Origin of the sequence: Isoptericola aurantiacus (assembly GCF_044769875.1) — a bacterium.
GTDB lineage: Bacteria > Actinomycetota > Actinomycetes > Actinomycetales > Cellulomonadaceae > Isoptericola > Isoptericola aurantiacus.
Genome location: NZ_JBJBAE010000002.1, coordinates 496,625 through 608,694, shown reverse-complemented (window position 1 = coordinate 608,694; position 112,070 = coordinate 496,625). Strand labels below are relative to the sequence as shown.

Below are 112,070 nucleotides of genomic sequence, written 5' to 3'. Positions count from 1 at the left end.
CTGGCCCGCCGGACGCGGGTCCACCACGAGGAACGGCTGTCAGCGCGCAAGGCGGGCGAGCCTCGGGGCGGTGCGGGCGAGCAGGGCGCCACCGGGGAGCAGTCGCGGCCGCGGTTCCCGTTGCTGAGCACGTCGGGGTTCTGGACGCACCGGATCCTGACGCGCACCGGAGAGCTCACCCACCTCGCGGCCGGGACCGCCCTGGTCGCCAGCGTCGTCGGGTGGTCGGGAGCGGTCTCGGCGTACGCCGGGCCCGACGTCGACACCTCCGGCTGCGTGCGGATGCGCGGCTTCGCCCACGGCAGCGGCTGCGACGTGGTGGCCGTGTGGTCCGCGGCCCCGGCGCTCGTGGTGATCGCTGCCGTCGCCGTCCTCGTCGGGCTCGCCGCGGCGTGGCGGACGGCGCGGGACTCCTTCACCAGCGCGGACGTGGCGGCGCCGCACGGCGTCGGGGCGCGGGTGGGACCGACGCGGTGGGCGCTCGGGCTGCTCGTGGCCGCGGTCGTGCTCTGGGCCGCCGGACTCGTCGCGCTGGCCGTCCACGAGGTCGAGCACTTCGCCGTGGCCGGCCTCGGTGCCGCCCCCACCGCGTTCGTCGCGGTGCTGCTCGGGTTGAGCCTGTGCGCGGTCGCCTGGCGGTCCGGACCGAGGAGCGGTTCCTGGTTCACCCGGCCGCTCGCGCACGTCGTCTACCTGGTGGTGGTCCTCGGGTGCGGTGCCTGGGCGATGCTGACCGGCAACCGTCCGTCGGCGGGCGCTGCCGCCACCGGTGCCGTGCTGCTGGCGGTCCTGCTGGTGCGGACGTGGTCGCGGGGTCGCTCCCACCACCGCGAGGAGGCCTGGTGGGGGACGGGCCCCGCGGTGTTCCTGCTGCTCGCCTCCGGCTTCGCGATCCTGCTCTCGGCGCTCGTCGTCGTCGGGGCGCACACGTACCTGCGGCGGCCCGACGGGACCGCCACCTTCGAGCTGCTGCGCGCGAACGGTGCGGAGCCGCCGGACGGGACGGCGCTCACCGTCGCGCTGACGGTGCCGCGCGTCTACGAGGCCTTCGGCGTCGCGACCGGGGTGGCCCTCGTCGTCGCGGTCCTGGCGGCGGCGGCCACGGTGGTCCGCCGCCTGCGGTGGATCGCCCGCGCCCCCGGGGCGTGGAGCGCGCTGGACCCGAACGACGTCGCCGACCGGCAGGAGGCCGACCGGGACTGGTACGGCCCTGCCGATCCGGGCGTCGCCGATACCCGTCGGCTCCCCCTGGGGGTCCTGCAGGTCCTGCGCATGCGGCAGCACGCCGCCGCCGGGCAGCGCGCGGAGATCGTCGTCGGGTGGCTGGCGATGACGTTCCTCGCCGCCCTGGCCCTGAGCCTGGCGACCGTCGTGGCCGGATGGCCCGAGCAGTGGGAGGCCTGGGAGGCGATCGTCCGGGTGGCGAACCCGGCGCTGGGTGCCGCGGCGCTGCTGCTGGCGTCCAGCGTGGTGGCGGCGGGGGCGGACGGGGCCGGCCGTCCCTGGGGCGTGCTGTGGGACCTCATGTGCTTCCTGCCCCGTGCCGCGCACCCGCTGGGGCCGCCGTGCTACGCCGAGCGCGTCGTGCCCGAGGTGCGGGGGCGGATCGACGCGTGGCTCGGGGCGCTCGACCTGCCCGAGGCCCGGCGCTCCGAGGTCGCGCCGCGCCGTCGTGTGGTGCTGGCCGGGCACAGCAACGGGGGGATGCTCGCGACGGCCGTGGTGCTCGCGCGCAGCGACGCCGACCAGGACCCGCAGGCCGGACTCGCCCTGCTGACGTTCGGGACGCAGCTGCGAGGCCTCTTCGGCAGGCTCTTCCCCGAGCTCTTCGGGCCGGCGGTGCTCGGCACGCCGCCCCTGCGGCGCCCGAGGTTCGGTGGTGGAGACCCGTGGCGCTCCGAGGTGCCCGACGGCCCGGCTCCGGACGCTCCGACCGCGCCCGACGCCGGGCCGTCCGGTCCGCGGCGCGGTTCGCTGCGCCAGCAGCTGACGGGTCCGTCAGGGACGGACGCGCGCTGGCGCAACCTGTGGCGCCGGACCGACTTCATCGGGTTCCCCGCGTGCTCGTACGCCCCGAACCCGATCGACCGCGGCGCCGAGGAGCTGGACCCGCGCGCGTACACCGTGCGGGTGTGGCACCACTCCGAGTACCCGGCGGCCCCGGCGTACCGCGAGGCGTTCGACGAGCTCGTGGCGGCGTTCCCGCCCGCCCCGGGACGCGGCACGGGAGCACAGCCCGTCACGACGACCGACGCGGAGCGCCTGGTGCCGTCGTGAGCGGAGTCGTTCCGGGGACGGACGCCGTGCCTGAGACAATCGGGCGGTGAGCCAGCCTGCCGTCGTCCGTGTCACCGATCCCGCCGATCCTCGCCTGCACGACTACACGGGACTGACGGACGTCAAGCTGCGCACCCGGCGCGAGCCCGCCGAGGGACTGTTCATGGCCGAGTCCTCCACCGTCATCCGGCGTGCTCTGCGCGCCGGGCACCGGCCCCGATCGTTCCTGATGGCCGACAAGTGGTTGGACTCGATGGCCGACGTCGTCGGCGAGCACCCGGACGTGCCCGTCTTCGTCGGCGACGAGGCGGTGCTGCGCGAGATCACCGGGTTCCACCTGCACCGCGGTGCGCTCGCAGCCATGCACCGGCCCGCCCTGGCCCCGGTCCACGAACTCCTCGCCGGTGCTCGCGGCGGATCCGGCGCGCGCCGCGTGGCGGTGCTGGAGGACGTCGTCGACCACACGAACGTCGGTGCGATCTTCCGGTCCGCGGCCGCGCTGGGCGTCGACGCGGTGCTGGTGTCGCCGCGGTGCGCCGACCCGCTCTACCGGCGCTCGGTACGCGTGTCGATGGGAACGGTGTTCCAGGTGCCGTGGACGCGTCTGGAGCCCTGGCCCGGCGGCCTCGACCTGCTGCGCGAGGACGGCTTCCACGTGGCGGCGCTGGCGCTGGCCGACGATGCGGTCTCCCTCGACGACCTCGTGGCCGAGCCCCCGGAACGGCTCGCCCTCGTGCTGGGTACCGAGGGTCACGGCCTGTCCCGGGGTGCCGTCGCCGGCGCCGACAGCGTCGTGTCCATCCCGATGGCGGGCGGGGTGGACTCGCTCAACGTGGCGGCGGCGTCGGCCGTGGCGTTCTGGGCGACGCGCTCCTGAGCCGCTCCCGGGCGGTCCGGCCGCGCCGGTGGGCCGGGACGACGCCGGTGGCGGCGGCGAGCCCGAGGGCGCCGGGGACGTCGACGTAGAGGCTCTCGTGGCCGCCGGCCGCGACACGGAAGGTCTCGTGCCAGACCCCGACCGCGCCCGGCACCCTCTTCGCACGCCGGTAGAAGTCGACCCAGGCGGGGCGGTGCCGTCGTGCGTCGTCCCCGGCGTAGGCGTAGATGTCCTCGACGCTGCGCCAGTACTGGACCACGGTCGGGCCGCGCAGCCCGAGCAGCGTCCGGGCACCGAGGAACCCCGAGTCGGGGTCGCGGTAGAGCTCGGCGAGCATCGGACCCATCGCTGCGAACGCGGGGCCCCAGGCGTCGGGACGCCAGAGCCTGTTGATCCGGGCGCCGATGAGGAAGACGGCGATCTCGCCGTCGTGGTCGTGCGTGGTCAGGGTGGCCATGACGTCTCCCGCTGGATAGTTGAACTATCCAATAATGGAGAGTGCTACTCTCCAATGTCAAGACCTCTGGAGGATCGATGCGCATCTCGGAGCTCTCGCGGACCACGGGAGTCCCCGTCGCGACGGTGAAGTACTACGTGCGTGAAGGGCTCGTGCCCCGCGGTGACGTCACGAGCCGCACGCAGGCGAGCTACGGCCCGCAGCACGCGGCCCGCGTCCGACTCGTGCGCGCCCTGTCCGAGTCGGCCGGCCTCAGCCTCGCCGCCGTGCGCGAGGTGCTCGCCGTGCTCGACGAACCGCGGTCGCGGCACGACCTGCTGGGCGCCGCCCAGCACGCGCTGCTGCTCGACGAGTCGGGTGCCGGAGCGCCGGACGCCGACGCCCAGGATCCCGCGAGCCCCGGCGTCGAGGACGAGGCGACCCGGCGGGCGCGCCGTCTTGCGGCGGACCGCGGCTGGTACGAGGACCCGTTGCTGGTGCACCGGCTGGCCGGGCAGCTGCGTGCGGCCGCTGCTGCGGACGTCCCCGTCGCCGACGAGCACCTCGCCGTGCTCGCGTCGGCCGCGGAGGAGGCCGCCGCCGGGGACGTCGCGTCGGTGCCGGGCGAACCGTCCGAGGCCCTGCGGCAGGTGGTCCTCGGCACGCTCCTGACGGATCCCGTCCTGCTCACGATGCGACGCTTCGCCCAGCAGCGCGCCAGCGCCGCCGGGGACGGAGCCGACGCCGCTCCGCGCGCCGTGTGACCCCGCTCACGGTGCTTGCCGAGGCCCCTGCGGGTGAGGTTAGGCTGTCCTGCGTGACACACCGCGCCACCGCCACCGCCCAGGCCGAGCCCACCGCCGTCGCACCGCAGCCGTGGCGCATGTTCGACGTCGAGGTCGCGCGGGTCACCCGCCTGTGCCCGTCCTTCGTGCGCATCACGTTCACCGGCGCCGACCTGGACGAGTTCGCCGACAACGGCGCGGACCAGCGCATCAAGCTCCTGCTCCCGGCCCCCTGCGGCGGCTGGGAGTACCTGGACCGTCAGAACCCGGACTGGTTCACCTCGTGGCGCGCCCTGCCCGAGGAGCGCCGCAACCCGCTGCGGACCTACACCGTCCGCGCGGTGCGGCCAGGCCGGCGCGAGGTCGACGTCGACATCGTGCTGCACGGGGACACCGGGCCCGCCTCGCGCTGGGCCAACGGTGCGCGGCCGGGGTCCCCCCTGGTGATCCTCGGACCCAACGCCGCCCACGACGGCCCGCACGGCGGCCTGGAGTTCGCCCCGCCGGCCACGAGCCACGCGCTGCTGCTCGCCGGAGACGAGACCGCCGTGCCCGCCATCGCCTCGATCTGCGAGTCCCTGCCGTCCGACGCCGTCGGCGAGGTGTTCCTCGAGGTCCCGCACCGCGAGGACCGGTGGACGCTGGCCGCCCCGGCCGGGGTGCGCATCCACTGGTTGGCCCGGGAGGACCACGCCCACGGTGACCTCCTGGTCCCGGCGGTCCAGGCGGCGGCCGACCGCATGCTGGCCCTCGGCGTCCGGGCCTCGGCCGTCGAGGCTCCGGCCGCGCGCGCGTCCGCCGTGACCGCCGCCGGGATCGACCTGGCGGGCGACCTGATCGACGTCGACGTCGACGCCGACATCCTGTGGGAGGTCCCCGTGGATGCCGCCGGGCGGCCGCTCGCGCAGGACACCGTGCTGTACGCGTGGTTGGCCGGGGAGGCGGGCGTCATCAAGACGCTGCGGCGCTACCTGGTCTCCACCCTGGGCGTGGACCGCACGTCGGTCGCCTTCATGGGGTACTGGCGTCGGGGCCGCGCCGAGGTCTGAGCCTCCACCGCGGCTCGGGGCTGCTCAGCCGCGCACGACGCCGAGCGCCTCGATGACCTCGACGCCCGGGAGCGCGCACAGCAGCGGCCCGGGCATCAGCAGCTTCGACCGGCGCAGGCCGGATCCCATCAGCGCGAGAGCGCCCGGCGCGGCGAACCGGTCGTCCACGAGCACCCGCCACGTGGTCGGCAGGCCGACGGGCGTGATGCCGCCGTAGGCCATCCCGGACTCGCTGGTCGCCCGATCCGTCGGCAGGAACGACGCCTTGCGGGCGTCGAGCAGCTTGCGCACCCGCGTGTTGACGTCGGCCGACGTCGTGGCGGGCACCACGCAGGCCGCGACCCGCTCGACGTCGCCGCGGCGCCCGGCCACCACCACGCAGTTCGCCGACGCCTCCGGCGGGAGGTCGTGCACGGCGTTGAGGGTCGCGGTGTCCGCGTGCTCGGGATCGATCTCGGCGACAGCCACCTGCGCTGCGACCCGGCCGTCGGTCGCCGCCCACGCGTGCAGGCTCGCCGCGACGGGGTCGGCGAGCAGGTCGGGCCGGTCCAGTGCCGGCACCCACTCGAGGTCCCCCAGCCGCGGGAGCGTCGTCGGGTCGCTCACCGGTGGTACGTCCCGGTGAGGGTGGCGCGGGCGACGGTGTGGAAGTAGACGTTGAACGCGGCGTGCACGTTGGTGTTCTCGGTGGTCAGGTCGAGCGTGGGCACGTCCAGGGCGTGCACGGCGAAGACGTACCGGTGGGCGTGGTCGCCCGGGGGCGGGCCGGCTCCCTCGAAGCCGACCCGGCCGCCGTCGGAGGTGAGCTGGAACGCGCCGTCGGGCAGCGCGGAGCCGTCCTCGGACCCGGCGCCCCGCGGCAGCGAGGTGACGGTGGCCGGCAGGTCGAGCACGTGCCAGTGCCAGTAGCCCGACGGTGTGGGGGCGTCCGGGTCGAAGCAGCTCACCACGAACGACCTCGTGTGCTCGGGGAACCCGCTCCACGCCAGCGCGGGGGAGGTGTTGCCGCCGTCGACGGCGTGGTCGGACGGCAGGGGGTCGCCCTCGGTGATGTCGGGGCTGGTCAGCGTGAACGTCGCGGGGACGGGCAGCAGCGAGTAGGGGTCCGGGGGCAGCGGCCGGGTGAAATCCATGCCTCCACTCTGTCTCTCGCGGCCGCGGGTGGCAACGGTGCGGCGTGTCGGCACCCGGGCACGGGTGAGACGACGTCGCCCGGCGGCAGGTGCCGCGACGCGCACGGGCGCGTGCTACCTTGCCGGTACAAACCGACCGGCCGGTACGGGTCGGGGGACGACGACGTTCGACGGGGTGAGGCAGTGCAGAGGTTCACGGACAAGGTCGCGATCATCACCGGCGCCAGCCGCGGGATCGGCCTGGCGACGGCCCACCGCATCGTGGCCGAGGGCGGCCGCGTCGTGCTGACGGGCCGCAAGCCCGAGACGCTCCAGGACGCCGTGGAGGCGCTGGGGGCGGACCGGGCGTCCGCGGTGGCCGGCAAGGTCGACGACCCGGCCCACCGGGAGGAGGTGTTTGCGCACGTGGCCGAGCGGTACGGCCGGCTGGACCACCTGGTGAACAACGCCGGCATCAACCCGGCCTGGGGTCCGGTGCTGGAGATCGAGCCGTCGGTGGTGCGCAAGATCCTCGACGTCAACGTCGTCGCCGCGCTCGAGTGGACGCGCGACGCCGTCGCCGCCGGTCTGAGCACCTCGATCGTCAACACCTCCTCCATCTCCGGGACGTCCACCAGCCCGAACATCGCCTTCTACGGCGTCTCCAAGGCTGCCCTGATCAACCTCACGGCCCAGCTCGCCCAGGAGCTGGCTCCCCGGCTGCGCGTCAACGCCGTCGCGCCGGCCGTGGTCAAGACCAAGCTCTCCCGCGCGCTCTACGAGTCGCGCGAGGAGGAGGTCGCGGCGGGCTACCCGCTCGGCCGGCTCGGCGTCCCGGACGACGTCGCCGGCCCCGTGGCCTTCCTGCTGTCGGACGACGCCGCGTGGATCACCGGCCAGACACTCCGGATCGACGGTGGCGCGTCCGTCGTGCCGGTCGGGTGAAGGATGGCCTCATGAAGAACACCAACGTCGCCGATGCCGTGCTCCAGGCCGCGCTCGACCTCTTCGCCACGCAGGGCTACGCCACCACGAGCGTCCAGCAGATCGTCGAGGCCGCGGGTGTCACCAAGGGCGCCATGTACCACTACTTCCAGTCGAAGGACGATCTGCTCTTCGCGATCTACGACCGGATGCTCACGCTGCAGAAGCGCCGGCTGGAGGAGATCACCTCGGCGGGCGGCGACACGATCGACGTGGTGCGCGCCGTGTGCGTCGACGTCGTCGAGTCGTCCATCGACCTGCTCCCCGAGGGCACCGTGTTCTTCCGCAGCATGCACATGCTCTCCGAGCCGCGCCGCAAGGAGGTGACGCGCCGCCGCCGGGAGTACCACGACGAGTTCGCGGCGCTCATCGCCCAGGGGCAGGCCGAGGGAACCGTCCGCACGGACGTCCCGCGCTCGGTGCTCATCGCCCACTTCTACTCCGACGTGCACTACCTGTCCTACTGGTACTCGCCGTCGGGCCCCGAGTCCAAGTCCGAGGTCGCGAACCAGCTCGCCGACCTCTTCCTGCGAAGCATCACCCTGGAGGACGGATGACCTCGACCATGACCGCCTGGCGCGTGCACCGGCACGGCGAGCCCACCGAGGTGATGAGCCTCGACGCCGTGGACCGGCCTGCGCCGGGACCCGGCGAGGCCCTGGTGCGGGTGCTCGCCGTCGCGGTGAACTTCCCTGACATCCTGCTGTCGCGCGGGCAGTACCAGGTGCGGCCGGACCTGCCGTTCGTCCCCGGGATCGAGCTGTGCGCCGAGGTCGTGGAGGTCGGCGACGGGGTCGAGCGCGTCGAGGTCGGAGACAGGGTGGTCGGGTCGCACATCGGTGTCCTGTCGCAGTACGCGACGCTGCCGGCCGCGCTGCTCCACCGCGCGCCGGCCTCCTTGGACGACGCGCAGGCCGCGACCCTGACGGTCGCCTACCAGACGGCCTGGTTCGGGCTGCACCGGCGTGCCGGGCTCGCGGGAGGGGACGCGCTGCTGGTGCACGCCGCCGCCGGGGGAGTCGGGACGGCCGCGTGCCAGCTCGGTGCCGCAGCGGGGGCGACGGTGATCGGCGTCGTGGGCAGCGAGGCCAAGGTGCCGGTCGCCCGGGCCGCGGGGGCCGAGCACGTCCTGCTGCGCTCCGACGACGTCGCGGCGCGGGTCAAGGAGATCACCGGCGGCGTCGGTGCGGACGTCGTCTTCGACCCGGTCGGAGGGGCGTCGTTCGAGGCGTCGACGAAGTGCGTGGCGTTCGAGGGCCGCATCGTGGTCGTCGGGTTCGCCAGCGGGGAGATCCCGCCCGTGCGTGCCAACCACGCGCTGGTGAAGAACTACAGCGTCGTCGGGCTCCACTGGGGGCTGTACGCGCAACGCGATCCCGGACTGGTGGACGCCGCGCACGCCGAGCTGGTCCGTTTCGCGGACGCCGGCGTCCTGCACCCGGTGGTCGCCGACGTCGTGCCCTTCGACAAGGCGCCCGAGGCGATCGAGCTCCTGGCCACCGGCTCCACCACGGGCCGACTCGTCGTGCGGGTCGGCTCATGAGCGCGCCGGACGACCTCACCGCCCGGGTCGCCGTGGTCACGGGAGGATCGCGCGGCATCGGCGCCGCGTACGTCCGTGCCCTGCACGACGCCGGAGCCCGCGTCGTCGTCGCCGACGTCCTGGAGGATGAGGGGGCCGCGCTGGCCGCCGACCTGGGGGACCGCGCCCGGTTCGCCGTCCTGGACGTCACCGACGAGGACGCGTGGACCGCGCTGGTGGACGACACCGTCGCCGCCTGGGGCGGCGTCGACGTGCTGGTGAACAACGCCGGGATCGCCAACGCCGGACCGATCGAGCACTACCCGCGGTCCAAGTGGGACGCCGTCATCGCGGTGAACCTGACCGGCGTCTACCTGGGCTGCCGCGCGGTGGTGCCGACCATGAAGGCCGCGGGCCGCGGCTCGATCGTGAACATCTCCTCGGTCGAGGGCATGCGGGGCAGCCGGGGCCTGCACGGCTACGTGGCCTCCAAGTTCGGTGTCCGGGGTCTGACCAAGTCGCTGGCCGTCGAGCTCGGCCCCCACGGCGTCCGGGTCAACTCCGTCCACCCGGGCTGGATCGACACCGACATGACCGCCAGGATCGACCCCACGGGCCTGCCCATCCCTCTCGGCAGGGGCGGCACCCCGCAGGACCTCACCGGCACGGTGCTCTACCTCGCCGGGGACGCCTCGGCCTACGTCACGGGGACCGAGATCGTCGTCGACGGCGGGATGATCAACAACACCGGTCACCTCTGACAATCCCCTGACCTGCACAGACGTTCCTGGTCACCCTCGCATGTCACAGCCGTGCAACATCTGCGGGAATGACATACCGGCCAGTCGGTTTATGCGCTAGGGTGTGATCCATCCGACACGAAGAGGTGCCGATGTCCAGCAACACACCACGACTCGAGGTGGACGGTCTGACCGTCACCTTCGGTGGCCTGACCGCTCTCGACGACGTCAGCTTCACCGTGGGCGACGCCGAGACGGTCGCCCTCATCGGCCCCAACGGGGCCGGCAAGACGACGGTGTTCAACGCCGTCTGCTCGCTCGTCCGGCCCCGGTCGGGCGCCATCCGCCTCGCCGGCCGGGCGGCGCCGTCGTCCCCGACCGGTCTGCTGGCGCGCGGGGTCTCCCGCACCCTGCAGGGCCTCGGGCTGTTCGCCGGCATGACCGTCCTGGAGAACGTCCTCGTCCCGCTCAGCAGCGCCGGCGGCTCGCAGGAGGAGCAGGTGGCGGCCGCCCGGGCAGTCCTCGACCGGCTGGACCTGTCGCGGCACGCGCGGACCCCGGTGGACAGCCTTCCGTACCCGGAGCGCAAGCGCGTCGCCCTGGCCCGCGCCCTGGTCGCCGAGCCCCGCCTGCTCCTGCTCGACGAGCCCGCCGGTGGACTCGGTACCGAGGACATCGCCGCTCTGGGCGACCAGATCCGCAGCCTGTCCGCGCAGGGGTGCTCGGTGCTGCTCGTGGAGCACCACGTCGACTTCGTCATGTCGGTGGCCGACCGGGTCGTCGTCCTGGACTTCGGACGGGTGGTCGCCTGCGGCACGCCCGACGAGGTCCGGTCCGACCCCGCCGTCGAGGCCGCCTACCTCGGGCTGGAGGCCGCGGCATGAGCGCGCCGACCGAGCCCGTGACCACCACCCGCACCCTGCTCGCCGTCGAGGGCCTGACCATCGGCTACTCGGGCGCACCCGTCATCGAGGACATGGACCTCACCATCCCCGGCGGCGCCGTCGTGGCGCTCCTGGGCGCCAACGGGGCCGGCAAGACCACGCTCCTGCGGACGGTCTCCGGCCTCGTCACGCCACGCGCCGGCCGGGTGGTCCTCGACGGCGTCGACCTCACCGCCCTGAGCGTCGAGGACCGTGTCCGCCGTGGCCTGGCCCAGGTCCCGGAAGGACGCAGCGTCGTGGCCGAGCTCAGCGTCGAGGAGAACCTGCACCTCGGTGCCCTCTGGAAGATCCCGGGGCGCAAGGAGCGGCGGGCCGCCGTGGCCGAGCTGTACGAGACCTTCGAGCCCCTGGCCCGCCGTCGACGCAGCCTGGGCCACCAGCTCTCCGGCGGGGAGCGCCAGATGCTGGCGCTGGCCCGCGCGCTGGTCGCCCGGCCGCGGGTGCTCCTCCTCGACGAGCCGTCGCTGGGGCTGGCCCCGCGCGTGGTCGCCCAGCTCATGGAGATCCTGCGCGAGACAGCGCAGCGCACCGGGCTGACGGTGCTGCTCGCCGAGCAGAACGTCACCAGTGCGCTCTCGATCGCCGACCGCGGCGTCGTCCTGGGACTCGGCGAGATCGTCGCCGACGCACCCGCCGCCGACATCGCCGCCGACCCTGCCCTCCGGCACGCCTACCTGGGGTTCTGATGGATCGTCTCGCCTTCCTCCTCGCCACCGGCCTCGCGCGCGGCCTCGTCATCGCGCTGTTCGCCCTGTCCCTCGTCATCATCTGGCGCGCCGCCCGCATCGTGAACTTCGCGCAGGCCGCCATGGCGATCGTCGCCGTCTACGTCGCCTTCGCCGTCACCGGCCTGACCGGGTCGTTCTGGCTCGGGCTCGTCACGGCGCTCGTCGTCGGCGCGGCCGTCGGGTTCGCCGTCGAACGCTGGCTGATCCGGCTGGTGCCCACCACGTCCCCCCTGCCCGGCATGATCGTCGCGATCGGGCTCGTGATGGTGCTGCAGTCCGCCATCGGCATCGCCTTCGGCCCGGAGCACCGGCCCATGGCCGCTCCCTTCAGCGAGCAACCCTTCGAGCTCGGCGGCGTCCCGGTGCTCTCGCCCTACGACCTGTTCGTCCTGCTGGTCGCCCTCGGCGTCGTCCTCGGCCTGGCGGTGCTCTTCAACGGCACCACGCTCGGCCTGCAGATGCGCGCCTCGGCCATGGCGCCCGAGGTCTCGCGGCTGCTGGGCGTCCGGGTGCCACGCATGGTGACGGCCGGCTGGATGCTGTCCTCGGCCGTCGCCGCACTGGCCGTCCTGCTGCTCGTCCCGACCGAGCTCGGGCTCAACGCCCACAGCGCGGACGTGCTGTTCGTGCACGCCTTCACCGTCGCGGTGCTGGGCGGGCTCGACTCGCCGGCCGGGGCTCTCGTCGGCGGCGGCGTCGTCGGCGTCCTCATCAGTCTCGTCACCGGTTTCCTGGGCGCCGGCCTGGCGCCCGTCGCAGTGCTGGTGCTGCTGACGCTCGTCCTGCTCGTGCGCCCGGGCGGCATCTTCGCGGTCAAGGAGGCCCGCTCGGCATGACCACCACGACTCACTCCCGCACCCGCGCCATCGTGCTGCGCGCCCTGGTGCTCACGGTGCTCGCCCTCGGCGCCACCTTCCTGCTCGACTCCTACACCAACTACCAGCTCGCCGTCGTCGCGGCGTACTTCTGCGCGACGGCGGGGCTCACCCTGCTCGTCGGGCTGACCGGACAGCTCTCGTTGGGGCACGGCGTGCTCATGGCGGCCGGCGCCTACGGCTATGCCCTCGCCGCAGGCCCTGCGGCCGATGCCGGACTCGGCGGTCCGCTCCGGTTCGGCCTCGGGATCCTCGGCGCCCTGGTCGTGTCCGGCGCCGTGGGGGCGCTCCTCGGTCTGGCCGGTGCGCGGCTGCGCGGTCCCTACCTCGCCGGTCTGACCCTGGCGCTGGTCGTGGCACTGCCCGCGCTCACCTCCGAGATCCCCGGCGTGGGAGGAGACCAGGGCCTCGGCGTGCCCTTCGAGGGCGTGCCCGACGCGCTGCGTGGGATCCTCGGCGTCGAGCAGTGGCACGCCTGGATCGCCGTGATCGTCACCGCCGTGGCCGTGACACCCCTCGCGGTGATGCGCTCCGGCCGGTCCGGGATGCGGATGCGCGCCGTGCACGGCGACGAGGTCGCCGCCAAGCTGGCCGGCGTCTCCCCGGCTCGGGTCAAGACCGGTGCCTTCGTCGCAGGGGCGCTCTCGGCCGGGCTGGGCGGGGCGGTCCTGGCGGTCGCCACCCAGAACGTCAGCCCCGGGGGCTACGACCTCGCCTTCTCGCTGCTCCTGCTCGTGGCCGTCGTCATCGGTGGCCTCGGCAGCATCGGCGGCGCAGCCGTCGGGGCGGCACTCGTCGTCCTGCTGCCCTGGGGCATCAACACCCTCACCGCTGCCGCCGGGCTCCCGGCGGACCTCGAGCAGCGCCTGTCGGGGAACCTCGCGGTCCTCGTCTTCGGCGGGCTGCTCATCCTCGTCACCGTCCTGTGGCCCGGCGGGCTCTCCCACGCCCTGGCCGGACCGACCCGGCGGTTGACGTCCCGATTCCGCACCACCGACCAACCCGTCCCGCAATCGCTCACAGAGAGGTGACTCCCATGCGGACCACTCCCACCCTGCGCCCTCGCGCTCGCTCGCTCGTCGCTGCCACCGGCGCCGTCGTCGTCGGGCTGACCCTGACCGCTTGCGGCGGCGCCGACGAGGCCGTCCCCGGCGTCTCCGAGGACTCCATCACGATCGGCACGCACCAGCCCCTGACCGGGCCCGCGGCCGCGGGCTACTCGTCGATCTCCGCAGCGACGAGCGCCTACTTCGACTACGTCAACGCCAACGGCGGCGTCAACGGACGGACGATCGACTACGTCGTCAAGGACGACGGGTACAACCCGGCCAACACCCAGACCGCGGTGCGCGAGCTGGTCCAGCAGGACGACGTCTTCGCGATCCTCAACGGGCTCGGCACCCCGACGCACTCCTCGGTGCTGGACTTCCTCAACCAGAACGAGGTGCCGGACCTGTTCGTGTCCTCCGGCTCGACGGCCTGGAACGACCCGGAGGAGTACCCCTACACCTTCGGGTACAACGCGGACTACCTGGTCGAGGGCTCGGCGCTCGGTCAGTACGCGGCCGACGAGCACCCGGGCAAGAAGGTGTGCGTGCTGGGGCAGGACGACGACTACGGCGAGACGCTCCTGGCGGGCGTCGAGATCGCGCTCGGCTCGGACGGCGTGGCCGCCTACGAGACCTACGAGACCTCGAACCAGGACGTCACCGCGCAGATCGGCGCACTCCAGGCCGCGGAGTGCGAGGTGGTCGTCCTGGGAACGGTCAACGGCTTCACCGCCCTGGCGATCGGTACCGCCGCCCAGATGGGGTTCATGCCGACCTGGATGGCCTCCTCCGCCGGCGGTGACTACCCGACCCTGGTGGGCTTCCTGGGGGAGGACGTGGCTCCCCAGCTCCTGCAGGGGTTCGTCTCGGTCAACTACCTGCCGTTCAGCCCGGACAGCGAGTGGGTCGAGCTCTTCACCGAGATCAACGACGAGTACAACTCCGGCGCGTCGTTCGACGGCAACACCGTGTTCGGCATGAGCGTGGGCTACGCGTTCGTCGAGGCGCTCACGAAGGCCGGCGAGGACCCCACCCGGGAGTCGCTGCTCGAGGTCCTCGAGTCCGGCGACCTCGTGGGCAACGGGATCGTGCCGCTGCAGTACTCGGCCGAGAACCACGCCGGCTACGACGCCGTGGGCATCACGACCGTGGACGGCGGTGTCCAGGACTTCGTCGGCAGCACCTACCAGCTCGACGGCGAGACGGTCGAGAAGCTGGAGCCCCAGCCGGTCTCGCTCGACGGGAACGGTATCCCGGCCCCGTGAGCTGACCCCAGGACCCGACGGGGCCCGGCACGCCCCCCGCGTGCCGGGCCCCGTCGTCGCGCCCGGGCCGCGCCGTCGCTCGGGGAGCCCTCGTCGGTACCGCCGCCGCGCCGAGGTCCGCGCGCGACCCGGTGCGGGCGCGGGCGGGAACCGGCGTCCGGGACGACAGCGGCCCGCCCCCGGTCGACGGGGACGGGCCGCTGCTCCGCGTGCTTGCGGCGGGTGCTCAGCCGCGCAGCTGCGCGCGTCCGAGGGAGGCGAGGTGGACCTCGTCCGGGCCGTCCGCGATCCGCAGCGCCCGGGCGCCGGCGAACATCTCCGCCAGCGGCTGGTCGTCGGACAGGCCGGCGGCACCGAAGAGCTGCATCACGCGGTCCACGATCTTCTGGACGGCGCGCGGGACGGCGATCTTGATCGACTGGATCTCGGTCATCGCCTGCCGGTTGCCGACGGTGTCCATCAGCCAGGCCGTCTTGAGCACGAGCAGGCGCAGCGCCTCGATCTCGACGCGGGCCTCGGCGACCCACTCGCGGACCACTCCCTGCTGGGAGAGCGGCACCCCGAACGTGGACCGCGCGCGGGCCCGCTCGGTGGCCAGCGACAACGCCCGCTCCGCGGTGCCGAGCGCGCGCATGCAGTGATGGATGCGTCCGGGACCGAGCCGCGCCTGCGCCATGGCGAACCCGCCACCCTCGGCGCCGAGCAGGTTCTCGACGGGGACGCGGACGTCGTCGAACTCGATCTCGGCGTGGCCGCCGTGGTCGCGGTCGTCGTACCCGAACACGGTCAGCGGGCGCACGACCGTCACGCCGGGCGTGTCACGGGGGACGAGGACCATCGACTGCTGGCGGTGCCGGTCGGCGTCGGGGTCCGTCTTGCCCATGACGATGAGCAGCCGGCAGTCGGGGCTCATCGCGCCCGTCGACCACCACTTGCGCCCGGTGACGACGTACTCGTCGCCGTCACGCCGGATGCGGGTGCCGATCTGGGAGGCGTCGGACGAGGCGACGTCGGGCTCGGTCATGGAGAACGCCGACCGGATGCGCGCGTCCAGCAGCGGATCGAGCCAACGTTCCTGTTGCGCGGCCGTGCCGAACTCGGCCAGGAGCTCCATGTTCCCGGTGTCGGGTGCGGCGCAGTTGAGGGCCACCGGGGCGAGCCGCTGGCTCCACCCCGTCAGCTCGGCCAGCGGCGCGTACTGCAGGTTCGTGAGCCCGGCGCCGCGCTCGGAGGGCAGGAACAGGTTCCACAACCCCGCCGCGCGGGCCTTCTCGCGCAGCTCGTCCACCACCGGACGGAACGTCCAGACGTCGGGCGTCGCGGCGAGCTGGGCGTCGAGCTCCGGCTCGGCGGGCAGCACGTGGTCGTGCAGGAACCCGCGGACCTGCTCGGTGAGCTCGCGGGTGCGGTCGTCGGGGGAGAAGTCCATCTCAGCTGCTCCTGGGTCGGGCGGCCGCCCGGGCGAGGCCGTCGGCCGCGAGCGGGGCGACGAGGTCGCCGATGGTGTCGAACCCCTCGCCGACGGTCTCGCCGGCGCGGTAGCGGTAGTGGATCCCCTCGAGGATCACGGCGAGCTTGTAGGCGGCGAACGCCCGGTACCACCACAGATCCGGTGGGGTCGTGCCGGTCCGGGACGCGTAGGCGTCCACGAGCTCGTCGAAGGTGGGGTAGCCGACGTCCGGGACGACGGCGCTCGCGGCGACCTCACCGGCGGTGAGCGAGCGGATGTCCCAGTACAGGCCGAGCAGTCCGAGATCGACCAGCGGGTCGCCGAGCGTGGCCATCTCCCAGTCCAGGACCGCCGCGATGGTGGGGTGCTCGGCGGTTCCGCCGACGATGGCGTTGTCGAGGCGGTAGTCCCCGTGCACGATGCCGGTGCGGCCGGAGTCGGGTACGTGGGCGCCGAGCCGGTCCTGCAGCTCGTCGAGCGCGGGCACCTCGCGCGACCTCGACGCGTCGTACTGGCGCCGCCAGGTGGCCAGCTGGCGTCCGAGGTAGCCGTCGGGGCGTCCGAAGTCGGCGAGCCCGACGGCGGCGGGGTCCACCAGGTGCAGGTCGGCGAGCGTGCGGGCGAGCGTGATGCCGAGCCGGTGCAGGCCCGCGGCGGTGAACCGATCGTTCTGCTCGGGCCGGGAGAGCACCGTGCCCTCGACGCGTTCCATGACGAAGAACGTCGTGCCCGTCACCTCGGCGGCCTCGGTGTCGTCGACGACGTCCACCGTCGCCGGGACCGGGACGTCGCTCGCCCCGAGGGCGGAGATCACGCGGTGCTCGCGGCGCATGTCGTGGGCGCTGGACAGCACGTGCCCCAGCGGCGGACGGCGCAGGACGAGCGGCAGGGCGGCGCCGTCGACGCGGTAGGTCAGGTTGCTTCGGCCCCCGGCGATGACCTCGGCGGTCAGCCGGGTGTCCGGGTGGGGGGCCAGCTCCGGGTGCTCGCGTGTCAACCAGGCTGACAGGCCCGCTCGGTCCAGGCCGGGCACGTCGGTCATCGATGACCTCTTCCTTCGCTCGGACCCGGCCTCGGCGCCGGGGCTCCCGGCAGCATACCGCGCGGTCGGTATGTGGGCGAACCCGTCCGGGCGGGACACCGTGTCGGCCGGGGCGGGACGGTCCGATGAGTCCGGCCGGCCGGGGCGGTCGGTACCAGGGACCGGGAATCTCGAGGAGGGACGGCGCATGACGTCCGACGGTGACGACGCGGGGCCCGGAGTCGGTGCGGCCGACGGCGAGGCCCTCGGGCCGGAGCAGTACGTGGAGCAGGACGGCGTGCGGCTGTGCTTCCAGGCCGTCGGCGCTCCGGAGCGTGAGACCGTGCTGCTGATCGGAGGGCTGGGCGCGGCGATGGACTGGTGTCCGGCGGACTTCTGCGTCGCGCTGGCCGACGGCGGGCGGCGCGTGGTGCGCTACGACCACCGCGACACCGGGCGCTCCTCGACGGGCTCGGTCGGCGAGCCCGCCTACACCGCCCGGGATCTCGTCGAGGACCCGGTGCGGATCCTGGACGCCCTGGAGGTCGAGCAGGCCCATCTGGTCGGGTTCTCGATGGGCGGTGGCATCGCCCAGGAGCTGGCGGTGGAGCGCCGCGACCGTGTCGCGTCGGTGACGCTGGTGTCCACCTCGCCGGCGCTCGACCGGGCCGACCCCGCGCCGCTGCAGGGGCCGGCGCCCGAGCTGGCAGGCCTGTGGGAAGGACCCGCTCCCGGTCCAGGAGAGGACGCGGCGGTCGAGGCCTCGGTCCGCGAGGACCGCCTGCTCACGGCGGGCGGCCGGTTCGACGAGGCCCGGACGCGGGCGATCGCACGTCGCGCCGTGCGCCGGAGCATCGACCCGGCAGCGTCCGTGAACCATGCGGATCTGGCGGCGGAGACCCCGGTCCGGGGCGCGCTGCGCGACCTCCGGGTCCCGGCGCTCGTCGTGCACGGGGACCGGGACCCGCTCTTCCCGGGGCACGGAGAACGGCTCGCCGCGGAGATCCCCGGCGCCGAGCTCCTCGAGCTGGACCGGACCGGCCACCAGTTCCCGCCACCGCAGACGTGGGAGCGTCTGCTTCCCGTGCTCCTGGAGCACACGGCACGACGCCGCCGTACGCTCGGCGCATGAGCGCGCCGCCCACGCCGTGGCTGCTGGACTCTGACCCGGCGCTGCGCTGGCAGGTCGAGCGCGACCTGCTCGGCCGGCCCGACGCCGTCTGGCGTGCCACGAGGGACCGGGTGGCGACCGAGGGGTTCGGCGCCCGGTTGCTCGCGCTCCAGGACGACGACGGGCGGTGGGGGTCCGGCGCGTTCTTCCCCGGCGGGACGGACTGGTTCGAGGTCCAGCGGGAGGGTGGGACCCCCCAGCCGTGGACGGCCACCACCTGGTCGCTCAACGCGCTGCGGGAGTGGGGCCTGGACGCCGCGGTGCTCCGGTCCGCCGACCTGCCGGAGCGGCTGGCGCGCAGCTGCCGGTGGGAGTACGACGACCTGCCCTACTGGGGCGGCGAGGTGGACTGCTGCATCAACGCCTTCACGCTGGCGAACGGGACGTGGCTCGGGGTCGACGTCGGCGCGATCCGGGACCGGCTGGTCGACGGGCGGATGCCCGACGGCGGATGGAACTGCGAGTGGGTCGAGGGCGCCACGGTCTCCTCGTTCACCTCCACGCTCAACGTGCTCGACGGTCTGCTGGACCACGAGCAGCGCGTCGGCGGTGACGCCCGGGTCCGCGAGGCCCGGCGGACCGGGCAGGAGTACCTGCTCGCGCGACGGCTCACGCGGCGGCTGTCCACGGGAGAGCTCGTCGCGCCCTGGATGCTCCGGTTCGAGTACCCGTATCGCGGGCACTACACCGTCCTGCGCGCGGCCGACTACTTCCGCCGCGCGGCGACCTACGACGGCGAGGCGCCGGACGAGCGACTGTCCGAGGCGGTCGAGCTGATCCGTGCGGCTCGGCGTGCCGACGGCACCTGGGTCCGGGACCACCGCGACCCCGGCCAGGTCTGGTTCGAGGTCGACGTGCCGGTGGCCGAGCCCTCGCCGTGGCTCACCCTGGCGGGATCCCTCCTGCTGCGGTGGTGGGACGCCCGGTGAGCGGGCGTCAGCCCACGCCCTGGAGCAGGTGCTGCTCGACGGCGGCACGGATCGTGGCCGGCACGGGGACGGGGCGCTGGGTGGTCGCGTCGACGAACACGTGCGTGAAGCGGCCCTCGGCGACCGGCTCGTCGGAGCCGGTGCGCAGGATGTGCAGGTCCCAGGTCACGCTGGTCGTGCCGAGCCGCCCGACGCCGATCGCCACCTCGAGGTCGTCGGGGTAGGCGACGGGGGAGCGGAAGTCGCAGGAGGAGGACACGCAGTACCCGCGCACGGGGCCCGCGGGGTCGAGCCCGGCCTCGCGGATCATCCAGGTGTTCACGGCGGTGTCCATGGCCTGGTAGTACACCGTGTTGTTCACGTGGCCGTACTGGTCGTTGTCGTTCCAGCGCAGGGGGAACGGGTGACGGACGCGGGGCATGGGCTCCTCCTCGGGGAGTGGGGGGACGTGTCGGGGGCGGACCGGTGCCGCGGTCTCACACGCGCAGCAGGTGGCGGAACGCCGCCCCGGCGGCCTGCGGGCTGGGCGGCTCCCCGGCGATGAGGTCGGCGTAGGTGAACGACTCCGAGACGCGGACCAGCAGGTAGGCCAGCGCGTGCGCCTCGATGGCGCCGTCGAACGGTGCAGGGCCGAGGTGCCGGCGGACCAGGTGCTCGACGGTGGCGACGTACCGGCGCTGGATCGGCGCTGCCGTGGTGGTCATCAGCCGCAGCGCCCGGGTGGGCTCCCGGTCCAGGAACGTGCGGAAGTAGTCCGCCTGGATGAGGTCCGTGGCGAACTGGGTGAGCAGGACGGCGACGTAGGTGGCGCCGCCTGCGGGAGCTGCGGCGTCATCGTGCGCCGTGCCCGCGGCGTCGGTGATGACGCTGTCGGCGGCCGCGTGCTCGGCCAGCACGAGCGTCGGGACGGCGAGGGACCAGAGCACCTCGCACAGCAGGGCGTCACGGTTGCCGACCCACCGGAACACGGAGGTGCGGTCCACGCCGAGCTCGGCCGCCAGGCCGCCCATGTCGATGCGTCGACCTGAGACGAAGGTCTCTCGTGCCTGCTCGAAGGCGCGCAGGGCGTCGGGGTGGACACCCGGGGCGAGCCGCGCGGAGAGCCGGGTCGGCGCCGCGCGCAGGCCCACGGTGGCGATGTCGCTCGACGGGGAGAGCATGTCCAGCAGCCTATCCGGACCTGGGCGGGTGTGTGCAACATCTTGGAGAATGATGCACACTGGCCTCACGGGATCGACGACGATCGGAGCGAACATGACTCTCACCACCCCGGCGGAACCCGCCGCCCCCGCGGTACCCGAGCAGCTGGACGCCGACTTCTACGGCTTCCAGAACCTGCTGACCCCTGTCGAGCAGGAGGCCGTGGGACGCGTCCGGGACTTCATGGAGCGTGAGGTGCGCCCCATCGCCGACGACTACTGGGACCGCGCCGAGTGCCCGGTCCACCTGTTCCAGCCCTTCGCTCAGCTCGGCTCGGTCGGCGCCGCGTGGTCCGAGACCGCGCAGTTCGAGAACTCCGCGGTGTTCCGCGGGTGGGTCGGCATGGAGCTGGCCCGGGTGGACTCGTCGTTCTGCACGTTCATCGGCGTCTCCAGCGGGCTGGCGATGAGCTCGATCGGACTCGGTGGCTCGGCGGAGCAGCGGGCGTTGTGGCTGCCCCCGATGGCCCGCGGCGACCTCATCGGCGCGTTCGGTCTGACCGAGCCGCTCTCCGGCTCGGACACGGCCCGGGGGCTGCGCACCACCGCGACCCGGCACGGCGACACCTGGGTCCTCAACGGCGCCAAGCGCTGGATCGGCAACGCCACGTTCGCCGACGTCGTCGTCATCTGGGCGAGGGACACCGCCGACGACCAGGTCAAGGGCTTCCTGGTCCGCAAGGGGACGCCGGGCTTCACGGCCACGAAGATCGAGCGCAAGCAGTCCCTGCGGATCGTGCAGAACGCCGACATCACCCTGGAGAACGTCGAGATCGCCGAGGCGGACCGTCTGCAGGGCATCGACAGCTTCAAGGACCTGGCCAACGTGCTGCGGGTCACCCGCGACGGGGTCTCGTGGCAGGCGCTGGGCACCATGATCGGCGCCTACGAGGCCGCGGTGCGGTACACCAAGGAGCGCGAGCAGTTCGGTAACCCGATCGCCTCCTACCAGCTGGTCCAGGACAAGCTCGCCACCGCCCTGGGCAACATCACCGCGAGCATCGGCATGTGCGTCCGCGTCGCCCAGATGCAGGACGAGGGCACCCAGCGCGACCAGCACGCCGCGCTGGCCAAGGCGTTCGTCACGACCCGGATGCGCGAGACCGTCGCGCTGTCGCGGGAGGTCTGCGGCGGCAACGGCATCACGCTCGACACCGGCGTGGCGCGCTACTTCGCCGACGCCGAGGCCGTCTACACCTTCGAGGGCACGCGCGACATGAACCACCTCATCGTCGGCCGCTCGATCACCGGCCACGCGGCCTTCGTCTAGATCCCACCAGTCAAGGAGGACTTGTCATGACCGAGGCCTACATCGTGGCCACCGCCCGTTCGCCGATCGGACGGGCCCACAAGGGGTCGCTGCGCGAGCTGCGCGCTGACGACCTCGCCGTGCAGATGGTCCGCGCGGCACTCGACAAGGTGCCCTCGCTCGACCCGGCGCGCATCGACGACCTCATCCTCGGATGCGGTCTGCCGGGCGGGGAGCAGGGCATGAACATGGGGCGGATCGTCGCCGTCCTGCTCGGGCTGGACGGCGTACCGGGCACCACCGTGACCCGGTACTGCTCGTCCAGCGTGCAGTCGACCCGGATGGCCTTCCACGCCATCAAGGCGGGCGAGGGCGACGTGTTCGTCTCCGCCGGCGCTGAGTCCGTCAGCCGCATGGTCAAGGGGTCAGCCGACTACATCGAGGGCCAGGACCTGGAGAACCCGCGATTCGCGGCAGCGGCCGAGCGGACCGCCAAGCGCACCGTGGGCGGCGCGCCCGTCTGGTCGGACCCGCGCGCGGACGGCGAGCTGCCGGACGCCTACATCGCCATGGGGCAGACGGCGGAGAACCTCGCCTCCGTGCACGGCATCAGCCGCGCCGAGCAGGACGAGTTCGCCGCCCGGTCCCAGCAGCGGGCCGAGAAGGCCATCGCCGACGGGTTCTGGTCGCGCGAGATCACCCCGGTGACCCTGCCCGACGGCACCGTCGTGTCCGCCGACGACGGCCCGCGTGCCGGCACGACCGTCGAGAAGCTCGCCGGTCTGGACCCCGTGTTCCGCCCGGACGGCACGGTCACCGCCGGGAACGCCTGCCCGCTGAACGACGGCGCCGCGGCACTGGTGATCGTGTCGGGCCGTGTGGTCGAGGAGCTCGGTCTGCAGCCGATCGCCCGGATCGTGTCCACCGGCGTCACGGGGCTCTCCCCGGAGATCATGGGCCTCGGTCCGGTCGGGGCCAGCCGGCGGGCGCTCGATCGCGCCGGTCTGACGATCGACGACATGGACCTGGTGGAGATCAACGAGGCGTTCGCCGCACAGGTGATCCCGTCGGCCCGCGAGCTCGGCATCGACGAGGAGAAGCTCAACGTGCACGGCGGTGCCATCGCCGTCGGGCACCCGTTCGGCATGACCGGGGCCCGGATCACGACGACGTTGCTCAACGGCCTGGAGACGACCGGCGGTCGCTACGGGCTCGAGACGATGTGCGTGGGCGGGGGTCAGGGGATGGCGATGGTGCTCGAGCGTCTCTGAGGCCGGGCGCGGCGACGCGACGGCGAGTGGGTCAGACGACCTACTCGCCGTCGTGCATGAGGGTCCGCCCGGGGATCTCGTCCACCTCGCGCCAGGCCTGGATGCGCCGCGGCCGCAGGACGAGGTACACGTAGCCGTCCGGGTCGTCGCGCGGATCCCAGTCCGCCTGCGCGGCGTACGCCTCGGCAAGGTCCGTCGGTGCGTCCGCCACGGGGACGGTGCGTTCCAGGACAGCGTCCACGAGCACGACGTCCCGCGTGTGGCCCAGCGCGAGCCGCGTCGTCGACGTCGTGGCGATGCTGCGTGCGGTGCGGGTCGACCCGGGCAATGCGAGCACGACCCGCTCGTGGTGCCAGACCAGCGACAAGGGGATCAGGTACGGCTGCGCCGCGCCGCTGTCGTCGGTCGACGCCGACGCCACCCAGGCGTCGCGGGCGGGAGAGCGCAGCATCGCCAGGGTGTCGACGCGGCGCTGTTCACGGGAACGGGGCGTCGTCGCATCGGGCACGCCGTCACGGTATCTGTGGGGCGCCTGAACCGTCGAGTCGGCACTGTGGCCCCGGATCGGCAGGACGACCTGCCGATCCGGGGCCACAGTGCCGACCCGAGGTTGTCCGGCTACGGTGCCGGGACGTACAGCGCCAGGGTCTGGGCGACCAGCGCCGGCTTCTGCGCACCCTCCAGCTCGACGGTGACGGTCGAGGCGAGCCGGACGCCCTGCCCCGTCGGCTCGGCGCCGGTGATCTCGACGACCGCGCGCACCCGGCCCCCGGCGGGCACGGGGGTGAGGAAGCGGACCTTGTCGAGGCCGTAGTTCACGGCCATGGCGGTCTGCCCGACCTCGAGCAGCTCACCGGTGAGCTTCGGCAGCAGCGACAGCGTGAGGTAGCCGTGCGCGATCGTGCCGCCGAACGGGCCGTGGGCGGCCCGCTCGGCGTCCAGGTGGATCCACTGGTGGTCCTCGGTCGCGTCGGCGAACGCGCTGATGCGCGGCTGCTCGACGGCGAACCAGTCGCCGGTGGCCTGCTGCCCGACGGCGTCGGCGAGCGCGGCGGGGGTCTCGATCCGGATGACGTCGCTCATGCGCGGGGCCCGCCGGCCACGTAGAGCACCTGGCCGCTGGTGAACGACGCCTCCTCGGAGCAGAAGAACGACGCCGCGGCGGCGATGTCCTCCGGCTGCCCGACGCGCCCCACCGGCACCTCCTTGGCCATCCCGGCCAGGAAGTCCTCCAGCGGCACGCCGACCCGCTCGGCGGTCTCGGCGATCATGTCGGTGGCGATGACCCCGGGGGCGATCGCGTTGGCGGTCACGCCGAACTTGCCGAGCTCGATCGCGAGGGTCTTGGTGAAGCCCTGCATGCCGGCCTTGGCGGCGGAGTAGTTGGCCTGCCCGCGGTTGCCGAGCGCCGAGGTGCTCGACAGGTTGACGATGCGGCCCCAGCCGGCGTCGATCATGTGCTTCTGCACCGCCCGGGTCACCAGGAACGCGCCCCGCAGGTGGACGCCCAGCACGGCGTCCCAGTCGTCGGCCGACATCTTGAACAGCAGGTTGTCGCGCAGGATGCCGGCGTTGTTGACCAGGATGGTCGGCGCGCCGAGCTCCGCGGTGACCCGCTCGACGGCGGCGGCGACGGCGGCCTCGTCGGCGACGTCGACGCCGACGCCGATCGCCCGGTGGCCGTCGGCGGAGATCTTGGCGGCGGTCTCGGCCGCGACGTCCTCGAGCAGGTCGAGCACGGCCACGGCGTTGCCGTCGGCGGCCAGGCGTGCGGCGACGGCGGCACCGATGCCGCGTGCCCCGCCGGTGACGACGGCGACGTGTTCGGTGGTGCTGGTCATGCGGGAGTCCTCTCGTCGAAGGTGATCAGCTGGCGCAGCTCCTCGCCGGCGGCGAGGCGGTCCAGCGCGCGGGGCAGCTCGTCGAGCCCGATGCGGGCCGAGACGAGCCGTTCCAGCGGCAGTCGTCCTGCTCGCCAGAGTTCCACGTAGCGGGGGATGTCGCGGCTCGGGACGGCCGAGCCCAGGTAGGAGCCGACGACGGTGCGGGCCTCGGCGGTCAGGCTCAGCGGGGCGATGCTCGCCCGGGCGTCCGGTCCGGGCAGACCGACGGTCACGGTGGTGCCGCCGGGGGCGGTCAGGGCGTAGGCGGTCTCGAAGGCGCGGGCGTTCCCGGCGGCCTCGACGACGACGGGGGCGCGGACCTCGGCGTCGAGGGCCTCGGCCGGGGTGAGTGCGCGGGCGCCGAGGTCGCGGGCGAGCTCGAGCTTGCCCGGCACGGTGTCGACGCCGATCACGTCGTGGCCCAGCGCGCCCGCGACCAGCAGGGCGGCCATGCCGACGCCGCCGAGGCCGACGACGGCCACGGCGTCCCCCGGGGCCGGCCGGCCGGCGTTGAGCACGGCCCCACCGCCGGTGAGCACCGCGCAGCCGAGCAGCGCCGCGACGTCGGCGGGGACGTCGTCGGGCACGGGGACCACGGAGGTGGCAGAGACGACGGCGTGCGTGGCGAAGGCGCTGACGCCGAGGTGGTGGTGCACGGCGGTGCCGTCGCGGTGCAGCCGGCGCACGCCGCCGACGAGCTCTCCGGCGTTGTTGGCCGCGGACCCCACCGAGCAGGGCAGGCGGCCGTCGGTGGCGCAGGCGGCGCACGTCCCGCAGCGCGGCAGGAAGGTCATGACGACGCGCGTGCCGGGGGAGACGCCGGCATCGGGGGTCACTCCCTCGCCGACGGCCTCGACGATGCCGGCGGCCTCGTGGCCGAGCAGCATGGGGGTGGGGCGCACGCGGTTGCCGTCGACGACGGACAGGTCGGAGTGGCACAGTCCGGCGGCCTCGATGCGGACGGCGATCTCGCCGGGGCCGGGCGGGTCGAGGTCGAGCGGGCCGACCGTGAGCGGTCGCGACTCGACCCAGGGTGCGGGTGCCCCGCAGCGTTCCAGCACGGCGCCGATGATCTGCACGGCAACGACCTCCTCGTCGTCGGGTTCCGATGGGCTTCGCAGCATACCGACCGCGCGGTATGCAGAAAAGCCGGACGCCGTCGCAGCCTGTGCCGGCCGCTGAGCAGCGCAGTTGACACCGGTCGGCCGGAGGCGTGTACTGGACGTGTTCGAACAGATGTTCGAAGACGGGTCGAGCGTCCCGACCGACAGCTCCACCGCCGGGAGGGAGGCAGCATGACCATCCTCTCCGAGGAGAGTCCACCGACCCGGCACGCCGACCACGCCGACCGGCACGCACGGGCGCTCGCCGCCCTGCGGACCGCCGAGCAGGATGTGGTCCGGCCCGCCACGAGCGCGTCCGTCACCGGCCCGCCCGCAGTGCCCGTGCCCGGCCGGTCGGTGCGGCCCTCCTCGTCCCGCACGGTGAGCACGCCGACGGTCGGGCGCGCCGTCCACCCGGCCCTCGCCCCGCTCCTGCCCGGCGGGGTGCTGCCGGCCGGCGGCGTGCTCACCGTGCAGGGCTCGACCAGCCTGCTGCTCGGGCTCCTCGCCGCCCCCTCGCGCGACGGCGCCTGGACCGCGCTGGTCGGGGCACCCGCCGTCGGCCTGCTCGCCGCCGCCGACGCCGGCATCGCCCTCGGGCGCACCGCCGTCGTCCCCTCCCCGGGCCCGGACGCACCCGCCGTGCTCGCCGCGCTGCTCGACGGCATGGACCTGGTCGTCGTCGGCCCGCAGGCCGCCCTGACCGCCACGGACCGCCGCCGCCTCGCCGCCCGTACCCGCCGGCGCGACGCCGTCCTGGTGGCGACCACGTACTGGCCCGGGGCGCACGTCGCCCTCGACGCCCGCGGCGGGAGCTGGGCCGGCACCGACTCCGGCGCCGGATGGCTGCGCCGACGCACCCTGCGCGTGCTGCGCACCGGCCGCGGGGCGGTGGCCCGTCCGGTGGAGATCGACGTCGAGGTGCCGCTCGGCGCGCAGGAGCCGAGCACGCCGCCGGCCGACGGCGCACCCGCGGACCGGGACGCCACCACCTCGTCCGGCAGCACGACCGCCCCCCGCCTGAGGGTCGCATGAGCGCCGCGACCCGCACCGCGGTGCTCTGGGTCCCCGACTGGCCGGTCGTGGCAGGGCTGGTGGCCGCCGGGCTGGACGCGCACGTGCCGGCCGCCGTCCTCGGGGCGCCCTCGGGCGGCGGCACCCGGGCCGGGCGCAGCGTCGTGGCGACCTCCGCCGTCGCCCGTACCGCCGGGGTGCGCCGCGGCATGCGACGGCGGCAGGCGCAGGAGGCCTGCCCCGAGCTGGTGCTGCTGGACGTCGACGACGAGCGGGACGCCCGCACCTTCGAACCCGTGGCCACCGCGGCCGAGACCGTGGTGGCCGGGCTCGAGATCGCCCGCCCCGGCCTCCTGCTGCTCCCCGCCGGTGGCGCGGCCCGTTACCACGGCTCCGAGCGGGCGCTGGCCGAGGCGCTGGTGAGCGCCGTGGCCGCGGCGGGGCACGAGTGCCAGGTCGGCCTCGGCGACGGGCTGCTGGCCGCGGTGCTGGCCGCCCGGGACGACGCCGTCGTCCCCCCCGGCGGCTCGGCGCCCGCGCTCGCCGGACGCCCGGTGGGCGAGCTCGTGCACGCCGTGTGCGACCCGGGCGTGGTGGCCGCCGTGCGGGACGCGGTCGGGCTGTGGCGGCGACTCGGGCTGCACACCCTGGGCGACCTGGCGGCGCTGCCCCCTGCGAGCGTCGCCGCCCGCTTCGGGGACCTGGGCACCTGGGCGCACCGGCTCGCCCGCGGCGAGGACGACCGTCCGCCCGCCCGGCGGCGTACCGAGGCGGACCTGGCCGTGGCCACCGAGCTCGACCCGCCCGCGCTGCGGGTCGACGTCGCCGCCTTCGCCGCCCGGCGGCTCGCCGAGGAGCTGCACGCCCTGCTCGCCGCGCGGGGGCTGGCCTGCGGCCGGCTGCGCATCACCGCCCGGACCGAGCAGGGTGAGCTGGAGCGCCTCTGGCGCACCGACACCGCCACCGGCGGGCTGTCCGCCGCCCGCATCACCGACCGGGTGCGCTGGCAGCTCGAGGGCTGGCTCACCGACGCCGCGCTGCGCCGCACCGGCACCGACGGCTCGCCCGAGGTCGCACCCCTGACCCACCTGGCGCTCGCCGCCGAGGACGTCGCCCCCGCCGGCACGCACCAGCCCGCCCTGTGGGGACCCGACGCCGGCGGGGACACCCGCGCCCGCCAGGTGCTGGACCGGGTGCAGGGGCTGCTCGGACCGGACGCCGTGCTCACGGTCCGGCGAGCGGGCGGCCGGGACCCGCGCAGCCGGGTGCAGCTCGTGCCCTACGGCGAGGAGGTCGCCGTCGCGCGGGACCCCGGCCTGCCGTGGCCCGGTGCGCTGCCCAGCCCCGCACCGGCCACCCTGCTGCCCGAGCCCGCCGCCGCCCGGCTGCTCGACGCCACCGGTCGCGACGTCGTCGTCGACGCCCGGCTCGCGTCGAGCGGCGACCCGGCGACGGTGCGGTGGGACCAGGGCGAGGACCGCGCGGTCGTCGGCTGGGCGGGCCCCTGGCCCCTGGCCGAACGCTGGTGGACGCCGGACGGCGGCACGCGCCGCGTCCACCTGCAGGTGGTGCTCGACGACGGCCGGGGGCTCCTGCTGGCCCAGACCGCCGGGGCGTGGTCCGTGGAGGCGGTCTATGACTGAGACGGAGGTGCAGCGGAGCGTGGGGGCCGAGGAACGAGGCGCGCGCGTGGAGCGGAGCCGCAGGCTCGGGCATGGGCAGCGGGGGGCTGAGACGGAGGTGCAGCGGAGCGTGGGGGCCGAGGAACGAGGCGCGCGCGTGGAGCGGAGCCGCAGGCTCGGGCATGGGCAGCGGGGGGCTGAGACGGAGGTGCAGCGGAGCGTGGGGGCCGAGGAACGAGGCGCGCGCGTGGAGCGGAGCCGCAGGCTCGGGCATGGATCGGTCCCGACCGGGGCTAGGTATGCCGAGCTGCACGCCCACTCGGCGTTCAGCTTCCTCGACGGCGCCTCGCACCCCGAGGAGCTCGCCGCCGAGGCCGCCCGTCTCGGGCTGGAGGCGCTCGCGCTCACCGACCACGACGGGCTCTACGGCGTCGTGCGCTTCGCCGAGGCCGCCCGCGCGGTGGGTCTGCCCACCGTCTTCGGGGCCGAGCTGCACCTGCCGGTGCCCGAGCCCGGTGGCGCACCGGTGCTCGACGAACCCACCGGCGTCCCCGACCCCCGGGCCACCCACCTGCTCGTCCTGGCCCGGGGCCCGGACGGCTACCGGAACCTGTCGCGGGCGATCGCGACGGCGCACCTGGCCACCGGCGTCAAGGGCAAGGCCCGCTACGACCTGGACCGGCTCGGCGACGAGGCCGACGGCCAGTGGCTCGTGCTCACCGGCTGCCGCAAGGGGGCCGTGCGGCGCGCCGTCGACGGCGCGGTCGCCGGTGCGGGCGGCCCCGACCCGCTGCGTGCCGCCCGCCGTGAGCTGGACCGGTTGACCGCCGTCTTCGGCCACGACAACGTGGCGGTGGAGATCACGGCCACGGGCGACCCCCGCGACGCCGAGCGGCACGACGCGCTGGCCGTGCTGGCCACCGAGGCCGGTCTGCCGCTGGTCGCCACCACGGGTGCCCACTACGCACGGCCGCGCGACGCCGATCTGGCCGGGGCGCTCGCCGCCGTGCGGGCCCGGTCCTCCCTCGACCAGCACGACGGCTGGCTGCCCGGCGCGCCGACGGCGCACCTGCGTTCGGCGGCGGAGATGCTGCGTCTGCACCGCCGCCACCCGCAGGCGGTGACGACCGCCGCCGCGCTGGCTGCGGAGTGCGCCTTCGACCTGCACCTGGTGGCCCCCGAGCTGCCGCCCTACCCGGTCCCGGACGGGCACGACGAGGCGAGCTGGCTGCGCGAGCTGGTCCGGCGGGGGGCCACGCAGCGGTACGGGTCGAGGGACGCCGAACGGGTCCCGGGCGCCTGGGCGCAGATCGACCACGAGCTGGGCGTCATCACCGACCTCAACTTCCCCGGGTACTTCCTGGTCGTCTACGACCTGGTGGAGTTCTGCCGCCGCGAGGGCATCCTGTGCCAGGGGCGGGGGAGCGCCGCGAACTCGGCGGTCTGCTACGCGCTGGGGATCACCGCCGTCGACGCCGTGCACCACGGGTTGTTGTTCGAGCGGTTCCTGGCACCGGAGCGGGACGGGCCGCCGGACATCGACGTCGACATCGAGTCGGTGCGGCGCGAGGAGGTCATCCAGCACGTCTACGCCCGGTTCGGCCGCACGCACGCCGCGCAGGTCGCCAACGTCATCTCCTACCGGCCCCGCTCGGCGGTGCGCGACGCCGCCCGGGCGCTCGGGTACGACGTCGGGCAGGCCGACGCGTGGTCCAAGTCCATCGAGCGGTGGGGGTCGTTGCGCGGCCCCGACCCGGCCAGCCCGGCCGCGGACGCGAAGGCCCGTGACGCCCGGGCGTCCGGCGGCGCGCCGGTCACGCGACGGACGGAGAAGAAGGCCCGTGTCGCCGCCCAGTGGGGGCACGGCGTGGCGCCGGGACGGGACGCGCCGACGGGCGTCGTCGTGGACCCGCTCGCCGCCGACGGCGGGGTGCGTCGCGCCGACGACGCGCATGACGTCGTGCCCGCGCAGCCCCCGCCGTCGGCGGAGCAGGAGGGCGAGATCCCGCCACCGGTGCTGGACCTGGCCGAGCGTTTCCTGCGGCTCCCGCGGCACCTGGGCATCCACTCGGGCGGGATGGTCATGTGCGACCGGCCCGTCATCGAGGTGTGCCCGGTGGAGTGGGCCCGGATGGAGGGTCGCACGGTGCTGCAGTGGGACAAGGAGGACTGTGCGGACGCCGGGCTGGTGAAGTTCGACCTGCTGGGTCTGGGGATGCTCACGGCGATCCGGTACGCCTTCGAGTCCGTGCAGGAGCACACCGGTACCGCGCTCGAGCTGCACACCCTGCCGCCGGAGGACCCGCGCGTCTACGACCTGCTGTGCGCCGCCGACACCGTGGGGGTGTTCCAGGTCGAGTCCCGTGCCCAGATGGCGACGCTGCCACGCCTGCAGCCCCGCTGCTTCTACGACGTCGTCGTCGAGGTGGCGCTCATCCGCCCCGGCCCCATCCAGGGCAACTCCGTGCACCCGTACATCGAGCGGTCCCGGGGGCGGGAGCCGGTGACCTACCTGCACCCGCTGCTGGAACCGTCCCTGAAGCGCACCCTGGGGGTGCCGCTGTTCCAGGAGCAGCTCATGCAGATGGCGATCGACGTCGCGGGCTTCAGCCCGGCCGAGTCGGACCGGCTGCGCCGGGCGATGGGCTCCAAGCGGTCGGTGGAGCGCATGGAGGCGTTGCGGGGCAGGCTGTTCGCGGGGATGACCGAGCGAGGTGTGCCGCTCGACGTGGCCGAGCAGGTCTACGACAAGCTCAAGGCGTTCGCCGACTTCGGTTTCCCCGAGTCCCACGCCTACTCGTTCGCGTTCCTGGTGTACGCGAGCTCGTGGCTCAAGGTGCACCATCCGGAGGCCTTCTACGCGGGCCTGCTGGCGGCGCAGCCCATGGGGTTCTACTCCCCGCAGTCGTTGGCCGCGGACGCGCGCCGGCACGGGGTGACGGTGCTGCGCCCCGACGTCAACGCCTCCCGCGCCCGGGCGTGCGTCGAGCAGGTCGAGCCCGCTCCGTCCCGCGCCGACCGCGCCGACCACGCCCCCTCGACGGCCGAGCGCATGGTCGACGCCGATCCGCGTCTCGCCGTCCGGCTCGGGCTGTCGTCGGTGCGCGGCCTCGGGGACGACGTGGCGGAACGGATGGTCGACGAGCGCGCCGCCCACGGGCCGTACCGCGACGTGCACGACCTGGTGCGTCGCGTCGAGCTGTCCACCGCCCGGCTGGAGGCGCTGGCCACGGCCGGGGCGTTGGCACCGCTCGGGGTGACGCGCCGCGAGGGTCTGTGGGCCGCCGGCGCGCTGGGCCAGGAGGGTCCGGACACCCTCGACGGCGTGAGCGTGGGGGTGGCTGCCCCGCCGCTGCCGGGCATGAGCCCGCTCGAGGTCGACGTCGCCGACGCCTGGGCCACCGGCATCACCCCGGGCTCGACCTCCCCGCTGGAGCACGTGCGCGACGGGCTGGACCGGCAGGGAGTCCTCACGGTGGCTGCGGTGACGACGACCGAGCCGGGACGCCGCGTCGCCGTCGGGGGTGTGGTCACCCACCGGCAGCGTCCCGGCACGGCAGGGGGCGTCACGTTCCTGTCGTTGGAGGACGAGACCGGGCTGCTCAACGTGATCTGCACGCCCGGGTTGTGGCGCCGGTTCCGGACGGCGGCCCGGGGAGCGCCCGCCCTGGTGGTGCGCGGTCAGGTGGAACGGGCCGACGGCGCGGTCAACCTGCTCGCCGAGCACCTCGCCGTGCTGCCCCTGCCGGTGGCGACCCGGTCACGCGACTTCCGGTAGCGGCGCGTCACACGAGCGGCACGACGACGCACACGTCGAACGTGCCGCGGTGCCGACGCAGCAGGTACCGCACGTGCCGGCTGGACCGTTCGGCGGCGAGCTCGTCGCGCAGGCTCCAGCGCACCTCGACCCACAGCAGCGCCCATCCGAGCTCGCTGCTGTGCGTCACCTCGGGCACCAGGGCCACCGCGCCGGCGTGCCCGGGCGCCCCGGCGTGCCGACGGAGCACGTCGTGCACCTGGTCCGGGTTCGTCAGCGGGACCGACTCCTCGGCGAGCACCATCAGGGCGTGCGGGTCGAACCGGTCGGCGAGCACCTCGAGGTCACCGGAGCCCAGCGCCAGCCCGTGCTCCACGAAGAACGCGCGCAGCGCCTCGGTGTCGTAGCCGCCCAGACCTGTCCCCATCCGTTCACGGTAGGACGCTCTTCAGGTGCACACGACCCGGGCAGGGTCTGGCACGATGCGCTCCATGCGACGGTGGCGATGGTGCGTGGTGCTCGCGGTGGCGATGGCGGCGGCAGGGTGCGCCGAGGGGGCCGGGCCGGCGGGAGCCGACGGGACCGCGACGCCCGACCCGCAGGCCGACGAACCGGCCGGAGCCGAGCTGCTGGCCGAGCGGGCCGCGTACCACGGGATCCGCCCCGAACTCGTGCTGACGGTGGACGGCTACCGGCCGGCCCCCGGCGGTGGAGGAGGCTACGGTGCCGACGGGTACGCGGCCGTGCTGGTCGAGGAGCTGGCGGAGGGCGAGAGCCCGGACGAGGACACCGACGTCGTCCTCCTCGCGGCGGCGCCGGGGACGATCGACCTGTCGACGTGTCCGGAGATCCCGGCCCTGACGACGAGCGGCACCGAGGTGGACGGCGCGGTCGAGTGCGCGGTGGACGGTGACATGTTCGCTCGCACGGCCGGGACGTGGCGCGGGTACGCCGTGCAGCACGGCGGGGCGGTGGTCGAGCTGGCCGGCGAAGACGTCGACGCCGACACGCTGCGGGCCGCGCTGACCTCGCTGCGCGTGCCGACCGTCGGTGAGCTCGACCTGATCCTGCCCCCGTCACCGACCGTGTCGGGCCGGCCGACGACGGCACCGAGTCCCGGGCCCGTCGAACGGGGCGACCTGCCGCCCGGGGACGGCGCACCGGACAACAGCGTCGGCGTCGGGGGGTAGATCGGTCCGGATGTCCCCGGCGTGCCCGACTTGCAACCGGGCACCGATCCACGTTCCGATGTGGGACGTGTGCGTGCTCGGGTCCTGACCGACGGGCGACGAGCACGCCGCGAGCATGAGACGCCGCGATCCCGGGAACGTCCCCGGGAGAAGGGATGACCCATGACCGCCACGACGGAGACCACCACCGACCTCTACCCGAGCCGGCTCGCCGAGCCGGGCGAGGTCGTCGAGCGAGAGCACCCCACGGTCTGGGGGACGGCCGACGACGGCCCGTTCGACGCCGCCGCGCTGGAGGCGCACGCCGAGCGCGGCTTCAGCATCCTGCCGGACTTCATCACCCCCGGTGAGGTCACGCAGTACACGGCCGAGCTGAACCGGCTCGCCGCCGACGAGTCCCTGCGGGGCGACCACCGGGTCGTCACCGAGAAGGCGTCGGGCGAGGTGCGTTCGATCTTCGAGGTGACCAGGCTCAGCGAGCAGATCGAGGCGCTGAGCCGCGACCCCCGGCTGCTGGACCGCGCCCGCCAGCTCCTCGGCTCCGACGTCTACCTGCACCAGACCCGGGTCAACTACATGCCGGGCTACAAGGGGGCCGGGTTCTACTGGCACTCGGACTTCGAGACGTGGCACGCGGAGGACGGGATGCCGCTCCCGCGTGCCGTGAGCTGCTCGATCGCGCTGACGCCGAACTACCCCTACAACGGGGGTCTGATGGTCATGCCGGGCTCGCACCGCAGCTACGTGCCGTGCGTCGGCGAGACCCCGGAGAACTACCACCAGGACTCGCTCAAGGAGCAACGGATCGGCGTGCCCACCGAGGACGCGATCACCGACCTCGCCTGGAAGTACGGCGTGGACCAGTTCACCGGTCCTGCCGGGTCGGCCCTGTGGTTCGACGCGAACATCATGCACGGGTCCGGCAACAACATCACGCCGTTCCCGCGCTCCAACATCTTCCTGGTGTTCAACAGCGTCGAGAACGCGCTGACCGAGCCGTACGCGGCTCCGGCCCCGCGTCCCGAGCACATCGGCAGCCGCGACTTCACGCCGCTGCGGTAGTCCGGGAGCGGGGCTGGGCCGGGCACGCGCTGCCCGGCCCAGGTCGGCCGCCGGTCCACCACGAGGTACGACGCCGGCACGTCCTTCAGGGCGTGCCGGCGTCGTCGCGTCTCACCAGGCCTGGGCGAACACGTCGGCGAACAGCTCGTCGGCGTCGACCTCCAGGCCTCGCGCGGCGAACCAGGCGCACAGGTTCCGGCAGTCGCGGTGCAGCAGCTGAGCACCGGCGGGGTTGGCCACGAGGTCCACGACCTGCGGCAGGTCGATGATCACCAGCCGGGCACCGTCGGCGAGGACGTTGTACGGCGACAGGTCGCCGTGCGCCCAGCCGAGGCGCGCGAGCACGCCCATCGCCGTCCGGAGCTGGTCGAACCAGTCCGCGAGCAGGTCCGGTCCGGGCCGGCACCCCGCCAGGCGGGGCGCGGCCACGGGGGTGCCGTCGTCGTCCGGCGTGCCGACGAACTCCAGGAGCAGCTCGGTGCCGTCGATCTGCACGGGGTACGGCACCGGCGCCCCGGCGTCCCACAGGGTCGCGAGCGCCGAGAACTCGGCGTCGGCCCACTGGGTCGCCCGCACGCCGCGGCCCCAGGCGGAACGGCGGTCCTCCGCCGCGCGCTGGTCCCGGCTCCGTCGCGACCGGCGGCCGTCGGTGTAGGTGCCGTCGCGGTGGAACTGACGGTGCTCGGGGTCGCGGTACCGCTTGGCGGCGAGCAGCACGCGCTGCCCGGGGTCGTCGGGGACGGCGCGCTCGAGCAGGTGGACGTCGGCCTCCTTGCCGGTCTTCAGGACGCCGAGCTCGGTGTCGAGGGCGGCGGCCGCGGTGACGACCCAGGCGGGCCGTGGGTCGGGGCCGCGCTGACCCTTGGCGACGGACGGCCAGGTGGACCAGCGCTGGTCGGGGCCGGGCTCGACGGCGCCGTGCCCGGTGGTCAGGGTCAGGAGGGTGCGGGGGTGGTCGGACGAAGGATCGGGGGAGTGCAGGTGCACGGTGGGCTCCTCAAGGGGCGAGGAGGCCCGGTCGGCGCTCCTCAGGTGCGGGGGCTGGTGGCCCGTCCCGTGGTTCCCGGGCGGGCGCTCGTGACGTCGTCGTGCATCGGTGGGCCCTCCGTCCATGTCCGTCACGACGCGCACCTGCTGCGCGTCGTCGGTCCCGAGCCTCGCAGCCCGGGTGCCCGTGGTCCAGGGTTTTTCCGTACGGTGACCCGATGAGCCTGGTGCGGGTCGCCGACGGCGTGCTGGTGGGTACCAGCCGTCGGCTGCGCACGACGACGACGCTCGCCCTGGGGCCGCGGCGTGCGGGGCGGCGCGCCGGGCTCCTGGTGGACCCGGCCTGGGAGCCGGACGAGCTGGAGTCGCTGGCTGCTGCGTGCGACGAGCGGGGGATCGGCGTCGCCGCGGGGTTCTCGACCCACGCCCACCACGACCATCTCCTATGGCACCCGGCCCTCGGCCGTGACGTCCCGCGATGGGCGACGTCGGCAGCGGCCCGCACCGCACGCGACGCGCGCGCCGTGCTCCTCGCCGAGGCCGCGCAGGACTCGTCGCGCTACGGGGGTGCGGAGCACCCGCCGGAGGTGCTCGAGCTGCTCGGGGCGGTGCGCCCGCTGGCGGCGGGTGCGACCCGGATCCCCGACCCGGACGGGGCGCTGCCGGAGCTCGAGCTCGTCGAGCACGACGGGCACGCCCCGGGGCACGCCGCGGTGTGGTTGCCCCGCAGCGGGGTCCTGCTCGCCGGGGACATGCTCAGCGACGCCGAGCTGCCGCTGCCGCACGACGAGGTCACCGGCGCGTGCGACGTCGACTCCTACCGTGCCGGGCTGGACCGGCTGGCGCCGGTCGTCGCGCGGGCGGACGTCGTCGTGCCCGGGCACGGGACGCCGTCGTCGTGGCCGTCCGCACGCCTGGAGGCCGACCGGCGCTACCTGGACGACGTGACGGCGGGCCGGGCCGTGCACGACCCGCGGCTCGGGCTGCCAGGGGCAGCGGGACCCCATGCCCGGCTCGTGGCAGCGGTGCGCCGGCGCGAGGCGTGATCAGCCGAGCAGGTTCTCGGCGGCCGCGGTGGCCAGCTCGGTCGCCGAGTCCCACGCGCCGGCCGTGTCGAACCCCATCTGGTGCAGCATCGCCCAGGCGACGCCGACGACGGCGTAGATGCTCACCGGGGTCATGATCACCCACTCGCGCCAGGAGCCGGCGTCGCCCAGCAACGGCAGCGACAGGTTGCCGCGTGGGCTCCACATGTCGTCGAACGGCAGCCACCGGTGCCGCCGGACCCAGCGGGGCGAGCGTGGCCGCACCGGCCACAGCAGGGGCACGCCGCGGGTCGTGAGGAAGTCGCCGACGATGTGCACGGCGCAGCCCAGCCCGACGCAGAACGGCATCCAGTACCACTCCTCGGGGGCGAACACGGCGACGAACGCCCCGAGGGACACCGACAGACCCCACGTCCACCAGCGTCGCCGGCCGGTGAGGCGCAGCGCGCGGACGGCGAACGCGATGAGCAGCACCGCCATGATCCCCGGTCCGACGAGGACCTCGCCGAACTGCTCGGTGTGGAACGACACCTTGCCCAGGAGCCAGGCGATCACCGTGAAGACCGCGATGCCGAGCAGGGAGTGCGTGGCGTTGCGGTGGCCGCCGGAGAGCTTCGCCACGAGCTTGGTCACGCCCTCGGACACCGGGGGCAAGGAGTGGGAGATGGTGCCGTTGTGATGGTCGGCGTCGGGCAGCAGCGCAGCACCGGCGCAGACCAGTGCGCCCGTCATGATCCCGACGTCGGAGACGGGGTACCAGCCGAACGCGATCGGGGTCGATGCGGTGACCGCCACCCAGGCGGCCGCCCCGGAGGCAGCGTGGTGCCCACCCATCATGCTGCTGGTGCTCCTTCGTCCGGTCTGCTCCCGATGACCGTTTGGTCCGGGACCGGAGGAACGCTACACGTCGCCGCCCACGGGCCGGCACCGGGCCAGGACGCCGGCCACGTCCGGCGGGGTCCACCCCGCAGGCTTGAGCACCTTGCCGTCCGCGCGCCGCAGCGGGCGGCCGTCCGGCCCGACCTTGGCCATGTTCGAGGCGTGGATCTCGGCGAAGACCTGCTCGCCCGGGATGCCGCACTCGAGCTCCAGGCCGTGGAGTACGTAGCGCAGGTCGCCGGTGGCATCGGCGGTCTGCACGAGGTCGGCGTTTGCGGTCGACCCCTCGATCACGGCATCCACCGCCTGCTCGACCACCACGCGGGCGTCGGGCCCGAGGATCGCCCCGGTCAGCTCCGCGAACTCCTCGGCCACGAGCCGGTACCGCATCCGCAGGCGGTCGGCCGGCAGTCCCAGGTCGGGTGCGTCGCCGACGGGGACGTCGAAGGCCTCGTGGAACTCGCGGACCATCTCGCGTTCGGTCTCCATGACCGGACGTTAACCGATGTCGATGACGACCTTGACGTCGTCGGGCCGCGCGTCGAACGCCTCGGTGGCGCGCTCCAGCGGGACGCGGCGCGTGACGAGACGGCCGAGCCAGTCCAGGTCGGCACGGGCCAGGACGTCGGCCCCGGTGCGGTAGTGGCTCATGTTGGCGTTCACCGAGCCCACGATCACGTCGTTCTCGAGCACGACCGACCGGTTGGCCGCGCCGGCGTCCACGGGGATGTGGCGTCCGGACGAGGACACTCCGGTGAGCACGGTGATGCCGTAGGGCCTGGTCGAGGTGAAGGTGTCCACCACCACCGACGGGGCGCCGGTGCACTCGATGATGATGCCCGGGTGGACGGCGTCGGCCACCGTGGGCAGATCGTCGCGGTGGTAGGTCGCCCCGACGTCGCGCACCAGGTCCGGCTTGGGCCCGGCGTCGACGCGGTCGAGCACGTGGACGTCGAGACCGCGCTGGACACCGATCAGCGCGGCCAGGAGCCCGATCGGACCGGCCCCCGTGACCACGACCGTCTGCGGGTCGAACCATGCGCGTGCGCCGATCCTGTCGACCTGGTCCCACGCCTTGGCCACCACGGTCGTGGGCTCGAGCAGCACGCCGACGTCGCTCAGCGCCGGATCGAGCCGCACGACCCGGTCGGGCTCGATCGTCCACTGCTGGGAGGCGAACCCGTCCACCTCCTTGATGCCGTGCTCGGTGAACCGTCCGTTGCGGCACATGTCCCACTCGCCGTGCGCGCAGGCGCCGCACGGCACCGGGTCGGGGCGGCGCACGACGCCGACCACCAGGTCGCCGGGGGACAGGTCGGACCCGGCCGGCGCCTCGCGGACGCGGCCGAGGGACTCGTGGCCGATGATCAGCCGCTCGTGGCCGGGCGGGGCGGCGCCGTACTCCCCGGCCGCGATCTCCTTGTCGGTGCCGCACACGCCCACGGACACGGCGTCCACGAGCAGCTCGCCGGGTGCGGTCGTGCGGTCGTGGACATCGGTCACGGCGAGGCTTCCGGAACGGCCGGGCACCACGGTCAGTGCTCTCATCAGAGCTCCTTCACAGGGCGGAGTTCGGCATCCCGGGCAGGCCGGTGCCATCGGCCGGACCCGCGGACAGGATGCGGGCGGAGTTGACCAGACCCACGTGGCTGAACGCCTGGGGCACGTTGCCGAGCTGGCGGCCCGCCGCGACGTCGTACTCCTCGGCCAGCAGGCCCAGGTCGTTGCGCAGCCCCAGCAGCCGCTCGAACAGATCCCTGGCCTCGTCGTGGCGTCCGATGCCGTGCAGTGCGTCGACGAGCCAGAAGCTGCAGACCAGGAACGTGCCCTCCGTGCCCGGCAGTCCGTCCACGCCGCCGTCGTGCTCGGTGCGGTAGCGCAGGAGCAGGCCGTCGTGGCTGAGCTCTCGCTGCACGGCCTCGACCGTGCCGACCACGCGGTGGTCGGACCAGGGCAGGAACCCCACCCGAGGGATCAGCAGCAGGGCGGCGTCCAGTCCCTCGGAACCGTAGAACTGGGTGAACGTGTTGCGCTCGGCGTCGTAGCCGCGCGTGAGGACGTCGGTACGGATCGTCTCGCGCAGCGAGCGCCAGCGATCCACGGGCCCCTCCAGCCCGGTGGACTCGACCGCGCGGATCATGGCCGAGACGCCGGCCCAGGCCATCACGCGGGAGTGCACGAACGCTCGCCGCGGCCCGCGGACCTCCCACAGCCCGTTGTCGACGTCGTCCCAGTGCCCCTCGAGGAAGTCCAGCAGGGACCGCTGCAGCTGCCAGGTGTCGACGTCCTCGTCGACGCCGTTGGTGCGCGCCAGGTGCAGGGCCACGAGGGTCTCGCCCCAGACGTCGAGCTGGAGCTGGTCCGCCGCCCCGTTGCCGATGCGCACGGGCGCGCTGCCCTCGTACCCCGGCAGCCAGCCGAGCGTGGTCTCGGGGAGCCGACGGCGGCCGTTCAGTGCGTACATGATCTTCAGGTCGGCGGGATCGCCCGCCACGGTCCGCAGGAGCCACTCGCGCCAGGCCTTCGCCTCCCCGGTGTGGCCGGTGCTCAGCAGGGCGAGCAGGGTGAAGGAGGCGTCCCGCAGCCAGCAGAACCGGTAGTCCCAGTTGCGCACCCCGCCGACCAGCTCGGGCAGGGAGGTCGTGGCCGCCGCGGCGATCGCACCGGTCGGTGCGTACGTGAGGGACTTGAGCGTGATCAGGGAGCGGCGCACGGCCTCGGGCCACTCGCCGTCGTACCGGGTCTGCCCCACCCAGTCGCTCCAGAAGTCGAGGGTGTCGGCGAGGGCGTCGCGGGCGTCCACGGGTGCGGGTTCGGGTCGGTGCGAGGGGTGATGGGTCAGGACGAACGCCACCTCGTCCCCCGCGGAGAGCTCGAACCGGGACGTGATCGTGCCGTCGGACACCTCCTGCGGCACCGGCGTGGACAGGATCAGGGCGTCCGGGCCGGCGATGGCCCGCACGCATCCGGGTCGTCGCGGGCCCAGGACGGAGGCGGAGCGAGACATCCAGGGCACGACGTTGCCGTAGTCGAGGCGGGGCCTCAGAACACTCTTCATCGGGACGCGCCCGCGCAGGCACTCGACGACGCGCACGACGTCGGGGACGTCACCGCGAGGTGGCATGAGGTCGGTCACACGGACATGCCCGTCCGGAGTCTCCCACTCGGTCTCGAGCACGAGCGTCTCTCCCCGGTACCGGCGCCGTGTGCAGCGTCCGCCCGAGGCCGGCGCCAGCCGCCACGATCCGTTGCGCTCGTCGCCCAGGAGGGCGGCGAAGCAGGCAGGGGAGTCGACGTCGGGCAGGCACAGCCAGTCGATCGACCCGTCGCTGCCGACGAGGGCGACCGTCTGCAGGTCGCCGATGATGCCGTAGTCCTCGATGCGCTGGGTCATCGCCCCTCACGCTAGGACAGCGGCGTGACCTGCGCCACGGCGCAGCGGTTTGCAGGTCAGGGGCCCGCTCGTGCTATGTTTTTCACCGCACCGCACAGGGGAGCAGGCTTCGGCCTGCACCGTGGACGGTCCACCTGTCCGGGTGGCGGAATGGCAGACGCGCTAGCTTGAGGTGCTAGTGCCCTTTATCGGGCGTGGGGGTTCAAGTCCCCCTCCGGACACTCGTTGAGACAGCGACGACGAAGACCTCCTGGGTCCACAACCAGGGGGTCTTCTGTCGTATCCGGGTGCTTCTTGGGCTCGGGATGTTCCCGAGAGTGTTCCCACGGCTGTGCCTCCGCGTTCCCAAGGGTGTTCCCAGGTGTCTCGGTGGGCGGCGTTCACCCAGGTGAGAGACATGTTCGGAGGGGGACTGGCGCCCCGGCGCAGATGTCGCGGCCGACGCCCGCACCCGTCACGCGACTTCGGTCAGCACCAGGTCGACGGCGAGCACACGACGGCGCTGTGCGCTCGCCGCGGACGGACGTCGTCTGTAGAGGTCGGTACGCCGCAACATGGTCCGCACGGCGACTCCCACGTCGGTCCCGAGGAGCGTCCCAGGTCATTCGCCAGCCGCTGGGGACTTGCGGCACGATGTGCGACGTGCCCATCACCAGCAGGTTCTTCCACACCGAGCCATGGCAGCTCGACGACGACACAGTTGAAGTTCTCGCCGGCCGATTGCGCGTCGAGTTCGACCTGCAGATGAGCGGCTGGGCCGACGTTGTCCGCGCCGTGGTCCGTCTGGTGGATGACCACATCAGCCGAGAGGCCCTGCTCGACGCCCGGGACATCGCGCGTTCGCTCGGCGACGACGACACCGCAGATTGGCTGCGGACCCTGGTCGAAGACCCGGAGTTGATCGACCTGCGGTTCGAGGAACAGGCAGAGAAGCGCGCCCACCTCGCCAGTCTCGGAGCCTTCGTCCGCCGCAGGGACACGTTCCGCGGTGGCGTCGATGCAGGACCGGGACCATGGCACGAGGCAGGCTGTCCATTCGTAGCACGCGCGGTAGACGTGTACCGGTGGGAGGGGACAGATGATCGCCCCGAGGTAGGGAGCACATGTCCCACGTGCAGGCCTCGTAGGGAGCTGCACCCATCTGGGCTGCCACCGGCGGAGGCCGACCGTGTGCGTGACGCGATCCGCGATGAGATCGCTGGCCTTGGATCCTTCGTGCGTCGCCAAGGCGAGGACGGATACCCACCGATACCCCCGGGGAAGTGGCACAAGGCCGGGTGCCGAACCACACGGACTGCAGCGGATCCCCGCTCATGGGAGGGATCCGACGACCTCCCGGCGGGCGAGGACACCTGCAAGACCTGTCTCAAGCGTCCCTCCACCTCAATGCCGTGAGTCGCGATGCCGAAGCTCCAAGGATTCCTTGACCCGGGACAGGACAGATGGGGGTCGGCGGGCCTGGCAAGGGGACTCCGGCTCGCCGAGGACTCGTGGGGGCTGGCCTACAGACGGACGCTCCGCCACCATCAACCCATGACCGTGAACCCAAAGGGGCCCGAGGGCGAATCGCTGACGACACTCCGTTGGATGGACGTATTTCCTGGGCACAGTGGGGCAGATCGTGCGGACCCCTACTTCTCCCTTCCGCCGAGTAGGCCTGGAGTGCAGTTCTTCGTCGGTCGCAACGGAAGCGGAAAGTCTCGGACGGCCCGGGTGGTTGCTGATCGCACCGGCGGGCGATACCTGTCCACGGATCGCCTGACCGGAATCATGGCCTTCTCTTCTGGCGACGGGGGCAACTACGGCGGCAAGTACCGCGGCGTTCCTTTGGGGGAGGACAGTCTCGAGCAGGCTCATCAGATGTCGCGTACCTACGGCGGCGGCGAAGCGCTGTTCAGCATGCACGCGCTCCATGATCGGCCTGACGTGGCGCTTCGCGTGACAGCCTTCTTGCGGAGGGCATTGGGACGCACGATCGATCTGCGTGAGACCGCTGGGTACTTGGATCCGTACGTACGGATGAACGATCTGGAGTACTCGCTGTTCCGCGATGAGGGTCACGGACTGCGGGAGCTAGTCCTGCTCCTCGTCGAGACGTATCAGAGCGACTGGCCGATCTTGATCGTCGACGAGCCAGAGCTCCACCTACACCCTTCGATGGCTCGCCTGTGGCTCACCGAGCTGTCACGAGAGTGCGCAAGAACTGCTCGGCAGGCCGTGGTCGTAACTCACGAACCAACGTTGCTACGCCCCAAGTCCTACGACGATCTTGATGCTGTCTGGCTGTTCCGACCGGGTGAACGCCCGAGGCGGTTCAGCGACGCCGTCCGCGCCAAAGACCAGAAAAGGGTGACCTCGTCGCTCGCACAGAACCCGTCTCTGGTAAGTCTGCTCGCGTTCTCCCCACGCCCGGTGCTGGTGGAGGGCCCAACCGATGTCGCTGCTCTCACCGCTGCGCTGCAGAGGGTCTGCCCACCCGAGGTCGTCGCGCAGACCGACTTAGTTGAGTGCGGAGGAGTGGGGAAGGTGGCGGCGTGGCATGGCATCACGCGCAGGCTCGGACTCGACGACGTGCGAGCCATCGCCGACCTCGATGCCATGTTCTCGCCGGATTCCCAAACCGAGATGGATGAAAACCCAGCCGTCCAGCAGGCCTACGTCGATGCGTTCCTTGCGCGCGACCCGCGTACCAGCACCATGGTGCGTCCACTCGTGGATGGTGCCAACATGGCCAACTTCAGCCAGGACCCCAAGGGCCGGGCAATGTGGCTCGCGACCGCAGCCGAGGGAGTGGACGTAACGTTGGGCGCACGACTGCGCGGTATCTGGCGCGACGCCGGCGTCTGGCTGCACCAGGAGGGAACCCTCGAAGACGTCCTGGACCTCAACCAGAAGGACGCCGATCAAGCCCGCGTGGCAGCTGCAACAGAGGGCAGCCGGCTCGATGAGGCAGCCATCTGGTGTGCGTACGACCTGGATCCGAGCGGCGACCTTGAGCTCCTGCTCACTACTGCCGTTGAGCGCATCGCCCATGGCATTCAAGCGGCCCAAGGGGAGACGCCGAGCGCGGTATTCACGACCCCGGTCGGCAGCAAGCAGTCGGCAGCAGCACTCGTCGATGTGACGCCGCTCGACGAACCGGGCCGATACCGGATCACCGTCAAGACGCCGACCGAGTTCGTGGGCTACTACCTAGACTTCGACCGCAAGACCCCAGCTGCAGACATGACTCTGAAGATGCCACTCAAGACGACCGAGGAATCGGGACCGAGCAGCTACCTATGACATTGCGTCCAATATTCGGGATCTCGGTCAACTTGCTCAAGCGCCGCTTGTTCCGGGCGCCACAGGCTTGAAAAGGCCAGGATGTGGGCGGCGGTCGCGCGGTTGGCCGTCTCATGGGGACTGCTGCAGGGTTCCTTGGTCGGGCGGGACGTCGGCCACTCAAGGGGTGCCACCGCGGCTGCATGCTTAAGTCGTGCTCGTTGGCGTGGGCGGGGACTTGCCCTGCCAGACGCCGTGATCCTGACACCAAAGGACACCCGGAACGGCGGCGGGTGACGATCGGGGCGTGCACACGATCGTGCCATGGGCACTCCTCACAGGTCGGGCTCGCACGCAACGGCCCTACTTCTACGTCTGACGCGCGACACCTCCCGGCCGCGCGCAAGGTGAGTCCCCGAACCATCGGCTGCCCCGGTAGGGTCATCTGTGCGGGGAAGCAGGTGTTGTGTCGCCTTCCTCGGCTCTTCTCTGTCACATCCCAGGAGGACACAGGCATGACCACGCAGACGACCGCGCTCGCGACGGCGGGGGTGTGGCTCTGATGGCGCGCGCAGCCAAGATGGCTGCGTTGGCCAAAACGTTGGATGAGCAAGCAGGGCTCTACGCCTCAGTGGACGGGGAAGCGTCCGCATGACCCTCGTCGCCAAGGAACTGACGGTAGAGCGCCTGCGTGATCTGGTGCAGGATGCCCATCTCTCATTCCTGTTCGGGGCTGGCGCTTCGGCTCCCATGTTCCGCTTGCTGGGCGACATCGAGAACCTGCTAACGAGCCTGGACTCCTCCGACGCCGCGGAAGACGCGAAGGCCTTCGCCCGAGGTTCCATCTACTCGGGCTTCTTCCGTAGCGTGGTGCTAAAGAACAATGACCTGCTCGACCGGAGCGGGACTGAGGCGCCCCAACTCTTGGAGCGGTACGAGGCGTTCCTCCAGACGATCAACCGGCTGCTTCTGGAGCGCCGCAGTTCGCTGCTGAACAAGCAGGTCAACCTCTTCACGACGAATGTCGACCTGGCGACGGAGATCGCCGCGGAGAGCCTCCAGGTCCACCTCAACGATGGTTTCGGAGGACGGCTGCGGCCGCGCTTCAGCACGTCCAACTTTGGCTCGGTCGTCTCGCGGCGCAGCCTCCAGTACGACAACCTGTCCGAGGTTCCGGCCTTCAACCTGCTCAAGCTCCATGGCTCTGTCGGATGGTCAGCTACTGGGGAGAAGGCGAGTCGCCCCGAGATCGGTCTCGACACCCATCTGCGACAGGTTGCCGCGGTCGCCGAAGAGCTGGACAAGGTCGACGCGCTCTTGACCGAGGTTGCCGCCGAGACGACCTTGGAGACCTTGCTCGAAGGCCCGGTTTCTTCGGATGCTGCGGCCTTGCTGTCGCCGTTCCTCGACGCGTACAGCGAGCTGGCCATCGTCAATCCGACGAAGGCGAAGTTTCAGCAGACCGTGCTGAACCAGAACTACTACGACGTGCTTCGGCTCTTCTCCAACGAGCTGGAGAAGGAGAATAGCGCCCTCTTCGTAATCGGCTTCTCATGCCGAGACGAGCACATCCGGGAGCTTATTATCCGCGCCGCCCGCACCAACCCGACGCTCCAGATCGTCATCTTCGCCTACAGCCCGCACGCGGCCACGGAGATCGAGCAAGCCTTCGACGGCTATCCGATCACCAACAGCAACATCTGGCTGATAGCGCCGCCCGCGGATGCGGAGGGCGAAGAGCCTCTGCGCTACGACCTGGCCACCGTCACATCCGAGTTCTTCGCGAAGGTCGCGCCATCTTCGTCGGCTCCCAGGCAGTCGGTAGAAGTGAAGTTCTCACTGCAAGAGCCGCTGGTCGACCTCGATGATTGACCACGAGCTGCTTATGCGCGATGCCGTCTTTCGCGTCGGCGAGGTTGTCGGCATCCAGGGCCGGACGGTTCGCATCCGCGTTGACAAGGCCAAGAACGGTGCGCACCTGATCTACCAAGGCCGGCTGCTGCGCAACGTTGGAGTCGGTGGCTTCCTCAAGATCAGCAAGGGATTCGCCGAGTTGGTCGGCAAGGTAGATGGTGAAGAGGTTGCTGAGGCGCGCGGTGACGATAGCTACCGCAGTTCCCGAGACCGAGTCGAACGAATCCTGACTGTAAGTCTCATTGGCTTCATGTCGGGCGGCCAGTTTCGCCGCGGAGTACGCGAGCTGCCGCTCGTTGGCAACGAGTGCTTCTTGCTCGACGAGCACGAGTTCGATCGCATCCATAGCTTCGTCGACCCTAAGGACCGCGCGCTCACGATCGGCCGCCTTGCGATGGAGAAGGGACAGGACGTTCGGGTTGGCGTCAACAGCCTCTTCGCCAGCCACATCGGCATTTTCGGCAACACCGGCAGTGGCAAGTCCTACACATTGACCAAGCTCTACCACGAACTCTTCGCGGCCTACGGCGAGTCCGAAGCGTTCAATAAGCGGGCGCGAGTACTCGTCATCGACTTCAACGGCGAGTACATCAACCGGGTTGGTGCCGCTTCCGGAGAGCAGAGCAGTTCGGTACTCACCGACAACGACCTAAAGGTCGAGTTCGTGCTTTCGACTCGGACCGACGCAGGCGACCGCCTTCCTCTGAGCAAGGAGGCGATGGAGGACCCGGTCATCTGGACGGTGCTTCTTGACGCAACGGAGAAGACCCAAGCGCCGTTCGTGCAGCGCACGCTCCAGAGCGACTACTGGGAGTCTCGGTTGGAGACGGGCAACGATCTCGCCGACGCAGTCGCCGGCATCGCCTACGCCGCTATTCGCAGCTCCGACCCAGCGCTTGACAAGGGCCTGGTCGTTAAGTTTCTCGAGGAGGTCGAAGGCTGCATGGGCGGGGAGTCACCTTACGCCCTGGGCGACTACATTCGCGACATCCAATCAAACCTCGGCTACCACGGGCAGAGCAAGTGCTTCTACTACTGCCAAGCCGACGGCACCAAGATCTACGCCAACGACCCGTCGTGCGACCGCAATTTCAAAGAGCTCACCTACACTCGCATCGGTAGGCTTGGCATCGATCCGAGCGCCCTGCAGAGTGTTGACCGCATCCGGTTCAAACTCGTGCTGCAGTACTACTCCGACATCTTCAACGGCTACGCGAACCGCGAACACCTGGGCCCGCTTATCAAGCGGCTGGAGTCGCGCATGCCGCGAGTGAAGCGCCTGATCGAAGTCTCGGACAGCGCACTGTTGGACAACCCGCTTACCGTGATTTCATTGCGCGACGTCAATGTCGAGATGCGTAAGGTCATTCCGCTTCTAATCTGCCGTCAGCTTTACGACGAGAAGAAGCGCGATAGCGATCCTTCGCGTTATCTCAACATCGTCGTCGACGAGGCGCACAACATTCTGTCGAACGTGTCGTCCCGCGAGAGCGAGGCCTGGAAGGACTACCGGCTGGAGACGTTCGAGGAAATCATCAAAGAGGGTCGGAAGTTCGGCGTCTTCTTGACCATCGCGAGCCAGCGGCCGCACGACATTTCCGAGACGATCATTTCCCAGCTCCACAACTACTTCCTGCATCGCCTGGTCAACAACCTCGACATTATGGCTATCGAGCGAGCTGTCGCATACCTGGACCGCGTGTCGTTTGAGTCCCTGCCGATCCTTCCTACAGGCTCGTGCGTCCTCTCTGGGCTGTCGACCCAGGTGCCGGTCGTCGTCGACATCGAGAAACTGCCTGCCGTGTACGAGCCGAACAACAAGACGATGACCTTGGCAGACGGCTGGATCCCTGGCACCGACCCACAGGACAGTGGCTCGGGCGCGGCGGCGGACGACCCGACTGACCCCTCCGACGCCTGGGAGGATCTTGCCGGCAGCGACGCGCGGACCGGCGAGGAGCCTCCGTTCTGATGAGCAACGAGCGCGTGGCTTTCACTCTGGCCGGCAGGGTCTGCTGACTGACAGCTGACGTCGTACGACGCCGGCCGCACCAGCACTGGGCCTTGACCCCGGATCGGGGTCTGTGCAGTTTTCGGGCTCAGCGCAGATGAAGATGTAGCCGCGCCGGTTGGCTGAACTGGCCGGGGTCGGGTCGAGGTCTCCCAGGATGGAGTTCCGTTGTCGCTCGTCGGGCCCACCGCGTGATGCCAATCTTCAGTGCGTCGCCCGCCTGGAGCGTGCGGGAGCTCGGCAGTGGCTCACACTGGAGCCAAGAGCAGCCTCGCGCGCGGGGAGGCGGTGGCAGCAGTTGTTCCCGGCGGGAACAGGATTGGACCACTCGGGGCCCGTTCAGAACCTCTAGTGAGGGGGTTGACGCAGGTCAGGAGGTGTCGCCACTGGTAGAGGTGCTGGCGGTGCGGGGTTCAAGTCCCCCTCCGGACACTCGTTGAGACAGCGACGACGAAGGCCTCCTGGGTCCACAACCAGGGGGCCTTCTGTCGTCTCCGGGTGCTTCCGCGGTTCGGGATGTTCCCCTGAGTGTTCCCGCGGGAAGGTCTCTGCGTTCCCACGGGTGTTCCCACATGCATCGGATGCCGGCGTTCTCCCAGGTGGGAGCGGTGTCCGGAGGGGGACCGGTGACCCCATGCCGAGGATGGCGAAGTCTCGCTGTTCCTGGAAGGACACCCCGGCGCGCAGGGCTTGGCAACGCCGCCATCCGACGGGGGCGCCGCCGCAGCACGGCCCTCGACGGGCAAGGCGCTCGTCGAGGGCCGTGGATCGCGGCTCAGCGTCGGTCAGGCCTGCTGGGAGAGTTCGGCGTGGGTGTCCCATTCGGTGAGGCGGTTGTCGTACTCGGCGCGGATCATCTGGGCGAGGCCCTTGCCGAGGAAGAACCGCAGGGGCGGCTGGTCCATGTCGACGAGCTGGAGGATGACGGGGCCGGTCGCGACGGGGTCGCCCTGGGGGGTGCTGCCGCGGCGGGCGGCCATGGCGTCGCGCAGCGGCTGGTAGGCCGGGTTCGGGTCGGCGTGCACGGCGGAGGCGGTGCCCCAATCGGTGCCGTAGCCGCCGGGCTCGACGAGCGTGACCTTGATGCCGAACCCGGCGACCTCGGCGGCGAGGCTCTGGCTGAAGCCCTCGAGTGCCCACTTGCTCGCGTGGTAGATCCCGAGGTTGGGGAACGCGTGCACGCCGCCGACGGAGGAGACCTGGATGATGTGACCTGCGCCCTGTTCGCGCATGATCGGCAGCACCGCCTGGGTGACGGAGAGCGCGCCGAACACGTTGGTGTCCATCTGGGCGCGTGCCTGGGCGTCGCTGACCTCCTCCACCGTGCCGAAGACGCCGAAGCCCGCGTTGTTGATGGCGATGTCGATGCGGCCGAAGCGGTCCTTGGCCTGAGCGACGGCCGCGAGGACGGCGTCGCGGTCGGTGACATCCAGGGTGACGGTGAGCGCGGTGTCGGGGTAGCGCTCGGCCAGGTCGGCGATCGAGTCGAGGTTGCGGGCGGTGGCGACCACCTGGTCGCCGCGCTCGAGGGCTGCCTCGGCCCAAACACGGCCGAAGCCCTTGGACGTGCCGGTGATGAACCAGGTCTTCATGCGTTCTCCTGCTTGATCTCGTTGTTGATCTCGAGAGCCTTCTCGAGGTTGCGGGTGCCGATGGCCTTCGCCTGCACCTGGTCGCCGCGCTCGAGGGCCCGCCAGTAGGCGACCTTCCCGTCGAGGTACTCCAGCTGATGCTCGAGGCGGGTGATCTGCTGCCGCACGGACGCCTTGTGCTGCTCGAAGAGTTCGATCTGTTCGGCTGCCGCGGGCAGGCCGATCTCGTTGAGCTCGAAGTAGCGGCGCATCTCGTCGATGGACATGCCGGTGGCGCGCAGGCAGGCGATCGTGACGATCTGGATCGCGTCGCCCTCGTCGTAGTGCCGGTGCCCACTCGAGGCATCCCGGGCGATCGGGCCGACGAGCCCGACCTTCTCGTAGAAGCGCAGCGCGTGCTCGCTCAGCCCCGACAGCTGCACCATCTGGCGCATCGACATGTCGCTGGACCCGATGAGGGAAGGGGTGGTGGTCACGTCAACCAGTCTCAGAACCTAGAGCACTCTAGGTCAAGCGGGTCGCGCTCGGACGGCATGCCGCCGCGACCGGAGCCGTGTGGCCCCGACGGGTGGTGCAGCTCAGTCCTGGGTCCGCCACGCGGTCACCGCTCGTTCGACGCATGCGCTCATCGCTCCCGCGACATCGGTGGAGGGATCGAGCAGCCACTGCAGTCCGATGCCGTCCATGACTGCGGTGAGCAGGCGGACCTCGATCATGATCTGCGCGTCGGTCATCGGGACGACGTCGCCGTCGCGGACAGCGTCGCCCAGATGGCCGGCGAGGGTGGCGAGGTTCGTCGCATAGCGATGCTCGATGAAGTCGTGTGCGGGGTGGGTGGGGCTGGAGGCTTCGGCGGCGAGAGTGGTGAACAGTTCCAGCAGGCCTCGGTTGGCCTGGTGGGAGGCCATGACTTCCGGTAGTCGCCGGAAGTAGTCCAGTCCGCTAGCGTCGGCGAGGCCTTCGGCGACCGTGCGACGATCCCATTCCTCCAGTACTGCGATCAGCAGCCGCTCCTTGCTGCCGAAGTGCTGGATCAGCGTGGCGTGGGAGACGCCGGCCCTCTCCGCGATCGCGCGGATCGACCCGCCGGCGTAGCCGTGCTGGGCGAAGACCTCCATGGTCGCGTCGATGACCTGGGCGCGTCGGCGTACGCCGGTTCGGTACGGGCCGCGTGCGCGGGCATGGGGGCTGCCCCGCGTCGCGTCGGGGGTCTCCGTGACCTCGGGCATGCTCGCCGTCCTCTCCCTGCCGTCGCCCAAACATAACCGATCGGTTAGCGTTGAGGGATGGTGGATGGACCCGCCGACCGCTTTGTCCCGCCGATTCCTGATGAAGGGAAGCTCGATGAAGTACTCCGTCCTCGGACCGACCGGGATCCGTGTCTCGCAGATCTGTCTGGGCAGTGCCACGTTCGGTGTCGCCCCGGTCGCCCGGGACACTGACGCCGTGGTGGGCGCCGCGTTGGAGGCCGGGGTGAACTTCTTCGACACGGCCAATGTCTACGGCAACACGCCGATCTTCGACCGTCCCGGTCATCCGCCGGCGTCGGAGCGGGAGTCTGCCGAGGAGATCCTCGGCCGAGCCCTCGAGGGCCGCCGCGACGACGTGGTGCTGGCGACGAAGTCGGGTGAGCGGCGCTGGGACCCGGATGCGGGGCTCTCGCGCCGACACGTGGTCGAGCAGGTCGAGCGGAGCCTGCGACGGCTGCGTACCGACCACATCGACGTCTACTACGGCCACTTCCCGGACCCACGCACGCCGCTGGAGCAGACGCTGGCCGCCTACGACGACCTGATCCGGCAGGGCAAGATCCGCTACGCCGCGCTGTCGAACCATCCGGCGTGGCAGATGACCGAGGCGCTGTGGATCGCCGACGACCGCCGCCTGGTCTCCGCACCGGTGGCCGCGCAGGTCATGTACAGCCTGTTGGACCGCCGCGCGGAGAGGGAGCTCGCTCCGGCGTGCGAGCACTTCGGTCTGTCGATCGTGCCCTACGCGCCGCTGCACGGTGGCCTGCTCGCGAGCCTGTCCGTCCTGGACCGGGAGGTCGCCGGCGACGAGCGGTACGGCGGCCCCGGGTTCTCCGAGGAGGAGATCGCCGTCGCCCGCGAGGTGGACCGCCTCGCCCGCGCATGGGGCCTGGGCATGCAGCAGGTTTCGCTGGCCTGGCTGCTGTCCCGACCTGCGGTGGCCTCGGTGATCGTCGGGGCCGAGACTCCCGACGAGATGCGCGCCAACGCCGCGGCAGCCGACGTCGAGCTCACCTCCGAGCAGCTGGACGCGGTCACCGCCCTGACCGACCACCTCGCTGCCTGACCCGCGAGCTCGCCGGACCGCAGGAGGCAGAAAGGGAGGGACCGCGGTGAACGCGGTCCCTCCCCGAAGAGGGTGAGGTTCCTGGGCCTCAGGCGGTGTCGACGCGCAGCACGAGGACCGCGACGGACAGCACGAGCGGGATGATGGGGGAGGCCACGCCCTTGGTGTCGCCGACGCGAAGGTGGCCGATGACGGCTCCGATGAAGTAGGCGGTCAGGCCGGCTGCGGCCGCGACGCCGAGCGGCGCGAACCACAGGCCGGCCACGATGCCGAGGCCGCCGGCGATCTCGAGGACGGCCAGGGTGGGGATGTGGCGTTCGGGCAGGCCGACGGTGCCGCTGATGGTCGCGACGACCTGCTCGTTCCTGCGGAGCTTCATCGCGGCAGAGTTGACGGCGACGAGGGCGAGCAGGGCAGTGGTGATGATGAGTGCGATGAACATGGGTTCCTCGGGTGTGTGGTGTTCGGCAGGGTTCAGTGGCTGATGGCGGGTGCGCGTCCGACGTAGGTGTCGTCGTCGACCTGCGCGGCGGTGAAGGCCGCGATGTCGGCGCGGCCGACGGCGAAGCCGATCCTGGTGGTGCCGTAGAAGCCCACGCGCAGGTGGCGCTGGCGAGGGGTGTTCTTCGGGGCGGTGAAGCGGACGATGGTCCAGCGGGCGGCGGAGCTCGTGACGAGATCGGTCATCCCGAGCAGCTCGGCGTAGGCGCGAGGCAGCAGGGTGCGACCCATGAGGCCGATGAGGCGGGTCTGGATCGTGGGTGTCTCCTCGGGGTCCAGCACGCTGGGCGTGCCGTGCCCGATGTAGCGGGTGACGCCGTGGGTGGCCATGGCGGCAAGGATGTGCCGGGTGCCGTCGACCAGCGGCAGGCCGGTGGCCGTGCGGTCCATGCTGGGCCCCAGCGCGCTGACGACCACCTCAGCGCCGGCGACGGCGGAGTCGATGGCCTGCACGTCGGAGATCTCGGCGATCACCACGCGCACGCGCTCGGCCCAGGAGGCCGGGACCTTGGCGGGGTTGCGGGCGTAGGCGGTGACGGTGTGGCCGCGGGCGAGAAGCTCGGCGACGGTCAGGGAGCCGATGGCGCCGGTGGCGCCGAAGACGGTGACGTTCATGGCGTGAGCACCTTGCGGACGGCGGGGGCGACGATCTCCCCGAGGCGGCGGATCGATTGGCTGACCATCGTGCGGGGCAGTCCGCCCAGGTCGACCTGGCCGAGGAAGCGGACCGCTCCGAGCTCGGCGTGCCGGTCGAGGATCTTGGCGGCGATCTCGCGGGGCCCGCCGACCATCAGGGCGCCACGGCGTGCGGCCAGCTGGTGGGTGCTGGCCAGGTCGACGTGCCAGCCGCGCCCGTTGTTGGTGTCGGGGGACAGGTAGCGCTGGTAGTAGGGGAAGAACTCCTCGACGGCGGCCTCCTGGGACTCGCCGACGTAGAAGTGGCTGGTGATCCCCACCCGGAGCTGGTCGTCCCAGTGGCCTGCTGCGCGTCCCGCGGCGCGATACAGGGTGACGAGCCGCTTGGCGCGGTCGAGTGTCCCGCCGATCAGGCCGAGCGCCATGGGCAGGCCGAGCTCGCCGGCGCGTTGCGCGCTGGCCGGCGTACCACCCACTGCCACCCAGATCGGGAAGTCGCGGCGCATCGCGGGGTTCGCCGCGGCCAGCCGCAAGGGTGGGCGGTGGGAACCGTGCCAGGTCACGGCGTCCTCGCCGCGCAGTCGCAGCAGCAGGTCGAGCTTCTCGCTGAAGAGGCTGTCGAGGTCCTGGACGTCGTGGCCGAAGAGCGCGAACGGTTCGACGAACGCGCTGCGTCCGGCGTAGATCTCGGCGCGGCCACGACTGATCAGGTCGAGCGTCGCGAAGTCCTGGTAGACCCGCACGGGGTCGAGGGTGGACAGCACCGTGGCGGTGCTGGTCAGACGGATGCGGGAGGTGGCCTGCGCGATCGCCGCCAGGTTGACGGCGGGGGAGGAGACGGCGAACTGCCGCGAGTGGTGCTCGCCGACGCCGAAGACGTCCAGCCCGGCGCGCTCGGCCGCGATGCCGTAGGAGGTGATGTCGTCGGTGCGGGACGCGACGGTGTCGCCGTCGCCGGGGAAGACGTCGGCGAGGGAGAACACTCCGAGTTCCATGAGGGCAGCCCTTCTGCGCGCGACTGGGCCGACGCGGTCGTGAGTGCCGCGTCGGCCCAGTCGGTGGGTTTCAGTCGACGGTGATGACGAGCTTGCCGAGCGTGCCCTGCGTGAAGTCGCGCAGCGCGTCGGGCGCCTCCTCCAGGGGGTACTCACGCTGGAGGGTGACCTTCGTCAGCCCGTCGGCGTGGTTGCGCGCGATGCGCTCCAGGGTGGCCGTGGTGGACTGCGCGAAGATCGGCACGACGTTCACGTCGTCGACCTGGACCTGGGAGGGGTCCATGACGAGGGTCGAGACGAGGGCACCACCGGTCGTCAGTGCGCCCGTCAGCGCGACGGGGTCGCCGGCGAAGTGCAGCACGACGTCGATCCCGTCCGGGTGCTCCGCGCGGACCTGGGCGACGACGTCTCCCGTGTGGTCGACGGTCGAGGTCGCGCCGAGCTCGCGGACCTTCGCCACCTCCTCGGGGGAGTGTGCCGTCGCGATCACCGTCGCGCCGACCTGGGCGGCGAGCTGGACGGCCTGCTGGCCGACACCGCCGGTCGCACCCGCGACCAGGACCACGGTGCCGGAAGTGATGCCCGCGGCGCCCACGGAGTCCGTGGCGGCGCTGCCGGCCAGGCCCAGCGCGGCCGCGTGCGCGAAGTCGACGCCCTCGGGGATGCGGGCGATCCCGGACGTGGCGGAGGCCACGACGTACTCCCCGAACGAGCCGTCGCCCAGAGCTTCGCCAGCCACCACACCGAAGACCCGGTCTCCGACGGCGGGCTCGGTGACGCCCTCGCCGAGCGCCTCCACGACACCGGCGAAGTCCTTGCCGATCACCACGGGGAAGCGGTGCTCCATCATCCCCTGGAGGTAGCCGTTGGACACGGCGACGTCGAAGCCGTTGACCGCCGCGGCCTTCACCTTCACCAGCACCTGACCGGCGCCGGGGGCGGGGACGTCCAGGTCGAGGAGCTCCACAGCCTGACCGAAGTCCTTCAGCGCCACAGCCTTCATCTTGATCCTGCCTTCCATGCAGTCACCGGGTCGGAGCGGAACCGTCGCTCCGCTTAGCCATTCAACCACACAACTGGAGGATCCATTCCAGATTGCTAGGATGCCCCTATGAGAACGACCACCGGGGACGTCGCCAAACCGCTGCGAGCAGACGCCGAGCGCAACCGACAGGCGATCATCAGTGCCGCGGCACGGGTCTTCGCCGAGCAGGGCACCTCCGTGACGCTGGAGCACGTCGCCTCGGTCGCCGGGGTGGGCGTGGGCACGATCTACCGCAGGTTCCCGTCGGTGGAGTCGCTCGTGACGGTCGTCATGGAGCAGAAGATCCGGCTCTACGCCGACCGCAGCGAGCAGGCCGCCGCACAGGCAAAGGGCGATGCCCGCGCGGCGTTCTCGGACTTCGTCTTCTTCATGCTGCAGCAGCAGGCGACGGATCTCGCCTTCAGTGACCTGATCCTCAGCCCCCGTGGGGCGAGCGAGTCGTTCCGCAGCGAGATCGGGCGTGCGCTGGATGCCAGCATCCTGCTCGTCGAGCGAGCGAAGGCCGCCGCAGTCGTGCGCGACGACTTCGACCACAGCGACCTGTACCTGATGCTGAACGCCAACGCGGGCATCGTCCGGGGCATGGGGCGTACGGCACCCGACAGCTGGCGCAGGTTCGGGCAGTACATGTTGCAGGCGTTCAGCGAACCCGGTGCGACGGAACTCGTCCCCCCGCCGGGCGCCTGGGCACGGGTCGCCCGTGCACGATCCGACGCAGCCAGTCGGCGCCGGGCAACCAGATAGTTCGGCCCATGCGCATTCGTACCGTTCCTGCCTGAGCAACGGTTGGAACCACTTGATGAGGCCTCATCGCGTGGTGTTCCCGATGCGGACCCAGACGATGACCGGCGCTGGGCTGCGGACCGTGGTCATGTCCGAGAAGTCTTCGTCCTTCCTGATGATCACGGCCTGGTTGTCCAGCGCGCACCGCCACAGGTCGCCGTCGGGCGCGTCGCCCGGACCGACGTCGATGACATGTTCGGCGTGGTGACCGTGTTCGGACAACATCCGCCCCGAGCGCAGGCGGCAGTTGCGCGTCGTCGAGTAATCGCACGGTCCTACGAGGCGATCAGGACGGTATGGTCCGCCAGGGCGGCGGCATACTGCAAGCACGCCCTGATGTCGTCCGCCGTCAGGTAGGGGTAGTCCGCAAGGATCTCTGCTTCGGCCGCGCCGGCGGCGAGCAGGGAGAGCACGTCGGTCACGCGCACGCCAGTACCCCGCACGCGCGGGCGTCCGTGGGACGACGTCTGGGTCAACGACGATGCGCTCCAGCGAAGACATGCTCGTGGCCTACTGGCGTGTGTCCCTGACCGTCATCGGGAATCGCGGGGACCTGCCAAGAGGTGACGTCGATGCGGCAGGGTCGGGAAGCTGATGGTTCCGTGGGCGACGCCGGTGCAGCAGAGGATGCTCCCCTCGGGAACAGCGACGGACCACTGACAACCCGGGGAGGGCCGTCGTGCGTCCTGACGCGGTGGGGCTGCCCCAGTGGCGTGGACCGGTCCGACCGGACGTTCACCGTGGCGGTGCCTCAGACCGATCGTGGACACATCGCGGTGCGTGTGCGCTGGACGGCAGCGACGAGCGACCCACCGGCACCAAGACGCCGCTCAAGACCACCCGATGACGTCGACAAAGACCCTCAGGGTCTACAGCCACCGACGCGTTTTCGCTGCACGCTGGACGAGGTGGGAGAGTTTCCCTGTGGATTCTCGGAAGGTCATCGCGACCGCTCGGCACTGGGCCATCAACTACTCGCAGGTCGAGGCGCGCCGCACCGAGGTGCGCCTCGACGCCGAGCACGCACTCGACGCGCTGAAGAGGAATCTCGTTGCCGCGAGCCTCGGGGGCGAGATCGTGTGGCGCGTGCTCCCCCTCGGCGCGGACGACGCCCCGGCGCTGCGCGCCGTGTCCCGTGCCGTGACGGCCGTGCCCATCGAGGCGGAAGACCAAGAGGCAGTCGGGCAGCTCGCCGACGAGGTGCCCGAAGCGCTTGACGAGGCGGAGGCGGCGTCCGGCACGCGCCGGCTGCTGGCGACACCAGCGGTGCGGCAGGCTGGTGCAGAGGCCGTGGAGTTCCTCACCGAGTACGTCACCTGGGGGCTGGAGTCCGGGCTGCCCGGGGTTCTGCGTCGCCTGGAGCCTGGCTCCCCGCCGGAGGACATCACGGTCACCGACGCGCTGTCCCCGCGGGTGGGACTGGGTTCGATCTGGCGCGGCCTGGGCGCCGCCGAGCTGATCGATGCGAGCGCGCTTCCTGCGGCGAGCGGCATGTCGGTGTCGACCGCCGACGCTGACCTCAGCGAGCTGCGCACCCTGCTCGCCACCGGTACCGCGACCCATCTCGTCGTCTTCAGCACGGCGCCGCACCGCGCGGCTGATCTGATGACCGCCCTGCAGCCCTGACGAAGGGGCAAACGCTCCTGCCCGAATTCCGTGACTGCGGTGCCACCTGCGAACGGGCCGGTGCATGATGCGTTGCCGTCCCGGGGCAGAAGATCAGACCGTTGTCTTCCCCGGGGCGTCGGCGGATGGGTCTGCCCCCCCAGTCCACCGACGCCACGCGCGTCGACGCCTGCTGGGCCGAGAGCGCGCGCCGCGTCTCACCCATGATCTGGGAGGCATGCCCTAGGTATCGGCGATGGTGACGTTCACGCTGGCTCCCGAGTCCGAGAGCGTCGGCACCGCCAGGACGCGACAGCTGGCGAAGTGCCAGGTGTACGGCTCGGCGCGCGTGGTGGATCCTCGCCAGCTGGAACCTTCCCAGACGTCCCAGCCACACTGACCACCGATGCCGAACAGGTGAAAGTACTGCTCGAGATTCACCGCGAAGTCACCCTCGCTGCTCCCATATCCCACAGTTATCCACAGCGCGTCCTCCACCAACCAACTGAGGTGCTCCGAGCTGGCGGCCGCTGTCGTCGCACCGTCGTGAGCCTCGATGTGCTCCGCAGGCACCTGCGTCACTTCGTCGGTCCAGTTGACGTCGTCGCTCTTTCCGGCTCCGACATGCCAGTTGTTGCGCGCCCATGCGAGATTCGAGAAGTTCTCGATCGAGACGGTGAGCCCCATAGTGCGCCTCCTCCTTGCAAATGAATGGCGGCCTCGGCCGCGCGTATCAGGCCAGCGCTGCGGCCAGGGCTTCACCGGCCTCTGCCAGGAACTCCAACAGCGTCTCACCGAGGTTCTCGACCGCAAAGATCGTCGCGGACCCCAGTTCCAGGCTGTCCGCCGAGGCGAAGATCGTCTGGACGAAGTCGAGGCTGACGTCATCGCCGAATATGTACTGTGAGTCCGCCACGACCTGCTCCGCTCCGTCTTGCATGGCAGCAGCGAGGTTCTCAACCCCGTACGCCGGGTTGTCGAGCGCATCGACGATCTTGACGACGGCTCCTCCCGAGTTCGGGATCACCAGCTCGTAGGCCCCTCCCGAGTAGACGATCGACAAGGCGGCCATGACTCGTTCCCTTCGCGACGGTTGACCCAGGCATCATTACCATGACATTGCGTCCCGGGTGCGGCGACTCGAAAGCGTCTCCGTTCGTATTCGCCTTCGCCGGGAACGCGTGGTCCGGGTCTGTCTGATTGACGGAGGGTGGGCTTGGCGGGGAGGAAGGCAGGACGACCGAGACCATCGAGCCCGTGGCGCTCGACGAGCACGGGAAGCAGGCTGGCGCAGCAGCTCGTGGCCCGGGCAAAGGCGGCGCGGAACGAAACTCGGGACTGCTGCACGGGTGGGTGGACGTCAGCCGATCTGGCGTGCCCACGGGTGGCCGGGTAGGGATGCCGCCGTGCGTGGCCGACCACGCGACGCGGCAGGAGTGGCGCTCTGCGACGCTCACTGTTCGGCCTCCTTGGAATGCGGCCCTGCGTCCTGACCGTGCAGCCGAGCGATGCGGGCGTAACCTCTGGCATGTGACGACACGCGACCCGGCAGCAGAGCGGCTGGGTGCTCTTGATGACGGTGCGGCGCTCGACGCTTTCATGGCCGTTCGCCCACGCCTGTTCGGCATCGCGTACCGCGTGCTGGGCAGCGCGGCGGAGGCCGAGGACGTCCTGCAGGACGCGTGGATCCGCTGGCAGGGGACGGATCGTGCGCAGGTGCGTAACCCGGCGGCGTTCCTCACCACGGTGACGACCCGGCTGGCGATCAACGCGAGCACGTCTGCCAGGGCGCGCAAGGAGAGCTACGTAGGCCCGTGGCTGCCGGAGCCGGTGGACACCTCGGACGACCCGTCGTTGGGGGCTGAGCGTGCCGAGGCGTTGGAGACCGCGACCCTGCTTCTCATGGAACGGCTCACCCCGCTCGAGCGGGCTGTGTACGTCCTTCGGGAGGCGTTCGGCTATCCCTACCGCAAGGTCGCCGACGTGCTCGATCTCGGGGAGGCGAACGCGCGCCAGCTCGCACGGCGGGCCAAGGTGCGGCTCGGGACCAGGCGGACGGCCCAGGTCGACAAGAGCCAGCATCGGCGGTTGCTCGAGGAGTTCGTCGCGGCGGCCCACCAGGGTGATCTGTCCCAGTTCGAGCGGTACCTGGCCGACGACGTCGTCGTCCGTCCGGACGGCGGGGGCAGGGTGCACGCCTCGCGCATGGAGATCGTCGGTGTCGAGCGGGTGTCGTTGTTCTTCGACAACGTCTGGCGCAAGTACTGGAACAACGCTGACGTGCGGCTGGTCGAGGCGAACGGTGCTCCGGCTCTCGTGGTCGAGACCGACGGCGCGCCTCTCGCCGTCGTCTCGCTCGACGTCGTCGATGGCCGGGTCGCGCACGTGTACGTCCAGGTCAACCCGGACAAGCTGGGAGGGCTCGCTCGCCCGGCCTGACCCTGCGCCGGTGTTCAGGCGGCGCGCTCCGGTGCCTCGTCCCGGGGTGCAGGCACAGGGTGGGTCGCTGCGACGAATGCCGCGCGGGGGTGCTGGACCGAGGCGAGGGAGACGACGTCTCGTCCGAACATCCACGCCGTGAGCCAGACGGCGAGCACCCGTACCTTGCGCTCCCAGGTGGGGATGGCGAGCACGTGGTAACCGCGATGCATCAGCCAGGCGAGCCGGCCTCGGACGACCAGCCCGCGGTACTCGGAGATCCCGGAGCCGAGGCCGAGCGTCGCGACGACGCCGAGGCTGTGGTGCACGTACGCCGTGGTGCGCCGTCCGCGGCGGGCGGCGAGCAGGTTGCGGGCCAGGCGGCGCCCCTGGCGGACGGCGTTCTGAGCGTTGGGGACGACGAGGGCGCCCGGGCTTCCGGCGGCGAGGTCGGGCACGGCAGCGCCGTCACCGGCCGCCCAGGCGTGGTCGACGGGGTCGTCGGTGGTGCCGACCCCGAGGTCAGGACGCACCACCACGTAGCCTCGTGCGTCGACCGGCAGGTCGGTGTGCGTCGCGATCACGGGGTTGGCCGCGTTGCCGGCGGTCCACACGAGCAGGCCGGTCGGGAAGGACTCACCGGTGGACAGGGTGATGGCACCGGCCTCGGCCGAGACGAGCCCGGCACCGAGGTGGACGGACGCGCCCCGTCGCTCGAGCTGTTCGACGACCCAGCGGCCCGGGCGGTCGGACACCTCGGGCAGGATGCGGTCGTTGCGCTCGACCAGGTGGAAGCGCAGCTCGGACTCGTCGATCTCGGGGTAGCTGCGCAACAGGTCGTGGGCGAGCGACATCAGCTCGGCGAAGCCCTCGACGCCGGAGAAGCCGCCTCCGACGAAAGCCGTCGTGAGCAGCCGTGCCCGCTCTGGCCCGCGGGGAAGGTTCGCGGCGCGATCGAAGGAGGTCAGCAGCCGATCGCGGATCATCACGGCCTCTTCGACATGCTTCATGCCGATCGCGTGCTGTGCGACGCCCGGCACGGGGAAGACCCGGGTGACCGCGCCCGCGGTCACGATGACGGTGTCGTAGCGCAGCCGGTACGGGTCGCCGGAACGGGGCCGCACGATCACGGACCGGGTGGCGTGGTCGATGCGCTCGACGGTGCCGTCGACGAGTCGGGTGTGGTGCAGGTGCTTGCGGTGCGATATGGCGGCGTGCCGCGCCTCGACCGAGCCCGCCACGACCTCCGGCAGGAAGGGCTGATAGGTCATGTAGGGGCGGGGGTCGACGAGTGCCAGCTCGACCTCGCCCCTTCGCAGCTCGCGTCGCAGCCCTTTTTCGAGCTTCTGCGCCGCGGTGAACCCGGCGTACCCTCCGCCGACGACGACGATGCGTTCCATCATTTCCTCTCCGGCGCCCGTCCGGGCGCTCTCACCCTCTCGACCGCGCACGGTCCGGGTTCGTGACGTGTCGTACGTCACGAGTGGTCGACCCTTGACCGGGAGCGCACTCCAGGGCGGACGCTGATGCCATGACCGACGAGAACTCCGAGCTCCTGATCCCGGCGGTGAGCGCCGAGGTACCTCCTGAGGGGCTCACCATCGGCGAAGCCGCTGTCGCGGTCGGGTTGAGCGTCGACACGCTGCGCTACTACGAGAGGGCGGGTCTGCTGCTCGGCCCCGTGCCTCGCGACGGGGTCGGACGACGGCGCTACGGCCGGCACGACCTCGCGTGGCTCTCCGGCCTGGTGATGCTTCGCGCGACGGGAATGGCCATCGCCGACGTGCGGGTGATCGCAGATCTGAGCAGGCGCCCCGGCACCGAGAGGCAGCGGCTGCTGGTGCTCGAGGAGCACCGCGACCGTGTGCTGGCCGATCTCGCGAGGACACGCCGTCATCTGGCGGCGCTCGACGCCAAGATCTCGACCTACCGCGACGTGACGGGCGCTGCTGGCGCCACGAACGAGACCGACCATCCTGACGGAGACGATGACCGATGACCGAGCAGGGCACCAGTGCCACCACCGCGAACGCGACGACAGACCGTCCGGTCGCCGACCTCGGCGACGGACTGCGAGTCGCGTCGATCGGCCTCGGCGCGATGGGGATGAGCGCTTTCTACGGACCGACCGACGAGGCAGAGGCGATCGCCACGCTGCGTCATGCCGTTGACATCGGCGTGACGTTCATCGATACCGCCGAGGCCTACGGGCCGTTCGAGAACGAGAAGCTCATCGGCCGGGCGCTGGGAGGACGGCGCGAGGACATCGTCCTGGCCACGAAGGCATCCGCCGAGACCGACGACGACGGGACGGTTCACGGCCGCAACGGCACGCCCGAGTACATCCGGCGGGCGGCGGACCGGTCCTTGCGGCATCTGGGTACAGACGTGATCGACCTGTACTACCTGCACCGTGCCGACCCGGAGGTGCCGATCGAGGAATCGGTCGGAGCGATGGCCGAGCTCGTGGGCGCCGGCAAGGTCCGCCACATCGGTTTGTCGGAAGTGTCGGCCGCCACGATCCGCAGAGCGCACGACGTGCATCCCCTGGCGGCGGTCCAGTCGGAGCTCTCGCTCTTCTCCCCGGACCTGCTGCACAACGGGGAGAAGGCGGTCATGGACGAGCTGGGGATCGGTCTCGTCGCGTTCTCGCCCTTGGGGCGCGGTGTCCTGACGAGCAGCGTGCGCAGGCTCGACGACCTCGCACCTGACGACGCCCGTCGCGGACTGCCCCGGTTCCAGCCGGGGGCGTTCGCCGCGAACCTGAAGCTGGCGGACCGGGTCCGTGAGATCGCGGAGCAGAGAGGGGCCACGGAGGCGCAGGTCGCGCTCGCCTGGGTCATCGCGCAGGGTGCGGTCCCGATCCCGGGGACTCGCCGCCGAGAGCGGCTCGACGAGAACGCGGCGGCCGCAACGCTTCGGCTCACGGGCGACGACCTGAGCCGACTCGGTTCCGCCGTTCCACCCGAAGACGTCGCGGGCCACCGGGACTACGTCGACACCTCTGCGGGCCAGGACCGTTGACACCCGCCTCGTCCGGACGACTCCCGCGGTTGTCACGGACGGGGGCGCTGCACGGTCGACAGGGCAGCGGCAGGTCGACCGACCGCTGCACGGCCCAACCGGGCCGACCACTCACCACAAGGAGCACCAGCATGTCGCAGCACGTCCTCGAACCGGAAGCGCAGAAGTTCGCCGAGGCGACGGCCTCTCCGCCGTTCCTCTACGAGCTGGGACCCGAGAAGGCCCGCAAGGTCCTCGACGACGTCCAGGCCGAGCCCGTCGACCTGCAGGACGTCGACGAGGAATGGGTCACCGTCCCGGCTGCGGTCGGAAACGTTCGCGCGCGGATCGTCCGGCCCGTCGGTTCGACCGGGGGCCTGCCCGTGGTGCTGTACATGCACGGCGGCGGTTGGGTCCTCGGCAACGCCGGCACCCACGATCGACTCGTGCGCGAACTCGCCGTGGGCGCCGGCGCGGCCGTCGTCTTCGTCGAGTACGACCGGTCGCCCGAAGCCCGGCACCCGGTGGCCGTCGAACAGGGCTACGCCGTCGCCCGATGGGTCACCACCGCCGGGGCGCGGTACGGCCTCGACGCCTCCCGTCTGGCGGTTGCCGGCGACTCCGTCGGCGGCAACATGGCCGCTGTGCTCGCGATCCTCGCCAAGCGCCGTGGGGATGTGCGCTTCCTGCACCAGTCGCTGTACTACCCGGTGACCGACGCGGGTCAGGACACGGCCTCGTACCGTGAGTTCGCCGAGGGGCCGTTCCTCTCCGCCAAGAGCATGGCGTGGTTCTGGGACTGCTACCTGCCCGACGTCGACGCCCGCTCCGACGTCACCGCTTCGCCGTTGCGCGCGACCCAGGCCGACCTCGCGGGGCTCCCGCCCGCCCTGGTCGTCGTCGACGAGAACGACGTCCTGCGTGACGAGGGCGAGGCCTACGCTCGGCGGCTCGCCGAGGCCGGGGTGCGCGTCACCAGCGTGCGCTACAACAACATCCTGCACGACTTCATGATGCTGAATCCGCTGCGCACCACCGCTGCCGCGTCCGGTGCCGTCGCCCAGGCCATCGGGACGCTGCGCGAGGCCCTCGGTACCCGCTGAGCGTGCAGGGTCGCACGCCGGGGACCGCCGCAGGCTCCGCGCACCTTCTCGAACGGAGGGGCCGGCACGTCGAGGACGTGCCGGCCCCTCCGGGTCGCGGTGCGAGGGCCCCCCGGGCCGGTCGTCCGTGCGCCTCAGCCAGTCGTGCGCCTCAGCCAGTCGTCGAACGTCTCCGAGCCGATCTCGGCCCCGTCGCCGGCCAGCAGCGTCCCGTCACGCTGAGCCTTCCCCAGCGGACCGGGCAACGGGACGGCGGGGATCCACCCGCGGTGCCCGCAGGCGCGTGCCCACCGGCGCACCATGTCGACGAGCGACTCCTCGCGGGGCCCGGCGAGCTCGACGTAGCCACGGCGCGCCGGCGACTCCGCGAGGTCCACGAGTCGCGAGGCCACCTCGCGTGCCGCGATCGGCTGGGTGCGCATCTTCGGCGCGAGGTGCAGCGGCCCGGCCGCGGCCGTGGCATAGACCTGGCCTGCGAACTCGTGGAACTGTGTCGCCCGGAGAATCGTCCACGGTGCCGGGGCAGACTCGATCACGAGCTCCTGCGCCCGCTTGCCGGCGTAGTAGTCGAACGGCGCACGGTCGACGCCGACGATCGACAGGGTGACATGCCTCTCGAGGCCGGCCCGTTCCTCGCCCGCGAGCAGGACCCGCGTCGTCGTCTCGAAGAACTCTGTCGAGATGCTCGCCTTCATCGTTCCCACGTTCGTCACGTCGACGACGGCCTGCGTCCCGCGCAGCGCGGCGTCCAGACCACTGCCCGTGGTCAGGTCGATGCCCCGCGAACGCGCCAGCACCACGACCTCGTGCCCACGGGCTTCGGCTTCGTCGACGACGAGACCGCCCATGAGTCCAGTACCTCCGGCGATAGCGACTCTCATGTGATCCCTCTCTCCTCAGGACGCCCCGGCGGGCCTCTGCTGGACCGACGACACAGCCGCAGCGGACGTGAGCCTCACGATGACGACTGCCGCGTCGTCGTGCAGAAGAGAGGAGAAACTGGATGACTTCACCCGTCAAGAGCCCGTTCGGCCGCCACCACACCGCCGAGGACGTCAGCGAGGGCGTCGACCTCACCGGCAAGCGCGCCGTCGTCACCGGAGCGTCGTCGGGAATCGGCGCCGAGACCGCACGCGTCCTCGCCGAGCGCGGTGCCGAGGTGACGATCGCCGCCCGCCGGCCGGACGCAGCAGCCGTCGTCGCCGCGCAGATCGGTGCTCACAGCGACGTTCGGCGCGTGCACGCCGCCGCGCTCGACCTGACTGATCGGACGTCCGTCGCGCAGTTCGCCGATGCCTGGGACGGGCCGCTCGACCTGCTGATCAACAACGCCGGGGTCATGCGACTCCCCGACCTCACGCGCGATGCACACGGCAGGGAGATGCAGTTCGCGACGAACCACCTCGGGCACGTCGACCTGACGACGCGCCTGCACGGGGCGCTCGCCTCGGCGTCGGACGGTGCCCGCGTCGTGATGGTGAGCTCGTCGGGGCACCTGTTCAGCCCTGTGGTGTTCGACGACGTCGACTTCCGGTTCCGGCCCTACGACCCGCTCGCGGCGTACGCGCAGTCGAAGACGGCCGAGGCGCTGTTCGCCGTGGCGATCACCCAGCGGTGGGCAGGTGACGGCATCGTCGCCAACGCGGTCGACCCTGGCGCGATCGCGACCAGGTTGCAGCGTCACGTGGGCGGGTCGCTGGCTACCCCGACCCACCTGCGGAAGACGGTGCAGCAGGGGGCGTCGGCGAGCGTCTTCGCCGCTGTCTCGCCGCTCCTGCACGGCGTCGGGGGCCGGTACTTCGCCGACAACGTCGAGGCCGAGATCGTGGACGCGCGTCCTGCCGCACCCGAGGACATCGGTCGGAGCGCTGCGCGGTACGCGCTCGACCCCGATGGTGCGGACCGCCTCTGGACGCTGTCGCACCGCCTGCTGCGGCGCTCGTGAGCTCGGTGCACGTCGGTGACCGCGCCGAGCCCAGCGCACCGATCCAGTCGGCGTCGCGTCCGACGACGGCCTCCGGCATGCTGCTGCCGGGGTCGACGACTCGCCGGCGCCTTCGGGGCACGACCGGGGGAGACGACCGAGTGACGAAGGAGGGAGCGGGGCCGTGAGGGACGACGCCGTGGCCGCAGCACTCGAGGCCGAGCGCCCGGCGCTGCGGGGGCTCGCCTACCGCATGCTCGGTGGTCTCAGCGACGCCGACGACGCGGTGCAGGACGCGTTCGTGCGTTGGGTGCGCCTCAGCGACGCCCAGCGCACCGCGATCGACAACCCGGGCGCATGGATGATGCGTGTGACGTCACGCATCTGCCTCGACATGCTGGGGTCGGCCCGCGCACGGCGTGAGACCTACGTGGGGCCGTGGCTCCCCGAACCCGTGACCGCGCACGCCGACGGGGCGGAGGTGACGGATCCGCTCGACCGCGTCACCATCGACGACTCGGTGAGCATGGCGCTGCAGGTCGTGCTCGACACCCTCACCCCCGCCGAGCGCGTGGCCTTCGTGCTGCACGACGTGTTCGAGCTGCCGTTCGCGCAGATCGCCGAGACGCTGGGACGGTCGGTGGAGGCGTCGCGCCAGCTGGCGTCCTCCGCCCGTCGCAAGGTCCGTACCCGGACGGATGGTGCCGCAACTCGCGAACGCCACGACGCCGTCGCGACGGCGTTCGCCGCGGCGACCGGGGCAGGCGATCTCGACGCGTTGGTGGCGCTCCTCGACCCGGGGGTCACGCTGACCTCGGACGGCGGGGGCAAGGTCAGTGCCGCCCGCCGCCCGGTGCGTGGACCCGACAACGTCGCACGCTTCGTCCTGGGCGTCCTCACCCGGCGCCCCGAGGCGCGGGTGGACCCGATCCGGACGGCCGACGGGCTCGGGTTCGTCGTCAGCGAGCACGGCGTGGTCGACACCGTCATGGTGCTGGGCGTGCGCGCCGACCGGGTCTCGGACGTGTGGCTCGTGCGCAACCCCGACAAGCTCACCAGCTGGCGCTGAACGGCTCGGGCCCTCACGTTCCGCCCCGCCGCGTCGTCGTTCCTGTCGAGGGCGATGCCGGGGCCGGTGTCTCGGCCTCGTCAGCCTCCCACAGCCTGAAGGAGCAGCGCATGACCGCCGAACCGCAAGCCGCCCCACCACGCACGTCATCGCCCGACGAGGTGGGGTGGTGGCAGACGGCCGCCCTCGGCGCGAGCATCGTGATCGCCGCCGTCGTCGGGGTCTGGTCGTATGCGCTCCCGCAGGAGTTCTTCGATCACTTCCCGTCGGTGCTCGGCGAATGGGTGTCCCAGGACGGCCCCTACAACGAGCACCTCGTGCGCGACCACGGCGCCATGTACCTTGCGCTCGGAGCCGCCAGCGTCGCGGGTGTGGTCTGGCGCACGCGCGTCGGCTTCCGACTGCTGGGGGTCGCCTGGACAGTCTTCGGCATCCTGCACTTCGCCTACCACGTCACGCACCTCGGGCACATGTCGACGTCCGACGCCGTCGCGCAGACCGTCGTCCTCGGGGTCGCCGTGGTGCTCGGTGTGCTCCTGCTGATTCCACCACGCCCTCACGTCTCGTCGGTGCGACAGTCCGCAGGGCGCACCTCCTAGTTGTTGCGGGTCTCGCCGAAGGAACAGGGAGCAGGTGGGGACTGCTGTCGGCCTCGGCCGCCGTCGCGGATACCCTGCGGACGTGACCTACCTGGAAGAGCTCTTCTCCCTGTCCGGCCGCACGGCGGTCGTCACCGGGGGAAGCTCCGGCATCGGCCGCGGGATCGCCACCGCTCTGGCCCGTGCGGGCGCCGCCGTCGTCGTCGTCGCCCGGGGGCGGCAGGCGCTGCACGCCACCGTGGCCGAGCTCGAGTCCTTCGGCGCCACCGCCGCTGCCGTCCAGGGAGACCTGTCCACCCGGGCCGGGGTGCACGCGGTGGCCGACGCCGTGGTCGAACCGTTCGGTGAGCCCGACGTCGTCGTGTCCAGCGCCGGGATCAACCTGCGTCCGCCGATGGGCGAGATCGACGAGGCGGTCTGGGACGCGACCATGGCCGTCAACCTGGAGGCGCCGTTCTGGCTCGGCCAGCGCTTCGGCCCCGGCATGGCCGAGCGCGGCTACGGGCGGCTGATCCACGTCAGCTCCCAGCAGGCCCACCGCGCCTTCGTCACCAGCGGCGTCTACGGCGTGTCCAAGGGCGGCCTGGAGTCCTTGGCGCGCTCGCAGGCCGAGGCCTGGTCGCCGTACGGCGTGACGGCGAACACCCTGGTCCCGGGGTTCGTCCTGACTCCTCTCAACGAGCGCCTCCAGGGCGACCCGGCGCGGGTGGCGGCGCTGGCCGACCGCACCCTGGTCGGGCGCAACGGCGTCCCGGCCGACTTCGCCGGCGCCGCGGTCTTCCTGGCGGGCGCCGCGTCCGGGTACGTCACCGGGCAGTCGATCCACGTCGACGGCGGGTTCTCCGTGCACTGAGGCACCCACGGGCAGACACTGGCACCACCCGACGGCGGAGGGAGCCCCGGTGGCCCAGGTGCAGGAGAACGTCCCGCAGTGGCTGCGCACGACGGCGGGCTGGTCGTGGCGCATGATCGCGGTGGTCGTGGTGGTCGCTCTCGTGGTGTACGCCACGGCGCAGATCCAGCTGGTCTTCGTCGCGTTCTTCCTGGCGCTGGTGATCACCTCGGTCTTCCGCCCGCTGGCCGACCTGTACGACAGGGTCATGCCCCGGCCGTTGGCCACCACCCTGGCGCTGCTGACCGGCGTCGTGGTGTTCGGTGGCCTGCTGACCTACGTGGTCGCCTCGGTGGCGGGGCAGTGGACCGAGCTCGCCGGGCAGTTCGACACGGGCGTGCAGCAGATCCTGAACTTCCTGCGGGACCTGCCGTTCGGCCTGTCCGTCACCAGCGACCAGATCGACGAGTGGCTCGCCACCGGTGGGCAGTGGGTGTCCGACAACGCGGAGAGCCTGGCGGGGCAGGCCGCCGAGCGGGCGGGCTCGGTGTTCGAGGCCCTCCTGGTCATCGCCCTCGCCCTCTTCCTGACGGTGTTCTTCGTCAACTCCGGCGACCGGATGTGGAGCTGGTTCCTGCACCAGATGCCCGCACGGTTCCGCCACCGGTGGCGCGAGGCCGGCGGCGCCGGCTGGTACACGTTCTCCGGATTCGCCCGCGGCACCGTCATCATCGCGTTCATCGACGGTGTCCTGGCGTTCGTCCTGCTGCAGATCCTCGGCGTGCCGCTGGCCGCCCCGCTGGCGGTGCTCGTCCTCATCGGCGCGTTCATCCCGCTCATCGGTGCGCCCCTGGCGATGATCATCGCCGCCGTGGTGGCGCTCGCGGCCCAGGGGTTCGTCACGGCGCTGATCGTCACCCTGGGCATCGCGGCGATCGGGCAGCTCGAGGGTCACGTCCTGCAGCCGCTCATCATGGGCAAGCAGGTCTCGTTGCACCCGGTCGTCGTCGCCGTCGCCGTGTTCGCCGGGACGGTGCTCGCCGGGATCCTCGGCGCCGTGGTCGCCGTGCCGCTGGTGGCCGTCGTCTGGACGGTGTTCTCGACGTTGCGGGGCGACCGGCCGGTGCCCCTGCCACCGGACTCCGGAGCGAGCCCGTCGCCGCCCGACGAGCACGGGCCGGAGGAGGAGGACGTCGCGGGGGCGTCGGACGGGGGTACCACGGAGGAACGCGCAGAAAGCGCCTGACGCCCGTGCGGTTCGGTGGCAGGATCCGGCCATGGAACCGTTCGTCCTGCGCAGTGCGCGCGTCACCCTGTCCGCCCCGACCACGGCCGACATCGACCGGATCGCCGCGGCGTGCGCGGATCCCGCCGTCGCGGAGTGGACCACGGTGCCCGCCCCGTACACCCGCTCCGACGCCGAGCAGTTCGTCACCGGGTTCGTGCCGCGGGGCTGGGCGGACGGCACGGACCACACCTGGGCGGTGCGCCCGGCCGGTCAGGTCGACGGTCCCGTGCTCGGCATGATGGGTGTGTCCTGTGCTCCGTCGGTACCCGGCGCCGAGCGGGCCGGGGAGATCGGCTACTGGACGGCCCCGGAAGCCCGGGGCCAGGGTCTGACGACGGCGGCGGGCCGGTTGGTGGCGGACTGGGCCCTGGACCCCGACGGCCTCGGGCTCGTGCGGCTTCAGTGGCTCGCGTTCGTCGGCAACTGGGGTTCGCGCCGGGTGGCGTGGAAGCTCGGGTTCCGCTTCGAGGGGACGATGCGGCGGCACGGTTCCCAGCGCGGCGTGCTGCGCGACGACTGGGTCGGCTCCCTGCTGCCCGGCGACCCGCGCGAGCCGTCCGAGCCGTGGCCCGCCGAGGCGCCCGCACCCTGAACCCGGGAGAAGGCTGGACATCTGCTGAGACCGGTCGGCGCACCGGGCGCCTACACTCCCTGCGGTCCGCGCGTACCCGGCGCGGTGAGAGGGCAGGAGCAGAGACGATGACGCTCGAACGCAGAGTCGCGGTGATCGGGGCGGGACCGTCAGGTCTGGCCACCGTCCGCGCCCTGGACCGGCACGGACTGGAGGTCGTGGGCTACGAGGCGCACGGCGACGTGGGCGGCCTGTGGGACATCGACAACCCCCGCTCGACCGTCTACGAGTCGGCCCACCTCATCTCCTCGCGCACCACCACCGAGTTCTCCGAGCTGGCGATGGACACGGGCGTCGACTACCCGAGCCATCGCGAGCTGCTGCGGTACTTCCGCACCTACGCCGACACCTTCGACCTGCGGCGCCGCTACCGCTTCGGCACGGCGGTGTCCGCCGTCGAGCCGGTCGACGGCGACACGACCGGCGCTCGCGGTTGGGACGTGCACGCCAGCGGGCCCGACGGCGCCACCACCGTGGACCGGTACAGCCACGTCGTCGTCGCCAACGGCACGCTCGCCGAGCCGAACGTGCCGCGGTTCGACGGCGAGTTCACCGGCGAGCTGCTGCACTCCAGCGAGTACCGCAGCGCCGACGTGTTCGCCGGCAAGCGGGTGCTCGTGGTGGGCGGGGGCAACTCCGGCTGCGACATCGCCGTCGACGCCGTGCACCGGGCCACGACGGTCGACCTGTCGGTGCGGCGCGGCTACTGGTTCGTGCCGCGGTACCTGCTGGGTCGCCCCACCGACACGCTCAACCAGGGGCGTCCGCTGCCGGCGCGGATCAAGCAGGCCGTCGACTCGCGCGTGCTGACGGCGCTGAACGGTGACCCGCAGCGCTTCGGGTTCCCCGCGCCGGACCACAAGATCTACGAGTCCCATCCCGTGGTGAACTCCCTGGTGCTGCAGCACGCCGGGCAGGGCGACCTACGGGTGCGCCGGGACGTCCGCCGCTTCGACGGCGGCACGGTGCACTTCGTGGACGGCACCTCCGGGGAGTACGACCTGGTGCTGCTGGCCACCGGGTACCGGCTCGACTACCCGTTCGTGGACCCCGCCCACCTCGCGTGGGCGGGTCCGGGCTCCGGCGGCGCACCGGCGCTGTACTGCAACATCGTCCCGGCGTCGTTCAACGGCCTGTTCGTGGTCGGCATGCTCGAGGCCTCCGGCATCGGCTGGCAGGGACGCGCCGAGCAGGCCGAGCTCGTGGCCCGCTACCTCGCCGCCGACGCCGCGGGCGAGGCCGGGGACACCGCCGCACGCGACCGCGCGGCCCGGTTCCGCCGTCGCGCCGTCGAACCCTGGCCCGACCTGACCGGTGGGTACCGCTACCTCGGCCTGGAGCGGATGAGCTACTACGTCAACAAGGACGCCTACCGGCGCACCGTGCGGCGGCTGGCCGACGAGCTGGCTCCGGCCGGCAGCGGGACGACGCGATGAACATCGACGACGTCGCCGTCGACTTCTCGCCGGGATCGCTCGTGCTGCTCGACGTGGTGCTGGGGCTCATCATGCTCGGGATCGCGCTGGACACGTCGCCGGCCGACTTCCGGGCCCTGCGCCGCGCCCCGCGGGCGGCGGTCCTCGCGCTCGTGGCGCAGGTCGTGCTCCTGCCCGCGGTCACCTTCGGGCTCACGCTTCTGCTCGGGGTGCAGGCCTCGGTCGCGCTCGGCATGATCCTGGTGGCCTGCTGCCCGCCGGGGAACGTCTCGCAGATCCTCACCTACCGCGCGGGCGGGAACGTCGCGCTGTCGGTGTCGCTCACGGCCGTGGGCAACGCGATCTACCTGCTGGCGATGCCGGTCAACATCGCGCTGTGGGGCGGCCTGCACCCCACGGCGCGCGACATCGTCGCCGACGTCAGCCTCGACCCGGGCTCCATGATGCTCGACATCCTGCTCGTCATCGGCCTGCCCTTCGCCGTCGGGCTGCTGGTGCGCTCGCGGTGGCCCGCCGTCGCGGCACGCGTGCACAAGCCGGTGCACTGGTTCAGCCTCGTCGCGCTGGTCGGGTTCATCGTCGCGGCGCTGGCCGGCAACTTCTCCGTGTTCGTCGCCTACGTCGGCGTGGTCCTGCTCGCCGTGTTCCTGCACGACGCCGCCGCGCTCGGTCTGGGCTACCTCGCCGGCCGGGCGGGACGCCTCGGCACCCGCGAGCTCAAGGCGGTCACGTTCGAGGTCGGCATCCGCAACGCCGCCCTCGGCCTGGGCCTCGTCTTCGCGTTCTTCGGCGGGATCGGCGGGATGGCCGTCGTCGCCGGCTGGTGGGGGATCTGGGACATCATCGCCGGGCTGACGCTCGCGACCGTCTGGGCGCGGCGGACGCGCGCCCGCGCGCGGCAGGAGGCCGCGGCATGAGACGCATCCTGGTCACCGGCGGGTCGGGATTCCTCGGCTCCCACGCCGTGGCGGCGCTCGCGGCGCGCGACGACGTCGCAGCGGTCGTCAGCGCCGACCTGCGGCCCGCACCGGCCCTGCCCGACGGCGTCACCGCCGTCACGCTCGACGTCACCGACGCCGCGGCGGTCCACGCGGCCGTGACCGCGCACCGCGTCGACACCGTGGTGCACCTGGCGGCCATCGTGAACCCCGGCACGCTCGACGCCGCCACCGAGCGGAGGGTCGACGTCGACGGCACGCGGAACGTGCTGGACGCGTGCGTGGCCGCCGGCGTGCGGCGCGTCGTGGTCTCGTCGTCGGGCGCCGCCTACGGCTACCACGCCGACAACCCCGTGCCGCTGCGGGAGACCGACGCGCTGCGCGGCAACGACGAGTTCACCTACTCGCGGCACAAGCGCCTCGTGGAGGAGATGCTGGCCACCTACCGCGCCGAGCATCCGGACCTCGGGCAGGTGATCCTGCGCATCGGCACCATCCTCGGACCCGGGGTGGCCAACCAGATCACCGCCCTGTGGGACGCACCGCGGCTGCTGCGGGTGCGGGGGTCGGACAGCCCGTTCGTCTTCGCGTGGGTCGGTGACGTCACCGGGGCGATCGTCGCCGGGGCGACCGGGACCGCGACGGGTGCCTTCAACGTGTGCGGTGACGGGGCGATGACCGTGGGCGACATCGCGGACCGGCTCGGCAGGAGGACGGTCGATGTCCCGGCGGGCCTGCTCGCAGCGGTCCTGCGGGTGGCACGCGCGCTGCACCTGACCGTGCACGGACCCGAACGGGTCGGGTTCCTGCGCTACCGCCCCGTCCTGGACAACACCCGGTTGCGCGAGGTGCTCGGCTACGTCCCGCGGCGCACGAGCCGCGAGGCGTTCGAGGAGTGGCTGCGCGTGCGCACGTGAGCTGCGTCATATCCGTTGCCGGTCCTCGGGCCGGTGTGCCAGCCTGGTCGGCGTCCCTGCGGGCAGGCCGCGTGTGAGAAGGGGCGGACGGAAGGATCCAGCGGTGACGGACACGGTGCACGGTCCCGCGACCTCGCGCTGACACCCCCACCCGCACCCGGACCGGTGCACCCCCGGTGGAGGACGACGTCGGCGCACCCGCCGCGCCCCCGGGAGCACCATGACCTCCTCCACTCCTGCCCAGCCGTCCGTCACCCTGCACGACCTCACCTTCACCTGGCCCGACGGCGACACCCCGGTCGCCGGGATCTCCGGGACCTTCCCCCGCGGTGTGACGGGCCTCGTCGGGGACAACGGCACGGGCAAGTCCACGCTGCTGCGGCTGATCGCCGGCGGTCTGACGCCGACCTCGGGGACCGTCACCGTCGCCGGGACCATCGACCACCTGCCCCAGCACCTCACCCATGACGCCCGCTCCACCGTCGCGGACCTGCTCGGGGTGCGTGCCGCCCTGGACGCCGTGCGCGCCATCACCGACGGCGACGTCCGCCCCGAGCTCTTCGACGCGGTCGGGGACGCCTGGGACGTCGAGGAACGGGCCGTCGCCGCGCTCGCGGCGGTCGGCCTGCCCCACACCGACGGCGTCCTCGACCGGCGGGTCGGCGCCCTCTCCGGCGGGGAGGCGATGCTCACCGCCGTCACGGGCGTGCGGCTGCGCGGCGCCGACGTCGCGCTGCTCGACGAGCCCACCAACAACCTGGACGCCGAGGGCCGGGAGCGGCTCGGCGAGCTGGTGCGCACCTGGCGGGGCGCGCTGGTCGTCGTCTCGCACGACCGCGACCTGCTCGAGCGGGTCGACACCACCGCCGAGCTGAGCGCTGGGTCCCTGACGACGTTCGGCGGTACGTTCGCCGCCTACGAGCAGTGGTTGGCCGCCCGGCAGGACGCCGCGCGGCGCGCCGTCCGCGACGCCGAGCAGACGTGGCGCCGCGAGCGCCGCGAGCGCATCAAGGCCGAGGAACGCATCGCGCACTCCGAGCGCCAGGGACGCACCGACGTCGCCAACCGCCGGTACGTCACAGCGGTCGTGAACGACCGCCGCAACGCCGCGCAGAAGTCGCAGGGTGCCCGCCGCGGTGCCGCCGCGGACGCGGAGAGCGCCGCCCGGGCCGCGGTGGAGACCGCGCGACGGGCGGTGCGCGACGACGACCGGATCGTCGTCGACCTGCCCGACCCCGACGTGGCCGCCGGCCGCCGCATCGCGGTGCTGCGGGGGACCGACGGGCGCGAGGTGATCGTGGCCGGCCCGGAGCGGGTGGCGCTGACCGGGCCCAACGGCGTCGGCAAGACGACGCTGCTGCGGCGGCTGCTGGCCGGGTCCTCGGCCTCCGGAGAGCTCCTGACCGACCGGGTGGGCTACCTGCCGCAACGCCTCGAAGGGCTGGACGCGGACGGCCCGGACGGGGCCGTGACCGTCCTGGACGCCGTCCGGGCCGGCGCCCCGGAGGTCTCCCCGGGGGAGCTGCGGGGACGGTTGGCCCGGTTCCTGGTGCGCGGCGAGCGGGTCAGCCGTCCGTTCTCGTCGCTCTCCGGTGGCGAGCGCTTCCGGGTGCACCTGGCACGCCTGCTCCTGGCGGACCCGCCCGCGCAGGTCCTGCTGCTGGACGAGCCGACGAACAACCTCGACCTCGCGAGCGTCGACCGCCTCGTCGAGGCGCTGCAGGGCTACCGCGGTGCGCTGTTGGTGGTCAGCCACGACCGGGCGTTCCTGGACCGGGTGGGTATCGACGTCGAGCTGGTGCTGGACTCGGACGGCCGCCTGACGGAGGACCGCCGGGGAACGCGAGACTGACGCACGCGCGACCGCACCGACGCACCCGGGCGGGGCGCGTCGGTGCGGCTCGCCGACCCGGACGGGCGTCAGCTCGTGCAGGCCGAGCCGTTCAGGGTGAAGCCGGTCGGCGCGGGGTGCTCGCCAGCCACCGCCGCGGCGCCGTTGAACCCGAAGGTCACCGACGCCCCCGGTGCCACGTCGCTCGACCACGCGGGATGCGTGGCCGTCACGGCGGTGCCGTCCTGGCTGACGGAGGCGCTCCAGCCGGGCACGTCGACCACCTGGCCCCCCGGGTAGTCGAACGCCACGGTCCAGTCGGTGACGGCGGCGTCGGAGGTGTTGGTCACGGTGACCGACGCGGTGAAGCCGGGGTGCTGCGCGCCCCACGACGACGCCGCGTAGCTCACCTCGCACGCCCCGGACGGGTCCGGGGTCGGGTCGGGGTCAGGGTCGCCGTCCTCCGCGAGCGTCGTGAACGACACCGCGTCCGTGGTGGCCGAGACCGCCCCGGTGCTGTCGTTGCGCGCACGCACCGAGGCCGAGTACGTGGTCTCGGGCTCCAGCCCGGTCAGGTCCACCATCGGCGCGCCGTCGGTCGCGACGATCACCGCGCCGGTTCCGGGGTCGATCACGTCGTAGCCCGTCACGCAGCCCGACTCCGCGACGCCCCACATCAGATGGGTGCCGGTGGCGGTCACGTCCATGGCCATGACGTCTCCCGGGGTTCCCGGCGCCTCGTCGGGGCACACCGGGTCGGGTGACGGCGTCGGGTCGGGATCGGGGTCGGTGTCGCCGAGGCCGGTGACCTCGCCGTCACCGCCGTCGAACACCACGTCCGAGCAGCTGTAGAAGTTCTCGGCGCTGTCCGAACGCACCCAGTGGGTGAACACGATGTGCCGGCCGGTGCGGTCCGCGGGCAGCGTGACGTCCCAGTAGTAGTAGTTCGTGCCCCCGGGCCCGCCGGTGTCGGGCGGGTCGGTCACCGAGTCGACGAGCTTCAGGTCGTCCCAGCCCAGGGGCTGGAGCGGGTCGAACCCCTCGGTGGTGACGTAGACGTCGAACCGGCCGGGGTGCTGGGCCCAGTTGTTGTGCTGGAACTCGTAGGTCTCGCCGGCGGTGAGGTGCGTCGTCGGCCAGTCGGTGCGGGGCTCGTTGTACGCCGAGAAGTCGTACGGCCCGTTGCCCCCGCCGTCGCAGATGCGACCGTCGGGGATGTAGCCCTCGGTCCGTCCCGCCCCGTTCGAGTCGAGGTTGCCGAACCAGTTGTACAACGACGTGACCCCGCTGGCGGCGACCGCGTCGGCGCACGCCGGGTTCTGCGGGTCGATGGCGCCGGACGCGGTGGTCCCGTCCACCCAGCAGAAGTACTGCCGGCTGCCGGGGAACACCTCGGCGCCGTGGGCGTCGGCCGCGGGCGGGTCGACCGCCACCACCAGTCCGGCCGCGCCGAGGACCGCCGCGGCGGCCCAGGCTGCAAGTCTTCGCATGTCGAGCTCCTCTGCTCCCGATGTCGGACCCTGCCGACGCTGCCGCAGCCCGGCGGCGAGCACGAGGGCCTAAACGTTTCGCGGCCCGACGACGCGCGGGCCCTCGGCCGCCACGTCGTCCACCGCCGGCCACCACCGGCGCGCCCCGGCCTGGGTACGGTGTCCCCGTGACTGCCATGCGCCCCGAGAACCTGCCCACCGCCTCCGACGAGGTCGTCGGCATCTGCCAGGACCTGCTGCGGATCGACACCTCCAACTACGGGGAGAACCAGGGGCCGGGCGAGCGCAAGGCCGCCGAGTACGTCGCCGGACTGCTGTCCGACGTCGGGATCGAGCCCGAGCTGATCGAGTCGGAGCCGGGCCGGGCCTCCGTCGTCGCGCGGATCGAGGGCAGCGACCCCGCCCGGGACGCTCTGGTGCTGCACGGCCACCTGGACGTCGTGCCGGCGGCCGCCGCGGACTGGTCCGTCGACCCGTTCTCCGGCGAGGAGATCGACGGTCTCCTGTGGGGACGCGGGGCCGTGGACATGAAGGACATGGACGCCATGATCTTGTCGGTGGTCCGTCAGATGGCGCGCGAGGGGCGCAAGCCGGCGCGGGACGTCGTCATCGGGATGTTCGCCGACGAGGAGGCCGGAGGAGTGCTCGGTGCCCGCTGGCTCGTCGACCACCGGCCCGAGCTCTTCGCGGGTGCCACCGAGGCGATCAGCGAGGTCGGCGGCTTCTCCGTCGACGTCGGCGGGCGGCGCGCCTACCTCGTGCAGACCGCCGAGAAGGGGTTGGCCTGGCTGCGGCTCGTCGCGGACGGCCGGGCCGGTCACGGGTCGCAGGTCAACCACGAGAACGCCGTCACCCAGCTCGCTGCCGCCGTGGCGCGCATCGGCACCCACGCCTGGCCGTACACCCTGACACCCACCGTCGAGAAGCTGCTCCGCGGCGTCGCCGACCTCACGGGGCTGCCGTTCGACACGCAGGGAGGCGCGGACCCCGACCAGGTGGACGCCCTCGTGGACGCGCTCGGACCGGCGGCGAAGTTCGTCGGCGCCACGGTGCGGCACACCACCAACCCCACCCGGCTCGAGGCGGGGTACAAGGCCAACGTCATCCCCGGCTCGGCGTCGGCCACGCTCGACATGCGCACCGTGCCGGGCCACGAGGCCGAGGCGATGGAGGTGCTGGGGGAGCTCGCCGGCCCGCAGGTGCGGGTCGAGACGATCCACGCCGACCGCTCCCTCGAGGTGCCGTTCGAGGGCGGCCTGGTGGACGCGATGGTCGACGCGCTGCACGCCGAGGACCCGCAGGCCGCGGTGCTGCCCTACACGCTCTCGGGCGGCACCGACAACAAGTCGCTGGCGCGTCTGGGCATCACCGGCTACGGCTTCGCCCCGCTGCGGCTGCCGAACGACCTCGACTTCGCCGGGATGTTCCACGGCGTGGACGAGCGGGTGCCCACCGACGCTCTGCGGTTCGGCACCCGCGTGCTGGACCGGCTGCTCGCGACCTGCTGAGCCCGGTCAGGCGGCCAGGTCGGCCAGCAGGCGCCGCGTCTGCTCGACGTAGCCGCCGCCGAAGAGCACGGCGTGCACGGCCAGCGGGTACAGCTGGTGCAGGCCCACTCGGTCGCGCCGCCCTGCGGCCGACGGGTGGGCGTCCTCGTACCCGGCGAGGATCTCGTCCAGGTACGGCGCGCCGAACAGCGCCAGCATCGCCAGGTCCGTCTCGCGGTGCCCGCCGTGCGCCGCCGGGTCGATGAGCACCACCTCGCTGCCGCCGTCGTCTCCGGCGGTCCACTGCAGGTTCCCGGACCACAGGTCGCCGTGCAGGCGCGCGGGCGGCTCGTCCGGACCGGCCAGGTCGACCAGGCGTTCGCACACCGCCTCCACGGCGGTCTCGTCGCGGTCGTCGAAGACGCCTCGCCCCCGCCCCTGCCGCAGGACCGGGCGCAGGCGTGCCTCGGCGTAGAAGGTGGGCCAGGTGTCCCACGAGCCCGCGACCATCTCCAACGGGTCGTCCAGCGGGCCGAAGAACCCACGCCGCGCACCCGGTGGGAGCACGCCGAAAGCCGGGGCGCCGGCGTCGTGCATCCTCGCCAGGGCCCGTCCGAACGCCCGGGCGGCCCGCGGTGCGGGCTCGCCCGGCGCGAGACGTTCCAGATCGAGGTGATGGTCCTGGACGTCGTGCACGCGCACGACCCGCGGCCCGCCGTCGACGGCGAGCCAGCGCAGCCCCGCCGCCTCGGTGGCGAAGAACCCCTCCGGCGCGTCACGACGCGCCTTGCGGAACGACGCCATCAGAAGGTCGCGGTGGCCTTGATGATCTTGCGCCGCAGCCACACGCGCCGCTCACCTCCCAGGTACAGGCGCGTGCGCGCCAGCTCCCACCGGCCGTACTCGGCCTCGTCGGTGAGCATCTTGCGGGCATCCGGCACGGAGGTGCCCCGGTCGATCGTGACCACGCGGTACTCGTACTGCCCGTGCTTGCGCCAGCTCGATGCCATCTGTCGCCCTCCGGAAAGGTCGTCGGCCGTTTTCGTGTGCCCATTCTGCCCCGCATGGCGCTACCGTCAGAGCATGACCGCTGACCCGCGCGCCGCGTTGGACCGCTTCGTCGCCGCACTCGAGGGCCACTTCCACGCCGTGGCCTCCCGCCGAGGGGACGACGACCCTGCCGTCGACGACGCCTACGAGGTGCTCGCCGACGCCTTCGAGGTGTACGAGGACTCCCTCGCCCAGGTGTACACCGAGGTGACGCCGTTCTACCTCGACGACGACGAGGACGACGACGGGGACGAGGGAGACGACGACGGCGACGACTACGAGGACAGCGACGACGACGACCGGGCCGGGGTGCGCTGATCCGTCGCCGCTACCAGCGTTCGGGGTAGCCGAGGAAGATCCCCGAGACGTCGTCCAGGGCGGCGTGGACCTCGGCCGGGAGGTCGAGGTCCGCCGCGGCGACCGGGCCGTGCAGCTGGGCCGGCGTCCGTGCGCCGACCAGCGCGGACGCCGTGGTCGGCCGCGCGAGCAGCCAGGCGAGGGCCACCTCCAGCGGTGTGCGGCCGAGCCCCTCGGCGGCCGTGGCCACCGCCTCGACCACCGAGGCGGCGCCGTCGTCGTCGAGGTACGGCGCGACGAACCCGGCCAGGTGGTCCGACGCCGCACGGGAGTCCGCCGGCACCGACCTGCGGTACTTGCCGGTCAGGACGCCGCGCCCGAGCGGCGACCAGGCGAGCAGGCCCAGCCCGAGCGCCTCGGCCGCCGGGACCGCCTCCCGCTCCACGCCACGCTGCAGCAACGAGTACTCGAGCTCCAGCGCCGTCAGACCGACGCCGTCGGCGGCCGCCAGGAGCGTCGCCGCCCGCGCCGAGGCCCAGGCCGGGAAGTTCGACAGGCCCACGTAGCGCGTCCGGCCGGAGGAGACCGCCAGGCGCAGCGCGGAGACCGTCTCCTCCAGCGGCGTCGTCGGGTCCGGGCACGCGACGAGGAAGAGGTCGACATGGTCAGTGCCGAGCCGTTCCAGGGAACCGTCGAGCTCGCCGAGCAGGCCGCCGCGCGAGGCGTCGCGGAGGGCCCCGTCGGGGCCGTGACGCACGCCGGCCTTGGTGCACAGCACCAGGTCGTCGCGCGCGACCTTGCCGTCGAGGAGTTCGCCCAGCACGCGCTCGGCGTCGCCGTCGCCGTACGACGCCGCCGTGTCGACGAGCGTGCCCCCGGCGTCGGCGAACGTGCGCAGGATCTCGGCCGCGTCGACCGCGTCGGTGTCCCGCCCCCAGGTCATCGTGCCGAGTCCGAGCGCGGACACGCGCAACCCGGAGGTGCCCACCTGCCGTCGATCCATGCGCGAACCCTACCGGCGCACCCTCGGCGCGGGCGGGTCACGCGCCGCGACGCACCCGAGCGCCGGTAGTGTGGCCGCCCGTGAGTACGTGGGAAGCGATCCTCCTCGGCCTGGTCCAAGGTTTCACCGAGTTCTTGCCGGTGTCCTCCAGCGCGCAGCTGCGCATCGTCGGGGAGCTGGTCGGAGGTGCCGACCCCGGCGCGCTGTTCACCGCGGTGACGCAGATCGGCACGGAGGTCGCGGTGCTGCTCTACTACCGCCGCACGATCCGGACCATCTGCGTGGCCTGGTGGACCTCGCTGCGCGGGGACCACGGGACGGACCGCCGCGCCCGCTTCGGCGCGCACGACGTCGACGCCCGCATGGCCTGGTACATCGTGATCGGGTCGGTGCCGATCGTGGTGCTCGGGGTGCTGTTCGACGACGCCATCGAGACCACGCTGCGCAACCTGTGGATCACGGTGGTCACCCTGGTGATCTTCGGCGTGCTTCTCGACCTCGCCGACCGGTACGGGGCACGGTCCCGGCAGGTCGAGGACATGACCACCCGGCGGGCGCTCGGCTACGGGTTCGCGCAGGCGCTCGCACTCATCCCCGGTGTCTCCCGGTCGGGTGGCACCATCACCGCCGGTCTGGCGATGGGCTTCACCCGCAAGGCCGCCGCCGACTACTCGTTCCTGCTCGCCGTCCCCGCCGTGCTCGGCTCCGGTTTCTACGAGCTGGCCAAGGCCGCCGGAGGGGACCCGGCACCGGGCTCGGCCGGCTGGGCGCCCACGCTCGTGGCCACCGTGGTCGCCTTCGCGCTCGGGTACGTCGTGCTCATCGGCTTCCTGAAGATCGTGTCCACGTACTCCTACAAGCCGTTCGTCTACTACCGGTACGGCCTGGCCGCCGTCGTCGTCGTGCTGCTGCTGACCGGCGTCCTCGAGGCCGATCCCGGCGCCGGGGCATGACCGGAGCGTCAGGACGGTCGCGATCCACCGGTAGCCTTGGGCACGTGCTTTCCTGGCCCGCCCCGCGCATCCCCGAGCTGCCCGCACCCCTCGACGGGAACCGTCCCGTGGTCCGCGTCCACGACACCACCACCGGTGGGCTCGTCGACGCCGCACCGGGGACGACGGCGCGCACCTACGTGTGCGGCATCACCCCCTACGACGCCACCCACCTCGGGCACGCGGCGACCTACCTCGCCTTCGACCTGCTGCACCGGGCGTGGACCGACGCCGGCAAGGACGTCACCTACTGCTCGAACGTCACCGACGTCGACGACCCGCTGCTGGAGCGCGCCACCGCGACCGGCCAGGACTGGCGCGAGCTCGCGGCCTCCCAGACGGCGCTGTTCCGCGAGGACATGACGGCGCTGGGGGTCGTGCCGCCGCAGCCGTGGACGGGCGTCGTCGAGCACGTGGGTCCGATCGCCGAGGCCGTCGCGCAGATGCTCGCCGACGGCACCGCCTACCGCGTCCCGGTCGAGCCGGGAGCCGGCGGAGCCGACCCCGACCTCGGCGACGTCTACGCCGACCTGACCGCCGACCCGGCTTTCGGCAGCGTGTCCCGGTTCGACGACGCCACGATGGCGGAGCTCTTCGCCGAGCGGGGCGGCGACCCCGACCGCGACGGCAAGAAGCACCCCCTGGACCCGCTGCTGTGGCGGCGCGAACGCCCCGGGGAGCCCACCTGGGAGGCGGGCGTTCTGGGGACCGGCCGTCCCGGGTGGCACGTGGAGTGCGCCGTCATCGCGCGCGACGGCATCGGGCTGCCCTTCGACGTCCAGGGCGGGGGAGCGGACCTCGTCTTCCCGCACCACGAGATGTCCGTCTCTCACGGCCGGATGCTCGCCGGGCCCGACGCCGCGCCGCGTGCCCACGTGCACGCCGGGCTGATCTCCTACGCCGGGCACAAGATGAGCAAGTCCCGCGGCAACCTCGTGCTGGTCTCCGCGCTGCGCCAGGACGGCGTCGACCCCATGGCCGTCCGGCTGGCCGTGCTGGCCCACCACTACCGCACGGAGTGGGAGTGGACCGACGCCGTGCTCGCCGCCGGCGTGGCCCGGCTGGAGCACTGGCGCGCCGCCGTCTCCGGCAACGGTGGGCCGGCGGTGACGGCGCTCCTGGCCGAGCTGCGCGCCGCGCTGGCCGACGACCTGGACGCCCCGCGGGCGCTCACGGCCGTGGACGCCTGGGCCGACCGGTCCCTGGAACCGGGACGCGACACCACCCACGACGAGGAGGGCGCGCCCGGCGTGGTGGCCCGGGCCGTCGACGCGCTGCTGGGCGTGCGGCTCTGAGCCGTCCCGGCCGGGTCGGGGCGACGGCGTCGTGCCGCCCCGGTCAACCCTTGTCGGGGCTGCCCGGCGCGCCCCTGCCGGGACCGTGGTCCCGACGGCGCAGGTAGCGCTCGAACTCCCGGGCGATGGCGTCCCCGGAGGCTTCCGGCAGGTCCGCGGTGTCCTTGGCCTCCTCGAGCTGGGCCACGTACTCCGCGATCTCGGAGTCCTCGCCGGCCAGCTCGTCGACGCCGTGCTGCCACGCCTCGGCGTCCTCGGGCAGCTCGCCCAGGGGCACCGCGGCGGCCACCAGCTCCTCGATCCGGGTCAGGATGGCCAGCGTCGCCTTCGGCGAGGGCGGGTTGGCCACGTAGTGCGGCACGGCGGCCCACAGCGACACGGACTGGAAGTCGCGGGCCGCCGCCTCGTGTTGCAGCACGCCGACGATGCCGGTCGGGCCCTCGTAGGTGCTGGACTCGACGTCCAACACGGCCTGGAGCCCGTCGCTCTCGGTGGTCGCGGACATGGGGATGGGGCGGGTGTGCGGCACGTCGGCCAGCAGCGCCCCGAGCGTGACCACCGTGCGGACGTCCTCCTCCTCGGCCAGGTCGAGCAGCTCGCGGCAGTACGCCTTCCACCGGAAGGACGGCTCGATGCCGTGCACCAGCAGCACGCGGCGGTCCGGCAGGTCGGCGATCGAGATCGTCGTGGTCGGCCAGGCGATGATGCGACGGCCGTCGGGACCGGGTCCGATCATCGGACGGTTCACCTGGAAGTCGTGGTAGTCCTCGGGGTCCAGCTCGCGCAGCAGTGAGGCTTCCCACACCTCGGACAGGTGCTCCAGGGCGTCCGTCGCGGCGCTGCCCGCGTCGTTCCAGCCCTCGAACGCAGCGATCATGACGGTCTGACGTGCGGCGTGACGGCCGACCGGCTGCTCGGTGCTCATCTGGTCAGCCTATACAGCGCCGAGGTGACGTCCGCGGCAGACCGCGCGGGTACCTACGATGATCGGGTGCCACCGACCTCCCCGCTCCCGCCGCTGCCCGCCGCCGTCCTGTGGGACATGGACGGCACCCTCGTCGACACCGAGCCGTACTGGATCCGTGCCGAGCAGGAACTGATGGCCGCCCACGGCCGGAGCTGGTCGCACGAGCAGGCCCTCGAGCTGGTCGGCAACCCGCTGACGGTCTCGGCAGGCATGCTGCACGACGCGGGCGTGGACCTGCCGGTGCCCGCGATCGTGGACCACCTGCTCGCCAGGGTGCACGACCAGGTGGCCACGTCGGTGCCCTGGCGTCCGGGCGCCCGCACGCTCCTGGCCGCCCTGGGGGACGCCGGCGTCCCGTGTGCCCTGGTGACCATGAGCTACGCGACCCTGGCCGAGGCCGTCACCGCCCACGTCCCCGGCGCGTTCGCCACGCTCGTGACGGGCGACCAGGTCGAGCGGGGCAAGCCCGACCCGCAGCCGTACCTGATCGCGGCCGAGCGACTCGGGGTGGCGACGGCCGACTGCGTCGCGATCGAGGACTCACCGGCCGGGATCACCTCGGCGCTGGCGTCCGGCGCACGCACCCTCGGCGTGGAGGCCGTGCTGCCCGTGGAGGCTCGCGACGGCCTCAGCCGGGCGGCGAGCCTGGCCGACGTCGACCTGGGCGTCCTGCGCCGGATGGTCGCGGGCGACGTGCTGGACCTCCTGCCCGCGTCACGGTAGGCCGCCGCGCCGTCCGCACCGGGCGGCGCGTCATGCCTGGATGTCCAGCCCCAGGCGGCCACGCAGCGCGCCCTCGGGGATCGGCGGGGGAGTGCCACCGAACTCGGGGCACACGGCCTGGTGCGCGCACCATCCGCAGAGCTTCGAGCGCTTCGGGACGAACTCACCACGCCGCGCGGAGGTCTCGACGGCGTCCCAGATGCCGCGCACCTTGGACTCGGTGACCTCCAGCTCGCGCTCGCGCGGCTCGGCGCGCAGCACCTGACCGTCACCCAGGTAGACCAGCTGGAGCATCTTGGGCAGCACGCCGCGTTCGCGCCAGACCACGAGCCCGTAGAAGCGCATCTGGAACAGCGCGGACGCCTCGAACCCGGGACGGGGCGACCTGCCCGTCTTGTAGTCCACGACGCGGATCGCGCCGTCGGGGGCGACGTCGAGCCGGTCGACGATCCCCCGCAGCAACGGGCCGTCGTCGAGCTGGCTCTCCAGGCGCAGCTCGCGGGCCTCGGGCTGCAGGCGGTTCGGGTCCTCCAGCGTGAAGTAGGTGCCGAGCAGCTTTCCGGCCCCGTCCAGCCACCGGTCCACCGGCTGCTCCGCGGCGTCGCCGCCCTCGGTGAACAGCCGGGCGTAGCGCGGCTCGGCGTCCACCAGCCGGTCCCACTCGCCGGGCAGCAGGGCCAGTGCCGCCTCGCGGGTGCGCTCGCCGAGCGGGGCGTCGTAGAGCCGGTCCAGCACGGCGTGCACGAGCGTGCCGCGCGCCGCGGCCGACGACGGCGGCTCGGGCAACCGGTCCACCGTGCGGTAGCGGAACAGCAGCGGGCACTGCAGGAAGTCGTTGGCACGCGACGGCGACAGGGCCGGTCGCGACCGGACCCGCTCGGTCGCCGGGTCCGGGGAGCCCGTGGTGAGGTCCGCCGTCGTCGTCATGGCGGCCACCCTACGGCGGGCCGCCCACATCGTCGTGGAGCCCGGCGGCGCGACGCCTGCCGCGGGGCTCGATCAGGGCGATGGTTCCTCGGTGTCGGCGCCGAGGTGCTCCTGCGCGGCCGCGAGCCAGCCGGTCCCGGATAGCCTGGGCCGGTGACCCAACGCTCCTCCGGCTGGACGATCGGCCGCGTCGCCGGCGCCCCCGTGCTGGTGACGCCCTCGTGGTTCCTGGCCGCCGTCGTGCTGACCGTGCTGTTCGCCCCGACGGTCCGCTCGTACGCGCCCGGTATGGACATCCTGGGCGTCCTGATCGTGTCCTTCGCGTTCGTGCTGCTGCTCTTCGGCTCGGTCTTCTGCCACGAGGTCTCGCACGCACTGGTGGCGCGTTCGCGCGGCCACCGGGTGGACGAGCTCGCCCTGACGCTCATGGGCGGGCACACCGCCTATTCCGGCGAGGTGCGCCGGCCGCTGGACAGCGCGTTGGTGGCCGTCGTGGGCCCACTGACCAACCTGGCGCTCGCGGCGGTCTTCTGGGTCGCGTTCCAGGCGCAGCCGGTCGCCTCGATCCCGGCCCTGCTGCTGTACGCCGGTGCCTTCTCGAACGCGTTCGTCGGGGCGTTCAACCTGCTGCCCGGTCTTCCGCTCGACGGCGGTCAGGTACTGGAGTCTGCCGTCTGGGCCGCGACCGGATCCCGGGCGAGGGGCACGGTGGCCGCCGGGTGGGTCGGCCGGGTCGTCGGTGTCGGCGTCGTGGCCGGGGCGCTGCTGTGGCCGTTGGCCCAGGGCGGCCGACCGGACCTCGTCACGGTGATGTGGGCGGCCCTCATCGGGGCCTTCCTGTGGTCGGGAGCCACCGAGGCGATGAGGGCCGGACGACGCCGCGAGACGGTGGCGCGCATCGACGTGCGGTCCCTGGCGATCGCCGCCGTCGTCGTCCCCACGGGCACGTCGCTGACGGACGCCGGACGCGCCGCGAACGGGCGGCGCGAGGTCGCCGTCGTCGTCGTGGACGCGGACGGCGCCCCGCGGGGGTGGGTGGACTCCCGCGCTGCCGCGTCCGTCCCGGCCGACCAGGCGGGCAGCACGCCGGTGGAGGCCGTGCTCGTGCCCTTCCCGGCCGGGTCGCAGGTCTCGGCCGACGCGTCGGGACCCGCGCTGCTCGAGCACCTGGCGCAGTCCTCGGGCGGCGCACGGGTGGTGCCGGTGCTCGACGGCGGACGGGTCACGGGGGTCCTCGACGTCGCCCGGGTGGCCGCCGCGGTGCGCCCGCAGGGTCGCCGGTAGACTCGTCGGTCGTGACTTCTTCTGCCGCCACCGGTGCCGATGCCCGACGAGGCCCCCTGCGCGTGGGCGACAGGGTGCAGCTCACCGACCCCAAGGGTCGGATGCACACCATCACGCTCGCCGAGGACGCGACGTTCCACACGCACAAGGGCTACTTCCGCCACGCCGACCTCATCGGGAAGCCCGAGGGGTGGGTGGTCACGAACACCGCGGGGATCGAGTACCTGGTGCTGCGCCCCCTGCTGAGCGACTTCGTGCTGTCCATGCCGCGTGGCGCCGCGGTGGTCTACCCCAAGGACGCCGGCCAGATCGTCCAGATGGCCGACATCTTCCCCGGGGCACGCGTCGTCGAGGCGGGGGTGGGCTCGGGCGCGCTGACGATGTCCCTGCTGCGCGCCGTGGGCGATACCGGTGAGCTGCACTCGATCGAGCGGCGCGAGGACTTCGCCGCCATCGCGCGCGGCAACGTCGAGACGTTCTTCGACGGTCCGCACCCGGCCTGGCAGCTGCACGTCGGTGACCTCGCCGACCGCGTCGACGACGTCGTGGAGCCCGGCACCGTCGACCGCGTCGTGCTCGACATGCTCGCCCCGTGGGAGAACGTCGACGCCGTCGCGCGTGCGCTCGCCCCCGGCGGCGTGCTGGTCTGCTACGTCGCCACGGCCACGCAGCTCTCCCGCACCGCCGAGGACCTGCGTGCCGACGGCCGGTTCGCCGAGCCCACGGCCTGGGAGTCGATGGTGCGCGGTTGGCACCTGGAAGGTCTGGCCGTGCGGCCCCAGCACCGCATGATCGGGCACACCGGGTTCCTGATCAGCTCCCGCCGCCTGGCGGACGGTGTGACCCCGCCGGAGCGGAAACGACGTCCGGCCAAGGGTGCGCGCGCCGAGGCCACGGACGAGACCTGGACCGAGGAGGACCTGGGCGAACGGCCGGTCTCGGACAAGAAGCTGCGCAAGGTGCGGCGCGAGGTCGGCCGGCCTCCGACCGACTGACCGGCGTGACCCGAACGGGTCCGTAGGACGCGGCGAGGTCTCGGTCCGGTCACGGTCCGGTTCGGATCGTGTGAACTCGGGCGACCCGGCGTGGAATGGACCGCGCGATGTCGGCGCTGACCCGTATGGTGCTGTGTCTCGGGACCCTTCTCGCCGGAGGGACTCCCGGGCCGTACGAGAGGGGACGCGATGACCGACCACCCTGTCCGCCCGGAAGGTTCGACCGCGGGCGCGCCCTCGGGCCGCGACGCGCAGGTCGCCCTGCTCGCCGCGAAGAACGAGCGCCTCGCCGAGGCGTTGCGCGCGGCGCGCGATCAGATCCTCGAGCTGAAGAAGCAGATCGACGACCTCGCCAAGCCTCCCGGGACGTACGCCACGTTCTTGGGCGCGCACGAGGACGGGTCGGTGGACGTGGTCTCGTCCGGTCGCAAGATGCACCTGCAGGCCAGCCCGGGCCTGGACCTGGACGAGCTGGCGCCGGGCCAGGAGGTCAAGCTCAACGAGGCGATGACGGTCGTGGGCGTGGGTGGGTTCGAGCGCACCGGCGAGCTCGTCACCGTCAAGGAGGTGCTCGACACCGAGCGCGTCCTCGTGGTCGGCCGTGCCGACGAGGAGCGCGTGGTCCGGCTCGCCGGCTCCGTGGTCGCCGACACCCTGCGCGTCGGGGACGCCCTGACGGTGGACGTGCGCAGCGGCTTCGTCTTCGAGGTCGTGCCGAAGTCGGAGGTCGAGGAGCTCGTCCTGGAGGAGGTCCCGGACATCGCGTACGAGGACATCGGCGGTCTGGGACCGCAGATCGAGGCGATCCGCGACGCCGTCGAGCTGCCCTTCTCCCACCCGGACCTGTTCCGGGAGCACGGGCTGCGCCCGCCCAAGGGCGTGCTGCTGTACGGCCCTCCGGGATGCGGGAAGACGCTCATCGCGAAGGCGGTCGCGGCATCCCTGGCCAAGATGGTGGCGGACAACCGCGGCGGGGACCCGAACGCGAAGAGCTTCTTCCTCAACGTCAAGGGCCCCGAGCTGCTCAACAAGTACGTCGGGGAGACCGAGCGACACATCCGCCTGATCTTCGCCCGGGCGCGGGAGAAGGCCTCGCAGGGCATGCCCGTGGTGGTGTTCTTCGACGAGATGGAGTCCCTCTTCCGTACCCGCGGCACGGGGCTGTCGTCCGACGTGGAGACCACGATCGTCCCGCAGCTCCTCGCGGAGATCGACGGCGTGGAGCGTCTGGACAACGTCATCGTCATCGGTGCGTCCAACCGTGAGGACATGATCGACCCGGCGATCCTGCGTCCCGGCCGGCTGGACGTGAAGATCAAGATCGAGCGTCCGGACGCCGAGGGGGCCAAGGAGGTCTTCGCCAAGTACCTCACCACGGACCTGCCCATCAACGCCGACGACCTGGCCGAGCACGGCGGCGACCGGGACGAGGCCGTGGACGCGATGATCCAGTCGGTGGTGGAGCGGATGTACGCCGAGGACGAGGACAACCAGTTCCTCGAGGTCACCTATGCCAGCGGCGACAAGGAGACGCTGTACTTCAAGGACTTCAACTCCGGCGCGATGATCGAGAACGTCGTGGACCGGGCGAAGAAGTCGGCGATCAAGGACCTGCTGGCGACCGGCAACCGCGGTATCCGGGTCGAGCACCTGCTGACCGCCTGCGTCGACGAGTTCCAGGAGAACGAGGACCTGCCGAACACCACCAACCCCGACGACTGGGCGCGCATCAGCGGCAAGAAGGGTGAGCGCATCGTGTTCATCCGCACGATCGTGACGAAGAAGGGCGAGAACGGCACGCCGCGGACGATCGACACGGTCAGCTCGACCGGCCAGTACCTGTAGGTCGCCGGACGCGGTCCGCGGACGGCTCAGCCGGCGCGGTACACCACGAGCGCGACGTCGTCCCGGGCGCCGTCGGGCAGCATCCCGGCGAGCAACCGGTCGGGCACGCCGGCGAGCGCCGTCGCGCAGCACGCCTCGCGGGCGACGGTGACGAGCCGGCCCAGTCCGTCCTGGAGGTGTTCACCGCGCCGTTCGACCAGGCCGTCGGTGTACAGCAGCACGGTGTCGCCGCTCGTCAGGGTGGCCTTGTGCTCGGGTCGGCGTCCGGCCGGGAGCGTCAGCGGCATGCTGCGGGCCTCACCGAGCCACGTGGTGGCGCCGTCGTCGTGCACCAGCAGGCCGGGCGGGTGCCCGGCGCTGGAATACGTGAGCGTCATGGTCCGGGGGTCGACGACCCCGCAGAAGACGGTCGTGAACTCCGACCCGGGCACGGTCCGGGCGAAGGTGTCGAGCATCTCCAAGGTCTGCGCCGGTCCCGCCCCGGCCAGCATCAGCGCGCGGCCGGCGCTGCTGAGGCGTCCCATGCTGGCCGCCGCGCCGACCCCGTGCCCGACGCAGTCTCCGACCACGAGCCCGGACCTGCCCCCGGGGAGCTCGACGACGTCGAACCAGTCGCCGCCGACCGTGAGGCTGTCGTCCGCGGGCCGGTAGCGGGTCTGCCAGCGCGGTGAGGCGGGGGTGTCGGGGGTCATGGCGAGCTGGAGGGCGTCGCTGACCGTGCGGACGCTCGCGATGCGTCGCCGGGACTCCGCGGCCTCCGTGAGCGCCGTCCCGATCGTCCGTGCGATCAGGCCGAGGAACGTGCGCTGGGACTCGTCGTCCGGTCGGCGCGGGTTTCCGTGCAGCACGAGCACGGCCGGGTCCGGACCGTCGCCCACGGGGGAGACCAGCACGCCGTCCTGCCACGAGGGCGTCCCGCCGCGACCCGCCGCGAGGGTGGTGCCGGAGGGCTCGGCGAGGTCGTCCCCGGTGGAGGCGATCAGGGTGTCGTCGACGTAGAGCTGCGCGCCGGTGACGTCCTCGCTGTCGCGCAGCGCGTCGGTGGCGATCCGGGCGACGTCGCTGGTCAGGCCCCGGTGGGCCTGCAGGGCGGCGGAGAGCCGGCCGAGCGTGGTGAGGCGGCGTCGGTCCACCACCTGGTCGGTCGTCTCGGTGGCGATGTCCATGACGCCGCGGACCACGCCGTCGTCGTCGCGCAGCGGGCTGTAGGAGAACGTGAAGCGGGTCTCCTCGACGAACCCGGAGCGCTGCATCCAGAGCAGCATGTCGACGTCCCACGTGGGTCTGCCTGTCGTCATCACCTCGGCGAAGAGCGGGCCGATGTCGTCCCAGATATGGCCCCAGAGCTCGGACGCCGGCGTGCCCATCGCCCGGGGATGGAGGTCGGTGCCCAGCATCTCGCGATAGCCGTCGTTGTAGATCATCGTCAGCTCGGGACCCCACGTCACCAGCACGGCGAACCGGGTGCTGAAGCAGAGCTCGACAGCGCGGCGCAGCGGTGCGGGCCACGTGGACGGGTCGCCGAGGGGGGTTCGCGACCAGTCGACCGCGCGCGCTGCCGCCGCGCACTCTCCGTCGCGCAGCGCGGACTCGAACCACTCGGACACGGGACGATCCTAGGTCGTCGGACGCGACGGTGGAGCGTTCTCTGCCGCGTCCCCACCCGGTCCGCTGCCGCGACGGGGCAGGTCCACCGACGCATAGGGTGGTCGATGTGACGGTGCGACGCGTGATGGGGATCGAGACGGAGTACGGGGTGCTGTCCCCGGGGCGCCCGACGGCGAACCCGATGCTGATGAGCTCCCAGGTGGTGACCACCTACCGGGCCTCGGTGCAGGGTGGGCGGCCGGGCCGGGCGCCGGCGCGCTGGGACTACGACGACGAGGACCCGCTGGCCGACGCCCGGGGGTTCCGCCTGGAACGGGCCTCGGCGCACCCGTCGCTGCTCACCGACCGTCCCGACGCCCCGGCGCCGTCGGGGCCGACGCCGGACGGTCCGGCCGCGGCGCGGGTCGTGGTCCGCGCCGGGCACGGGACGGTGTCGGAGCCCGAGGCCCTGGACCGGCCCGAGGTCGAGGAGTACGACGACCCGAGCGCCGCGAACTGCATCCTGACCAACGGCGCCCGGCTCTACGTCGACCACGCGCACCCCGAGTACTCCTCGCCCGAGGTCACGGGCCCGCGGGACGGCGTGGTGTGGGACGTGGCCGGTGAGCGGGTCATGCTGGCGGCCACCCGGCGGCTGGCCCAGGTACCGGGATCGGAGGTGGTGCTCTACAAGAACAACGTCGACGGCAAGGGCGCGAGCTACGGCACGCACGAGAACTACCTGGTGGACCGCCGGCTCGACTTCGGCACCCTGGTGGAGCTGCTGACGCCGTTCCTGGTGACGCGGCAGGTCTTCACCGGGTCGGGCCGGGTCGGTCTCGGTGCCACCGGCGACGAGGCCGGGTTCCAGCTCTCCCAGCGGGCCGATTACGTCGAGGCCGAGGTGGGTCTGGAGACCACGCTGCGCCGGCCCATCGTCAACACCCGCGACGAGCCCCACGCGGACCGGGCGCGGTGGCGCCGGCTGCACCTGATCATCGGCGACGCCAACCATCTCGAGGTGGCCACCTACCTCAAGCTCGGTACCACCTCGTCGGTCCTGTGGGTGGCCGAGCACCTGGACGAGCTGGCCGAGGCCGGGGTCCCCGCGCGTGCCGAGCTGGCCGCCCTGCGGCTCGCCGACCCGGTGGGGGACGTGCGGCGCGTCTCGCGCGACCTCGCCCTGACGACGGCGCTGGAGCTGGCCGACGGGACCACGGCGACGGCGCTGCAGATCCAGGAGCGCTACGCCGACGTCGTGGCCCGGTCCCTGGCCGCGCTCGGGTCGGACACCGAGTCGGACGACGTGCTGGACCGCTGGCGGTCGGTGCTCTCCCGGCTGGCCACCGACCCGGGGTCGTGCGCCCGGGAGGTCGAGTGGGTGGCCAAGCTGCGGCTGCTGGACCGGATGCGCACCCGCGACGGCCTCGCCTGGGACCACCCGCGCCTCGGGGCGCTGGACCTGCAGTGGTCGGACGTGCGACCCGAGCGCGGCGTGTACCACCGCCTGGTCGCCTCCGGCGCGGTCGAACGGCTGACCACGGACGCCGAGGTCGAGCGGGCGGTCCATCACCCGCCCACCGACACCCGGGCCTGGTTCCGCGGCGAGGTCATGGAGCGGTACGCGGACCAGGTCTCGGCGGCGAGCTGGGACTCGGTGATCTTCGACGTCCCCGGTGCCGCCTCGCTGCAGCGGGTGCCGATGCTCGACCCGACCCGGGGGACCGAGGCGCACATCGGTGCGCTGCTCGACGCGAGCCCGGACGCGGCCGCGCTGCTGAACGGGTTGCGCGGAGAGACGTGAGTCGCGGGGCACGAGGCGTCGCCGACGGCATAGGCTGACACCACCCTCACCGGGAACGACGAAGGAGGCGGACCATGGCTGGTCAGGAACGGATCAACCCGCAGCGCGACGACCGCACGCCCGACGACGACGCGGACGCCCCGGCCCCCGCCGCGCCGCAGGCCTCCGAGCGGGACGCGGAGGTGGACTCCTTGCTGGAGGAGATCGACGAGGTCCTCGAGTCGAACGCCGAGTCGTTCGTGCGCGGCTTCGTGCAGAAGGGCGGGCAGTGAGCGCCGATGACTGCTGCTGATACCTCGGGACGGCTGCCGGACGCCTTCCTGCGTCCGGGGTCGAGCTCGTTCGTGGACTTCCTCGGGGCGCACGCCCCGGAGCTCCTGCCCGGCAACCGTTCGACCCCGGGCGCGACGGCGACGGCGGACCTCGCCCCGCACGCCACGACCATCGTCGCCCTGACGTTCGGCACCTCCGACGGCGGCCGCGGCGTCGTGATGGCGGGCGACCGCCGCGCCACGATGGGGCACATGATCGCCAGCCGTGAGATCGAGAAGGTGTTCGCGGCGGACGAGTTCTCCGCCGTGGGGATCGCGGGCTCTGCCGGGATCGCTGTCGAGCTGGTCCGGCTGTTCCAACTCGAGCTCGAGCACTACGAGAAGATCGAGGGCTCGCTGCTGTCGCTGGACGGCAAGGCGAATCGCCTGGCGACCATGATCCGCGGCAACCTGCCGATGGCTCTCCAGGGCCTGGCGGTCGTGCCCCTCTTCGGCGGGTACGACCTGGACCGGTCGACGGGCCGCATCTTCAGCTACGACGTCACCGGTGGGCGCTACGAGGAGCACGACCACCACTCGGTCGGTTCAGGCTCGGTGTTCGCCCGCGGCGCGCTGAAGAAGCTGTGGCGTCCTGGCCTGGAGGCCTCGGGCGCGGTCGACGTGGCCGTGGAGGCGCTCTACGACGCGGCCGACGACGACAGCGCCACCGGCGGTCCCGACACGGTCCGCAGGATCTGGCCGGTGGTCGCCACGGTCACCGCGGACGGCTACCGCAGGGTCGACGACGATGCGCTCGCCGCCGTCGTCGAGCGCATCGTGGCGGCGCGCACCGTCGGCGACGCGGGGGGTGGTCGCGCATGAGCATGCCGTTCTACGTCTCGCCCGAGCAGCTGATGAAGGATCGCGCGGACTTCGCGCGCAAGGGGATCGGCCGCGGTCGGTCCGTCGTCGTGCTCGCCTACGCGGGCGGCATCGCGTTCGCCACGGAGAACCCGTCGCGTGCGCTGCACAAGATCTCCGAGATCTACGACCGCATCGCGTTCGCCGCCGTCGGCAAGTACAACGAGTTCGAGAACCTGCGGGTCGCGGGCGTGCGGTACGCGGACCTGCGCGGCTACTCCTACGACCGCACCGACGTCACCGCCCGCGGGCTGGCGAACGCCTACGCCCAGACGCTCGGCACGGTCTTCACCACCGAGTCCAAGCCGCTGGAGGTGGAGCTGGTGGTGGCCGAGGTCGGCGAGACGCCGCAGTCAGACCAGCTCTACCGGCTGTCGTACGACGGTTCGGTGGCCGACGAGCACGGCTTCGTGGTCATGGGCGGCCAGGCGGACCAGCTGACCACCCGGGTCCGTGAGGCCTGGGACGAGGGGATGGACCTGCCGGCGGTGCTGCAGCTCGCCGTCAGGACCCTCGGCGCCGTCGGTCCCGACGGCAGCGTGGCGGCACCGGGTGCGGAACGGGAGATCCCGGCGTCCGGCCTGGAGGTCGCGGTGCTGGAACGATCACGACCCCGCCGGGCGTTCCGTCGGTTGCAGGGTGAGGCGCTGGCAGGTCTGCTGGCGCACGGCGAGGACTAGGGAGCACGCGATGGACCGGCGGATCTTCGGCCTCGAGACCGAGTACGGCGTGACCTGCGCGTCCGACGACGGGCGCGGGCTGAGCGCGGACGAGGTGGCGCGATACCTCTTCCGCAAGGTGGTGGCCTGGGGCCGGTCGTCCAACGTGTTCCTGCGCAACGGGTCGCGGCTCTACCTGGACGTCGGGTCGCACCCGGAGTACGCGACCGCGGAGTGCGACGACGTACGCCAGCTGGTGGCGTACGACCGCGGGGGAGAGCGGATCCTCGAGGGGCTCGTGGCCGACGCCCAGCAGCGGCTCGAGCACGAGGGGCTGCCGGGCAAGGTCCACCTGTTCAAGAACAACACGGACTCGGCCGGCAACTCCTACGGGTGCCACGAGAACTACCTGGTGCGTCGGCAGGGCGACTTCTCGCGCCTGAGCGACGTGCTGGTGCCGTTCCTCATCACCCGGCAGGTCCTGACCGGGGCCGGGAAGGTCCTCGCCACGCCGCGGGGCGCGACCTACTGCCTGTCCCAGCGGGCCGACCACATCTGGGAGGCCGTCTCCAGCGCGACGACCCGGTCGCGCCCGATCATCAACACCCGCGACGAGCCGCACGCCGACGCCGAGCACTACCGCCGCCTGCACGTCATCGTGGGCGACTCCTCGATGTCCGAGGCCACCACGATGCTCAAGGTCGGCGCCACGGACCTGGTGCTGCGGCTCGTGGAGGCGGGTGTACCCGTGCGGGACCTGACCCTGGAGAACCCCATCCGGGCGATCCGGGAGATCAGCCACGACTCGACGGGTCTGGCGCCCGTCCAGCTCGCGAACGGGCGCACCGCGACCGCGGTGGACGTCCAGGGCGAGTACTTCCAGCGGGTGCGCGAGCACGTCGACGCCCACCTGGACCCGACGCCGCAGGTCAAGGCGACGCTGGACCTGTGGGAGCGCGGGCTCCGGGCGCTGGAGTCGGGGGACCTGACGCTGGTCGAGCGCGAGCTGGACTGGGTGATCAAGCTGCGGCTGATCGACCGGTACCGGGCCAAGCACGACCTGTCGCTGGACGACCCGCGCGTCGCCCGGCTCGACCTGGCCTACCACGACATCTCGCGCACGGAGGGGTTGTACAACCTGCTGGCGGCGCGCGGGATGGTGGAGCGGGTCGTGACCGACCTCGAGGTCTTCGAGTCCACGGCCATCCCCCCGCAGACGACGCGGGCCAAGCTCCGCGGCGACTTCGTGCGGGCCGCCCAGGACGCCCGCCGCGACTACACGGTCGACTGGGTCCACCTGAAGCTCAACGACCAGGCCCAGCGCACGGTGCTGTGCAAGGACCCGTTCCGCAACGTCGACGAGCGGGTGGAGCGGCTCATCGAGTCCATGTGAGGCTTCCGCCGCACGGCCGGCAGGCCGTGCGGCCGTGGCAGACTGTCCCGGTGCTTCCCGCTCGACCCCGCCCGCTCGCCGCCCTCGTGGCCGCCGTGGCCGCGGTGGTGCTGACGCTGTCGGGGTGCTCGACGGACCTGCTGGACGAGATCGCGCCGACGTCGGTGCCGACGCAGGTCCCGGTGCAGGTCTCCGGACCTGCGGGGGAACCGCCGGAGCTGGAGTACCCCCAGCCGTACGACGTGGTGCGTGCCGGGTCCCGCACGATCACGGCGGGCACGGGGGACCGGCTGGAGCGGGGCGGACCGGTGATGCTGCACATGTACGCCGAGGACGGGCGCGACGGCACGGTCATCACCTCCACCTACCTGGACGCCCCGGCCTGGTACACCTTCGACGCCGAGTCCCTCGGTGAGAACCTCTACGAGTCGCTGCGTGGTCAGCGGGTCGGTGCGCGCGTGCTGGTGGTCGAGGAGGACGACGGCGTGCCGGTGGTGCTGGTCGTCGACGTGCTGCCCACGCGGGCCGACGGCGACGTCGTCGAACCCGCCGAGGGCCTGCCCCAGGTCCTGCGCGACCCCGACGGCACCCCGACGGTCCGGGTGCCCGACTCGGACCCCCCGGACCAGCTCGTGGTCCAGCCCCTGGTGCGGGGCACGGGACCGCAGGTCGACGTCGGCCAGGTGGTCACGGCCCGGTACGTGGCGGTGCGGTGGAGCGACGGGGCGGTGGTCGACTCGAGCTGGCAGCCGGGCGTGGCACCGCAGTCGACCATGATCGGGATCGGCCGGCTCGTCGAGGGCTGGGACCAGGGTCTGCTGGAGCAGTCCGTGGGCTCGCAGGTGATGCTCGTGGTCCCGCCCCACCTGGGCTACGGTGGCACCAGCAGCGAGCTGGCGGACGAGACCCTCGTCTACGTCGTCGACATCCTGGCGGCACGGACGCAGGAGACCGACGAGGTCCCCGCTCCTGGCGACTCCGCCGACGAAGGGTGAATCTTCCATGACCGTGGCCGTCCGGGTCATCCCCTGTCTGGACGTCGACGCCGGCCGGGTGGTCAAGGGCGTCAACTTCACCGACCTGCGCGACGCCGGCGACCCGGTCGAGCTCGCCGACCGCTACGACGGCGAGGGTGCGGACGAGGTGACCTTCCTCGACGTCTCGGCGTCCTCGGGCGGCCGGGAGACGATGGTCGACGTCGTGCGCCGGACGGCCGAGCAGGTGTTCGTGCCCCTGACCGTGGGCGGCGGGGTGCGGACCACGCAGGACGTCGACCGGCTGCTGCGGGCCGGAGCCGACAAGGTCGGGGTGAACACCGCGGCGATCGCGCGCCCGGAGCTCGTCGCCGAGATCGCGGAGCGGTTCGGCAACCAGGTGCTCACGCTCTCCGTCGACGCCCGCCGCGTCACCGGTGACGTGACGACGCCCTCGGGGTTCGAGGTGACGACGCACGGCGGGCGCCGGGGCACCGGGATCGACGCCGTCGAGTGGGCCGAGCGGGCCGCCGGGCTGGGCGCGGGGGAGATCCTGCTGAACTCCATGGACGCCGACGGCACCACCGGCGGGTTCGACCTGGAGATGCTGGCCGCCGTGCGGGCGCGGGTGGACGTGCCGCTGGTGGCCTCCGGCGGGGCGGGCAGCGTCGAGCACTTCGTCGAGGCGGCCCGGGCGGGCGCCGACGCCGTGCTGGCCGCGAGCGTCTTCCACTTCGGCGCGTTGAGCATCGGCGAGGTCAAGTCGGCCCTGCGGGAGGCCGGGGTCGAGGTGCGCTGAGCGCACCCGAGCGTCGTCCGGTCTCCCCCCGGGGACGAGGCCGGGAGCCGGTCGCGGGCACGTTAGGATCGATTCGATCCCCCCGAGAACATGAGGTCCTCCTGTGCCCGACGACGACCGCCCGGTCACCCTGACCGGGTCGCGGTTGCGCCGCAGCGTCGTGCTCCTGTGGCGGGGCATGCGCTCCGAACCGCGTCTGTACGTCCTGGCCGTGGTGGCCTCCGCGGTGTTCGGCGCCGCGACGGTCGCCGTGAGCCGGGCGGTCGGCTGGGCGACCGACGCCGTCGTCGTGCCGGCCGTCGCGGGGGACGCGGTCGCCCGCGGGCAGATCTGGGTCGCCGGCGGCGTGCTGGCGCTGGTCGCGCTCACGCTCGCCCTGTCGGTCGCCGGTCGGCGCATCTGGGCCGGCTGGGGCAACGTGGGCATCCAGGCGCGGCACCGCCGCGGCGTCACCCGGCAGTACCTGAGGCTGCCGCTGTCCTGGCACCGCGCGCACCCGGCCGGGCAGCTGCTGTCCAACGCCAGTGCGGACGTCGAGGCGGCCACGGGTGTGTTCAACCCCCTGCCGTTCGCGCTCGGTGTGGTCGTGATGATCGCGGTCGCCGCCGCGATGCTCCTGGCGACCGACCCGTGGCTGGCCGCCGCGGCGCTCGTGGTGATCCCCGCCGCCGTCGTGGCCAACCTCGTGTTCCAGCGCCACATGGCACCGGCCGCCACGCGCGCCCAGCAGCTGCGCGCCGAGGTCGCCGACGTCGCGCACGAGTCCTTCGAGGCGGCGCTGCTGGTGAAGTCGCTCGGCACCGCCGACCGCGAGGAGGCCCGGTTCGCCGAGCGCACCGACGCGCTGCGTGCCGCGAACGTCCGGGTCGGGACGGTGCGCGCGGTCTTCGACCCCGTCATCGAGCTGCTGCCGAACCTCGGCACGCTCCTCGTCCTGGGCGTCGGGGCGTGGCGCGCCGCCACGGGCGCCGTCGACGTCGGCGACGTCGTCACCGCCGCCTACCTCCTGACGGTCATGGCCGTGCCGGTGCGGGCCTTCGGCTGGGTCCTCGGCGAGCTGCCGCGCGCCCTGGTCGGCTACGAGCGGATCACCCGCGTGCTCGACGCGCGCGGGAGCCTGGGGTCCGGCACCGGCACGTTGCCCGACGGCGGGAGCGGCATCGCGGTGCGGCTCGAGCACGTCGGCCTCGACGTGTCCGCCGCGGGCCGCACGGCCACCCTGCTCGACGACGTGTCGCTCGACGTCGCGCCCGGCAGCACGGTGGCGGTCGTCGGGCCGACCGGTGCCGGCAAGACGACGCTGGTCTCCCTGCTCAGCCGTCTCGGTGACCCCACGCGCGGCACCGTGCAGCTCGACGGCCTCGACGTGCGCTCGCTCGCCGAGGGCGCCGTCCCGGCCCAGGTGGCCCTGGTGGCGCAGCAGACGTTCGTCTTCGAGGACACGGTGCGCGCCAACGTGACCCTCGCCGACGAGATCTCGCCCGCCGTGGACGACGCGGTCTGGGAGGCGCTCGCCCGGGCGCACGTCGACGACGTCGTGCGCGCGCTGCCCGACGGGATCGACGCCCGGCTGGGGGAGCGGGGCGCGAACCTCTCGGGCGGCCAGCGCCAGCGGCTCGCCATCGCCCGCGCCCTGGTGCGGCGCCCCCGGCTGCTCGTCCTCGACGACGCCACGAGCGCCGTCGACCCCCGCGTCGAGCAGGAGATCCTCGCCGGCCTGGCGCGGTCCGCGGCGGACGGGCAGGGTGCCACGACGGTCGTGATGGTCGCCTACCGGATGTCGTCGGTGACGACCGCCGACGTCGTGGTCCACCTCGACGGCGGCCGGGTCGTCGACGTCGGCACGCACGACGAGCTGCTGGCTCGTGACGCCGGGTACCACGAGCTGGCCACCGCCTACGAGGCGGAGACGGCGCGCCGCGGGCGTGAGCTGGCCGACGAGCGCGCGGTGGGCACCACCGTGGCCGAACCCTGGGACGACGAGCCGCAGGAGGCGACCCGATGAGCGACTCCCGCATCGCGGCCACCAGCGACCTCGGGGTGCTCGCCACCCTGCGCCGCGGGGTGCAGATCTCGCCGCAGATCGTCCAGGGGTGGTGGATCACGCTCGCGCTGGCGGTCCTGGCGGCGGCCGGACGCGTGGTGGTGCCGCTCGCGGTCCAGCGCACGGTCGACGACGGCATCCTGGCCGACGGCGGTCCCGACGCCGGTCGCGTCGCGCTGCTGGTGACCCTGGCCGCCGGTGCGGTCGTGGTGGCCGGGCTGTGCACGGCGGTGGTCAACATCCGGCTCTTCCGTACCACCGAGGCGGGGCTGGCGAGCCTGCGCGTGCGTGCGTTCCGGCACGTGCACGACCTGTCGACGCTGTCCCAGGGGTCCGAACGGCGCGGGTCGCTCGTCTCGCGGGTCACCAGCGACGTCGACACCATCTCGCACTTCGTGCAGTGGGGCGGCATCATGCTGCTCGTCAGCTCGCTGCAGATCGCGGTCGCCACGGTGCTCATGGCGGTCTACTCGCCGCTGCTGACCGTCGTCGTCTGGCTGTGCTTCGTCCCGCTGTTCCTCGTGCTGCGCTACGCCCAGCGTTCGGTGGGCCGGGCCTTCGCCGCCGTGCGCGAGAAGGTCGGCGCGATGCTGGGCGCGGTCTCCGAGGCGGTCGTCGGCGCGGAGACCGTTCGTGCCTACGGCGTGCAGGACCGCACCGGGCGGCGCGTGGACGCCGCCATCGAGGACACGCGGCGCACCCAGGGACGCGCACAGCTGCTCGTGGCGAGCGTGTTCTCGACCGGGACCCTGCTGGCCAACCTCGTGCTGGCCGTGGTGGTCGTCGTCGGCACCTACCTGGGTATCGGCGGCGGCCTGACCGCGGGGGAGCTCGTCGCCTTCCTCTTCCTCGTCCAGTTGTTCACCGGCCCGGTCCAGATGGCCACCGAGATCCTCAACGAGCTGCAGAACGCCGTCGCGGGGTGGCGGCGGGTGATCGCCGTCGTCGACACGCCGCTCGACGTGACGGATCCCAGTGCCCCGGGGGACGCGGTGGCCGCAGGAGCCGCGGCGCCGAGCCCGCCCGGCCCGGCCCGGGTGGCCCTGCACGGCGTGCGGTACGCCTACCCGGGTGGGCCGGAGGTCCTGCACGACGTCGACCTCGAGCTGCCCGCACGGCGCAAGGTGGCCGTGGTGGGGCGCACCGGGTCGGGCAAGACGACGATCGCCAAGCTCGTCGCCCGGCTCATGGACCCCACCGACGGCAGCGTGACGCTCGACGGCGTGGACCTGCGCCGCATCCCGCTGGCGCGGCTGCGCGAGCGGGTGGTCCTCGTGCCCCAGGAGGGCTTCCTCTTCGACGGCACCGTGCTGTCCAACGCGGCCTACGGGCTGCGGTCCGGAGGCGGCGGGCTCGAGAACGACGGATCCGCGGACGGCGTGGGGGGCGACGGCGCCGTGCCCGCGGAGGTCCGCGCCCGCGTGGCTGGCGCCTTCGAGGCGCTCGGCCTGACGGAGTGGGTCGCCGGTCTGCCGGCGGGTCTGGACACCGACGTCGGGCAGCGGGGCGAGGCGCTGTCCGCCGGGGAGCGTCAGCTGGTGGCCGTCGCCCGGGCGTACCTGGCGGCACCGGACCTGCTGGTCCTCGACGAGGCGACCTCCGCCGTCGACCCCGCCGCGGAGGTGCGCATCGCCCGTGCGCTGGACGCCCTGACCTCGGGCCGCTCCACCCTCACGATCGCGCACCGGCTCTCGACGGCCGAGGCGAGCGACCTGGTGGTCGTGGTGGACGACGGCCACGTGGTGGAGGTCGGCCCGCACGCCGAGCTGGTCGCCGCCGGGGGCGTGTACGCGCAGATGCACGCGAGCTGGGTCGCCCAGACCCGCTGAGGTGCCGGACGGGGACCGTGGCCGCGCGGTGACGTGAAAAGATGCAGGCGTGCACACCCCCGCAGCTCTCGACCCCACCGTCGCCGACCGGCTCAAGCGTGACGAGCACGGACTCGTCGCGGCGATCGTCCAGCAGCACGACACGGCCGAGGTGCTGATGCTCGGCTGGATGGACGACGAGGCCCTGCGTCGCACCCTGACCGAGGGTCGCGTGACGTTCTGGAGCCGTTCGCGCTCGGAGTACTGGCGCAAGGGAGACACCTCGGGGCACGTGCAGCACGTGCGCTCCGTCGCGCTCGACTGCGACGGCGACGCGCTGCTCGTGCGGGTCGACCAGGTGGGTGCGGCCTGCCACACGGGCACCCGCACCTGCTTCGAGGCCGGCGGCGACCTCCACGCGGTCGTCGGCACGGGCCGGCACGAGAACCCGGACCACGACGTCAAGGAGAACCGGTGACCACGACCCCCACGTCCGCTCAGGCACGCTCCGCCGCACCGACGGCCGAGGAGCTCACCTGGGGAGCCACGTGGCCGGGCCTGGACACGTTCCGCGACCTCGCCCGCGACCGACGCGTCATCCCCGTGGTGCGCCGCGTGCTGGCCGACGACGTGACGCCGGTCGGCCTCTACCGGACCCTCGCCCAGGGGCGGCCCGGGACGTTCGTGCTGGAGTCCGCCGAGGCCGGAGGCGCCTGGGCGCGCTGGTCGTTCGTCGGCGTCGAGGCACGGGCCACGTTGCTGTCCGACGGCGGCCGCGCCGTGTGGTCCGGCGACGTCCCGGCGGGCATCCCGCGGGAGGGTGACGTCCTCGAGGTGCTCGGCGCCGCGCTGGAGGCGCTGCGTACCGAACCCGTCGAGGGCCTGCCTCCGCTGACCGGCGGGTTCGTGGGCGCGATGGGCTGGGACATCGTGCGGCACTGGGAGCCCTCCCTGCCGTCGACGGCGCCGGACGAGCTCGACGCGCCCGAGGTGGCGATGTCCCTGGCGACCGACCTGGTGGCGATCGACCATCACTCGGGGTCCGTGTGGCTCATCGCCAACGCGATCAACGGCGACGGCACCGACGAGCGCGTCGACGAGGCGCACGCCGACGCGGTGACCCGCCTGGACGCGCTGGCCGCCCGGCTGGCCGCCCCTGCTGCGCCGGTCCGCACCGTCGTCGCCCCGGGCGCCGAGGCACCGGAGCTGGAGTTCCGGTCCACCCGCGACGAGTTCGAGGACGCCGTGCGGGCCGGGCAGGAGGCGATCCGCGACGGCGAGGTCTTCCAGGTCGTCCTCTCCCAGCGGCTCGACCTGGACTGCCCCGCCGAGCCGCTGGACGTCTACCGGGCGCTGCGGACCATCAACCCGAGCCCGTACATGTACTACTTCCAGCTGCGCGACCACGCCGACCGGGACTTCGCCGTCGTCGGGTCCAGCCCGGAGACCCTGGTCAAGGTCGCCTCCGGCCATGTGACGACCTATCCCATCGCGGGGTCCCGGCCACGGGGCGCGACGGTCGAGGAGGACGTGGCCCTCGCCGAGGAGCTCATCGCCGACCCGAAGGAGCGCGCCGAGCACCTCATGCTCGTGGACCTGTCGCGCAACGACCTGGTGAAGGTCTGCGAACCGACGTCGGTCGAGGTGGTGGAGTTCATGTCCACCCGGCGGTTCAGCCACATCATGCACCTGTGCTCCACCGTCGTGGGCCGGCTGCGGCCCGGGGCGAGCGCCCTGGACACGCTGCGGGCGACGTTCCCCGCGGGCACCCTGTCCGGGGCTCCCAAGCCCCGCGCCATCGCCCTCATCGACGAGCTCGAGCCGGCGTCGCGCGGCATCTACGGCGGGACGTGCGGCTACTTCGACTTCGGCGGGGACATGGACATGGCCATCGCCATCCGGACGGCGTTCCTGCGCGAGGGGCGCGCCTCCGTGCAGGCCGGTGGCGGGATCGTCGCCGACTCGGTGCCCGCCCTGGAGTACGAGGAGTCGCGCAACAAGGCGGCCGCGGCCGTCCGCGCGGTCCAGCTGGCCGCCCGGTTCACGGACCTGGGGCGGGCATGAGCCCCGTCATCCGCTCCCGGCCCCGGGCGGTCGTCACGCTGCTCGCGCTCGGTGCGGCCGTGCTGGCGCTCGCCGCGCCCACCTGGTTGCGCACGACGGTGGCCACCGCGCTCGAGCCCGAGGTCGCCGTCGAGGTGACGGGGAACGCGGCGGCCCCGGCCGTCAGCGCGGCGGCGTTCGTGATCGTCGCGGGGGCCCTGGCGACGACGCTCGGTGGGCGGGTGGCGCGCACGGTCGCCCTGGTGGTGGCCGGCATCGGGGGCGCCGTCGTCGCGGTCGCGGCGGCCGGCGTGCTGGGCGACGCGCAGGGGCCCGCGGTGGCGGGTGCCGCGGAGGCGGCCGGGGTGACCACCCTGAGCTCCCCGGTCGAGGTCACGGTCCTCCCGGCCGCGACGCTCGCCGCGGGCGTCGTCGTCGTCGGTGTGGCCGTGCTCGCCCTGCTCGGGGCCGGGTCGTGGGCGGCGACGGGCGGCCGGCACGAGCGCCCGGACACCAGGACCGTCGTGGATCGCGCCGGTGACCGGCCGCGCGAGGACGCGACGGACGGCGCCGCCGACGCCGGACCCGACGCGCAGGCCGACTGGGACGCCCTCTCGCGGGGTACGGACCCGTCCTCCGACCGGTAGTCTGAGCCCAGCATCACGTGACGAAAGGTATGCCCTGCCCATGACCGACAACCGCACCGCCGAGGACTCCTACCTCCCCCTGGCGGTCCCGCCCACCAACCACGGCCACACCGTCGCGGCCTGGACCGCGATGATCGGCGTGATGGTCGGGGCTCTCGTCTCGGCGATCGGCTGCATGCCCGGCGTCCCGTTCGCGGTCTTCTGGGCCGGGCTCGTCGTCGCCGCCGCAGCGCTCGTCGTCGGTCTGGTCATGCGGAACATGGGGTACGGCCAGCCCAAGGACGGCGTCGAGCCGCGACGCGCGAGCACCGGCCACTGACGCCGCACACCTCCCGCACGCGACGGTGCCCGGCATCCCTCCAGGGGTTGCCGGGCACCGTCGCGTCCGGGCTCCGGGAGGTGGTCACGGGGGGATAACGATGTGACCCGACGGCGGGTCGGATCCGGCGCCAGGGCGCGCTCCGGCCGTCTCGAAGCGCGGTCGGTGGTCAACCTCACGACGAGTCCGGCCTACGATGGCAGGACCACGACCGGGGGAGGGGAGAGCATGACAGTCCTGGAGGACATCGTCGCGGGAGTCCGTGAGGACCTCGCCGTGCGTCAGGCACGCACCTCGCTCGACGACCTGAAGGACCGCGCGGCCAAGGTGCCGGGCGCCCTCGAGTGCTGCAGCGTGCTGATGTCGGAGGACAAGGTCGCCGTCATCGCCGAGGTCAAGCGCTCGAGCCCGTCCAAGGGTTCTCTCGCCCCGATCTCGGACCCCGCAGCCCTCGCCGCCGAGTACGCGGCCGGCGGCGCCGGGGTCATCTCGGTCCTGACGGAGCAGCGCCGGTTCGGCGGCAGCCTCGCCGACCTCGACGCCGTGCGCGCCCGGGTCGACGTCCCGGTGCTGCGCAAGGACTTCGTCGTGACGCCGTACCAGGTGTGGGAGGCGCGGGCGCACGGCGCCGACGTGGTGCTCCTCATCGTCGCGGCGCTCGAGCAGACGGTGCTCACCTCGCTCGTCGAGCGGGTGCACTCCCTGGGCATGACCGCCCTGGTCGAGGTGCACACCGCCGAGGAGGTGTCCCGCGCCCTGGACGCCGGCGCCAAGGTCGTCGGCGTCAACGCCCGGGACCTGAAGACGCTCGAGGTGGACCGGGGGACCTTCGCCCGGTTGGCACCGCTCGTGCCGGACGGCGTCGCCCGTGTGGCCGAGTCGGGTGTCCGCGGCCCGCACGACGTGATGGAGTACGCCCGTGCCGGTGCCCACGCCGTCCTGGTGGGCGAGGCGCTCGTCACCGACGGCGCACCGCGACGGTCGGTCGCGGACTTGGTCGCGGCGGGGCAGCACCCGTCGCTGTGGTCGGTCCGCCCCGCCGTGCAGCCCTGAGCGCGTTCCGCCGCGCCTCGTCCCACCCCCCCAGCCCCCTTCCCGCAGCAGTAAGGAGCGACCGTGCCCGAGCAGCCTGAGCGCCCCGAGCGGCCCGTTCGTGACGCGCTGACCGAGACGCTGGTCCACGAGGACGTCGGGCACCTGGCCGACGTCCACGGCCCGTACTTCGGGCAGTTCGGCGGACGGTACGTCCCCGAGGCGCTCATCGCGGCGCTCGACGAGCTGGAGGCGGAGTTCCGCAAGGCGCAGCAGGACCCGTCCTTCGCCACCGAGCTCGACCGCCTGCACCGCGAGTACACGGGCCGTCCCTCGCCGCTGACCGAGGTGCCACGGTTCGCCGAGCACGTCGGTGGTCGTCCCGGCGACGTGCGGATCTTCCTCAAGCGTGAGGACCTGAACCACACCGGCTCGCACAAGATCAACAACGTGCTGGGTCAGGCGCTGCTCGTCAAGCGCATGGGCAAGTCCCGCGTGATCGCCGAGACGGGTGCTGGTCAGCACGGTGTCGCCACCGCGACGGCGGCGGCGCTGCTGGGTCTCGACTGCGTCGTCTACATGGGCGAGGAGGACACGCGCCGGCAGGCGTTGAACGTCGCGCGCATGGAGCTGCTCGGCGCCCAGGTCGTCCCCGTGGCGATCGGCACGCGCACCCTCAAGGACGCCATCAACGAGGCGTTGCGCGACTGGGTCACCAACGTCGACGACACCCACTACCTGCTCGGGACGGTGACGGGTCCGCACCCGTTCCCCGAGATGGTGCGCGAGTTCCACCGCATCATCGGCGACGAGGCCCGTGCGCAGGTCCTGGAGCGCGTCGGGCGCCTGCCGGACGCGCTGGCAGCCTGCGTCGGCGGGGGGTCGAACGCGCTCGGCCTGTTCAACGCGTTCCTGGACGACGAGGGTGTAGCGCTCTTCGGGTTCGAGGCCGGCGGGGAAGGCATCGAGAGCGGGCGGCACGCCGCCCGGTTCTCCGGCGGCGCCCCCGGGGTGCTGCACGGCGCCCGCTCCTACCTGCTGCAGGACGACGACGGTCAGACGCGGCCCAGCCACTCGGTCTCGGCCGGCCTGGACTACCCCAGCGTCGGTCCGGCGCACTCCTGGCTGCACGACATCGGGCGTGCCACGTACGAACCCGTGACCGACGCCGAGGCGATGGACGCCTTCCGCGTGCTGTGCCGGACCGAGGGGATCATCCCGGCGATCGAGTCGGCGCACGCCCTGGCCGGCGCCCTGCGCGTGGGCCGCCGGATGGTCGACGCAGGTCGCACCGACCAGGTGATCCTGGTCAACCTCTCCGGCCGCGGGGACAAGGACGTGGCGACGGCGGCACGCTGGTTCGGCCTGCTCGACGAGGACACCACGGAGGGGGACCAGTGAGTGGAGGGGAACCGGTGAGCCCGACAGCGACCACCTCGGCGACGTCCGCCCGGCTCGCAGAGCTGACGGCCGCGGGCCGCGCCGCGCTCGTGGGCTACCTGCCCGTGGGGTTCCCGGACGTCACCCGGTCCGTCGAGGCGGTCACCGCCATGGTCGACGCCGGCGTGGACGTCGTCGAGATCGGTGTGCCCTACACGGACCCTGTGATGGACGGACCCGTGATCCAGCGGGCCGCGGAGGCCGCGCTCGTGGCCGGGGCCCGGGTGCGGGACGTCCTGACGGTCGTCGAGGCGGTCGCCGACCGGTCCGGCGGCACCGTCCCGGCCCTGGTGATGTCCTACTACAACCCGGTGCTGCGCTACGGCGTCGAGGCGTTCGCCCGGGACCTCGCCGGCGCCGGCGGGGCCGGGATGATCACCCCTGACCTCATCCCCGACGAGGCCGGCGAGTGGAGCACCGCGGCGGACGCCCACGGACTCGACAAGGTCTACCTGGTGGCGCCGAGCTCGACCCCCGAGCGTCTGCGGATGACGGCCACCGCCTCGCGCGGGTTCGTCTACGCGGCCTCGACCATGGGGGTCACCGGCGCCCGCGCCGCCGTGGGCCGGCGGGCCGAGCAGCTCGTGGCCGACACCCGCGCCGCCGGCGCCGAGCACGTCTGCGTCGGTCTGGGCGTGTCCACCGGGGACCAGGCCGCCGAGGTCGGCCGGTACGCGGACGGCGTCATCGTGGGCTCGGTGCTCGTGCGCACCCTGCTGTCCGAGGATCCCTGGACGCAGCGCCTGGACGCCCTGCGCGCCGTGACCGCCGAGCTCGCTGACGGCGTCGCGCGCTCCCGTGCCGCCGCCGGAGGGGACTCGTGACCGTCGCCGGGCTGCTCGCCACCTCGATCCCCAGTCCCTCCCAGGGTGTCTGGCACCTGGGGCCGGTCCCGATCCGGGCCTACGCGCTGGCGATCCTCGCCGGCATCGTCGTGGCGGTCTGGATGACGATGCGTCGCTGGAAGGCACGGGGCGGTGATCCGGACGACGTGCTGGAGATCGCGTTCTGGGCCGTGCCGTTCGGGATCGTGGGCGGCCGGCTCTACCACGTGATCTCCACGCCCGAGCCGTACTGGGGCGAGAACGGCGACCCGGTCCAGGCCCTGTACATCTGGCAGGGCGGCCTCGGCATCTGGGGGGCCGTGGCACTCGGTGCCGTGGGTGCCTGGATCGGCTGCCGTCGGATGGGTGTGAGGTTGTCCACGTTCGCGGACGCCCTCGCGCCCGGCCTGCTCGTCGCCCAGGCGATCGGCCGGCTCGGCAACTGGTTCAACCAGGAGCTCTTCGGCTCCCCGACCGAGCTCCCGTGGGGGCTCGAGATCGACGCCGCCTACCTGCCGGTGGACCCTGCGACGGGCGTGCAGTACGCCGAGGGCACCCTGTTCCATCCGACCTTCCTGTACGAGTCGTTGTGGAACCTCGCGGCGGCCGCTCTGCTGATCTGGCTCGACCGCCGGTACAGGCTCGGTCATGGGCGGGTATTCTGGGCCTACGTCGCGCTCTACACCCTCGGCAGGGTGTGGATCGAGATGCTCCGCATCGACACCGCCGAGACGGTGCTCGGGCTGCGGCTGAACGTGTGGACGTCGATCGTCGTGGGCCTGGGTGCTCTCGTCGCCTTCGTCGTCATCGGTCGGCTGCGACCGGGCCGCGAGGACGGTGTCGCCCTGCCCGGGCGTGCACCCCGCGCCGAGCAGGTCAGCGATGCGCAGGACGAGACCGACGGCGGCCCTTCCGGTGCGGACCCGTCCGCCACCGGCGAGGACGCCACCGATACGACCGACACGGATGCGTCGGCCACCGGGTCAGACCAGGACCCGGCGTCGCGCACCTGAGGTGACGTCGACCGGGCGACCCCCGGAACGCGTTCACCCGACCAGTCCCGACGGGCCGACGACGTCCCGAACCACCTTGCAAGCAACGTGCCCGCGTGCGGGCGCAGGAGGACGGTGTTGATGACCACGCCGCAGCACTGGGTCGCGCCCCCTGGAGCGCAGGGCCTCTACGACCCTTCGGCCGAGCACGACGCGTGCGGTGTCGCGTTCGTGGCGACGCTGCGCGGGACCCCCGGGCGCGACATCGTCGATGCCGGACTCACCGCGCTGCTGAACCTCGACCACCGCGGCGCGGTGGGTGCCGAGGAGCACAGCGGCGACGGCGCGGGGATCCTCACGCAGATCCCCGACGCGTTCGTCCGCGACGTGATCGCCACCGAGCTCCCGCCCGCCGGGCACTACGCGATCGGCATGGCGTTCCTGCCCCAGGACGCCGCCGAGGCCGACGCCGCGGCGCGCCGGTTCGACGCCATCGCGGCCGAGGAGAAGCTCGACGTGCTGGCATGGCGCGACGTCCCGGTGACGGCCGACCTCGTCGGTCCGACCGCACGTGCCTCCATGCCGACGTTCCGTCAGGTCGTCGTCGCCGACCCGGCCGGCGAGCTGTCCGGTCTCGCGCTGGACCGGCGGGCCTACCGGGTCCGCAAGCGTGCCGAGAACGAGCTGGGACTGTTCCTGGCGTCGCTGTCGGCGCGCACCGTGACCTACAAGGGCATGCTGACGACGGCGCAGCTCGAGCCGTTCTTCCCCGACCTGTCCGACCCGCGGTACGCCTCGGAGATCGCGCTCGTCCACTCCCGGTTCTCGACCAACACCTTCCCGTCGTGGCCGCTGGCCCAGCCGTTCCGCCTCATCGCGCACAACGGTGAGATCAACACGGTGCGCGGCAACCGGAACTGGATGTCCGCCCGCGAGGGCAGCCTCGCCAGCGAGGCGATCGGGGACCTGTCCTCCCTGCTGCCGGTGTGCAGCGAGGGGTCCAGCGACTCGGCCAGCTTCGACGAGGTGCTCGAGCTCCTGCACCTGTCCGGGCGCTCCCTGCCGCACGCGGTGCTGATGATGATCCCGGAGGCGTGGGAGAACCACGCCGAGATGGACCCGGCGCGCCGGGCGTTCTACCAGTACCACGCCAACCTCATCGAGCCGTGGGACGGCCCGGCCTGCCTCACCTTCACCGACGGCACGCTGATCGGCGCGGTCCTGGACCGCAACGGTCTGCGGCCCGGCCGGTTCTGGGTCACCGAGGACGGCCTGGTCGTCCTCGGTTCCGAGGCGGGCGTGCTCGACCTCGACCCGTCGACCGTGGTGCGCAAGGGGCGTCTCGAGCCCGGCCGCATGTTCCTCGTCGACACGGCCCAGGGCCGGATCGTGGAGGACGACGAGGTCAAGTCCCAGCTCGCCACCCAGCGTCCCTACGCGGAGTGGATCGAGCAGAACTCGATCAGCCTGGAGTCGTTGCCCGAGCGCGAGCACGTCGCGCACTCGCCGGCATCGGTCCAGCGGCGTCAGCGGGCCTTCGGCTACACGTCCGAGGAGCTGAAGATCATCCTGTCGCCCATGGCGAACAACGCCATGGAGCCGTTGGGTGCGATGGGGTCCGACACGCCGGTCGCGGTGCTGTCCAAGCGTCCGCGCCTGCTGTTCGACTACTTCACGCAGATGTTCGCGCAGGTCACGAACCCGCCGTTGGACGCGATCCGCGAGGAGCTCGTCACCTCCATCGGTGGGGCGATCGGCCCGGAGCCGAACCTGCTGGACGACACCCCGCAGCACGCCCGCAAGCTGATCCTGCCGTTCCCCGTCCTCGACAACGACGACCTGGCCAAGATCGTGCGGATCGACCGGGACGAGCGTCTGGAGGGCGAGTTCCGTGCCGCCATCGTGCGCGGCCTGTACGACGTCTCGGGCGGCGGCAGGGCGCTGCAGGACCGGCTCGAGGCGATCTTCGCCGAGATCGACGCGCAGATCGAGGCGGGCGTGACGCACATCGTGCTCTCGGACCGCGACTCGGACGCCGAGCGTGCGCCGATCCCGTCGCTGCTGCTGACCAGCGCCGTCCACCACCACCTGCTGCGTCGCCAGACCCGCACGCGGATCTCCCTGGTGGTCGAGGCCGGCGACGTGCGCGAGGTCCACCACGTCGCGCTGCTGATCGGCTACGGCGCGGCCGCGGTCAACCCCTACCTGGCGATGGAGACCGTCGAGGACCTCGCCCGGCGCGGCTACCTCGAGGTCCAGCCGGACGTGGCCGTGAAGAACCTCATCACGTCGCTCGGCAAGGGCGTGCTGAAGGTCATGTCCAAGATGGGCATCTCGACGATCATGTCGTACCGGGGCGCGCAGGTCTTCGAGGCCGTCGGCCTGTCCCACGAGCTCGTGGACGACTTCTTCACCGGCACCACGAGCCGGCTGGGCGGCATCGGCCTCGACGTCATCGCCGCCGAGACCGCGGCACGGCACGCCGAGGCGTACCCGGCCTCCGGCAACCACGCGCCGCACGAGCGGCTGACGACGGGCGGCGAGTACCAGTGGCGCCGGGACGGCGAGGAGCACCTCTTCGACCCGGAGACGGTCTTCCGCCTGCAGCACGCCACGCGGTCCGGCCGGATGGACATCTTCCGCCAGTACACGCGCCG

The 112,070-nt window shown here is 72.5% G+C and carries 107 protein-coding genes and 1 tRNA gene (2 of these 108 running past the window's edge); 71 read left to right on the top strand and 37 right to left on the bottom strand.

Going from position 1 to position 112,070, the window contains the following annotated elements; translation table 11 throughout:
* Positions 1–2,277, top strand: the 3' portion of a protein-coding gene (locus ACIQLL_RS09825; RefSeq protein WP_402466124.1) for a hypothetical protein. It extends 786 nt beyond the left edge of the window; only the last 2,277 of its 3,063 coding nucleotides appear in the window; its start codon lies off the left edge, out of view; the stop codon is at positions 2,275–2,277.
* 46 nt (positions 2,278–2,323) lie between these two features.
* Positions 2,324–3,154, top strand: a complete 831-nt coding sequence (locus ACIQLL_RS09820; protein WP_402466122.1) for a TrmH family RNA methyltransferase — start codon at positions 2,324–2,326, stop codon at positions 3,152–3,154.
* Here ACIQLL_RS09820 and ACIQLL_RS09815 read toward each other — a convergent pair.
* On the bottom strand, positions 3,105–3,611 hold the full coding sequence (locus tag ACIQLL_RS09815) for a DUF4188 domain-containing protein (protein ID WP_402466119.1): 507 nt from the start codon (positions 3,609–3,611) through the stop codon (positions 3,105–3,107). The two genes, ACIQLL_RS09820 and ACIQLL_RS09815, sit on opposite strands and share 50 nt — an antisense overlap.
* A 77-nt stretch (positions 3,612–3,688) precedes the next feature.
* Here ACIQLL_RS09815 and ACIQLL_RS09810 point away from each other — a divergent pair, with 77 nt between their 5' ends.
* Together ACIQLL_RS09810 and ACIQLL_RS09805 are read left to right on the top strand one after the other, a co-directional pair.
* Positions 3,689–4,354, top strand: a complete 666-nt coding sequence (locus ACIQLL_RS09810; RefSeq protein WP_402466117.1) for a MerR family transcriptional regulator — start codon at positions 3,689–3,691, stop codon at positions 4,352–4,354.
* Positions 4,355–4,473: 119 nt separating this feature from the next.
* A complete protein-coding gene (locus ACIQLL_RS09805) occupies positions 4,474–5,424 on the top strand; it encodes a siderophore-interacting protein (RefSeq protein ID WP_402466302.1) in 951 nt (316 codons plus the stop codon).
* A 24-nt stretch (positions 5,425–5,448) separates the two neighbouring features.
* On the opposite strand, the gene ACIQLL_RS09800 is transcribed toward ACIQLL_RS09805, so the two are convergent.
* Together ACIQLL_RS09800 and ACIQLL_RS09795 are read right to left on the bottom strand one after the other, a co-directional pair.
* Positions 5,449–6,030 carry a YbaK/EbsC family protein gene (locus ACIQLL_RS09800; protein ID WP_402466114.1) on the bottom strand — a complete coding sequence of 194 codons (582 nt, stop codon included), beginning with the start codon at positions 6,028–6,030 and terminating at the stop codon, positions 5,449–5,451.
* Positions 6,027–6,557, bottom strand: a complete 531-nt coding sequence (locus ACIQLL_RS09795) for a YbhB/YbcL family Raf kinase inhibitor-like protein (protein ID WP_402466112.1) — start codon at positions 6,555–6,557, stop codon at positions 6,027–6,029. Before ACIQLL_RS09795 ends, ACIQLL_RS09800 begins: the two co-directional genes overlap by 4 nt.
* Before the next feature lie 183 nt (positions 6,558–6,740).
* On the opposite strand from ACIQLL_RS09795, the gene ACIQLL_RS09790 reads away from it, so the two are divergent.
* From ACIQLL_RS09790 to ACIQLL_RS09750, 9 genes are all read left to right on the top strand, one after another.
* A complete protein-coding gene (locus ACIQLL_RS09790; RefSeq protein WP_402466109.1) occupies positions 6,741–7,481 on the top strand; it encodes an SDR family oxidoreductase in 741 nt (246 codons plus the stop codon).
* Between the two features lie 11 nt (positions 7,482–7,492).
* Complete coding sequence (locus ACIQLL_RS09785) at positions 7,493–8,077, top strand: TetR/AcrR family transcriptional regulator (RefSeq protein WP_402466107.1); 585 nt, start codon at positions 7,493–7,495, stop codon at positions 8,075–8,077.
* Positions 8,074–9,063, top strand: coding sequence for an NADPH:quinone oxidoreductase family protein (locus ACIQLL_RS09780; RefSeq protein WP_402466105.1), 990 nt, complete (start codon positions 8,074–8,076; stop codon positions 9,061–9,063). Before ACIQLL_RS09785 ends, ACIQLL_RS09780 begins: the two co-directional genes overlap by 4 nt.
* The gene (locus tag ACIQLL_RS09775) at positions 9,060–9,803 is read left to right on the top strand and encodes an SDR family NAD(P)-dependent oxidoreductase (protein WP_402466102.1); all 744 of its coding nucleotides are present in this window, start codon (positions 9,060–9,062) and stop codon (positions 9,801–9,803) included. Before ACIQLL_RS09780 ends, ACIQLL_RS09775 begins: the two co-directional genes overlap by 4 nt.
* Positions 9,804–9,934: 131 nt before the next feature.
* Positions 9,935–10,666 carry an ABC transporter ATP-binding protein gene (locus ACIQLL_RS09770; protein ID WP_402466100.1) on the top strand — a complete coding sequence of 244 codons (732 nt, stop codon included), beginning with the start codon at positions 9,935–9,937 and terminating at the stop codon, positions 10,664–10,666.
* The gene (locus ACIQLL_RS09765; protein ID WP_402466097.1) at positions 10,663–11,412 is read left to right on the top strand and encodes an ABC transporter ATP-binding protein; all 750 of its coding nucleotides are present in this window, start codon (positions 10,663–10,665) and stop codon (positions 11,410–11,412) included. The genes ACIQLL_RS09770 and ACIQLL_RS09765 overlap by 4 nt, the downstream gene beginning before the upstream one ends.
* Positions 11,412–12,290 (top strand): branched-chain amino acid ABC transporter permease, encoded by an 879-nt coding sequence (locus ACIQLL_RS09760; protein ID WP_402466094.1) that lies wholly within the window; start codon positions 11,412–11,414, stop codon positions 12,288–12,290. Before ACIQLL_RS09765 ends, ACIQLL_RS09760 begins: the two co-directional genes overlap by 1 nt.
* Positions 12,287–13,360 (top strand): branched-chain amino acid ABC transporter permease, encoded by a 1,074-nt coding sequence (locus ACIQLL_RS09755; protein WP_402466091.1) that lies wholly within the window; start codon positions 12,287–12,289, stop codon positions 13,358–13,360. Before ACIQLL_RS09760 ends, ACIQLL_RS09755 begins: the two co-directional genes overlap by 4 nt.
* A gap of 5 nt (positions 13,361–13,365) precedes the next feature.
* Positions 13,366–14,643 (top strand): ABC transporter substrate-binding protein, encoded by a 1,278-nt coding sequence (locus ACIQLL_RS09750; RefSeq protein ID WP_402466089.1) that lies wholly within the window; start codon positions 13,366–13,368, stop codon positions 14,641–14,643.
* 226 nt (positions 14,644–14,869) lie between these two features.
* Here ACIQLL_RS09750 and ACIQLL_RS09745 read toward each other — a convergent pair whose 3' ends face one another.
* Both ACIQLL_RS09745 and ACIQLL_RS09740 read right to left on the bottom strand, forming a co-directional pair.
* Positions 14,870–16,072 (bottom strand): acyl-CoA dehydrogenase family protein, encoded by a 1,203-nt coding sequence (locus tag ACIQLL_RS09745; RefSeq protein ID WP_402466087.1) that lies wholly within the window; start codon positions 16,070–16,072, stop codon positions 14,870–14,872.
* A gap of 1 nt (position 16,073) precedes the next feature.
* Entirely contained in the window at positions 16,074–17,135 is a 1,062-nt protein-coding gene (locus ACIQLL_RS09740) for a phosphotransferase family protein (RefSeq protein ID WP_402466085.1), read from the bottom strand.
* Positions 17,136–17,322: 187 nt separating this feature from the next.
* Between ACIQLL_RS09740 and ACIQLL_RS09735 the strand changes: the two genes are divergently transcribed.
* Positions 17,323–18,246 carry an alpha/beta fold hydrolase gene (locus ACIQLL_RS09735; RefSeq protein WP_402466083.1) on the top strand — a complete coding sequence of 308 codons (924 nt, stop codon included), beginning with the start codon at positions 17,323–17,325 and terminating at the stop codon, positions 18,244–18,246.
* Entirely contained in the window at positions 18,243–19,214 is a 972-nt protein-coding gene (locus ACIQLL_RS09730) for a squalene cyclase (protein ID WP_402466081.1), read from the top strand. Before ACIQLL_RS09735 ends, ACIQLL_RS09730 begins: the two co-directional genes overlap by 4 nt.
* A 7-nt stretch (positions 19,215–19,221) precedes the next feature.
* On the opposite strand, the gene ACIQLL_RS09725 is transcribed toward ACIQLL_RS09730, so the two are convergent.
* Positions 19,222–19,635 (bottom strand): acyl-CoA thioesterase, encoded by a 414-nt coding sequence (locus tag ACIQLL_RS09725; RefSeq protein WP_402466079.1) that lies wholly within the window; start codon positions 19,633–19,635, stop codon positions 19,222–19,224.
* A 55-nt stretch (positions 19,636–19,690) separates the two neighbouring features.
* Complete coding sequence (locus ACIQLL_RS09720; RefSeq protein WP_402466076.1) at positions 19,691–20,374, bottom strand: QsdR family transcriptional regulator; 684 nt, start codon at positions 20,372–20,374, stop codon at positions 19,691–19,693.
* 94 nt (positions 20,375–20,468) lie between these two features.
* Here ACIQLL_RS09720 and ACIQLL_RS09715 point away from each other — a divergent pair, with 94 nt between their 5' ends.
* A complete protein-coding gene (locus ACIQLL_RS09715; RefSeq protein WP_402466073.1) occupies positions 20,469–21,683 on the top strand; it encodes an acyl-CoA dehydrogenase family protein in 1,215 nt (404 codons plus the stop codon).
* 26 nt (positions 21,684–21,709) lie between these two features.
* Positions 21,710–22,933, top strand: coding sequence for an acetyl-CoA C-acetyltransferase (locus ACIQLL_RS09710; protein WP_402466071.1), 1,224 nt, complete (start codon positions 21,710–21,712; stop codon positions 22,931–22,933).
* Between the two features lie 40 nt (positions 22,934–22,973).
* On the opposite strand, the gene ACIQLL_RS09705 is transcribed toward ACIQLL_RS09710, so the two are convergent.
* From ACIQLL_RS09705 to ACIQLL_RS09690, 4 genes are all read right to left on the bottom strand, one after another.
* Positions 22,974–23,441: a pyridoxamine 5'-phosphate oxidase family protein gene (locus ACIQLL_RS09705; RefSeq protein WP_402466068.1), complete on the bottom strand. Its 468-nt coding sequence runs from the start codon at positions 23,439–23,441 to the stop codon at positions 22,974–22,976.
* Positions 23,442–23,551: 110 nt separating this feature from the next.
* Positions 23,552–24,016 carry a MaoC family dehydratase gene (locus ACIQLL_RS09700; protein ID WP_402466066.1) on the bottom strand — a complete coding sequence of 155 codons (465 nt, stop codon included), beginning with the start codon at positions 24,014–24,016 and terminating at the stop codon, positions 23,552–23,554.
* Positions 24,013–24,774 carry a 3-oxoacyl-ACP reductase FabG gene (fabG, locus tag ACIQLL_RS09695; protein WP_402466064.1) on the bottom strand — a complete coding sequence of 254 codons (762 nt, stop codon included), beginning with the start codon at positions 24,772–24,774 and terminating at the stop codon, positions 24,013–24,015. The genes ACIQLL_RS09700 and fabG overlap by 4 nt, the downstream gene beginning before the upstream one ends.
* A complete protein-coding gene (locus tag ACIQLL_RS09690) occupies positions 24,771–25,895 on the bottom strand; it encodes an alcohol dehydrogenase catalytic domain-containing protein (protein WP_402466061.1) in 1,125 nt (374 codons plus the stop codon). Before ACIQLL_RS09690 ends, fabG begins: the two co-directional genes overlap by 4 nt.
* Before the next feature lie 216 nt (positions 25,896–26,111).
* On the opposite strand from ACIQLL_RS09690, the gene ACIQLL_RS09685 reads away from it, so the two are divergent.
* From ACIQLL_RS09685 to ACIQLL_RS09675, 3 genes are all read left to right on the top strand, one after another.
* Positions 26,112–26,954 (top strand): hypothetical protein, encoded by an 843-nt coding sequence (locus ACIQLL_RS09685; protein ID WP_402466059.1) that lies wholly within the window; start codon positions 26,112–26,114, stop codon positions 26,952–26,954.
* Positions 26,951–28,576, top strand: coding sequence for a Y-family DNA polymerase (locus ACIQLL_RS09680; protein WP_402466056.1), 1,626 nt, complete (start codon positions 26,951–26,953; stop codon positions 28,574–28,576). Before ACIQLL_RS09685 ends, ACIQLL_RS09680 begins: the two co-directional genes overlap by 4 nt.
* A gap of 226 nt (positions 28,577–28,802) precedes the next feature.
* A complete protein-coding gene (locus ACIQLL_RS09675) occupies positions 28,803–32,333 on the top strand; it encodes an error-prone DNA polymerase (RefSeq protein ID WP_402466053.1) in 3,531 nt (1,176 codons plus the stop codon).
* A 7-nt stretch (positions 32,334–32,340) separates the two neighbouring features.
* On the opposite strand, the gene ACIQLL_RS09670 is transcribed toward ACIQLL_RS09675, so the two are convergent.
* Positions 32,341–32,739, bottom strand: a complete 399-nt coding sequence (locus ACIQLL_RS09670; RefSeq protein WP_402466051.1) for a hypothetical protein — start codon at positions 32,737–32,739, stop codon at positions 32,341–32,343.
* Positions 32,740–32,803: 64 nt separating this feature from the next.
* Between ACIQLL_RS09670 and ACIQLL_RS09665 the strand changes: the two genes are divergently transcribed.
* The gene (locus ACIQLL_RS09665; RefSeq protein ID WP_402466049.1) at positions 32,804–33,502 is read left to right on the top strand and encodes a hypothetical protein; all 699 of its coding nucleotides are present in this window, start codon (positions 32,804–32,806) and stop codon (positions 33,500–33,502) included.
* A 162-nt stretch (positions 33,503–33,664) separates the two neighbouring features.
* A complete protein-coding gene (gene thpD / locus ACIQLL_RS09660) occupies positions 33,665–34,564 on the top strand; it encodes an ectoine hydroxylase (RefSeq protein WP_402466046.1) in 900 nt (299 codons plus the stop codon).
* Positions 34,565–34,675: 111 nt separating this feature from the next.
* On the opposite strand, the gene ACIQLL_RS09655 is transcribed toward thpD, so the two are convergent.
* Positions 34,676–35,503 carry a serine protein kinase RIO gene (locus tag ACIQLL_RS09655; protein ID WP_402466299.1) on the bottom strand — a complete coding sequence of 276 codons (828 nt, stop codon included), beginning with the start codon at positions 35,501–35,503 and terminating at the stop codon, positions 34,676–34,678.
* 266 nt (positions 35,504–35,769) lie between these two features.
* Between ACIQLL_RS09655 and ACIQLL_RS09650 the strand changes: the two genes are divergently transcribed.
* Positions 35,770–36,597 (top strand): MBL fold metallo-hydrolase, encoded by an 828-nt coding sequence (locus ACIQLL_RS09650; RefSeq protein WP_402466044.1) that lies wholly within the window; start codon positions 35,770–35,772, stop codon positions 36,595–36,597.
* On the opposite strand, the gene ACIQLL_RS09645 is transcribed toward ACIQLL_RS09650, so the two are convergent.
* The 4 genes from ACIQLL_RS09645 to ACIQLL_RS09630 form a co-directional block, all read right to left on the bottom strand.
* The gene (locus ACIQLL_RS09645; RefSeq protein WP_402466041.1) at positions 36,598–37,434 is read right to left on the bottom strand and encodes a metal-dependent hydrolase; all 837 of its coding nucleotides are present in this window, start codon (positions 37,432–37,434) and stop codon (positions 36,598–36,600) included.
* Between the two features lie 63 nt (positions 37,435–37,497).
* Positions 37,498–37,965, bottom strand: coding sequence for a pyrophosphohydrolase domain-containing protein (locus ACIQLL_RS09640; protein ID WP_402466038.1), 468 nt, complete (start codon positions 37,963–37,965; stop codon positions 37,498–37,500).
* Between the two features lie 9 nt (positions 37,966–37,974).
* Entirely contained in the window at positions 37,975–39,024 is a 1,050-nt protein-coding gene (locus tag ACIQLL_RS09635) for a glucose 1-dehydrogenase (RefSeq protein ID WP_402466035.1), read from the bottom strand.
* 10 nt (positions 39,025–39,034) lie between these two features.
* Positions 39,035–40,870, bottom strand: a complete 1,836-nt coding sequence (locus ACIQLL_RS09630) for a glycoside hydrolase family 15 protein (protein WP_402466032.1) — start codon at positions 40,868–40,870, stop codon at positions 39,035–39,037.
* Positions 40,871–41,006: 136 nt separating this feature from the next.
* Between ACIQLL_RS09630 and ACIQLL_RS09625 the strand changes: the two genes are divergently transcribed.
* From ACIQLL_RS09625 to ACIQLL_RS09605, 5 genes are all read left to right on the top strand, one after another.
* Positions 41,007–41,091, top strand: a tRNA-Leu gene (locus ACIQLL_RS09625).
* Positions 41,092–41,512: 421 nt separating this feature from the next.
* Positions 41,513–42,265 (top strand): hypothetical protein, encoded by a 753-nt coding sequence (locus tag ACIQLL_RS09620; RefSeq protein WP_402466029.1) that lies wholly within the window; start codon positions 41,513–41,515, stop codon positions 42,263–42,265.
* Positions 42,266–42,532: 267 nt separating this feature from the next.
* The gene (locus ACIQLL_RS09615; RefSeq protein ID WP_402466026.1) at positions 42,533–44,155 is read left to right on the top strand and encodes an ATP-dependent nuclease; all 1,623 of its coding nucleotides are present in this window, start codon (positions 42,533–42,535) and stop codon (positions 44,153–44,155) included.
* Positions 44,156–44,785: 630 nt separating this feature from the next.
* The gene (locus ACIQLL_RS09610; protein WP_402466023.1) at positions 44,786–46,006 is read left to right on the top strand and encodes a hypothetical protein; all 1,221 of its coding nucleotides are present in this window, start codon (positions 44,786–44,788) and stop codon (positions 46,004–46,006) included.
* Positions 46,007–46,019: 13 nt separating this feature from the next.
* Positions 46,020–48,020: an ATP-binding protein gene (locus ACIQLL_RS09605; RefSeq protein WP_402466020.1), complete on the top strand. Its 2,001-nt coding sequence runs from the start codon at positions 46,020–46,022 to the stop codon at positions 48,018–48,020.
* 824 nt (positions 48,021–48,844) lie between these two features.
* On the opposite strand, the gene ACIQLL_RS09600 is transcribed toward ACIQLL_RS09605, so the two are convergent.
* The 3 genes from ACIQLL_RS09600 to ACIQLL_RS09590 all read right to left on the bottom strand — a co-directional run bounded on the left by ACIQLL_RS09600 (position 48,845) and on the right by ACIQLL_RS09590 (position 50,880).
* Positions 48,845–49,651 carry an SDR family oxidoreductase gene (locus ACIQLL_RS09600; RefSeq protein ID WP_402466018.1) on the bottom strand — a complete coding sequence of 269 codons (807 nt, stop codon included), beginning with the start codon at positions 49,649–49,651 and terminating at the stop codon, positions 48,845–48,847.
* The gene (locus tag ACIQLL_RS09595; RefSeq protein ID WP_402466016.1) at positions 49,648–50,127 is read right to left on the bottom strand and encodes a MerR family transcriptional regulator; all 480 of its coding nucleotides are present in this window, start codon (positions 50,125–50,127) and stop codon (positions 49,648–49,650) included. The genes ACIQLL_RS09600 and ACIQLL_RS09595 overlap by 4 nt, the downstream gene beginning before the upstream one ends.
* A gap of 102 nt (positions 50,128–50,229) precedes the next feature.
* Positions 50,230–50,880, bottom strand: a complete 651-nt coding sequence (locus tag ACIQLL_RS09590; protein ID WP_402466013.1) for a TetR/AcrR family transcriptional regulator — start codon at positions 50,878–50,880, stop codon at positions 50,230–50,232.
* Between the two features lie 115 nt (positions 50,881–50,995).
* Between ACIQLL_RS09590 and ACIQLL_RS09585 the strand changes: the two genes are divergently transcribed.
* Positions 50,996–51,967, top strand: a complete 972-nt coding sequence (locus tag ACIQLL_RS09585) for an aldo/keto reductase (protein ID WP_402466010.1) — start codon at positions 50,996–50,998, stop codon at positions 51,965–51,967.
* An 88-nt stretch (positions 51,968–52,055) separates the two neighbouring features.
* Here ACIQLL_RS09585 and ACIQLL_RS09580 read toward each other — a convergent pair whose 3' ends face one another.
* The 4 genes from ACIQLL_RS09580 to ACIQLL_RS09565 all read right to left on the bottom strand — a co-directional run bounded on the left by ACIQLL_RS09580 (position 52,056) and on the right by ACIQLL_RS09565 (position 55,120).
* Positions 52,056–52,409 (bottom strand): DoxX family protein, encoded by a 354-nt coding sequence (locus tag ACIQLL_RS09580; protein WP_402466008.1) that lies wholly within the window; start codon positions 52,407–52,409, stop codon positions 52,056–52,058.
* 32 nt (positions 52,410–52,441) lie between these two features.
* Entirely contained in the window at positions 52,442–53,083 is a 642-nt protein-coding gene (locus tag ACIQLL_RS09575) for an NAD(P)-dependent oxidoreductase (protein WP_402466005.1), read from the bottom strand.
* On the bottom strand, positions 53,080–54,099 hold the full coding sequence (locus ACIQLL_RS09570) for an LLM class flavin-dependent oxidoreductase (RefSeq protein WP_402466003.1): 1,020 nt from the start codon (positions 54,097–54,099) through the stop codon (positions 53,080–53,082). Before ACIQLL_RS09570 ends, ACIQLL_RS09575 begins: the two co-directional genes overlap by 4 nt.
* Before the next feature lie 70 nt (positions 54,100–54,169).
* The gene (locus ACIQLL_RS09565) at positions 54,170–55,120 is read right to left on the bottom strand and encodes an NADP-dependent oxidoreductase (protein ID WP_402466000.1); all 951 of its coding nucleotides are present in this window, start codon (positions 55,118–55,120) and stop codon (positions 54,170–54,172) included.
* A 90-nt stretch (positions 55,121–55,210) separates the two neighbouring features.
* Between ACIQLL_RS09565 and ACIQLL_RS09560 the strand changes: the two genes are divergently transcribed.
* The gene (locus tag ACIQLL_RS09560) at positions 55,211–55,888 is read left to right on the top strand and encodes a TetR/AcrR family transcriptional regulator (protein ID WP_402465997.1); all 678 of its coding nucleotides are present in this window, start codon (positions 55,211–55,213) and stop codon (positions 55,886–55,888) included.
* Positions 55,889–55,951: 63 nt separating this feature from the next.
* On the opposite strand, the gene ACIQLL_RS09555 is transcribed toward ACIQLL_RS09560, so the two are convergent.
* Together ACIQLL_RS09555 and ACIQLL_RS09550 are read right to left on the bottom strand one after the other, a co-directional pair.
* Entirely contained in the window at positions 55,952–56,257 is a 306-nt protein-coding gene (locus ACIQLL_RS09555; protein ID WP_402465995.1) for a DUF5615 family PIN-like protein, read from the bottom strand.
* Positions 56,203–56,403: a DUF433 domain-containing protein gene (locus ACIQLL_RS09550; RefSeq protein WP_402465992.1), complete on the bottom strand. Its 201-nt coding sequence runs from the start codon at positions 56,401–56,403 to the stop codon at positions 56,203–56,205. The genes ACIQLL_RS09555 and ACIQLL_RS09550 overlap by 55 nt, the downstream gene beginning before the upstream one ends.
* 448 nt (positions 56,404–56,851) lie before the next feature.
* On the opposite strand from ACIQLL_RS09550, the gene ACIQLL_RS09545 reads away from it, so the two are divergent.
* Positions 56,852–57,553 (top strand): hypothetical protein, encoded by a 702-nt coding sequence (locus ACIQLL_RS09545; RefSeq protein ID WP_402465990.1) that lies wholly within the window; start codon positions 56,852–56,854, stop codon positions 57,551–57,553.
* Positions 57,554–57,775: 222 nt separating this feature from the next.
* On the opposite strand, the gene ACIQLL_RS09540 is transcribed toward ACIQLL_RS09545, so the two are convergent.
* Together ACIQLL_RS09540 and ACIQLL_RS09535 are read right to left on the bottom strand one after the other, a co-directional pair.
* Entirely contained in the window at positions 57,776–58,219 is a 444-nt protein-coding gene (locus ACIQLL_RS09540) for a hypothetical protein (protein WP_402465987.1), read from the bottom strand.
* A 46-nt stretch (positions 58,220–58,265) separates the two neighbouring features.
* Positions 58,266–58,604 carry a hypothetical protein gene (locus ACIQLL_RS09535; protein WP_402465984.1) on the bottom strand — a complete coding sequence of 113 codons (339 nt, stop codon included), beginning with the start codon at positions 58,602–58,604 and terminating at the stop codon, positions 58,266–58,268.
* 458 nt (positions 58,605–59,062) lie between these two features.
* Here ACIQLL_RS09535 and ACIQLL_RS09530 point away from each other — a divergent pair, with 458 nt between their 5' ends.
* Positions 59,063–59,971 (top strand): RNA polymerase sigma-70 factor, encoded by a 909-nt coding sequence (locus ACIQLL_RS09530; protein ID WP_402465982.1) that lies wholly within the window; start codon positions 59,063–59,065, stop codon positions 59,969–59,971.
* 14 nt (positions 59,972–59,985) lie between these two features.
* Here the strand turns inward: ACIQLL_RS09530 and ACIQLL_RS09525 are convergent, their stop codons facing one another.
* Positions 59,986–61,350, bottom strand: a complete 1,365-nt coding sequence (locus ACIQLL_RS09525) for an NAD(P)/FAD-dependent oxidoreductase (RefSeq protein ID WP_402465979.1) — start codon at positions 61,348–61,350, stop codon at positions 59,986–59,988.
* A gap of 131 nt (positions 61,351–61,481) precedes the next feature.
* On the opposite strand from ACIQLL_RS09525, the gene ACIQLL_RS09520 reads away from it, so the two are divergent.
* The 3 genes from ACIQLL_RS09520 (at position 61,482) to ACIQLL_RS09510 (ending at position 64,056) form a co-directional block, all read left to right on the top strand.
* Positions 61,482–61,949 (top strand): MerR family transcriptional regulator, encoded by a 468-nt coding sequence (locus ACIQLL_RS09520; protein ID WP_402465976.1) that lies wholly within the window; start codon positions 61,482–61,484, stop codon positions 61,947–61,949.
* Positions 61,946–62,974 (top strand): aldo/keto reductase, encoded by a 1,029-nt coding sequence (locus ACIQLL_RS09515; RefSeq protein ID WP_402465974.1) that lies wholly within the window; start codon positions 61,946–61,948, stop codon positions 62,972–62,974. Before ACIQLL_RS09520 ends, ACIQLL_RS09515 begins: the two co-directional genes overlap by 4 nt.
* Positions 62,975–63,105: 131 nt before the next feature.
* Entirely contained in the window at positions 63,106–64,056 is a 951-nt protein-coding gene (locus ACIQLL_RS09510) for an alpha/beta hydrolase (protein WP_402465971.1), read from the top strand.
* Positions 64,057–64,190: 134 nt separating this feature from the next.
* On the opposite strand, the gene ACIQLL_RS09505 is transcribed toward ACIQLL_RS09510, so the two are convergent.
* Positions 64,191–64,937: an SDR family oxidoreductase gene (locus tag ACIQLL_RS09505; protein WP_402465969.1), complete on the bottom strand. Its 747-nt coding sequence runs from the start codon at positions 64,935–64,937 to the stop codon at positions 64,191–64,193.
* A 122-nt stretch (positions 64,938–65,059) separates the two neighbouring features.
* Here ACIQLL_RS09505 and ACIQLL_RS09500 point away from each other — a divergent pair, with 122 nt between their 5' ends.
* The 10 genes from ACIQLL_RS09500 to ACIQLL_RS09455 all read left to right on the top strand — a co-directional run bounded on the left by ACIQLL_RS09500 (position 65,060) and on the right by ACIQLL_RS09455 (position 75,542).
* Positions 65,060–66,001 carry an SDR family NAD(P)-dependent oxidoreductase gene (locus ACIQLL_RS09500; protein WP_402465966.1) on the top strand — a complete coding sequence of 314 codons (942 nt, stop codon included), beginning with the start codon at positions 65,060–65,062 and terminating at the stop codon, positions 65,999–66,001.
* A gap of 163 nt (positions 66,002–66,164) precedes the next feature.
* A complete protein-coding gene (sigJ, locus tag ACIQLL_RS09495; RefSeq protein WP_402465963.1) occupies positions 66,165–67,049 on the top strand; it encodes an RNA polymerase sigma factor SigJ in 885 nt (294 codons plus the stop codon).
* Between the two features lie 110 nt (positions 67,050–67,159).
* Positions 67,160–67,648, top strand: a complete 489-nt coding sequence (locus ACIQLL_RS09490) for a hypothetical protein (RefSeq protein WP_402465962.1) — start codon at positions 67,160–67,162, stop codon at positions 67,646–67,648.
* 82 nt (positions 67,649–67,730) lie between these two features.
* Entirely contained in the window at positions 67,731–68,501 is a 771-nt protein-coding gene (locus tag ACIQLL_RS09485; protein ID WP_402465960.1) for an SDR family NAD(P)-dependent oxidoreductase, read from the top strand.
* 49 nt (positions 68,502–68,550) lie between these two features.
* Positions 68,551–69,726 (top strand): AI-2E family transporter, encoded by a 1,176-nt coding sequence (locus tag ACIQLL_RS09480; RefSeq protein WP_402465958.1) that lies wholly within the window; start codon positions 68,551–68,553, stop codon positions 69,724–69,726.
* A 31-nt stretch (positions 69,727–69,757) separates the two neighbouring features.
* Positions 69,758–70,360 (top strand): GNAT family N-acetyltransferase, encoded by a 603-nt coding sequence (locus ACIQLL_RS09475; protein ID WP_402465956.1) that lies wholly within the window; start codon positions 69,758–69,760, stop codon positions 70,358–70,360.
* Positions 70,361–70,467: 107 nt separating this feature from the next.
* A complete protein-coding gene (locus tag ACIQLL_RS09470; RefSeq protein ID WP_402465953.1) occupies positions 70,468–71,835 on the top strand; it encodes a flavin-containing monooxygenase in 1,368 nt (455 codons plus the stop codon).
* A complete protein-coding gene (locus ACIQLL_RS09465; protein WP_402465952.1) occupies positions 71,832–72,752 on the top strand; it encodes a bile acid:sodium symporter family protein in 921 nt (306 codons plus the stop codon). Before ACIQLL_RS09470 ends, ACIQLL_RS09465 begins: the two co-directional genes overlap by 4 nt.
* Complete coding sequence (locus ACIQLL_RS09460) at positions 72,749–73,690, top strand: NAD-dependent epimerase/dehydratase family protein (protein ID WP_402465949.1); 942 nt, start codon at positions 72,749–72,751, stop codon at positions 73,688–73,690. Before ACIQLL_RS09465 ends, ACIQLL_RS09460 begins: the two co-directional genes overlap by 4 nt.
* A gap of 220 nt (positions 73,691–73,910) precedes the next feature.
* Positions 73,911–75,542 carry an ABC-F family ATP-binding cassette domain-containing protein gene (locus ACIQLL_RS09455; protein ID WP_402465946.1) on the top strand — a complete coding sequence of 544 codons (1,632 nt, stop codon included), beginning with the start codon at positions 73,911–73,913 and terminating at the stop codon, positions 75,540–75,542.
* A gap of 68 nt (positions 75,543–75,610) precedes the next feature.
* Here ACIQLL_RS09455 and ACIQLL_RS09450 read toward each other — a convergent pair whose 3' ends face one another.
* Entirely contained in the window at positions 75,611–77,011 is a 1,401-nt protein-coding gene (locus ACIQLL_RS09450) for a lytic polysaccharide monooxygenase (protein WP_402465944.1), read from the bottom strand.
* A 176-nt stretch (positions 77,012–77,187) separates the two neighbouring features.
* Here ACIQLL_RS09450 and ACIQLL_RS09445 point away from each other — a divergent pair, with 176 nt between their 5' ends.
* Entirely contained in the window at positions 77,188–78,519 is a 1,332-nt protein-coding gene (locus ACIQLL_RS09445; RefSeq protein WP_402466296.1) for a M20/M25/M40 family metallo-hydrolase, read from the top strand.
* 6 nt (positions 78,520–78,525) lie between these two features.
* Here ACIQLL_RS09445 and ACIQLL_RS09440 read toward each other — a convergent pair whose 3' ends face one another.
* The gene (locus tag ACIQLL_RS09440; RefSeq protein ID WP_402465942.1) at positions 78,526–79,302 is read right to left on the bottom strand and encodes a fructosamine kinase family protein; all 777 of its coding nucleotides are present in this window, start codon (positions 79,300–79,302) and stop codon (positions 78,526–78,528) included.
* Entirely contained in the window at positions 79,302–79,508 is a 207-nt protein-coding gene (locus tag ACIQLL_RS09435) for a DUF5703 family protein (RefSeq protein WP_402465940.1), read from the bottom strand. The genes ACIQLL_RS09440 and ACIQLL_RS09435 overlap by 1 nt, the downstream gene beginning before the upstream one ends.
* A 73-nt stretch (positions 79,509–79,581) precedes the next feature.
* Here ACIQLL_RS09435 and ACIQLL_RS09430 point away from each other — a divergent pair, with 73 nt between their 5' ends.
* Positions 79,582–79,866 (top strand): primosomal protein, encoded by a 285-nt coding sequence (locus ACIQLL_RS09430; RefSeq protein WP_402465938.1) that lies wholly within the window; start codon positions 79,582–79,584, stop codon positions 79,864–79,866.
* 10 nt (positions 79,867–79,876) lie between these two features.
* Here the strand turns inward: ACIQLL_RS09430 and ACIQLL_RS09425 are convergent, their stop codons facing one another.
* Positions 79,877–80,848 (bottom strand): aldo/keto reductase, encoded by a 972-nt coding sequence (locus ACIQLL_RS09425; RefSeq protein WP_402465936.1) that lies wholly within the window; start codon positions 80,846–80,848, stop codon positions 79,877–79,879.
* A gap of 80 nt (positions 80,849–80,928) precedes the next feature.
* On the opposite strand from ACIQLL_RS09425, the gene uppP reads away from it, so the two are divergent.
* Complete coding sequence (gene uppP / locus ACIQLL_RS09420; protein WP_402465933.1) at positions 80,929–81,801, top strand: undecaprenyl-diphosphatase UppP; 873 nt, start codon at positions 80,929–80,931, stop codon at positions 81,799–81,801.
* A 44-nt stretch (positions 81,802–81,845) separates the two neighbouring features.
* Positions 81,846–83,135, top strand: a complete 1,290-nt coding sequence (gene mshC / locus ACIQLL_RS09415) for a cysteine--1-D-myo-inosityl 2-amino-2-deoxy-alpha-D-glucopyranoside ligase (protein ID WP_402465931.1) — start codon at positions 81,846–81,848, stop codon at positions 83,133–83,135.
* Positions 83,136–83,178: 43 nt separating this feature from the next.
* On the opposite strand, the gene ACIQLL_RS09410 is transcribed toward mshC, so the two are convergent.
* Positions 83,179–84,060 carry a PAC2 family protein gene (locus ACIQLL_RS09410; protein ID WP_402465929.1) on the bottom strand — a complete coding sequence of 294 codons (882 nt, stop codon included), beginning with the start codon at positions 84,058–84,060 and terminating at the stop codon, positions 83,179–83,181.
* Positions 84,061–84,126: 66 nt separating this feature from the next.
* Here ACIQLL_RS09410 and ACIQLL_RS09405 point away from each other — a divergent pair, with 66 nt between their 5' ends.
* Positions 84,127–84,825: an HAD family hydrolase gene (locus ACIQLL_RS09405; RefSeq protein ID WP_402465926.1), complete on the top strand. Its 699-nt coding sequence runs from the start codon at positions 84,127–84,129 to the stop codon at positions 84,823–84,825.
* 30 nt (positions 84,826–84,855) lie between these two features.
* Here the strand turns inward: ACIQLL_RS09405 and ACIQLL_RS09400 are convergent, their stop codons facing one another.
* Positions 84,856–85,752: a RecB family exonuclease gene (locus ACIQLL_RS09400; protein WP_402465924.1), complete on the bottom strand. Its 897-nt coding sequence runs from the start codon at positions 85,750–85,752 to the stop codon at positions 84,856–84,858.
* A gap of 153 nt (positions 85,753–85,905) precedes the next feature.
* Here ACIQLL_RS09400 and ACIQLL_RS09395 point away from each other — a divergent pair, with 153 nt between their 5' ends.
* The 3 genes from ACIQLL_RS09395 (at position 85,906) to arc (ending at position 89,876) form a co-directional block, all read left to right on the top strand.
* Positions 85,906–87,036, top strand: coding sequence for a site-2 protease family protein (locus tag ACIQLL_RS09395; RefSeq protein ID WP_402465921.1), 1,131 nt, complete (start codon positions 85,906–85,908; stop codon positions 87,034–87,036).
* Positions 87,037–87,047: 11 nt separating this feature from the next.
* Positions 87,048–88,031, top strand: a complete 984-nt coding sequence (locus ACIQLL_RS09390) for a tRNA (adenine-N1)-methyltransferase (protein WP_402465919.1) — start codon at positions 87,048–87,050, stop codon at positions 88,029–88,031.
* A 189-nt stretch (positions 88,032–88,220) separates the two neighbouring features.
* On the top strand, positions 88,221–89,876 hold the full coding sequence (gene arc / locus ACIQLL_RS09385; protein WP_402465916.1) for a proteasome ATPase: 1,656 nt from the start codon (positions 88,221–88,223) through the stop codon (positions 89,874–89,876).
* 26 nt (positions 89,877–89,902) lie between these two features.
* Here arc and ACIQLL_RS09380 read toward each other — a convergent pair whose 3' ends face one another.
* Positions 89,903–91,483: a PP2C family protein-serine/threonine phosphatase gene (locus ACIQLL_RS09380; RefSeq protein ID WP_402465913.1), complete on the bottom strand. Its 1,581-nt coding sequence runs from the start codon at positions 91,481–91,483 to the stop codon at positions 89,903–89,905.
* A 125-nt stretch (positions 91,484–91,608) separates the two neighbouring features.
* Between ACIQLL_RS09380 and dop the strand changes: the two genes are divergently transcribed.
* The 18 genes from dop to gltB all read left to right on the top strand — a co-directional run.
* Complete coding sequence (dop, locus tag ACIQLL_RS09375; protein ID WP_402466293.1) at positions 91,609–93,267, top strand: depupylase/deamidase Dop; 1,659 nt, start codon at positions 91,609–91,611, stop codon at positions 93,265–93,267.
* Between the two features lie 74 nt (positions 93,268–93,341).
* Positions 93,342–93,539 carry a ubiquitin-like protein Pup gene (locus ACIQLL_RS09370; RefSeq protein WP_402465911.1) on the top strand — a complete coding sequence of 66 codons (198 nt, stop codon included), beginning with the start codon at positions 93,342–93,344 and terminating at the stop codon, positions 93,537–93,539.
* A 6-nt stretch (positions 93,540–93,545) separates the two neighbouring features.
* Positions 93,546–94,400, top strand: a complete 855-nt coding sequence (gene prcB / locus ACIQLL_RS09365) for a proteasome subunit beta (RefSeq protein ID WP_402465908.1) — start codon at positions 93,546–93,548, stop codon at positions 94,398–94,400.
* Positions 94,397–95,119, top strand: a complete 723-nt coding sequence (gene prcA / locus ACIQLL_RS09360) for a proteasome subunit alpha (RefSeq protein ID WP_402465905.1) — start codon at positions 94,397–94,399, stop codon at positions 95,117–95,119. Before prcB ends, prcA begins: the two co-directional genes overlap by 4 nt.
* A gap of 10 nt (positions 95,120–95,129) precedes the next feature.
* A complete protein-coding gene (pafA, locus tag ACIQLL_RS09355) occupies positions 95,130–96,491 on the top strand; it encodes a Pup--protein ligase (RefSeq protein WP_402465903.1) in 1,362 nt (453 codons plus the stop codon).
* 50 nt (positions 96,492–96,541) lie between these two features.
* Entirely contained in the window at positions 96,542–97,486 is a 945-nt protein-coding gene (locus tag ACIQLL_RS09350) for an FKBP-type peptidyl-prolyl cis-trans isomerase (protein WP_402465901.1), read from the top strand.
* A gap of 7 nt (positions 97,487–97,493) precedes the next feature.
* Positions 97,494–98,264: an imidazole glycerol phosphate synthase subunit HisF gene (gene hisF, locus ACIQLL_RS09345; RefSeq protein ID WP_402465899.1), complete on the top strand. Its 771-nt coding sequence runs from the start codon at positions 97,494–97,496 to the stop codon at positions 98,262–98,264.
* A 103-nt stretch (positions 98,265–98,367) separates the two neighbouring features.
* Positions 98,368–100,269, top strand: coding sequence for an ABC transporter ATP-binding protein (locus tag ACIQLL_RS09340; RefSeq protein ID WP_402465897.1), 1,902 nt, complete (start codon positions 98,368–98,370; stop codon positions 100,267–100,269).
* Positions 100,266–102,137, top strand: a complete 1,872-nt coding sequence (locus tag ACIQLL_RS09335) for an ABC transporter ATP-binding protein (RefSeq protein WP_402465894.1) — start codon at positions 100,266–100,268, stop codon at positions 102,135–102,137. Before ACIQLL_RS09340 ends, ACIQLL_RS09335 begins: the two co-directional genes overlap by 4 nt.
* Positions 102,138–102,186: 49 nt before the next feature.
* Positions 102,187–102,594, top strand: coding sequence for a phosphoribosyl-AMP cyclohydrolase (gene hisI / locus ACIQLL_RS09330; RefSeq protein WP_402465891.1), 408 nt, complete (start codon positions 102,187–102,189; stop codon positions 102,592–102,594).
* Positions 102,591–104,180 carry an anthranilate synthase component I gene (locus ACIQLL_RS09325; RefSeq protein WP_402465888.1) on the top strand — a complete coding sequence of 530 codons (1,590 nt, stop codon included), beginning with the start codon at positions 102,591–102,593 and terminating at the stop codon, positions 104,178–104,180. The genes hisI and ACIQLL_RS09325 overlap by 4 nt, the downstream gene beginning before the upstream one ends.
* A complete protein-coding gene (locus ACIQLL_RS09320) occupies positions 104,177–104,806 on the top strand; it encodes a Trp biosynthesis-associated membrane protein (RefSeq protein ID WP_402465885.1) in 630 nt (209 codons plus the stop codon). Before ACIQLL_RS09325 ends, ACIQLL_RS09320 begins: the two co-directional genes overlap by 4 nt.
* 40 nt (positions 104,807–104,846) lie before the next feature.
* On the top strand, positions 104,847–105,125 hold the full coding sequence (locus tag ACIQLL_RS09315; RefSeq protein WP_402465883.1) for an HGxxPAAW family protein: 279 nt from the start codon (positions 104,847–104,849) through the stop codon (positions 105,123–105,125).
* A 228-nt stretch (positions 105,126–105,353) separates the two neighbouring features.
* A complete protein-coding gene (trpC, locus tag ACIQLL_RS09310; RefSeq protein ID WP_402465880.1) occupies positions 105,354–106,178 on the top strand; it encodes an indole-3-glycerol phosphate synthase TrpC in 825 nt (274 codons plus the stop codon).
* A gap of 120 nt (positions 106,179–106,298) precedes the next feature.
* Positions 106,299–107,558: a tryptophan synthase subunit beta gene (gene trpB, locus ACIQLL_RS09305; RefSeq protein WP_402466290.1), complete on the top strand. Its 1,260-nt coding sequence runs from the start codon at positions 106,299–106,301 to the stop codon at positions 107,556–107,558.
* Between the two features lie 14 nt (positions 107,559–107,572).
* Complete coding sequence (gene trpA, locus ACIQLL_RS09300; RefSeq protein ID WP_402465877.1) at positions 107,573–108,421, top strand: tryptophan synthase subunit alpha; 849 nt, start codon at positions 107,573–107,575, stop codon at positions 108,419–108,421.
* Positions 108,418–109,434 carry a prolipoprotein diacylglyceryl transferase gene (lgt, locus tag ACIQLL_RS09295; protein WP_402465875.1) on the top strand — a complete coding sequence of 339 codons (1,017 nt, stop codon included), beginning with the start codon at positions 108,418–108,420 and terminating at the stop codon, positions 109,432–109,434. Before trpA ends, lgt begins: the two co-directional genes overlap by 4 nt.
* 120 nt (positions 109,435–109,554) lie before the next feature.
* Positions 109,555–112,070 carry the 5' portion of a glutamate synthase large subunit gene (gene gltB, locus ACIQLL_RS09290; protein WP_402465873.1) on the top strand. Its footprint extends 2,053 nt past the window's final position, so 2,516 of the gene's 4,569 nt are visible here — the first part of the coding sequence; it begins with the start codon at positions 109,555–109,557; its stop codon lies beyond the right edge, outside the window.

Excerpts from the sequence above, each read along its gene's own strand:
- ACIQLL_RS09815 (WP_402466119.1), bottom strand. The coding sequence starts at position 3,611 with ATGGCCACCCTGACCACGCACGACCACGACGGCGAGATCGCCGTCTTC.
- ACIQLL_RS09810 (WP_402466117.1), top strand. The coding sequence starts at position 3,689 with ATGCGCATCTCGGAGCTCTCGCGGACCACGGGAGTCCCCGTCGCGACG.
- ACIQLL_RS09805 (WP_402466302.1), top strand. The coding sequence starts at position 4,474 with ATGTTCGACGTCGAGGTCGCGCGGGTCACCCGCCTGTGCCCGTCCTTC.
- ACIQLL_RS09795 (WP_402466112.1), bottom strand. The coding sequence starts at position 6,557 with ATGGATTTCACCCGGCCGCTGCCCCCGGACCCCTACTCGCTGCTGCCC.
- ACIQLL_RS09785 (WP_402466107.1), top strand. The coding sequence starts at position 7,493 with ATGAAGAACACCAACGTCGCCGATGCCGTGCTCCAGGCCGCGCTCGAC.
- ACIQLL_RS09780 (WP_402466105.1), top strand. The coding sequence starts at position 8,074 with ATGACCTCGACCATGACCGCCTGGCGCGTGCACCGGCACGGCGAGCCC.
- ACIQLL_RS09775 (WP_402466102.1), top strand. The coding sequence starts at position 9,060 with ATGAGCGCGCCGGACGACCTCACCGCCCGGGTCGCCGTGGTCACGGGA.
- ACIQLL_RS09770 (WP_402466100.1), top strand. The coding sequence starts at position 9,935 with ATGTCCAGCAACACACCACGACTCGAGGTGGACGGTCTGACCGTCACC.
- ACIQLL_RS09765 (WP_402466097.1), top strand. The coding sequence starts at position 10,663 with ATGAGCGCGCCGACCGAGCCCGTGACCACCACCCGCACCCTGCTCGCC.
- ACIQLL_RS09760 (WP_402466094.1), top strand. The coding sequence starts at position 11,412 with ATGGATCGTCTCGCCTTCCTCCTCGCCACCGGCCTCGCGCGCGGCCTC.
- ACIQLL_RS09755 (WP_402466091.1), top strand. The coding sequence starts at position 12,287 with ATGACCACCACGACTCACTCCCGCACCCGCGCCATCGTGCTGCGCGCC.
- ACIQLL_RS09750 (WP_402466089.1), top strand. The coding sequence starts at position 13,366 with ATGCGGACCACTCCCACCCTGCGCCCTCGCGCTCGCTCGCTCGTCGCT.
- ACIQLL_RS09745 (WP_402466087.1), bottom strand. The coding sequence starts at position 16,072 with ATGGACTTCTCCCCCGACGACCGCACCCGCGAGCTCACCGAGCAGGTC.
- ACIQLL_RS09740 (WP_402466085.1), bottom strand. The coding sequence starts at position 17,135 with ATGACCGACGTGCCCGGCCTGGACCGAGCGGGCCTGTCAGCCTGGTTG.
- ACIQLL_RS09735 (WP_402466083.1), top strand. The coding sequence starts at position 17,323 with ATGACGTCCGACGGTGACGACGCGGGGCCCGGAGTCGGTGCGGCCGAC.
- ACIQLL_RS09730 (WP_402466081.1), top strand. The coding sequence starts at position 18,243 with ATGAGCGCGCCGCCCACGCCGTGGCTGCTGGACTCTGACCCGGCGCTG.
- ACIQLL_RS09725 (WP_402466079.1), bottom strand. The coding sequence starts at position 19,635 with ATGCCCCGCGTCCGTCACCCGTTCCCCCTGCGCTGGAACGACAACGAC.
- ACIQLL_RS09720 (WP_402466076.1), bottom strand. The coding sequence starts at position 20,374 with ATGCTCTCCCCGTCGAGCGACATCGCCACCGTGGGCCTGCGCGCGGCG.
- ACIQLL_RS09715 (WP_402466073.1), top strand. The coding sequence starts at position 20,469 with ATGACTCTCACCACCCCGGCGGAACCCGCCGCCCCCGCGGTACCCGAG.
- ACIQLL_RS09710 (WP_402466071.1), top strand. The coding sequence starts at position 21,710 with ATGACCGAGGCCTACATCGTGGCCACCGCCCGTTCGCCGATCGGACGG.
- ACIQLL_RS09700 (WP_402466066.1), bottom strand. The coding sequence starts at position 24,016 with ATGAGCGACGTCATCCGGATCGAGACCCCCGCCGCGCTCGCCGACGCC.
- fabG (WP_402466064.1), bottom strand. The coding sequence starts at position 24,774 with ATGACCAGCACCACCGAACACGTCGCCGTCGTCACCGGCGGGGCACGC.
- ACIQLL_RS09685 (WP_402466059.1), top strand. The coding sequence starts at position 26,112 with ATGACCATCCTCTCCGAGGAGAGTCCACCGACCCGGCACGCCGACCAC.
- ACIQLL_RS09680 (WP_402466056.1), top strand. The coding sequence starts at position 26,951 with ATGAGCGCCGCGACCCGCACCGCGGTGCTCTGGGTCCCCGACTGGCCG.
- ACIQLL_RS09670 (WP_402466051.1), bottom strand. The coding sequence starts at position 32,739 with ATGGGGACAGGTCTGGGCGGCTACGACACCGAGGCGCTGCGCGCGTTC.
- ACIQLL_RS09665 (WP_402466049.1), top strand. The coding sequence starts at position 32,804 with ATGCGACGGTGGCGATGGTGCGTGGTGCTCGCGGTGGCGATGGCGGCG.
- thpD (WP_402466046.1), top strand. The coding sequence starts at position 33,665 with ATGACCGCCACGACGGAGACCACCACCGACCTCTACCCGAGCCGGCTC.
- ACIQLL_RS09650 (WP_402466044.1), top strand. The coding sequence starts at position 35,770 with ATGAGCCTGGTGCGGGTCGCCGACGGCGTGCTGGTGGGTACCAGCCGT.
- ACIQLL_RS09645 (WP_402466041.1), bottom strand. The coding sequence starts at position 37,434 with ATGATGGGTGGGCACCACGCTGCCTCCGGGGCGGCCGCCTGGGTGGCG.
- ACIQLL_RS09640 (WP_402466038.1), bottom strand. The coding sequence starts at position 37,965 with ATGGAGACCGAACGCGAGATGGTCCGCGAGTTCCACGAGGCCTTCGAC.
- ACIQLL_RS09635 (WP_402466035.1), bottom strand. The coding sequence starts at position 39,024 with ATGAGAGCACTGACCGTGGTGCCCGGCCGTTCCGGAAGCCTCGCCGTG.
- ACIQLL_RS09630 (WP_402466032.1), bottom strand. The coding sequence starts at position 40,870 with ATGACCCAGCGCATCGAGGACTACGGCATCATCGGCGACCTGCAGACG.
- ACIQLL_RS09610 (WP_402466023.1), top strand. The coding sequence starts at position 44,786 with ATGACCCTCGTCGCCAAGGAACTGACGGTAGAGCGCCTGCGTGATCTG.
- ACIQLL_RS09605 (WP_402466020.1), top strand. The coding sequence starts at position 46,020 with ATGCGCGATGCCGTCTTTCGCGTCGGCGAGGTTGTCGGCATCCAGGGC.
- ACIQLL_RS09600 (WP_402466018.1), bottom strand. The coding sequence starts at position 49,651 with ATGAAGACCTGGTTCATCACCGGCACGTCCAAGGGCTTCGGCCGTGTT.
- ACIQLL_RS09590 (WP_402466013.1), bottom strand. The coding sequence starts at position 50,880 with ATGCCCGAGGTCACGGAGACCCCCGACGCGACGCGGGGCAGCCCCCAT.
- ACIQLL_RS09585 (WP_402466010.1), top strand. The coding sequence starts at position 50,996 with ATGAAGTACTCCGTCCTCGGACCGACCGGGATCCGTGTCTCGCAGATC.
- ACIQLL_RS09580 (WP_402466008.1), bottom strand. The coding sequence starts at position 52,409 with ATGTTCATCGCACTCATCATCACCACTGCCCTGCTCGCCCTCGTCGCC.
- ACIQLL_RS09575 (WP_402466005.1), bottom strand. The coding sequence starts at position 53,083 with ATGAACGTCACCGTCTTCGGCGCCACCGGCGCCATCGGCTCCCTGACC.
- ACIQLL_RS09570 (WP_402466003.1), bottom strand. The coding sequence starts at position 54,099 with ATGGAACTCGGAGTGTTCTCCCTCGCCGACGTCTTCCCCGGCGACGGC.
- ACIQLL_RS09565 (WP_402466000.1), bottom strand. The coding sequence starts at position 55,120 with ATGGAAGGCAGGATCAAGATGAAGGCTGTGGCGCTGAAGGACTTCGGT.
- ACIQLL_RS09560 (WP_402465997.1), top strand. The coding sequence starts at position 55,211 with ATGAGAACGACCACCGGGGACGTCGCCAAACCGCTGCGAGCAGACGCC.
- ACIQLL_RS09540 (WP_402465987.1), bottom strand. The coding sequence starts at position 58,219 with ATGGGGCTCACCGTCTCGATCGAGAACTTCTCGAATCTCGCATGGGCG.
- ACIQLL_RS09535 (WP_402465984.1), bottom strand. The coding sequence starts at position 58,604 with ATGGCCGCCTTGTCGATCGTCTACTCGGGAGGGGCCTACGAGCTGGTG.
- ACIQLL_RS09525 (WP_402465979.1), bottom strand. The coding sequence starts at position 61,350 with ATGGAACGCATCGTCGTCGTCGGCGGAGGGTACGCCGGGTTCACCGCG.
- ACIQLL_RS09520 (WP_402465976.1), top strand. The coding sequence starts at position 61,482 with ATGACCGACGAGAACTCCGAGCTCCTGATCCCGGCGGTGAGCGCCGAG.
- ACIQLL_RS09515 (WP_402465974.1), top strand. The coding sequence starts at position 61,946 with ATGACCGAGCAGGGCACCAGTGCCACCACCGCGAACGCGACGACAGAC.
- ACIQLL_RS09510 (WP_402465971.1), top strand. The coding sequence starts at position 63,106 with ATGTCGCAGCACGTCCTCGAACCGGAAGCGCAGAAGTTCGCCGAGGCG.
- ACIQLL_RS09505 (WP_402465969.1), bottom strand. The coding sequence starts at position 64,937 with ATGAGAGTCGCTATCGCCGGAGGTACTGGACTCATGGGCGGTCTCGTC.
- ACIQLL_RS09500 (WP_402465966.1), top strand. The coding sequence starts at position 65,060 with ATGACTTCACCCGTCAAGAGCCCGTTCGGCCGCCACCACACCGCCGAG.
- ACIQLL_RS09490 (WP_402465962.1), top strand. The coding sequence starts at position 67,160 with ATGACCGCCGAACCGCAAGCCGCCCCACCACGCACGTCATCGCCCGAC.
- ACIQLL_RS09475 (WP_402465956.1), top strand. The coding sequence starts at position 69,758 with ATGGAACCGTTCGTCCTGCGCAGTGCGCGCGTCACCCTGTCCGCCCCG.
- ACIQLL_RS09470 (WP_402465953.1), top strand. The coding sequence starts at position 70,468 with ATGACGCTCGAACGCAGAGTCGCGGTGATCGGGGCGGGACCGTCAGGT.
- ACIQLL_RS09465 (WP_402465952.1), top strand. The coding sequence starts at position 71,832 with ATGAACATCGACGACGTCGCCGTCGACTTCTCGCCGGGATCGCTCGTG.
- ACIQLL_RS09460 (WP_402465949.1), top strand. The coding sequence starts at position 72,749 with ATGAGACGCATCCTGGTCACCGGCGGGTCGGGATTCCTCGGCTCCCAC.
- ACIQLL_RS09455 (WP_402465946.1), top strand. The coding sequence starts at position 73,911 with ATGACCTCCTCCACTCCTGCCCAGCCGTCCGTCACCCTGCACGACCTC.
- ACIQLL_RS09450 (WP_402465944.1), bottom strand. The coding sequence starts at position 77,011 with ATGCGAAGACTTGCAGCCTGGGCCGCCGCGGCGGTCCTCGGCGCGGCC.
- ACIQLL_RS09445 (WP_402466296.1), top strand. The coding sequence starts at position 77,188 with ATGCGCCCCGAGAACCTGCCCACCGCCTCCGACGAGGTCGTCGGCATC.
- ACIQLL_RS09440 (WP_402465942.1), bottom strand. The coding sequence starts at position 79,302 with ATGGCGTCGTTCCGCAAGGCGCGTCGTGACGCGCCGGAGGGGTTCTTC.
- ACIQLL_RS09435 (WP_402465940.1), bottom strand. The coding sequence starts at position 79,508 with ATGGCATCGAGCTGGCGCAAGCACGGGCAGTACGAGTACCGCGTGGTC.
- ACIQLL_RS09430 (WP_402465938.1), top strand. The coding sequence starts at position 79,582 with ATGACCGCTGACCCGCGCGCCGCGTTGGACCGCTTCGTCGCCGCACTC.
- ACIQLL_RS09425 (WP_402465936.1), bottom strand. The coding sequence starts at position 80,848 with ATGGATCGACGGCAGGTGGGCACCTCCGGGTTGCGCGTGTCCGCGCTC.
- ACIQLL_RS09410 (WP_402465929.1), bottom strand. The coding sequence starts at position 84,060 with ATGAGCACCGAGCAGCCGGTCGGCCGTCACGCCGCACGTCAGACCGTC.
- ACIQLL_RS09400 (WP_402465924.1), bottom strand. The coding sequence starts at position 85,752 with ATGACGACGACGGCGGACCTCACCACGGGCTCCCCGGACCCGGCGACC.
- arc (WP_402465916.1), top strand. The coding sequence starts at position 88,221 with ATGACCGACCACCCTGTCCGCCCGGAAGGTTCGACCGCGGGCGCGCCC.
- dop (WP_402466293.1), top strand. The coding sequence starts at position 91,609 with ATGGGGATCGAGACGGAGTACGGGGTGCTGTCCCCGGGGCGCCCGACG.
- ACIQLL_RS09370 (WP_402465911.1), top strand. The coding sequence starts at position 93,342 with ATGGCTGGTCAGGAACGGATCAACCCGCAGCGCGACGACCGCACGCCC.
- prcB (WP_402465908.1), top strand. The coding sequence starts at position 93,546 with ATGACTGCTGCTGATACCTCGGGACGGCTGCCGGACGCCTTCCTGCGT.
- prcA (WP_402465905.1), top strand. The coding sequence starts at position 94,397 with ATGAGCATGCCGTTCTACGTCTCGCCCGAGCAGCTGATGAAGGATCGC.
- pafA (WP_402465903.1), top strand. The coding sequence starts at position 95,130 with ATGGACCGGCGGATCTTCGGCCTCGAGACCGAGTACGGCGTGACCTGC.
- hisF (WP_402465899.1), top strand. The coding sequence starts at position 97,494 with ATGACCGTGGCCGTCCGGGTCATCCCCTGTCTGGACGTCGACGCCGGC.
- ACIQLL_RS09335 (WP_402465894.1), top strand. The coding sequence starts at position 100,266 with ATGAGCGACTCCCGCATCGCGGCCACCAGCGACCTCGGGGTGCTCGCC.
- ACIQLL_RS09320 (WP_402465885.1), top strand. The coding sequence starts at position 104,177 with ATGAGCCCCGTCATCCGCTCCCGGCCCCGGGCGGTCGTCACGCTGCTC.
- ACIQLL_RS09315 (WP_402465883.1), top strand. The coding sequence starts at position 104,847 with ATGACCGACAACCGCACCGCCGAGGACTCCTACCTCCCCCTGGCGGTC.
- trpC (WP_402465880.1), top strand. The coding sequence starts at position 105,354 with ATGACAGTCCTGGAGGACATCGTCGCGGGAGTCCGTGAGGACCTCGCC.